The sequence below is a fragment of the Pseudomonas sp. KH_050 genome, assembly GCF_057838875.1.
In genome coordinates, this window is the sequence record NZ_CM174478.1 from 3474843 (window position 1) to 3590185 (window position 115343).

At 60.2% G+C, this 115343-nt stretch carries 97 protein-coding genes and 4 pseudogenes (1 of these 101 only partly in view); 47 read left to right on the plus strand and 54 right to left on the minus strand.

The window, feature by feature from the left end; translation table 11 throughout:
- Window positions 1-475 carry the 5' portion of an alpha/beta fold hydrolase gene (locus AC3IUA_RS15905; protein ID WP_489355212.1) on the minus strand. It extends 461 nt beyond the left edge of the window, so only the first 475 of its 936 coding nucleotides appear in the window; it begins with the start codon at window positions 473-475; its stop codon lies off the left edge, out of view.
- A gap of 829 nt (window positions 476-1304) precedes the next feature.
- On the opposite strand from AC3IUA_RS15905, the gene AC3IUA_RS15910 reads away from it, so the two are divergent.
- Together AC3IUA_RS15910 and ilvD are read left to right on the plus strand one after the other, a co-directional pair.
- The gene (locus AC3IUA_RS15910; protein WP_489355214.1) at window positions 1305-1982 is read left to right on the plus strand and encodes a type 1 glutamine amidotransferase domain-containing protein; all 678 of its coding nucleotides are present in this window, start codon (window positions 1305-1307) and stop codon (window positions 1980-1982) included.
- A 63-nt stretch (window positions 1983-2045) separates the two neighbouring features.
- Entirely contained in the window at window positions 2046-3728 is a 1683-nt protein-coding gene (gene ilvD / locus AC3IUA_RS15915) for a dihydroxy-acid dehydratase (protein ID WP_489355215.1), read from the plus strand.
- Between the two features lie 854 nt (window positions 3729-4582).
- Here the strand turns inward: ilvD and AC3IUA_RS15920 are convergent.
- Window positions 4583-5314, minus strand: a complete 732-nt coding sequence (locus tag AC3IUA_RS15920; RefSeq protein ID WP_489355216.1) for a hypothetical protein — start codon at window positions 5312-5314, stop codon at window positions 4583-4585.
- A gap of 172 nt (window positions 5315-5486) precedes the next feature.
- Between AC3IUA_RS15920 and AC3IUA_RS15925 the strand changes: the two genes are divergently transcribed.
- Window positions 5487-7610: a TonB-dependent receptor gene (locus AC3IUA_RS15925; RefSeq protein ID WP_489355218.1), complete on the plus strand. Its 2124-nt coding sequence runs from the start codon at window positions 5487-5489 to the stop codon at window positions 7608-7610.
- Window positions 7611-7718: 108 nt separating this feature from the next.
- Here AC3IUA_RS15925 and AC3IUA_RS15930 read toward each other — a convergent pair whose 3' ends face one another.
- The 10 genes from AC3IUA_RS15930 to AC3IUA_RS15975 all read right to left on the minus strand — a co-directional run bounded on the left by AC3IUA_RS15930 (window position 7719) and on the right by AC3IUA_RS15975 (window position 17548).
- A complete protein-coding gene (locus AC3IUA_RS15930; protein WP_489355220.1) occupies window positions 7719-8174 on the minus strand; it encodes a hypothetical protein in 456 nt (151 codons plus the stop codon).
- Window positions 8175-8221: 47 nt separating this feature from the next.
- Entirely contained in the window at window positions 8222-8551 is a 330-nt protein-coding gene (locus AC3IUA_RS15935; protein WP_489355222.1) for a carboxymuconolactone decarboxylase family protein, read from the minus strand.
- A gap of 40 nt (window positions 8552-8591) precedes the next feature.
- Entirely contained in the window at window positions 8592-10583 is a 1992-nt protein-coding gene (locus tag AC3IUA_RS15940) for a thioredoxin domain-containing protein (protein WP_489355223.1), read from the minus strand.
- Between the two features lie 24 nt (window positions 10584-10607).
- Window positions 10608-11441, minus strand: coding sequence for a putative Fe-S cluster assembly protein SufT (gene sufT / locus AC3IUA_RS15945; RefSeq protein ID WP_489355225.1), 834 nt, complete (start codon window positions 11439-11441; stop codon window positions 10608-10610).
- A 3-nt stretch (window positions 11442-11444) separates the two neighbouring features.
- Window positions 11445-11903, minus strand: a complete 459-nt coding sequence (sufU, locus tag AC3IUA_RS15950) for a Fe-S cluster assembly sulfur transfer protein SufU (protein WP_489355227.1) — start codon at window positions 11901-11903, stop codon at window positions 11445-11447.
- The gene (locus AC3IUA_RS15955) at window positions 11900-13177 is read right to left on the minus strand and encodes a SufS family cysteine desulfurase (protein WP_489355229.1); all 1278 of its coding nucleotides are present in this window, start codon (window positions 13175-13177) and stop codon (window positions 11900-11902) included. Before AC3IUA_RS15955 ends, sufU begins: the two co-directional genes overlap by 4 nt.
- Window positions 13174-14493 carry a Fe-S cluster assembly protein SufD gene (gene sufD, locus AC3IUA_RS15960; RefSeq protein WP_489355231.1) on the minus strand — a complete coding sequence of 440 codons (1320 nt, stop codon included), beginning with the start codon at window positions 14491-14493 and terminating at the stop codon, window positions 13174-13176. Before sufD ends, AC3IUA_RS15955 begins: the two co-directional genes overlap by 4 nt.
- On the minus strand, window positions 14490-15254 hold the full coding sequence (gene sufC, locus AC3IUA_RS15965) for a Fe-S cluster assembly ATPase SufC (protein ID WP_489355233.1): 765 nt from the start codon (window positions 15252-15254) through the stop codon (window positions 14490-14492). The genes sufD and sufC overlap by 4 nt, the downstream gene beginning before the upstream one ends.
- Before the next feature lie 15 nt (window positions 15255-15269).
- Window positions 15270-16718: a Fe-S cluster assembly protein SufB gene (gene sufB / locus AC3IUA_RS15970; RefSeq protein ID WP_489355235.1), complete on the minus strand. Its 1449-nt coding sequence runs from the start codon at window positions 16716-16718 to the stop codon at window positions 15270-15272.
- Window positions 16719-17230: 512 nt separating this feature from the next.
- Complete coding sequence (locus AC3IUA_RS15975) at window positions 17231-17548, minus strand: Rieske (2Fe-2S) protein (protein ID WP_489355237.1); 318 nt, start codon at window positions 17546-17548, stop codon at window positions 17231-17233.
- Between the two features lie 389 nt (window positions 17549-17937).
- Between AC3IUA_RS15975 and AC3IUA_RS15980 the strand changes: the two genes are divergently transcribed.
- The 4 genes from AC3IUA_RS15980 (at window position 17938) to AC3IUA_RS15995 (ending at window position 23594) form a co-directional block, all read left to right on the plus strand.
- Window positions 17938-19311: a glutamine synthetase family protein gene (locus AC3IUA_RS15980; protein ID WP_489355239.1), complete on the plus strand. Its 1374-nt coding sequence runs from the start codon at window positions 17938-17940 to the stop codon at window positions 19309-19311.
- A gap of 7 nt (window positions 19312-19318) precedes the next feature.
- Window positions 19319-20710: an aldehyde dehydrogenase family protein gene (locus AC3IUA_RS15985; RefSeq protein WP_489355241.1), complete on the plus strand. Its 1392-nt coding sequence runs from the start codon at window positions 19319-19321 to the stop codon at window positions 20708-20710.
- A gap of 3 nt (window positions 20711-20713) precedes the next feature.
- Window positions 20714-21874 carry an iron-containing alcohol dehydrogenase gene (locus AC3IUA_RS15990; RefSeq protein ID WP_489355243.1) on the plus strand — a complete coding sequence of 387 codons (1161 nt, stop codon included), beginning with the start codon at window positions 20714-20716 and terminating at the stop codon, window positions 21872-21874.
- 154 nt (window positions 21875-22028) lie between these two features.
- A complete protein-coding gene (locus tag AC3IUA_RS15995) occupies window positions 22029-23594 on the plus strand; it encodes an amino acid permease (protein WP_489355245.1) in 1566 nt (521 codons plus the stop codon).
- Between the two features lie 112 nt (window positions 23595-23706).
- Here AC3IUA_RS15995 and AC3IUA_RS16000 read toward each other — a convergent pair whose 3' ends face one another.
- Both AC3IUA_RS16000 and AC3IUA_RS16005 read right to left on the minus strand, forming a co-directional pair.
- Entirely contained in the window at window positions 23707-24177 is a 471-nt protein-coding gene (locus AC3IUA_RS16000) for a YbhB/YbcL family Raf kinase inhibitor-like protein (protein ID WP_489355247.1), read from the minus strand.
- A 193-nt stretch (window positions 24178-24370) separates the two neighbouring features.
- Window positions 24371-25918: a methyl-accepting chemotaxis protein gene (locus tag AC3IUA_RS16005; RefSeq protein WP_489355249.1), complete on the minus strand. Its 1548-nt coding sequence runs from the start codon at window positions 25916-25918 to the stop codon at window positions 24371-24373.
- A gap of 591 nt (window positions 25919-26509) precedes the next feature.
- Between AC3IUA_RS16005 and AC3IUA_RS16010 the strand changes: the two genes are divergently transcribed.
- From AC3IUA_RS16010 to AC3IUA_RS16040, 7 genes are all read left to right on the plus strand, one after another.
- Window positions 26510-27847, plus strand: coding sequence for a UDP-glucose dehydrogenase family protein (locus AC3IUA_RS16010; protein ID WP_489355251.1), 1338 nt, complete (start codon window positions 26510-26512; stop codon window positions 27845-27847).
- Complete coding sequence (locus tag AC3IUA_RS16015) at window positions 27844-28842, plus strand: NAD-dependent epimerase (RefSeq protein WP_489355253.1); 999 nt, start codon at window positions 27844-27846, stop codon at window positions 28840-28842. Before AC3IUA_RS16010 ends, AC3IUA_RS16015 begins: the two co-directional genes overlap by 4 nt.
- A 40-nt stretch (window positions 28843-28882) precedes the next feature.
- Window positions 28883-29626, plus strand: a complete 744-nt coding sequence (locus AC3IUA_RS16020; RefSeq protein WP_489355255.1) for a glycosyltransferase — start codon at window positions 28883-28885, stop codon at window positions 29624-29626.
- Window positions 29623-29901 (plus strand): lipid-A-disaccharide synthase N-terminal domain-containing protein, encoded by a 279-nt coding sequence (locus AC3IUA_RS16025; protein ID WP_489355257.1) that lies wholly within the window; start codon window positions 29623-29625, stop codon window positions 29899-29901. The genes AC3IUA_RS16020 and AC3IUA_RS16025 overlap by 4 nt, the downstream gene beginning before the upstream one ends.
- A gap of 4 nt (window positions 29902-29905) precedes the next feature.
- Window positions 29906-31432 (plus strand): ArnT family glycosyltransferase, encoded by a 1527-nt coding sequence (locus AC3IUA_RS16030; protein WP_489355259.1) that lies wholly within the window; start codon window positions 29906-29908, stop codon window positions 31430-31432.
- A 68-nt stretch (window positions 31433-31500) separates the two neighbouring features.
- Window positions 31501-32478: an SdiA-regulated domain-containing protein gene (locus AC3IUA_RS16035; protein WP_489355261.1), complete on the plus strand. Its 978-nt coding sequence runs from the start codon at window positions 31501-31503 to the stop codon at window positions 32476-32478.
- Window positions 32479-32636: 158 nt separating this feature from the next.
- Window positions 32637-33731 (plus strand): hypothetical protein, encoded by a 1095-nt coding sequence (locus tag AC3IUA_RS16040; RefSeq protein ID WP_489355263.1) that lies wholly within the window; start codon window positions 32637-32639, stop codon window positions 33729-33731.
- Between the two features lie 15 nt (window positions 33732-33746).
- Here AC3IUA_RS16040 and AC3IUA_RS16045 read toward each other — a convergent pair whose 3' ends face one another.
- Both AC3IUA_RS16045 and AC3IUA_RS16050 read right to left on the minus strand, forming a co-directional pair.
- The gene (locus AC3IUA_RS16045) at window positions 33747-35588 is read right to left on the minus strand and encodes a hypothetical protein (protein ID WP_489355265.1); all 1842 of its coding nucleotides are present in this window, start codon (window positions 35586-35588) and stop codon (window positions 33747-33749) included.
- Between the two features lie 6 nt (window positions 35589-35594).
- Complete coding sequence (locus AC3IUA_RS16050) at window positions 35595-38474, minus strand: caspase family protein (protein WP_489355267.1); 2880 nt, start codon at window positions 38472-38474, stop codon at window positions 35595-35597.
- 645 nt (window positions 38475-39119) lie between these two features.
- On the opposite strand from AC3IUA_RS16050, the gene nirB reads away from it, so the two are divergent.
- From nirB to AC3IUA_RS16065, 3 genes are read left to right on the plus strand one after another with little or no spacing between them, the layout of a single operon-like run.
- A complete protein-coding gene (gene nirB / locus AC3IUA_RS16055; RefSeq protein ID WP_489355269.1) occupies window positions 39120-41678 on the plus strand; it encodes a nitrite reductase large subunit NirB in 2559 nt (852 codons plus the stop codon).
- Window positions 41678-42073: a nitrite reductase small subunit NirD gene (nirD, locus tag AC3IUA_RS16060; protein ID WP_489355270.1), complete on the plus strand. Its 396-nt coding sequence runs from the start codon at window positions 41678-41680 to the stop codon at window positions 42071-42073. Before nirB ends, nirD begins: the two co-directional genes overlap by 1 nt.
- A 44-nt stretch (window positions 42074-42117) precedes the next feature.
- Window positions 42118-42603, plus strand: a complete 486-nt coding sequence (locus AC3IUA_RS16065) for a CBS domain-containing protein (protein WP_489355272.1) — start codon at window positions 42118-42120, stop codon at window positions 42601-42603.
- An 18-nt stretch (window positions 42604-42621) separates the two neighbouring features.
- Here AC3IUA_RS16065 and AC3IUA_RS16070 read toward each other — a convergent pair whose 3' ends face one another.
- The 3 genes from AC3IUA_RS16070 to AC3IUA_RS16080 are packed head-to-tail and all read right to left on the minus strand — an operon-like array spanning window position 42622 to window position 44250.
- Window positions 42622-43578 carry a site-specific integrase gene (locus AC3IUA_RS16070; protein ID WP_489355273.1) on the minus strand — a complete coding sequence of 319 codons (957 nt, stop codon included), beginning with the start codon at window positions 43576-43578 and terminating at the stop codon, window positions 42622-42624.
- The gene (locus AC3IUA_RS16075; protein ID WP_489355274.1) at window positions 43575-43874 is read right to left on the minus strand and encodes a hypothetical protein; all 300 of its coding nucleotides are present in this window, start codon (window positions 43872-43874) and stop codon (window positions 43575-43577) included. The genes AC3IUA_RS16070 and AC3IUA_RS16075 overlap by 4 nt, the downstream gene beginning before the upstream one ends.
- A gap of 46 nt (window positions 43875-43920) precedes the next feature.
- Window positions 43921-44250 carry a hypothetical protein gene (locus tag AC3IUA_RS16080; protein ID WP_489355276.1) on the minus strand — a complete coding sequence of 110 codons (330 nt, stop codon included), beginning with the start codon at window positions 44248-44250 and terminating at the stop codon, window positions 43921-43923.
- Window positions 44251-44526: 276 nt separating this feature from the next.
- Here AC3IUA_RS16080 and AC3IUA_RS16085 point away from each other — a divergent pair, with 276 nt between their 5' ends.
- Window positions 44527-45234 (plus strand): HPP family protein, encoded by a 708-nt coding sequence (locus AC3IUA_RS16085; RefSeq protein WP_489355278.1) that lies wholly within the window; start codon window positions 44527-44529, stop codon window positions 45232-45234.
- Between the two features lie 16 nt (window positions 45235-45250).
- On the opposite strand, the gene astA is transcribed toward AC3IUA_RS16085, so the two are convergent.
- The 7 genes from astA to AC3IUA_RS16120 all read right to left on the minus strand — a co-directional run bounded on the left by astA (window position 45251) and on the right by AC3IUA_RS16120 (window position 51110).
- On the minus strand, window positions 45251-46285 hold the full coding sequence (astA, locus tag AC3IUA_RS16090) for an arginine N-succinyltransferase (protein ID WP_489355280.1): 1035 nt from the start codon (window positions 46283-46285) through the stop codon (window positions 45251-45253).
- Window positions 46282-47223, minus strand: a complete 942-nt coding sequence (gene ctlX / locus AC3IUA_RS16095; RefSeq protein ID WP_489355282.1) for a citrulline utilization hydrolase CtlX — start codon at window positions 47221-47223, stop codon at window positions 46282-46284. The genes astA and ctlX overlap by 4 nt, the downstream gene beginning before the upstream one ends.
- Before the next feature lie 268 nt (window positions 47224-47491).
- Window positions 47492-47971, minus strand: coding sequence for an Lrp/AsnC family transcriptional regulator (locus AC3IUA_RS16100; RefSeq protein WP_489355284.1), 480 nt, complete (start codon window positions 47969-47971; stop codon window positions 47492-47494).
- A 12-nt stretch (window positions 47972-47983) separates the two neighbouring features.
- Window positions 47984-48745 (minus strand): ABC transporter ATP-binding protein, encoded by a 762-nt coding sequence (locus tag AC3IUA_RS16105; protein ID WP_489355285.1) that lies wholly within the window; start codon window positions 48743-48745, stop codon window positions 47984-47986.
- Window positions 48746-48822: 77 nt separating this feature from the next.
- Window positions 48823-49533 (minus strand): ABC transporter permease, encoded by a 711-nt coding sequence (locus AC3IUA_RS16110; protein ID WP_489355287.1) that lies wholly within the window; start codon window positions 49531-49533, stop codon window positions 48823-48825.
- The gene (locus AC3IUA_RS16115) at window positions 49530-50255 is read right to left on the minus strand and encodes an ABC transporter permease (protein WP_489355289.1); all 726 of its coding nucleotides are present in this window, start codon (window positions 50253-50255) and stop codon (window positions 49530-49532) included. The genes AC3IUA_RS16110 and AC3IUA_RS16115 overlap by 4 nt, the downstream gene beginning before the upstream one ends.
- A 75-nt stretch (window positions 50256-50330) precedes the next feature.
- Entirely contained in the window at window positions 50331-51110 is a 780-nt protein-coding gene (locus AC3IUA_RS16120; RefSeq protein ID WP_489355291.1) for a transporter substrate-binding domain-containing protein, read from the minus strand.
- A gap of 573 nt (window positions 51111-51683) precedes the next feature.
- Here AC3IUA_RS16120 and AC3IUA_RS16125 point away from each other — a divergent pair.
- Together AC3IUA_RS16125 and AC3IUA_RS16130 are read left to right on the plus strand one after the other, a co-directional pair.
- A complete protein-coding gene (locus AC3IUA_RS16125) occupies window positions 51684-52790 on the plus strand; it encodes an enoyl-CoA hydratase/isomerase family protein (protein ID WP_489355293.1) in 1107 nt (368 codons plus the stop codon).
- A gap of 3 nt (window positions 52791-52793) precedes the next feature.
- Window positions 52794-53945, plus strand: a complete 1152-nt coding sequence (locus AC3IUA_RS16130; protein WP_489355295.1) for an acyl-CoA dehydrogenase family protein — start codon at window positions 52794-52796, stop codon at window positions 53943-53945.
- Window positions 53946-54046: 101 nt separating this feature from the next.
- Here the strand turns inward: AC3IUA_RS16130 and AC3IUA_RS16135 are convergent, their stop codons facing one another.
- The 6 genes from AC3IUA_RS16135 to AC3IUA_RS16160 form a co-directional block, all read right to left on the minus strand.
- The gene (locus AC3IUA_RS16135) at window positions 54047-54820 is read right to left on the minus strand and encodes an enoyl-CoA hydratase (RefSeq protein ID WP_489355297.1); all 774 of its coding nucleotides are present in this window, start codon (window positions 54818-54820) and stop codon (window positions 54047-54049) included.
- Window positions 54821-54843: 23 nt separating this feature from the next.
- Window positions 54844-55971 (minus strand): acyl-CoA dehydrogenase, encoded by a 1128-nt coding sequence (locus AC3IUA_RS16140; RefSeq protein ID WP_489355299.1) that lies wholly within the window; start codon window positions 55969-55971, stop codon window positions 54844-54846.
- Between the two features lie 9 nt (window positions 55972-55980).
- The gene (locus AC3IUA_RS16145; RefSeq protein ID WP_489355301.1) at window positions 55981-57174 is read right to left on the minus strand and encodes an acetyl-CoA C-acyltransferase; all 1194 of its coding nucleotides are present in this window, start codon (window positions 57172-57174) and stop codon (window positions 55981-55983) included.
- 12 nt (window positions 57175-57186) lie between these two features.
- Complete coding sequence (locus tag AC3IUA_RS16150; RefSeq protein ID WP_489355303.1) at window positions 57187-57954, minus strand: SDR family NAD(P)-dependent oxidoreductase; 768 nt, start codon at window positions 57952-57954, stop codon at window positions 57187-57189.
- Between the two features lie 16 nt (window positions 57955-57970).
- The gene (locus AC3IUA_RS16155; RefSeq protein WP_489355305.1) at window positions 57971-59629 is read right to left on the minus strand and encodes an AMP-binding protein; all 1659 of its coding nucleotides are present in this window, start codon (window positions 59627-59629) and stop codon (window positions 57971-57973) included.
- A gap of 221 nt (window positions 59630-59850) precedes the next feature.
- Window positions 59851-60867: an AraC family transcriptional regulator gene (locus AC3IUA_RS16160; RefSeq protein ID WP_489355307.1), complete on the minus strand. Its 1017-nt coding sequence runs from the start codon at window positions 60865-60867 to the stop codon at window positions 59851-59853.
- A gap of 242 nt (window positions 60868-61109) precedes the next feature.
- Between AC3IUA_RS16160 and AC3IUA_RS16165 the strand changes: the two genes are divergently transcribed.
- The gene (locus AC3IUA_RS16165) at window positions 61110-62321 is read left to right on the plus strand and encodes an MFS transporter (RefSeq protein ID WP_489355309.1); all 1212 of its coding nucleotides are present in this window, start codon (window positions 61110-61112) and stop codon (window positions 62319-62321) included.
- Window positions 62322-62324: 3 nt separating this feature from the next.
- Here AC3IUA_RS16165 and pssA read toward each other — a convergent pair whose 3' ends face one another.
- On the minus strand, window positions 62325-63668 hold the full coding sequence (pssA, locus tag AC3IUA_RS16170; RefSeq protein WP_489355311.1) for a CDP-diacylglycerol--serine O-phosphatidyltransferase: 1344 nt from the start codon (window positions 63666-63668) through the stop codon (window positions 62325-62327).
- Between the two features lie 228 nt (window positions 63669-63896).
- On the opposite strand from pssA, the pseudogene AC3IUA_RS16175 reads away from it, so the two are divergent.
- The 3 genes and pseudogenes from AC3IUA_RS16175 to AC3IUA_RS16185 all read left to right on the plus strand — a co-directional run.
- Window positions 63897-63986 (plus strand): annotated as a pseudogene (locus AC3IUA_RS16175) (TetR family transcriptional regulator); the annotation flags it as partial.
- Window positions 63987-64041: 55 nt separating this feature from the next.
- Entirely contained in the window at window positions 64042-64521 is a 480-nt protein-coding gene (locus tag AC3IUA_RS16180; RefSeq protein ID WP_489355313.1) for a nuclear transport factor 2 family protein, read from the plus strand.
- 121 nt (window positions 64522-64642) lie between these two features.
- The gene (locus tag AC3IUA_RS16185) at window positions 64643-65422 is read left to right on the plus strand and encodes a TSUP family transporter (protein ID WP_489355315.1); all 780 of its coding nucleotides are present in this window, start codon (window positions 64643-64645) and stop codon (window positions 65420-65422) included.
- On the opposite strand, the gene nudC is transcribed toward AC3IUA_RS16185, so the two are convergent.
- Both nudC and AC3IUA_RS16195 read right to left on the minus strand, forming a co-directional pair.
- Window positions 65390-66220 carry an NAD(+) diphosphatase gene (gene nudC / locus AC3IUA_RS16190; protein ID WP_489355317.1) on the minus strand — a complete coding sequence of 277 codons (831 nt, stop codon included), beginning with the start codon at window positions 66218-66220 and terminating at the stop codon, window positions 65390-65392. The genes AC3IUA_RS16185 and nudC overlap by 33 nt on opposite strands.
- A 6-nt stretch (window positions 66221-66226) precedes the next feature.
- Complete coding sequence (locus AC3IUA_RS16195) at window positions 66227-67039, minus strand: crotonase/enoyl-CoA hydratase family protein (RefSeq protein ID WP_489355319.1); 813 nt, start codon at window positions 67037-67039, stop codon at window positions 66227-66229.
- A gap of 317 nt (window positions 67040-67356) precedes the next feature.
- On the opposite strand from AC3IUA_RS16195, the gene AC3IUA_RS16200 reads away from it, so the two are divergent.
- Complete coding sequence (locus tag AC3IUA_RS16200; protein ID WP_489362371.1) at window positions 67357-67854, plus strand: RNA polymerase sigma factor; 498 nt, start codon at window positions 67357-67359, stop codon at window positions 67852-67854.
- Window positions 67851-68636: an anti-sigma factor family protein gene (locus tag AC3IUA_RS16205; protein ID WP_489355321.1), complete on the plus strand. Its 786-nt coding sequence runs from the start codon at window positions 67851-67853 to the stop codon at window positions 68634-68636. The genes AC3IUA_RS16200 and AC3IUA_RS16205 overlap by 4 nt, the downstream gene beginning before the upstream one ends.
- 128 nt (window positions 68637-68764) lie before the next feature.
- On the opposite strand, the gene AC3IUA_RS16210 is transcribed toward AC3IUA_RS16205, so the two are convergent.
- On the minus strand, window positions 68765-70063 hold the full coding sequence (locus AC3IUA_RS16210) for an ATP-binding protein (protein ID WP_489355323.1): 1299 nt from the start codon (window positions 70061-70063) through the stop codon (window positions 68765-68767).
- Window positions 70064-70067: 4 nt separating this feature from the next.
- Complete coding sequence (locus AC3IUA_RS16215) at window positions 70068-70769, minus strand: response regulator transcription factor (protein ID WP_489355325.1); 702 nt, start codon at window positions 70767-70769, stop codon at window positions 70068-70070.
- A gap of 199 nt (window positions 70770-70968) precedes the next feature.
- On the opposite strand from AC3IUA_RS16215, the gene AC3IUA_RS16220 reads away from it, so the two are divergent.
- The 8 genes from AC3IUA_RS16220 (at window position 70969) to AC3IUA_RS16255 (ending at window position 81574) form a co-directional block, all read left to right on the plus strand.
- The gene (locus tag AC3IUA_RS16220) at window positions 70969-72126 is read left to right on the plus strand and encodes an efflux RND transporter periplasmic adaptor subunit (RefSeq protein WP_489355327.1); all 1158 of its coding nucleotides are present in this window, start codon (window positions 70969-70971) and stop codon (window positions 72124-72126) included.
- A 29-nt stretch (window positions 72127-72155) separates the two neighbouring features.
- Window positions 72156-75254, plus strand: coding sequence for a multidrug efflux RND transporter permease subunit (locus AC3IUA_RS16225; RefSeq protein WP_489355328.1), 3099 nt, complete (start codon window positions 72156-72158; stop codon window positions 75252-75254).
- Between the two features lie 66 nt (window positions 75255-75320).
- Window positions 75321-75962: a DUF1345 domain-containing protein gene (locus AC3IUA_RS16230; RefSeq protein ID WP_489355330.1), complete on the plus strand. Its 642-nt coding sequence runs from the start codon at window positions 75321-75323 to the stop codon at window positions 75960-75962.
- A gap of 204 nt (window positions 75963-76166) precedes the next feature.
- Window positions 76167-77207, plus strand: coding sequence for a LacI family DNA-binding transcriptional regulator (locus AC3IUA_RS16235; protein ID WP_489355331.1), 1041 nt, complete (start codon window positions 76167-76169; stop codon window positions 77205-77207).
- A gap of 187 nt (window positions 77208-77394) precedes the next feature.
- Window positions 77395-78177, plus strand: a complete 783-nt coding sequence (locus AC3IUA_RS16240) for a sugar phosphate isomerase/epimerase family protein (protein ID WP_489355334.1) — start codon at window positions 77395-77397, stop codon at window positions 78175-78177.
- Window positions 78170-79189 (plus strand): sugar kinase, encoded by a 1020-nt coding sequence (locus AC3IUA_RS16245; protein ID WP_489355336.1) that lies wholly within the window; start codon window positions 78170-78172, stop codon window positions 79187-79189. The genes AC3IUA_RS16240 and AC3IUA_RS16245 overlap by 8 nt, the downstream gene beginning before the upstream one ends.
- 78 nt (window positions 79190-79267) lie before the next feature.
- A complete protein-coding gene (locus tag AC3IUA_RS16250) occupies window positions 79268-80566 on the plus strand; it encodes an MFS transporter (protein WP_489355338.1) in 1299 nt (432 codons plus the stop codon).
- A gap of 21 nt (window positions 80567-80587) precedes the next feature.
- Complete coding sequence (locus AC3IUA_RS16255) at window positions 80588-81574, plus strand: 2-hydroxyacid dehydrogenase (protein WP_489355340.1); 987 nt, start codon at window positions 80588-80590, stop codon at window positions 81572-81574.
- 109 nt (window positions 81575-81683) lie between these two features.
- Here AC3IUA_RS16255 and AC3IUA_RS16260 read toward each other — a convergent pair whose 3' ends face one another.
- The 3 genes from AC3IUA_RS16260 to AC3IUA_RS16270 form a co-directional block, all read right to left on the minus strand.
- Window positions 81684-82871, minus strand: a complete 1188-nt coding sequence (locus tag AC3IUA_RS16260; RefSeq protein WP_489355342.1) for a pyridoxal phosphate-dependent aminotransferase — start codon at window positions 82869-82871, stop codon at window positions 81684-81686.
- A gap of 126 nt (window positions 82872-82997) precedes the next feature.
- A complete protein-coding gene (locus AC3IUA_RS16265; protein ID WP_489355344.1) occupies window positions 82998-84140 on the minus strand; it encodes a glycerate kinase in 1143 nt (380 codons plus the stop codon).
- Window positions 84141-84279: 139 nt separating this feature from the next.
- Window positions 84280-85401, minus strand: a complete 1122-nt coding sequence (locus tag AC3IUA_RS16270; protein ID WP_489355346.1) for a sugar diacid recognition domain-containing protein — start codon at window positions 85399-85401, stop codon at window positions 84280-84282.
- Between the two features lie 170 nt (window positions 85402-85571).
- Here AC3IUA_RS16270 and AC3IUA_RS16275 point away from each other — a divergent pair, with 170 nt between their 5' ends.
- Both AC3IUA_RS16275 and AC3IUA_RS16280 read left to right on the plus strand, forming a co-directional pair.
- Complete coding sequence (locus AC3IUA_RS16275; RefSeq protein ID WP_489355348.1) at window positions 85572-86882, plus strand: MFS transporter; 1311 nt, start codon at window positions 85572-85574, stop codon at window positions 86880-86882.
- A gap of 179 nt (window positions 86883-87061) precedes the next feature.
- Window positions 87062-88075, plus strand: a complete 1014-nt coding sequence (locus AC3IUA_RS16280) for an aldo/keto reductase (protein WP_489355350.1) — start codon at window positions 87062-87064, stop codon at window positions 88073-88075.
- A gap of 49 nt (window positions 88076-88124) precedes the next feature.
- Here AC3IUA_RS16280 and AC3IUA_RS16285 read toward each other — a convergent pair whose 3' ends face one another.
- Window positions 88125-88601 carry an Lrp/AsnC family transcriptional regulator gene (locus tag AC3IUA_RS16285; RefSeq protein WP_489355352.1) on the minus strand — a complete coding sequence of 159 codons (477 nt, stop codon included), beginning with the start codon at window positions 88599-88601 and terminating at the stop codon, window positions 88125-88127.
- A 140-nt stretch (window positions 88602-88741) separates the two neighbouring features.
- Between AC3IUA_RS16285 and rarD the strand changes: the two genes are divergently transcribed.
- Window positions 88742-89623 (plus strand): EamA family transporter RarD, encoded by an 882-nt coding sequence (rarD, locus tag AC3IUA_RS16290; RefSeq protein WP_489355354.1) that lies wholly within the window; start codon window positions 88742-88744, stop codon window positions 89621-89623.
- Between the two features lie 180 nt (window positions 89624-89803).
- On the opposite strand, the gene hppD is transcribed toward rarD, so the two are convergent.
- Window positions 89804-90880 carry a 4-hydroxyphenylpyruvate dioxygenase gene (gene hppD, locus AC3IUA_RS16295; protein WP_489355356.1) on the minus strand — a complete coding sequence of 359 codons (1077 nt, stop codon included), beginning with the start codon at window positions 90878-90880 and terminating at the stop codon, window positions 89804-89806.
- A 260-nt stretch (window positions 90881-91140) separates the two neighbouring features.
- A pseudogene (locus AC3IUA_RS16300) lies at window positions 91141-91782 on the minus strand (DMT family transporter); the annotation flags it as partial.
- 68 nt (window positions 91783-91850) lie between these two features.
- Here AC3IUA_RS16300 and AC3IUA_RS16305 point away from each other — a divergent pair.
- The 3 genes and pseudogenes from AC3IUA_RS16305 to AC3IUA_RS16315 all read left to right on the plus strand — a co-directional run.
- Window positions 91851-92435: pseudogene (locus tag AC3IUA_RS16305) on the plus strand (LysR family transcriptional regulator substrate-binding protein); the annotation flags it as partial.
- Window positions 92436-92614: 179 nt separating this feature from the next.
- Window positions 92615-94156: an EAL domain-containing protein gene (locus tag AC3IUA_RS16310; RefSeq protein WP_489355358.1), complete on the plus strand. Its 1542-nt coding sequence runs from the start codon at window positions 92615-92617 to the stop codon at window positions 94154-94156.
- A 246-nt stretch (window positions 94157-94402) separates the two neighbouring features.
- Entirely contained in the window at window positions 94403-94762 is a 360-nt protein-coding gene (locus AC3IUA_RS16315) for a histone-like nucleoid-structuring protein, MvaT/MvaU family (protein ID WP_489355360.1), read from the plus strand.
- A 181-nt stretch (window positions 94763-94943) separates the two neighbouring features.
- Here the strand turns inward: AC3IUA_RS16315 and AC3IUA_RS16320 are convergent, their stop codons facing one another.
- Window positions 94944-95480: a DUF4946 domain-containing protein gene (locus tag AC3IUA_RS16320; protein ID WP_489355362.1), complete on the minus strand. Its 537-nt coding sequence runs from the start codon at window positions 95478-95480 to the stop codon at window positions 94944-94946.
- Window positions 95481-95677: 197 nt separating this feature from the next.
- On the opposite strand from AC3IUA_RS16320, the gene gloA reads away from it, so the two are divergent.
- Window positions 95678-96199 carry a lactoylglutathione lyase gene (gloA, locus tag AC3IUA_RS16325; protein ID WP_489355363.1) on the plus strand — a complete coding sequence of 174 codons (522 nt, stop codon included), beginning with the start codon at window positions 95678-95680 and terminating at the stop codon, window positions 96197-96199.
- Between the two features lie 42 nt (window positions 96200-96241).
- On the opposite strand, the gene AC3IUA_RS16330 is transcribed toward gloA, so the two are convergent.
- Complete coding sequence (locus AC3IUA_RS16330) at window positions 96242-98167, minus strand: hybrid sensor histidine kinase/response regulator (RefSeq protein WP_489355365.1); 1926 nt, start codon at window positions 98165-98167, stop codon at window positions 96242-96244.
- Window positions 98168-98389: 222 nt separating this feature from the next.
- Window positions 98390-98779: a hypothetical protein gene (locus AC3IUA_RS16335; RefSeq protein ID WP_489355367.1), complete on the minus strand. Its 390-nt coding sequence runs from the start codon at window positions 98777-98779 to the stop codon at window positions 98390-98392.
- Between the two features lie 266 nt (window positions 98780-99045).
- On the opposite strand from AC3IUA_RS16335, the gene AC3IUA_RS16340 reads away from it, so the two are divergent.
- Both AC3IUA_RS16340 and AC3IUA_RS16345 read left to right on the plus strand, forming a co-directional pair.
- A complete protein-coding gene (locus AC3IUA_RS16340) occupies window positions 99046-100635 on the plus strand; it encodes an ABC-F family ATPase (RefSeq protein ID WP_489355369.1) in 1590 nt (529 codons plus the stop codon).
- Between the two features lie 323 nt (window positions 100636-100958).
- Window positions 100959-102143, plus strand: coding sequence for an MFS transporter (locus AC3IUA_RS16345; RefSeq protein ID WP_489355371.1), 1185 nt, complete (start codon window positions 100959-100961; stop codon window positions 102141-102143).
- Window positions 102144-102195: 52 nt separating this feature from the next.
- Here the strand turns inward: AC3IUA_RS16345 and AC3IUA_RS16350 are convergent.
- Both AC3IUA_RS16350 and AC3IUA_RS16355 read right to left on the minus strand, forming a co-directional pair.
- A pseudogene (locus AC3IUA_RS16350) lies at window positions 102196-102567 on the minus strand (dienelactone hydrolase); the annotation flags it as partial.
- 21 nt (window positions 102568-102588) lie between these two features.
- On the minus strand, window positions 102589-103200 hold the full coding sequence (locus AC3IUA_RS16355) for an FMN-dependent NADH-azoreductase (RefSeq protein ID WP_489355373.1): 612 nt from the start codon (window positions 103198-103200) through the stop codon (window positions 102589-102591).
- 129 nt (window positions 103201-103329) lie between these two features.
- On the opposite strand from AC3IUA_RS16355, the gene AC3IUA_RS16360 reads away from it, so the two are divergent.
- Together AC3IUA_RS16360 and AC3IUA_RS16365 are read left to right on the plus strand one after the other, a co-directional pair.
- Entirely contained in the window at window positions 103330-104238 is a 909-nt protein-coding gene (locus tag AC3IUA_RS16360; RefSeq protein WP_489362373.1) for a LysR substrate-binding domain-containing protein, read from the plus strand.
- Entirely contained in the window at window positions 104235-104594 is a 360-nt protein-coding gene (locus AC3IUA_RS16365; RefSeq protein ID WP_489355375.1) for an MmcQ/YjbR family DNA-binding protein, read from the plus strand. The genes AC3IUA_RS16360 and AC3IUA_RS16365 overlap by 4 nt, the downstream gene beginning before the upstream one ends.
- Here the strand turns inward: AC3IUA_RS16365 and AC3IUA_RS16370 are convergent.
- Window positions 104591-105016, minus strand: a complete 426-nt coding sequence (locus AC3IUA_RS16370) for a DUF1294 domain-containing protein (protein WP_489362374.1) — start codon at window positions 105014-105016, stop codon at window positions 104591-104593. The genes AC3IUA_RS16365 and AC3IUA_RS16370 overlap by 4 nt on opposite strands.
- A complete protein-coding gene (locus AC3IUA_RS16375) occupies window positions 105016-105846 on the minus strand; it encodes an undecaprenyl-diphosphate phosphatase (protein WP_489355377.1) in 831 nt (276 codons plus the stop codon). Before AC3IUA_RS16375 ends, AC3IUA_RS16370 begins: the two co-directional genes overlap by 1 nt.
- Before the next feature lie 291 nt (window positions 105847-106137).
- Here AC3IUA_RS16375 and AC3IUA_RS16380 point away from each other — a divergent pair, with 291 nt between their 5' ends.
- A complete protein-coding gene (locus AC3IUA_RS16380) occupies window positions 106138-107772 on the plus strand; it encodes a methyl-accepting chemotaxis protein (protein WP_489355379.1) in 1635 nt (544 codons plus the stop codon).
- A 285-nt stretch (window positions 107773-108057) separates the two neighbouring features.
- Here AC3IUA_RS16380 and betA read toward each other — a convergent pair whose 3' ends face one another.
- The 4 genes from betA to speB form a co-directional block, all read right to left on the minus strand.
- Window positions 108058-109746, minus strand: a complete 1689-nt coding sequence (gene betA / locus AC3IUA_RS16385; RefSeq protein WP_489355380.1) for a choline dehydrogenase — start codon at window positions 109744-109746, stop codon at window positions 108058-108060.
- 2 nt (window positions 109747-109748) lie between these two features.
- Window positions 109749-111317, minus strand: a complete 1569-nt coding sequence (locus AC3IUA_RS16390) for a purine-cytosine permease family protein (RefSeq protein ID WP_489355382.1) — start codon at window positions 111315-111317, stop codon at window positions 109749-109751.
- 151 nt (window positions 111318-111468) lie between these two features.
- Window positions 111469-112977, minus strand: a complete 1509-nt coding sequence (locus AC3IUA_RS16395; protein WP_489355384.1) for an aldehyde dehydrogenase family protein — start codon at window positions 112975-112977, stop codon at window positions 111469-111471.
- A gap of 97 nt (window positions 112978-113074) precedes the next feature.
- A complete protein-coding gene (gene speB / locus AC3IUA_RS16400) occupies window positions 113075-114052 on the minus strand; it encodes an agmatinase (protein ID WP_489355386.1) in 978 nt (325 codons plus the stop codon).
- Window positions 114053-114206: 154 nt separating this feature from the next.
- On the opposite strand from speB, the gene AC3IUA_RS16405 reads away from it, so the two are divergent.
- Window positions 114207-115121, plus strand: a complete 915-nt coding sequence (locus AC3IUA_RS16405; RefSeq protein WP_489355388.1) for a LysR family transcriptional regulator — start codon at window positions 114207-114209, stop codon at window positions 115119-115121.
- Window positions 115122-115343 lie beyond the last annotated feature (222 nt).

Below are 115343 nucleotides of genomic sequence, written 5' to 3' on the forward strand. Positions count from 1 at the left end.
TGACCAGGTGGCCAACGTTGCAGCGGTCGCAGGTCTCCAGAAGACTCACGCCTCTCTCCAGGTAGTCGCGCATCGGCTTACTGATCCGCGCGGCAAATGAACTGATCACTGCCTTCTCGATTCGTCGCGGCCGCTGAGCAAGTGCCAGCAAGGTAGCCGCCCCGCCCCAGGAAAATGACAGCACATGGTCGGCGCGAAAGTGTTCGACCAACTCCAGCAGTATCTCTGCTTCGTCTTCCTTGCGGATCGGCTGGCCGTATCGATTGTGGGGTCGCGACTGACCGGCGTAGGGCTGGTCGTAGAGAACCACATTGAACCGTGGCTGCAGGTAACGCACCGTCTGGGCAAAGGATGCGGTGGTTGCCAGCGAGCCATTGACCAGAATGATGGTCTTGTCAGCGGCGTTATTGAGATAGCGTTCGGTATAAACCTTGTACTTGTTGAAAATCTCGACGATGGCAGTCTCTGGCTTCATGTCGTAATCCTTCCGGCACAAGTCTGGTTCGGGAAAACAGCGTGAGCGGCTGTTCGCAGGACCATTCAGTAGATTGCAGAACGCCCGGCCCCAAACTTGAGCACCAGACAAATCAGCTAATAACTTGTTTTATTTTCAATCAGTTACAAAAGATCAATCGGATGATGCTCGATGCCAAAGCAGAGGATTCCCCCCGATTGAACCCGGCAGCATAGAAGCGCGAGGACGCTCAGATGCTCGCCGTGACCATTAAGTCACCAATCGACCCGAGGCTCAGATTTAAGCAGGCGATCTCTCACATGCAAGTGAAAAGTGAGTTATTCCGACGAACCGTGAGCTATCCGATCCGCTGCGACGCTATCACCGGCCGTATGCGGTCAATCGGATGACTCATGCTGTTCATCAACGACAAAATGCAAATGCCCTTCCTCGGACCAGGCATTAAAATCAATTGGCCTCACCGTATTGGAGAACGTCGACGAGCAAGCATTCACTCCCCTTTGTCATGGCGGCCATTGTCATATCGGTCAGCGGATCGTCCTGCCATGACTATGGGGAAAGTGACAGCACTGACACTGGGCAAAGCCAGTCACCGGATGCCAGTCGCGATAGTCGCGCGATTGTGCCTCGATAGCAGATCGAACCTCAGATCCAGCAATAAAATTGCTGCGTCTGCCAGCCCAGGCGGTCCAGTTAAAACCGGGAGAACCCTTTGTCTAGTCGGGTTTGTAATACTGGTAGCAGCGACCATAGTTAAGAGTCGGATGTTCCTTGCGGCTCTGGCGACCCGACAGCGCTGGCCGCACCTGATCAAATCAGCGAGGTCATCATGAAAATCCTGATGGTACTGACTTCCCACGACCAGCTCGGCAACACCGGCGAGAAAACCGGGTTCTGGCTGGAAGAGTTCGCCGCACCTTATTACGTGTTCAAGGACGCCGGGGCCACGCTGACCCTCGCTTCGCCCAAGGGCGGGCAACCACCGCTCGACCCGAAGAGCGACGCGCCGGACGCGCAGACCGAAGCCACCTTGCGCTTTCGCGGCGACCCGGCCGCACAAGAAGCGCTGGCCAATACCCTGAAGCTCGCGGACATCCAGGCCGCCGATTATGACGCCGTGTTCTACCCCGGCGGTCATGGCCCTCTGTGGGACCTGGCCGAGGATCGCGACTCCATCCGCCTGATCGAAACCTTGTATGCCGCCGGTAAGCCAGTGGCCGCGGTTTGCCATGCCCCCGCGGCGTTCCGCCATACCTCGGTGCAGGGCCGGCCCCTGGTCAAGGGCAAGGCAGTGACCGGCTTCACCAACTCGGAGGAAACCGCCGTAGGGCTGATCGAGGTGGTGCCGTTCCTGGTGGAGGATATGCTGAAGAGCAACGGCGGCCAGTATTCGAAGGCCGACGACTGGAAGCCCTATGTGGTAACCGATGGCAACCTGATTACCGGCCAGAATCCAGCCTCTTCAGAGGCGGCGGCCACGGCCACGTTGCAACGCTTGGGCGTCTGACCTGCGCCAGCCAAGGGCCGGCTCGCTACGCTCAACCAGCAATCCTGGATAGGAGGCAACGTCATGAGCGACAAAGACAACCTGCGTAAATACTCCTCTCAAGTGGTGGACGGAGTGGAAGCCGCGCCCGGTCGCGCCATGCTCCGGGCCGTGGGTTTCACAGACGAGGACTTCACAAAGCCGCAGATCGGCATCGCCTCCACCTGGGCGATGGTCACGCCATGCAATATGCATATCGACAAGCTGGCGGTCCAAGCCGAAAAAGGTGCGAATGCCGCCGGCGCCAAGGGTGTCATTTTCAACACCATCACCATTTCCGACGGCATCGCCAACGGCACCGAAGGCATGAAGTATTCGCTAGTGTCGCGGGAAGTGATCGCCGACTCCATCGAGGTGGTGGCTGGTTGCGAAGGCTTTGACGGTCTGGTGGCAGTGGGTGGCTGTGACAAAAACATGCCGGGCTGCCTTATCGGGATGGCCCGGCTGAATCGCCCCGCCATCTTCGTGTATGGCGGCACCATCCAGCCGGGCGCCGGCCGCACCGACATCATTTCCGTGTTCGAGGCCGTGGGCCAGCACGCGCGGGGGGATATCAGCGAGATCCAGGTCAAGCAGATCGAAGAAGTGGCGATTCCCGGCCCCGGCTCCTGCGGTGGCATGTACACGGCCAATACCATGGCCTCCGCCATCGAGGCCCTGGGCATGAGTCTGCCCGGCTCCAGCTCCCAGGACGCGATCAGCAGCGACAAAGCCTCGGACAGTTTCCGTGCCGGTCAGCAGGTCATGGAGCTGCTCAAGCGTGACATCAAGCCGCGCGACATCATGACTCGCAATGCCTTCGAAAATGCGATTCGGGTGGTGATCGCCCTCGCCGGCTCGACCAATGCCGTGCTGCATCTGCTGGCCATGGCCCATGCCGTCGATGTCGAGCTCACGCTGGATGATTTCGTGCAGCTGGGCAAGGATTCTCCGGTGGTGGCCGACCTGCGCCCCAGCGGCAAATACATGATGAGCGAACTGGTCGCCATCGGCGGCATCCAACCGTTGATGAAACGCATGCTGGATGCCGGCATGCTGCATGGTGATGTGCTCACGGTCACCGGCAAGACCCTGGCCGAAAACCTGGAAAGCGTGCCCGACTACCCCGCCGGCCAGGACATAATCCTGCCCTTCGACCAGCCCATCAAGAAGGACTCCCACCTGGTGGTGCTGCGCGGCAACCTCTCGCCCACCGGCGCCGTGGCCAAGATCACCGGCAAGGAAGGCCTGCGCTTTGACGGCACGGCCCGTGTCTATCACGGCGAGGAAGGCGCGCTGGCAGGTATCCTCAACGGTGAAGTCAAAGCCGGCGACGTCATCGTGATCCGCTACGAAGGCCCCAAGGGCGGCCCCGGCATGCGCGAAATGCTCTCGCCGACGTCTGCCGTCATGGGCAAGGGGCTGGGCAAGGACGTCGCACTCATCACCGACGGCCGCTTCTCCGGCGGCTCACACGGTTTTGTGGTGGGGCATATCACCCCCGAAGCCTTTGATGGCGGCCCCATCGCGCTGATTGAAAACGGCGACAAAATCACCATCGACGCCGAAACCCGGCAAATCACCGTCGACGTTTCCGACGCCGAATTGGCCGAGCGCAAGACCCGCTGGGTGCGCCCGGAGTCCAAGTACAAACGAGGGGTACTGGCCAAATACGCCAAGACCGTGTCCAGTGCCTCGGAAGGCGCCGTCACGGATAAATATCTCTAGGCATCGAGGTACCAAATTGCCCGCAAGCAAGATCAAAAGATCGCAGCCTGCGGCAGCTCCTACGGGGGGTGTGTTCATCCGGGGGCCCAGGGATGTGCAGGGTCGGCGTAGGAGCTGGCGAAGCCTGCGATCTTTTGGCGGTTCTGTACATTGCCCGCAAGCAAGATCAAAAGATCGCAGCCTGCGGCAGCTCCTACGGGGGGTGTGTTCATCCGGGGGCCCAGGGATATACAGGGTCGGCGTAGGAGCTGGCGAAGCCTGCGATCTTTTGGCGGTTCTGTACATTGCCCGCAAGCAAGATCAAAAGATCGCAGCCTGCGGCAGCTCCTACGGGGGGTGTGTTCATCCGGGGGCCCAGGGATGTGCAGGGTCGGCGTAGGAGCTGGCGAGGGCTGCGATCTTTTGGCGGTTCTGTACATTGCCCGCAAGCAAGATCAAAAGATCGCAGCCTGCGGCAGCTCCTACGGGGGGTGTGTTCATCCGGGGGCCCAGGAATGTACAGGGTCGGCGTAGGAGCTGGCGAAGCCTGCGATCTTTTGGCGGTTCTGTACATTGCCCGCAAGCAAGATCAAAAGATGCCAGACACACCTCATGTGCTGGTTTTACGACTGCTTCGCAGCCGAACGGGGGCAAGCTCCCTCCCCACAGGAGTTGTGCGCAATGTGAGCTACAGGGGCCGTCGCTACAGCGCTAAATCGCAGTCTTGAACCCCTCTTTCCGCTGCAACGTCCGAGCCTGAATCACCTCCAGCACGGCTTAGCCTTCGCGCGTCAACAGATGTACTGCCCGGGTGACACGGGTGAGGTCACAGTCGGAAATATCCTTGAGGTCCAGGACCTGGTTTCATTCATCCACTACGAATAGGTGATTTCACTGAGGTCGATAGCCACCAGCAACGCATCCTTATCAGCCTGCCCGTCCGCCCCGCGCCGATAAGCGCGGCGCTTGCCGGGCATGCGCAGCCCCTCGGTTTCTACATAGTCATGAACGTACTGGGCGGCAGGCAGGCCGCCACTGACGTCCACGCTGTAGTCGTGCCGGCGAAGCAGGTAGTCGTCACCAAAATAGAAATCCTGCACCGCGCAGTGGGTAGCGATGCTCTCGGGAAAGTGCACCCGCAAGCGACGCCATCGCTGTGCGCCCTCTTGCCAGGGCTCGATTTCCTCGGTCACGACACCCGGCAAGATGAACTGAAAGGGCATGGTCAAGTAGGACCAGAGCGCGTAACCGTTGAAGTACGCCCGATGCAGTGGATCCCAGGGTGTCGTTTCGCCGTGGCCACGGAAAGATTCCCGTGGCGCCATGCGCTCGGCCACCACCTGCCCGTCGGTCTTTTCGATGGCGATTCGATCCGGCGTGAAGGCAGTAAACTGATCAGCAGCTCCGAAGGGCATCACCGACGCTCTCTGCTCATGCAACCAGACGGTCATCCGGCGTGGCGTGCTGTCTTGCGTCAGCCCTTTCATGCCCCACAACTCGCCGCCGGTCACCAGGGTGGCGTGAACAGTGCTGAACCTGTTCCAGCGTTCCAGACCGCCGTGGGCGATCAGCACCTGCTCGAGCAGTTCCCGTTTCTGTTCATTCATGGTTGTGCCCTCTTCGTTACTGCGTGGGTCCGGCAGCACGCCTCAATTGGATTTTACTGTGATGCCTGCTCAACCCACTCATTCTGGACCCTTAAAAATTTAAGAATGATATGCATTTACTTACAAAAGATAATCGTTATCATTAGCGCGATCAATTATATAAAAGGAGTTCATGGTGGTTTTATCGCGCATTTACCCAGCCTCTCTCGCGCTGCTGGGCGTTTTGGTCGTACCTGATTTACAGGCGGAAACGAAAGCCGCCCTGGCGTTGCCGACAACCGCCGTGACCAGCGATTACAGCGAACAAAGCTATATGCCAACCGACAGCAGGAGCGCGTTGAAGATCGACGCCCCGCTGCGGGATATCCCGCAAACTGTGAACGTCATTCCTCAAAGTGTGATCAAGGACCAAGGGGCACAGTCGATGGAGGACGTGCTGAAAAATGTTCCTGGCATCGGCTTGTCGAATGGTGATGGTCAGCGCGATCAGGTCACCATCCGTGGTTTCAGCGCGATCGGTGACATGTACATCGACGGTATCCGCGACGACGCCTTGTACTACCGTGACCTGTCTAACATCGAGCGAGTGGAAGTGGTCAAGGGTCCTGCTGCCGTGCTCTATGGTCGTGGTTCTTCCGGTGGCCTGGTCAACAGCATCAGCAAAAAACCCAACTTCACGCCCAAGCAGGAAGTCGGTGTCAATGTCGACAGCGAGGGCAAGAAACGCACTCAATTCGATGCCGGTTGGGCCGATCAGCAGCAGGGCGATAAAGCGTTCCGTGTCACCGGCGCACTGGAGAATAGCGACACCTTCCGTGATGACGGCTACATCGACCGCAAGGCCATTGCGCCTTCCGCCTACTTCAAGCTCTCTGACGATCTGGAGCTGAACCTGGGCGCGACTTATCTGTATGACAAACGCTTGATCGACTTTGGCATCCCTGCGCGAGGTGACCGTCCGGTGGATGTTGACCGCGACAAACGCTTCGGCGCCGCAGACCCGGATGACGACTACACGCGCAGTGAGGTGTTCTCGTTCACGGCCGGCGTCGACTACCGGCTCAACGACGACTTCACCCTGAGCAATACCAGCCGCTACTACCACTACGACCTGGACCGCAACAATACCCTGGCCGACTCCAGCCCCACCCGATTTGTCACCGCGCCCAACGGCGAACTGCTGGTGAAACTGAACCGCGGCAATGTGCAGCGCAAGGAAGATGGCTGGTTCAACCAGACCGAACTCAAACAACGTGCCGTGCTTGCCGGGATGAATCACAACCTGCTCTATGGCGTGGAACTGGGGCGTCAGGTCAAGGACCAGTCTGTGTTCAGCCAATCCAACGTCGCGCAGGTGCCTGTGTACCGCGATGGCCTGGTCGATGTGCCGTTCCAGGCTAACCGGCAAACCGCCAAAGGTACCAATACCCAGGACACCGCCGGGTTCTACGTCCAGGATATGATTGAACTGGCGCCGCAGTGGAAAGCCCTGGTGGGCGTGCGTTATGACGTGTTCGACCAGCAATATTCGGATGATCTGACCGGCAACGAGCTGTCCCGCACCGATCACACCTGGAGCCCGCGCGTCGGCCTGGTCTACCAGCCGGACCAGATTCAGTCCTATTACGTTTCGGTGAGCCGCTCCTACCAGCCCTCCTCCGAAGTCTTCGCCCTGAGCACGACCAACCAGGATCTGGATCCGGAAGAGACCACCAACTACGAGATCGGCGGCAAGTGGGACCTGCTCGACAATCGCCTGGCATTGACGGCGGCGCTGTTCCACCTGGAACGCACCAATATGAAAACCACCGATCCGTCGAACCCGACTCAACTGGTGCTTTCCGGCGAGCAGCGCACCGATGGCCTCGAACTGACCGCCAGCGGGCAGTTGAGCGATAAGTGGCAGGTCTATGCCGGCTATGCTTTTCTTGATGCCGAAATCACCAAGTCCAACAGCCGTACCAACGGTGTAGCCAACGAAGGTCAGGTGCCCACTTTGACGCCGCGCCACAGCGCCAACCTCTGGCTGGTGCGTTCGTTGACCGAGACGTGGCGCGTGGGCATGGGCGCCAACTATGTCGATGACCGCTACACGACTCTGGATAACGTAGTGGTCATGCCCGCGTATACAACGGTGGACGCCGCATTGCTCTACAACCTGCCGAAGTGGGATGTGGCGCTGCGTTTGCGTAATGTCTTCGATAAGGATTATTACGCCTCAGCCCATGGTTCGGTGGATCTGATCACCCCTGGAGCGCCTCGCACGCTGGAGCTGAGTACCAACTACCGGTTCTGACACTCGGCGACCTGTGGCGAGGGAGCTTGCTCCCTCGCCACAGGTTTCTCACAGACTCAAGACTCTCTTGAGTGAACAGAATTCTGGCGATGCAGGGTGTTTGTTTATTCAGGGGTTAACCTGATAACCCCGCCCCTGCAGGCAACTGGTATAGGCCGTAGCACTGGTCGTCGCACTGGTCTTCTCCTGCGCCCGGCGTTCCTGACGCTGGCGCGCACCACCCACCACGACTCCAGCCGCTGCGGTTTCCCGGGCGCGATTCTGGCGATAGTCCTGCTTTACGTCGTCATCGACTCGATCATAAAACTCGTCATGCTGACGTCCTCGCACCTCTGCTCCAACCGCCCCGGCAGCTGCGCCAACGGCAGCGCCACGCACTCTGCCGCCGGCAGGCGGCGGCGCGGTCGCAGAGCTCTGGCTGGCAGCCACGGCTTGACAGTCGGTGATGTCCAACTGGATTTGCTGCGAAGTCTGGCCCTTCATGGGCACGACCGTTTCTGCCCAGGCTTGAGTACCTGCAAGCGACAAGGTGAGGCACAGACTAATGGACGACAACCTATTCATGACAACCTCCGACAAGGGCCCAGCGCCAGTCTCGTATTTATTCAAGGTCAGATTTGCTTCCCTCTTTCTATCACATCGTCCGCCCAGCTAATGGCCGCAATGACAGTCGGGAAGCCAATAGTGCTGGTCAGCGAAATCAGCGCGTGATGGATCTGTTCTGCCGTGGCGCCTGCTTCCAGTGCCCGTCGGGTGTGACTGTGCACTGCGCCCTCGGAGCGGATGGCCGCCGCGGCGCTGAGCTGGATCAGCTGGACGACTTGCTCGTCCAGGGGGCCGGCATGCCGCACCGCGGTACCCAAAGCCTCGACTGCGTCAAAGTAGTCCGGGTGCTGCTGTTTGAGCCGTTGGTAGGTGTTGTGCAAGCTCTTGCTTTCCATGGTTGTCTCCTCGGGTTACGAGTGCTTCAGTTCCTGCCCTTCACTCCAGGCAGCGCTCTACAAGCTCCGCGGCACTGGTCACGGGTGGTTGGCAGGTGCGGTTGCGGCAGACATACGCACAGGTTTGCCCTGCGAGCGGCTGCTTGCCCACGCCGATGGGCACATCCTCGGCATAAGCCAGCACGAGTGCCGGCAGGTAGCGGCGCTGCAGGCGTGCCACCAAGGCGCTGGCGATGGAGCGTTCGCCTGCGATGACGATGCTGATCGGGCCTCGCTGGACGAAGTCCTGCGCCGCCAGCAGATGGGCGAAACCGAAGGGGTTCTGCGCGGCGGCGGCGCGGTACAGGGCCAATACCTGATCGGCACGCTTGCGGTACAGCTCGCGGCCGCTCAGTTCGAAGAGTCGCAAGAACGCGAACACGCTGGTCGAGGTCCCCGACGGCCAGGCATTGTCCTGCGGCGCCCGTGGCCGGTGCACCAGCGGCTCGCCATCGCTGGAGGTGAAATAGAGCCCACCGTCGTCCCAGAATTTCTCGAGGATTTGCTCGACCAGCTGCGTGGCGCGTTCGAGATAACGCTGCTCGAAGTCGCACTCGTAGAGATCGAGCAAGGCGTTGGCAAGGAAGGCGTAGTCCTCGAGAAAGCCTGGAACCTTCGCCGTGCCCTCCCGCCAGGCGCGGTACAGGCCACCCTCGGGAGTCGAGAGACGGTCCAGAATGAAATCGGCGCCGCGCCGCGCGGCGTCCAGGTAGGTTGTGGTTCCGGTTGCCTGGTAGGCGGCGCAGAGGCCCTGAATCATTAACCCGTTCCAGCTGGTGAGGATGTTCTCGTCGCGTCCCGGACGAATGCGTTGGGCCCGCGCTGCCAACAACGTGTCGTTTAGGCCTGCCAGTCGCACTTCTTGCTCCGCGTCCAGTGCGGCTGCGCGGTGCAGCACGGTTGAGCCATGTTCGAAGTTGCCGCTGGCGGTTACGCCGTAGGCCTGACAGACCAGCTCGGCGTCCGGGGCGCCGAGGACGGCCTGCACCTGCGCGGGTGTCCACACATAGAATTTGCCTTCTTCGCCCTCGCTGTCGGCGTCCTCGCTAGCGTAGAAACCGCCTTCGGGGTGCGTCATGTCACGCAGGATGTAGTCGATCGTTTTCTCGAACACCCGCCGCCAGGCAGGCTTGCCGGTCGCGCGATAGGCGTCGGCATAGAGCTTCACCAACTGGCCGTTGTCGTAGAGCATTTTTTCGAAATGCGGCACGGCCCAGCGCTCATCCACGCAGTAACGAGCAAAACCGCCTCCCAAGTGATCGTAGAGCCCGCCGGCGGCCATTTGATCCAGGGTCAGCTCCAGGGAGTGCAGCAAGTCCGGCTCGTGCAGACGCTGGTAGAGACGCAGGACCAGATCATGGCAGGCCACGTTGGGAAACTTCGGCGCATTGCCCAAGCCACCGTGCACCGGGTCGGTGTTCCTGGCAAACAGCCGAGCGGCGGCGGCCGGCTGATCTGGCTCCAGCGGCGTGTCGCCCTCGAGCATTTGCCTGTCCATGGCGTGGTAACCCTGGAGGAACTGTTCAACGTTCTGGCGCAGCGCTTCGCGGTTGTTTTGCCAGGCCTCGCTCACACCGATCAAGAGCTGACTGAATCCAGGCCGGCCATACCCCTCCTGCGGCGGGAAGTAGGTGCCGCCGAAAAATGCCTCGCGCTGTGGCGTGAGGAACACCGTCAACGGCCAGCCTCCGCCCTGCCCCAGCATCTGTACGATTTTCTGATAAATGTCGTCGAGGTCAGGCCGCTCCTGGCGGTCGACCTTGATGTTGATGAAGCGCTCGTTCATCAGCCGCGCAACGTGCGGATCTTCGAAAGACTCGTGGGCCATCACGTGACACCAGTGGCAGGCGGCGTAGCCCAGCGACAGGTGGACGGGCTTGTCCTCGTCGCGCGCACGCTGGAACGCTTCCTCGCCCCAGGGATACCAATCGACGGGGTTCTCTGCGTGCTGGCGCAGGTAGGGCGACGTTTCTATGGCGAGTCGATTGCTCACGGCTGTGTCCTCACAATGGGCTCCTCACAGCAGGCCCAACTGCAGGCGTGCCGCATCGGACATGCGACTTTGATCCCAGGGCGGTTCCCAGACGATCTCCACCTCGACCTGACTGACTCCTGGAATGCTCTGGACCCTGGCGCGCGCCTCCTCCCTCAGCACGTCGCCCATCCCGCATCCGGGCGCGGTCATGGACATCTTGATCTCGACGCGCTGGCCGCCGTCGGCGAGCGGTCGGGCTGCGCATTGGTAGATCAGCCCGAGATCGACCACGTTGACCGGAATCTCCGGGTCATAGACGGTGCGCAGCATGTCGAGCACCTGCTGGAAGTCGAAGGCGCCGCTTGCCTGAGGCAGCACTTCCTGGGGAGCATCCAGCCCCAGGGCATCGGCATCCTCGGCCGCGATCCGCGCCAGCCGGCCGCCGGTGATCTGCACCGTGAAGCTGCCACCGAGTGCCTGGGTCACCGCCACGCGCTCACCGCGCCTCAACTGCAGCCGCTCGCCGCGTGGAATCTGGGTCGCCGCGCAGTCCCGCGTGAGCTCGATCGGTTGCGCACGCCCCGGCTGATTCGGGTTGTCGAACTGAAAGCCGGCGCCTTGCAGCCCATACACGAAGTCGATGGACAAGCCATCGGCTCGCCCTGCGCTGGCGGGATCGAGCAACAGCCTGATGCCGTAGTCGGTTTCGACGACGATATCGCCTTCGGCGCCGGGCTCGAACAGCAACTCATGGGCAAAGTGTTCGTCAATCCTCAGTCGCACCGAGTCCTCGCGACCATCCGCCAGGGCGGCGCCGAGGATTTGCAGCGCCGAGTCGCTGAGACGAATGTCCGGGAGGGCTGGATCGGCTGTCATGGCTTACTCCGTCGAGACCTGTGAGTGGTCCCCTTCGAGGGCACTGCGCAGCGTGTGCCAGGCCAGGGTGGCGCACTTGACCCGCACCGGGAACTCCCATACCCCTGAAAGCACCGCGAGTTTACCGAGCTCCGCAGCCGTCACCCGGACGTTGGGCCCTTCGGTGAGCAGCGTATGCACCCGGTCAAAGAGTGCCTGCGCCTCCTCCGGCGTCTTGCCCTTGACCGCCAGGGTCATCAGGGATGCCGAGGCTTGGGAAATAGCGCAGCCGACCCCCTGGAAACTGATGTCCTCGATCACCCCGTCCGCGAGCTTGAGATAAATCCTCAGCTGATCGCCGCACAGTGGATTGAAGCCCTCCGCCGTACTGGTAGCGTCTTCAAGTATGCGGAAATTGCGCGGTCGCCTACCGTGGTCGATGACCACCTCCTGGTAGAGGTCGCGCAGTTCATCGCCGCTCATCGGAACACCTCCCGGACCTTGGCCAGACCGGCCACCAACGCATCGATATCCTCCTCGGTGCTGTAGCAGCCGAGCGAGGCGCGGGCAGTGGCCGCTACACCGAAGCGGTTCATCAAGGGTTGGGCGCAGTGGTGCCCGGTACGAATCGCTATCCCCTCGCGGTCGAGGATGGTCCCGATATCGTGCGGATGGATGCCGTCGAGAACGAACGAGAGGACCCCGACTTTCTGCGCCGCGGTGCCGATCAGCCTGAGGCCGGGCACCGCCGCCAGCACCTTCGTCGCGTAGGCCAGCACGCTTTGCTCATGGGCGGCGATAGCCTCTGGCTGCAACTCGCCAATGAAGTCGATCGCCGCACCAAGGCCAATCGCCCCGGCCATGTTCGGTGTCCCCGCTTCGAACCGGTACGGCGGTTTGTTGTAGACGGTCTTCTCGAAACTCACCGAGAGGATCATGTCGCCGCCGCCCTGGTAAGGCGGCATGGCTTCGAGCAGCTCGTGGCGACCGTAGAGCACGCCGATTCCGGTGGGACCGTACATCTTGTGGCCCGACAGCGCGTAGAAATCGCAGCCCAGCGCTCGCACGTCGACCTTCTCGAGGTGCGGGGCCGCCTGGGCGCCGTCGACCAGCACCCGTACGCCCCGGGCGTGGGCGAGTTCGACAATGCGCCGGATCGGGTTGATGCTGCCGAGCACATTCGACACATGGGTCACGGCCACCAGCCGGGTCCTCGGCCCGATCAGCCGTTCCAGCTCATCGAGCAGCAGCTCCCCTGAGTCATTGATGGGGGCCACTCGCAGCCGGGCGCCGGTTTGCTCGCAGAGCATCTGCCACGGCACGATGTTGGAGTGGTGCTCCATGGCGCTGATCAACACTTCGTCGCCCGCGCGGACCTGAGCCTTGCCATAGGTTTGCGCCACCAGATTGACGGCTTCGGTAGTACCGCGGACGAAAATGATCTCCTCGACTTGCTCGGCGTTGAGGAAGCCCTGGACCTTGGCCCGGGCTTTCTCGTACTCCTCGGTGGCGCGCACCGAGAGGTAGTGCACGCCACGGTGCACGTTGGCGTTCTCCTGCAAGAAGAAGCGCGACATTGCGTCTATGACCGCCAGCGGTTTCTGGCTGGTCGCGGCGCTGTCGAGGTAAACCAGGGGCTTGCCATAGATCCGCTGCGCCAGGATCGGGAACATCTGGCGCACCCGCTCGACGTCATAGCCTTGCGCAGGCAAGCGCTGTTTCGGTAGTGCCGGCAGGCTGCTTTCGAGGTCGCTCATGCCGATACCTCCAGGCCCCGCAACTGCGCGGCGACCAGTCGTTCCACATCGGCCCGCAGGGGCTCCAGATGGATCAGTTCGAGCATCTCGCTGACGAACGCAAAGGTCAGCATCGACCGCGCCGCTGGCTGGGAAATGCCCCGCGAGCGCAAGTAGAAAACAGCCTGCTCATCCAGTTGGCCGACGGCGGCACCATGGGCGCATTTGACGTCATCGGCAAAGATCTCCAGCCGTGGCTGGGTATTGACCTGGGCCACCTCCGACAACAAGAGATTCTTGTTGGTCTGGCTGGCATCGGTCTTCATCGCCCCTGGGCGCACGATGATTCGCCCGTCGAAGACGCCATGCCCGCGATCATCGATCACGCCTTTATAGAGTTCGCGGCTGGTGCAGCGCGGCGCCAGGTGCTCGATGGTCGTCTGGTTGTCCAGGTGCTGCTTGCCCCGTGGCAGGTAAAGGCCGTTCAGGGCGACGTCCGCGCCGGGCCCCTCGAGCACGATTCGCACTTCCTGCCGTGCCAGCGCCGCACCCAATGCCCAGGAGTGCGCGGTAAAGTGACTGCCCCGGGCCTGGCGCACGCTGAGCAGCGCGACATGGAACGCCGCCGTGTTTTCGTTCTGCACCTTGTAATGCTCAAGCGCAGCATCCGCGTCGAGTACTACCTCGCTGACGGTATTGCTGAGGTAGACCTCTGCCCCGCTGCCGACGTGACTTTCCACCAGAGTCGCACGGCTGCCTGCCCCCATCAGCACCAAGGCGCGCGGATGGGTCATCAGTGGCGTGGCGCCCGGGACCGAGAGGAACACCAGATGGATCGGCGCTTTGACCGTCGTGTGAGCGGGTATCTGCACCAAGGCTCCGTCCTCGGCGAGGGCCGCATTGAGCGCGGTGAACGCCTGCGGCTGCGTGCGGAATGCATGGGAAAACGGCGCTTCGAGCGTACCGCTGTCGGCACGCAGCAGCGTCGCGAAATGGGTCACCCGGGTATCAGGGGGGAGCTCCTCAAGCACCGAAAACTCAGCAGCGAAATAGCCATTGACGAAGACCAGCCGCGGGCCGCCGTAGTTGCCGATGAGCCGCTCGATGCTGGCGTCGGACAGGTCCCGGCTCACGCCCGGCCTGGCGGGCTGGAAAGGGGTCTCCAGGATAGGCGCGATCCGTGTGTACTTCCAGGCCTCGTCCTTGGCCGTAGGAAAGCCGTGTTCGGCCAGCCACTGGAACGCTGCGCTGCGCAATTCCCATAGCCAGGCGGGCTGCCGGTCGTTGGCCCTGGGCTCAAGCTGCGCGAGAAACGCGACGCTCGCCTGCGTATTCATGGTGTGGCTCCGGGCGTTGGCGAGGCCTGCTCGAAGCTCCCATAGCCGTGCTTCTCCAGCTCGACGGCCAGCTCCTTGCCGCCGGACTGGACGATCCGGCCGTTGGCCATGACGTGGACGCGATCAGGGACTATATAGTCGAGCAGTCGCTGGTAGTGGGTGATGACCAGCAGTGCGCGATCCTTGCTGCGCAGCGCGTTGACCCCGGCTGCGACGATTCGCAGCGCGTCGATGTCGAGGCCCGAGTCCGTCTCGTCGAGGATCGCCAGTCTGGGTTCAAGAATCGCCATCTGGAAGATCTCGTTGCGCTTCTTCTCGCCACCGGAGAAATCGACGTTGACCGAGCGATTCATGAAGCTCTGGTCCATCTCGACCAGCGCCATGCGCTCTTTGGCGAGCGCGAGGAAATCCATCGCGTCGAGTTCTTCGAGCCCGTGCTGTTTGCGCACCGAGTTGAGGGCCGTACGCAGGAAATACAGGTTGCCGACGCCAGGGATCTCCACCGGGTACTGAAACGCGAGGAAAATCCCGGCAACCGCGCGCGCTTCCGCCGGCATGGCGAGCAGATCCTGTCCTTCGTAGAGCACCTCGCCGCTGACCTCGTAGGTCTCGAGGCCCGCCAGCACCTGAGCCAGGGTGCTTTTACCAGAGCCGTTGGGGCCCATGATCGCATGCACCTCGCCGGCGTCGATCCGCAGTGTGATACCCCGCAGGATTTCACGGCCTTCGACGCTGGCGTGCAGATCATTGATCTCGAGCATGCTCCACCCCGGGCCTCAGCCCACGCAGCCCTCGAGGCTCACGCCCAGCAGTTTCCGGGCTTCCACCGCGAACTCCATCGGCAGTTCCTTGAGCACCTCGCGGCAGAAGCCGTTGACGATCATCGGCACGGCGTCCTCCGCGCTGATACCACGCTGGCGACAGTAGAAGAGCTGCTCATCGCTGATCTTTGACGTGGAGGCTTCGTGTTCGACCTGGGCGCTCGGGTTCTTCACCTCGACATACGGGAAGGTGTGGGCGCCACACTGGCTGCCCAGCAGCAGGGAGTCGCATTGCGTATGGTTGCGCGCACCGGTCGCGCCCTTCTGGATTTTCACCAGGCCGCGGTAGGTGTTCTGCCCATGGCCGGCGCTGATGCCCTTGGAAAGAATGGTGCTGCGCGTGTGCCGGCCGATGTGGATCATCTTGGTGCCGGTATCCGCCTGCTGATGGTTGGCCGTCAGGGCCACCGAGTAGAACTCGCCGACTGAATAGTCGCCCTGGAGAATCACCCCCGGATATTTCCAGGTAATGGCTGAGCCGGTCTCGACCTGAGTCCAGGAGATCTTCGAGTGCGCGCCTGCGCATTTGCCGCGTTTGGTGACGAAGTTGAAGATCCCGCCGAGTCCTTGTGCATCGCCCGGGTACCAGTTCTGCACCGTGGCGTATTTGATTCGGGCGTTATCCAGCGCAACCAGCTCGACGACCGCCGCGTGCAGCTGGTTATTGTCGCGCATCGGCGCGGTACAGCCCTCGAGGTAGCTGACGTAGGCGCCCTCCTCGGCGACGATCAACGTGCGTTCGAACTGGCCGGTATCCGCGGCGTTAATCCGAAAGTAGGTCGACAGTTCCATTGGGCAGCGCACGCCTTTGGGCACGTAGCAGAAGGAACCATCGGAAAACACCGCCGAGTTCAGCGTGGCGAAGAAGTTATCGCTATAGGGAACCACCGAACCGAGGTACTTGCGCACCAGCTCCGGATGGTTCTGCACGGCTTCGGAGAAGGAGCAGAAGATCACCCCGACCTCGGCGAGTTTGTGCTTGAAGGTGGTCGCCACCGAGACCGAATCGACCACGGCGTCCACCGCGACACCCGTCAGGCGCTCCTGTTCGGCAAGCGAGATACCGAGCTTGCCAAACATCTCGCGCAGCTCGGGATCGACCTCGTCAAGGCTATTGGGCCCCGGCGTTTTCGGCTTGGGCGCCGAGTAATAGATGATGTCCTGGTAGTCGATGGGCTCGTAACGGACGTTCTGCCAGGTCGGCTCGCGCATCGTCAGCCAGTGGCGGTAGGCCTTCAGGCGCCAGTCGAGCAACCATTGCGGTTCGTTCTTCTTCGTCGAAATCAGGCGTATGACATCTTCATTGAGCCCGCGCGGAGCCGCGTCGCTTTCCAGATCGGAAACGAAGCCGTATTTATACGCCTGGCCGCTGAGTTCGCGGATCCTAGCATTGTCAGTGCTCATCGCTGACTCCTCCTGCTGCTGGCAGGACGATTCGACTTTTTAACTATACTCCATCCCTTTACCCTGCGGCGCGTGCGAGATCGTCAAGATCGTCAAGATCGCAGCCTGCGATCTTTGGCGGTTCTGGGGATTGCCGAGAAGCAGGATCAAAAGATCGCAGCCTGCGGCAGCTCCTACGGGGGGTTGTGTGTATTCGGCAGATCTATGCCCGGGCATCGCGCAGATCTTTCTGCCCATCACGGTCGGCGTAGGAGCTGGCGCAGCCTGCGATCTTTTAGCGGTTCTGGGGATTGCCCGAAGCAGGATCAAAAGATCGCAGCCTGCGGCAGCTCCTACGGGGGGTTGTGTGTATTGGGCAGATCTATGCCGAACGCGGGCATTGCGCAGATCTTTCTGCCCATCACGGTCGGCGTAGGAGCTGGCGCAGCCTGCGATCTTTTAGCGGTTCTGGGGATTGCCCGAAGCTGGATCAAAAGATCGCAGCCTGCGGCAGCTCCTACCGGCCACCCGCATCAAACATCCTCCGACTCCCGGACCAGTATGTCGTTGCCATCCACCCGGACATCGAACCGCTCGACGTGATAGGCCGATTCCGTAAGGCATTCGCCGCTGATCACATCGAACTCATAGGCGTGAAAAGGACAGGTCACGACGCTGCCGCAGAGCGTGCCTTCTCCCAACGGGCCCTCCTCGTGTGGGCAGGTGTTATGAATGGCGAAATACTGGCCATCGACATTGAACAGCGCGACAGGCGTGCCCCCCAGGTCTACCGTCTTGCCGGTACCCGGTTGGATATCGCCCACGCAGGCAACTTTGACGAATTCACTCATGGTGCCACTCCCGGGTGCAACCGGCAGGACGCTGAGCCGCCAAAGCCAACGGCTGGACGACCCCCTCTTGATTTTCAATATAGCACCCGGCTTTCGATCGCCGAGACTTGCGTTTGGCAACATTAGTCTAAGCTTGAGGGGAGCTCAGATGCTGCGTACTTCCGGTATTTAACCGTTGTACGGGTATAAATTCTGCGTATATCTGAAAAATCACCGGTGTATGCGGTCAACGCAAGGAGCTGCTGCAGGTTCGAGCCGGGTTCGGACGATCTTTTCCCGCACACCGCCAATCTGCACAAAGATCAAAAGATCGCAGGCTGCGCCAGCTCCTACGGGTTCTGCGTACATCCGATGATTCATACAGGCCCATTTCACGCAGGACTGACGTGATGACCGAGCCCCTCCTGACCTTCGAACAACTCAAGCGCGCCGCTGCCTCCGGCGAGATCGATACGGTGCTGGTCTGCATGGTCGACATGCAGGGGCGACTGGTCGGCAAGCGATTCCAGGTCGAGTTTTTCATCGACAGCGGGCATGAAGAAACTCACTGTTGTAACTACCTGCTGGCCGATGACATCGACATGGAGCCGGTGCCGGGTTACGCCGCTGCCAGCTGGAGCCAAGGCTATGGCGATTTTGTGCTGAAACCGGACATGGCCACGCTGCGTCGCGTGCCTTGGCTGGAGTGCACGGCGCTGGTGCTCTGCGACGTGCTCGATCATCACCATAGGCGAGACTTGCCGCACAGCCCGCGGGCGATTCTGAAAAAGCAGGTCGAGCGCCTGCGCGAGCGTGGCTATACCGGCATGTTTGCCTCGGAGCTCGAGTTCTATCTGTTTGATGAGAGTTACGAGGCCATCCACGAGCGCAATTATCACAAACCGAAGACCGCCGGCCATTACATCGAGGATTACAACATCCTCCAGACTACTCGCGAGGAGCCGGTGCTTCGGGCGATTCGCAAGCATCTGCAGGCATCCGGCATTCCCGTGGAAAACTCCAAGGGTGAATGGGGCCCGGGCCAGGAAGAGATCAACATCCGCTATGCCGATGCCCTGACCATGGCCGACCATCACGTCATCATCAAACACGCCTGCAAAGAGATCGCCCAACTGCAGGGCAAGGCAATCACTTTCATGGCCAAGTGGCGCTATGACGCCGCCGGTTCCAGCAGCCATGTGCACAATTCGCTGTGGGACAAGAATGCCAAAAAGCCGCTGTTCTTCGACCCCAAGGCCGAGTTCGGCATGTCGAAGCTGATGCGCTCGTGGGTGGCCGGGCAGCTCAAATACGCCAACGACATCACCTGCTTCCTCGCGCCCTACATCAATTCGTACAAGCGATTCCAGGCCGGCACCTTTGCGCCGACACGGGCGGTATGGAGTCGGGACAATCGCACCGCGGGCTTTCGTTTGTGCGCGGAAGGCAGCAAAGCCATCCGCATCGAATGTCGCATCGGTGGCGCCGACCTTAACCCCTATCTGGCCTTCGCCGCCTTGATCGCCGCGGGCCTGGCCGGTATCGACGAAAAGCTCAACCTCGCGCCGCCTTTCGAGGGCGATGCATACCTCGATGAGCATTTGCCTGAAGTGTCGAAGACCCTGCGCGATGCCTGCGCCGCACTGAAGGCCTCGAGCATGTTGCGCGAGGCGTTCGGTGATGAAGTGATCGATCACTACGTACACACCGCCGAGTGGGAGCAGAAAGAGTACGACCGGCGGATAACCGACTGGGAACTGCAGCGCGGTTTCGAGCGCTATTGAGAACACCATGACTGCGAAGATTCAGCTCATCTCACCGGTCGATGGCCGGGTCTACGTCGAACGCCACTGTGCCGATGCGGCGCAGATCGAGCAGGCGCTGGCGGCAGCCGCAACCGCCCAGGCGCACTGGAAACGCCGGCCACTGAGCGAACGCGCTGCTTTGTGCAGCGCCGCCGTGGACTCGATGCTGGCGATGCAGGCTGAAATCGTGCCGGAGCTGGCCTGGCAGATGGGCCGCCCGGTTCGCTTTGGCGCTGGCGAGTTGCGCGGCTTCGCAGAACGTGCCCGGCATATGATCGCCCTTGCACCTGAAGCCCTGGCAGCGCTGGAACCCGCGCCTGTCGCAGGTTTTCGGCGCTATATCAAACGCGAGCCGCTGGGTACGGTACTGGTTATCGCACCCTGGAATTACCCCTACCTGACGGCGGTGAATACGATCATCCCGGCGCTGATGGCCGGCAACAGCGTGATCCTCAAGCATGCCACGCAAACGCTGCTGGTCGGCGAACGTTTCGCCGAGGCCTTGCGCCGCGCCAATTTGCCCGAAGGCCTGTTCCACAATCTGCTGCTTGACCATCAGCAGACCGCCGCAATCATTGCCTCAGGCCGGGTGCATCAGGTGAACTTCACCGGCTCGGTCGAAGCCGGCAAGGCCATGGAAAGCGCAGCCACGGGGCGCTTTCTCGGCATGGGGCTGGAACTCGGCGGCAAAGACCCGGCCTACGTACGGGCAGACGTCAACCTTGAGCATGCGGTGGAAAACCTGGTGGACGGCAGTTTCTTCAACTCCGGGCAGAGCTGCTGCGCCATCGAGCGCATCTATGTCGATAAAAAAATCTACCCGGCCTTTGTCGAGCGCTTTGTCGCCTTGACGGGCCAATACGTACTAGGCAACCCACTGGACGAAGCCACCACGCTCGGCCCGCTGGTTACACCCGGCGCCGCAGAATTCGTTCGTGGGCAGATCGCCGATGCACTGGCACAGGGCGCCAGGGCGCTGATCGATCCAAAGGCCTTTGCCGCCGACGCGCCGGGCAGCGCCTACCTTGCGCCGCAGGTACTCGTGGACGTCACCCATCAAATGGCGGTGATGCGCGAGGAAAGCTTTGGCCCGGTGGTCGGCATCATGCCGGTTGCCGGCGACGACGAAGCCATCGCCTTGATGAACGACAGTCAGTTCGGCCTCAGCGCCTCCCTCTGGACCCAGGATCTCGCTGCCGCCGAACACCTGGGCAACGAGATCGCCACCGGCACCGTATTCATGAACCGCTGTGACTATCTGGACCCGGCCCTGGCCTGGACCGGTGTGAAGAACAGCGGACGCGGCGTAACGCTGTCGCGCCTTGGCTACGAGAGCCTGACCCGAGCCAAATCCTTCCATCTGCGCCACGAGGTCTAGAACATGAGCCTGACTGGAAACTGGAACTACCCCACGAGCATTCGCTTCGGTGTCGGCCGCATCGCCGAGCTGGCCGAGGTCTGTCGCAGCCAGGGTATCCAGCGACCGTTGCTGGTCACCGACAGTGGCCTGGCGCGCGTCCCGATCACCACGGCGGCGCTGGACGCCTTGCGCGCAGCGGGTCTTGGCGTAGCGCTGTTTTCCGACCTCAAGCCCAACCCGGTCGAAGCCAACCTGGCGGGTGGGCTCGACGCCTGGCGCGCCGGCAAGCACGACGGGGTGGTCGCCTTCGGCGGGGGCAGCGGCCTGGATATGGGCAAGCTTATCGCCTTCATGAGCGGCCAGACCCGACCGGTCTGGGATTTCGAAGACATCGGCGACTACTGGACCCGCGCCGACGACAGCAATATTGCCCCGGTCATTGCGGTACCGACCACTGCGGGGACCGGCTCCGAGGTCGGCCGTGCGGCGGTGATCATCGACGAACGCACGCACACCAAACGCATCATCTTCCACCCGAAGATGATGCCGCGGGTGGTCATCAGCGATCCGGCCCTTAGCGTCGGCATGCCGGCAAAGGTCACCGCCGGCACCGGCATGGATGCTTTTGCGCATTGCCTGGAGTCGTACTGCGCCCCGGGTTTTCACCCGATGGCCGACGGTATCGCGGTGGAAGGCATGCGCCTGGTGGCCAATGCCCTGGTGCGGGCCGTACACACACCCTCGGACCTTGAGGCGCGAGCGCAAATGCTCGCGGCTGCCGCGATGGGCGCCACCGCCTTCCAGAAAGGTCTGGGCGGGATGCACGCGCTCGCACATCCGGTGGGAGCCCTGTACGACACCCATCATGGCATGACCAATGCCACCTTGATGCCCTATGTCCTGCAGTTCAACCGAGCGGCTATCGAGGAACGCATCACCCGCCTGGCGGCTTACCTGCGTCTGCCCTCCCCGGGTTTCGCCAGCTTCCTGGCCTTCGTCCTCAAGCTGCGCAAGGACATCGGCGTACCGCATACGCTGTTTGAACTGGGCGTGGATGATCGGCAGGCCGATCTGATCGCCGACATGGCCATTGTCGACCCCTCTGCCGGCGGCAACCCGCTGCCATTGACCCGCAATGGCGCGGCAGAAATTTTCGACGCGGCTTATCACGGCCGTATCTAGAGCAGTCGTCTGTCCATGGCCAAGGCCTGAACACGCAGCATGGACAGGTTTGATCCGTTAGAGACAGGAGCAGTACGACAAGGTGTTGAAGGCCAGTCCATTGCGCAACGCATGCGCAAATGGATCTGAATCAAAACCTGAAGGGGCATACATAATGAATCCAGCAAGCCAGCCCGGCACCAGCACGCCGCACGACGACGACGTCAAGGTGTTGCACAGCATGGGCTATGCCCAGCAACTCTCACGACGAATGGGCGTTTTCTCCAACTTTGCCATTTCCTTTTCGATCATCTGCATCCTCTCGGGCGGCATCAACTCACTGGCCCAGGGCACCTCGGGCGCGGGCGGCGCGGCAATCGGCATCGGCTGGCCGATCGGCTGCCTGATCTCCGGGGTTTTCGCCATGGCCATGGCGCAGATTTCCTCGGCCTACCCCACCGCTGGCGGCCTCTATCACTGGGGCTCGATTCTCGGTAACCGTTTCACCGGCTGGCTGACGGCCTGGTTCAACCTGCTGGGGCTGGTAACGGTGCTCGGCGCGATCAACGTCGGCACCTATTACTTCTTTTTCGGGGCCTTCGGACCGGCCCTGGGAATGGAAGATACCACCACCACACGGATCATTTTCCTGGCGATCCTGACCGGCATCCAGGCCTTGTGTAACCACTTTGGCATCGGCCTGACCGCGAAGCTCACTGACTTCTCGGGCTATCTGATCTTCGCCACGGCAATCGCCTTGACCATCGTATGCCTGATCGCCGCGCCCAGCTATGAGTTCGCCCGGCTGGTGACTTTCGGCAACTATTCCGGCGAGACCGGCGGCAACGTATGGCCAGAAGTGTCCAATGGCTGGGTTTTCATGCTCGGCCTGCTCTTGCCGATCTACACCATCACCGGCTATGACGCCTCCGCGCATACCTCCGAGGAGACCCGAAATGCAGCTATATCAGTGCCGGTCGGGATGGTCATGTCGGTGGTCTGGTCGCTGCTGTTTGGCTGGCTCATGCTCAGCTCGTTTGTATTGATGCTGCCGAGCATGGACGAAGCGGCGACCCATGGCTGGAATGTGTTCTTCTGGGCGATGGACATTCAGGTGAACCCGACCGTCAAGATTGCGCTGTACCTGGCGATTTTCATCTCGCAGTTCCTCTGCGGCCTGGCGACCGTGACCTCGGTCTCACGGATGATCTTCGCTTTTTCCCGTGACGGCGGCCTGCCCTGCTCAAAAGCCCTGGCCGGGGTTTCACCCAAGCATCGCAGCCCGGTGGCAGCGATCTGGACCGGCGCCACGCTGGCGGTGCTGTTCGTCTGGGGATCGTCCGTGATTTCGATCGGCGAAACCCCGGTCTACACCATTGTGGTGTCCTGCACGGTGATCTTCCTGTTCTTCTCCTTCATCATTCCCATCATCCTGGGCCTGTTCACCTTCGGCACCGCTAAGTGGCCGACCATGGGGCCGTGGAACATGGGGCGCTTTTGGTATTCATTCTTCGCCATCCTCTCGATCCTCTCCATGGTGCTGATCTTCATCATCGGCATTCAGCCGCCGAACGATTGGGCGCTGTACATCACCCTTGGTTTTCTGGTTCTGACCGCCATCGTCTGGTTCGTCTTTGAAGCCCGGCGCTTCCAGGGCCCACCCATGGGCGAGATGATCATCAAGCGTCAGGCCGAAATCGCCGCGGCTGAAGAGGCATTGAATAGACAAGCGGGAAGCTGATCGGCACGGTCAGTTAACGCGATTCTTCCGTCTGGTGACATTTGTGGCGAGGGAGCTTGCTCCCTCGCCACAGGGAGTGTGCCCGCACGTTGCTGTTCGTGACATTCGACCCTCACCGGGTTTTACGATAAGTACCTATCAGCTCGGCCTGCTCCAGTATATGGCCGCGCATGGCGCTTTCCAGTTGCGCCTTGGTGGGCAGCTTCAGGTCCGGCAACACCGTGTCCAGCGCGTAGAGCTTGTGAAAATACCGATGGGTGCCAATCGGCGGACAGGGTCCACCGTAGCCAATTCTCTGCCAGTCGTTGAGCCCCTGTAGCGTGCCGGGCGGCGGCGTGTGCAGGTCTTCGGCCAAGCCGGTTGTCCCTGCGGGCAAGTTATAGAGCAGCCAATGTACCCAGGTCATCTTCGGGGCCGCGGGATCTGGCGCGTCCGGGTCGTCCATGATCAGCACCAGACTCTGGGTGCCTGACGGCACACCACTCCAGGCCAGCGGCGGAGAAACATCCTTGCCCTCGCAGCTGTAAAGCGCCGGCATCGGACCCTGGGCAGGAAAAGCGGGAGATTCGAGCACGAGTGGCATGGCGGTTACCTCTTTGAAGGGTGGTTGACAACAGACTCGATGCCGCGCGCGGGCTCTACTACCCCCGCTGACAAGCACTATAGTTGCGCCACGGCGCACCACAGCAACCCTGGCCCATTTGTTATAGAAAGTATCAGGCTAGATCGCCACAGAGGGTCTGTAAACCCAAGCGCCTGGCCAGTTGCGCCTGACGTCAGGCATGGATTCCAGGTCCGGCTTTAGTGTTCTGCCGTACTGATTCGGGATGGCCATGAAAGGCTAGGCCAAGGGATTCAAGGCGAGCGGCCAAGGGAGGCAGGCATTGGCTGCTGCGCGTCAGGGTGGCGATGTTATCGGCGTTGGTTTCAGCAATCGTCTGAACAGCCAGCAGGCGGTTGCTGATGTCCATCGACGCCCTGGATTGCTCTTGAGTCGTGGTCGCGATCAAGTCATTGCAGCGGTTGATACTGGCGATGTCATCCACCACGGCGTGCAGCAATTGCGAAGCACGCTGGCTGGCTGACACGCAGCGCTCGACCCCTTCGCGGCTGTCGTGCATGGCCGTTGCTGCTTGCCGGCTACCTTGCTGCAGCTTTTCGATAATGAGCTGGATTTCGGTGGTCGAGGCCGAGGTTTTTTGCGCCAGGCTGCGAACTTCCTCGGCCACCACGGCAAACCCGCGTCCCTGCTCACCCGCCCGTGCTGCCTCGATGGCGGCGTTGAGCGCCAGTAGATTGGTTTGCTTGGCGATGCCGTTGATCACATCCAGTACCTGGCCGATCTGCTCCGCCTGGTCCGCCAGCGCCTGCACCGTTTGATCGGTGGTGTTGATGCGCACCGCCAGCTCAAGAATGTCCTCGCGGGTCTGGTCTACGGTAGTGCGTCCCCGGCAAACCTGGTCACTGGCCTGACCCGCACTGTGTAAGGTCTGGCCAACATGCCCGGCGATATTCTCCATGGCCTGGACCATACGGCCGATCGCCCCGCTCATTTGCGCCACCTCATCCAATTGGTGCTGAGCGCCATGCTCCAGGGTATGGCCAACCCGGGACAGATCGCTGCCCAATTCGCCCAGACTGCGGGTGTCACGTACGACACCATCGACCAGGTTGGAAACCTGCTGAAGGAAATGATCAAAACGCTGCCCCGAAGACTGTTTGACACCCTGAGCCTGACTCGAGTCGGACTCATTGTTCAGCTGGGCTGCCGCGACCAGGACCTTGTCGAGCACGTCCTGGTTTTCAGTGGCGTCGGCCAGGCTCTGTCTCGCCAGATAGATGAGGATGGCGCTTTCCACCACCACGTAAAAAGCGTGCAGAAATATCATTGCCCAGCCACCATGGGCCTCCATCACAAACACCGGAAAACCCTGGTGCTGAAGCCAATGAAACACCAGGTGATGGACGGCGATAGTGGCGGCCGCAACCACAATCGGTAGCCAGTCTCGATAGAAAGTCAGCACCGCAAGCAGTACGAAAATCCCGAAGTGAATTTCTATGACACCCCGGGATTGGTTGATATGCAGAGCGGCCATGACCATCAACCCCACTGCGATCAGGCAGCGCATCCAGCGGGTTCCGACCAGTACCCGATAGACTGAGGTGATCAGCAGGCATGTAGTACCGCCTACCCAGATTGCCTGACCGAAGGTGGAATGCCAGAACGCCAGACCCAATGCATAGAGCAACGTCAACCAGAGTAAACCCAGCATGATCCGATCGGCTTTACGGTAGTGACTGGTAAAGCGAACGGCTGATGTCATGCCTTTTACTCCTTGGAATACGAAGAAATTCCCCCCTGTGACCTGGGTGGGTTCCACGAACCTGTCGTCGCGCTGGATAAAACTGTAGCCGATGCGCCGGAGATAGTGGCGTTTTGCCACAAATCATTTACGGCCATGGAGTTGATCCAGCCCCTCCTCCCGATCTTTCTCGCTGTGGTACCTGCCCGATCAGCCAGACAAGTGCATTAACCTGGTTAAACTATTCTCATTTCCAAATATAGTGTTTCTGATACCAGGCAAGGTTATCCAGGGTCACCCGCTAATCCTCGATAACACTACTGTCACTCATTACCGCCCGTTGTGAGTATTCCACTCTATAAACACCTTCCGATCTTTACAGTTCGCGCAGCCAGGGGCACTAACAAGAGGCTCGACCGCCACCGTGAAAGCATTATAAATGGCCTGCCAGCAACATAATTTTCACAAATTCGTGACATATTTTTCTTTGCTCTTCGCAAAATATACCGAGGCTTAGATACCCGCCATGTTCCTTCCGCGCACGTCTTAACCCGTGAGAGCGGCGGCTATTGCGTGTTCCTTGGTTGCCTGGATTTTGACATGGAGTAACTAATGAAGGTTACAGTCTTCGGTACCGGTTACGTCGGACTAACGCAGGCGGTTTGTCTGGCGGAAGTCGGGCATTCGGTCTGTTGCATCGATGTAGATACGTTGCGAATCGAGTCGTTGAACAAAGGGCACTGCCCGATCTTCGAGCCAGGGCTGCCGGCATTGCTGGAAAAGAACCTGGCCTCCGGGCGCCTGACTTTTACCACTGACAGCGTTTGGGCAGTCGATTTCGCGGACATCATTTTCATTGCTGTAGGCACACCCTCTGCGGCAGATGGTAGCGCGGATCTAAGCAATGTATTCGCAGCAGCCGATACCATTGCGACACATGCCAGAAACGCCAAGATCATTGTCAACAAGTCGACCTCGCCAGTGGGCACCGTCGACAAACTTAAAGCCGGGATCGTCAAGCGCGTCGACGGCGCCGGATTAAATGATTCCTTTCATGTAATCAGCAATCCGGAGTTTCTCAAGGAAGGCTCGGCCATCAATGATTGCATGCGCCCGGAGCGGATCATCATTGGCGGCGCCGACGACTCGGTCGTGGAGGTCCTCAGAGAGTTGTATCAACCCTTCAGTCGCAACCATGAGAAGTTTATTGTCATGGATGCCCGCAGCGCCGAACTGACGAAGTATGCCGCCAACTGCATGCTTGCCACCAAGATTTCGTTCATCAACGAAATGGCCAACCTGGCGGAACACCTGGGCGCAGACATCGAGATGGTCAGACGCGGGATCGGTTCGGATTCGCGGATCGGTTATGACTTTATTTATCCAGGCTGCGGATTTGGCGGGTCGTGTTTTCCCAAAGATCTCAAAGCGCTTAGAAAAACTGCGCAGGACATAGGTTTTGACCCTCGTTTGCTGCAAGCGGTAGAAGAGGTCAACAGTCACCAGAAGCATCGACTGTTTGAAAAAATCAGCCAACATTACAAAACGTCCTTGAGCAATAAAACCTTTGCTGTCTGGGGATTGGCATTCAAACCTGATACCGATGACATTCGCGAAGCCTCCAGCGACGTGCTGCTCAGATCTCTGTGGAAGGCCGGTGCCCGGGTGCAAGCCCATGACCCCCAGGCCATGACCGAGGCGCAACGTCTTTATGGGGACCGTAAGGATTTACTACTGATGGGCAACAAAGAAGAAACCTTGAAAGGGGCCGATGCCCTGGTAATCGTCACCGAATGGCAGGACTACCGAGTCCTCGATCTGGAACGAGTCCCCCAACTGCTCGCCGATCGCGTGGTATTCGACGGCCGCAACCTGTTTGACCCCACTCACCTTGCGGCGGCGGGACTGGCCTATTACGGGATCGGACGCGGCCGGACGAATCACGCATGAGCATACTCATCACCGGCGCAGCAGGTTTTATTGGATTTCATACCGCCAGGCGCTGCTGCGAAGAGGGGCTGGACGTAGTCGGCATCGACAACCTTAACGATTACTACAGCGTCGAGCTCAAACAGTCGCGTCTGGCGCAATTGGCGATGTTCACCAACTTCCGCTTCAAAGCCATGGATATTGCCGATAAAGCCGGACTGCTTGAGTTGTTCGAGGCTCATCGCTTTAGCGAAGTCATTCATTTGGCTGCGCAGGCTGGCGTTCGCTATTCGATTGACAACCCTGACGTTTACGCTGAATCCAACCTCATCGGTTTTCTCAATATTCTTGAAGCCTGTCGCAACTTCAAGCCGAAACATTTCATCTATGCATCGAGCAGTTCAGTCTACGGTTTTAACGCCAAGTTGCCGTTTTCCGTCGATGACCGCACCGATTGCCCTGTTTCTTTCTATGCGGCCACCAAGCGCGCCAATGAACTAATGGCGTACAGCTACGCGCACCTCTATGGCATTCAAACCAGTGGTCTGCGCTTCTTTACTGTTTATGGACCCTGGGGGCGTCCGGATATGGCGCTGTTCAAGTTCACTCAGGCGATCTTGAACAAGCAGCCGATCGATATTTATAACGACGGGCTGATGTCGCGCGACTTCACCTACATCGATGACATCGTCGAAGGCATTGTCCGTCTGCGGCTGAAACCGCCGTCCTGGCCTCCGCACCCTGAGGCCGGCAACTCACCCATCGCAGTGCCGAGCAAGGTCTACAACATAGGTCGCGGCGAGCCGGTGAAGTTGCTGGACTTCGTCGACTGCCTGGAATCGGCTATAGGCGTCAAGGCACAACGCAATTATCTACCGATGCAAGCGGGCGATGTCGTACAGACATGGGCCGATGTATTGGCACTCGCCCAGTGGGTTGACTTCTCCCCGAGGGTATCGGTTGAAGCCGGTGTGGCAGAATTCGTGAAGTGGTACCGGGACTATTACCAGGTATGAGCAGTACCATTGTTGTAAAAATAATGTCCCTGGGGAATTTATGAGCGACAGCATCTACGTATCCGTGTTGATTCCGGCCAAAAACGAAGCGAATAATCTGACACCGCTTCTGGAAGAGATTCGCAGCGCACTGGCCGATGAGTCCTATGAAGTCATTGTGGTCGATGATGGCAGTACCGATAACAGTATTGGCGAATTGCGCGCACTGAAAAACAGTGGTTTCAGCCAATTGCGGATCCTCAGCCATGCCCGCTCGCTGGGGCAAAGTACCTCCATTTACCACGCCGCGATCGCGGCACGCGGTCACTGGCTGGCGACGCTCGACGGCGACGGTCAGAACGACCCTGCGGACATCCCCGGGATGCTCGCGCTGGTGCGTGGCAGCGAAGGGCTTGCCGGAGGCGTCAAACTGGTGGCCGGCCACCGCGTCAACCGTCGCGATACCGCCAGCAAACGCTGGGCCTCGCGCTTCGCCAATGGTCTGCGCAGTCGCCTGCTCAAAGACTCGACACCCGACACCGGCTGCGGCCTGAAGGTGGTGGAACGGGCTGCTTTTCTCAACCTGCCCTACTTCGACCACATGCACCGGTTCATTCCAGCGCTGATTCAGCGTCACAACGGGCGGATGGTCGTGCATCCGGTCAATCATCGGCATCGCGGCGCTGGCATCTCGAAATACGGGAACCTTGACCGCGCGCTGGTCGGCATTCTCGATCTCGCGGGTGTGTGGTGGTTGATCAGACGCACCCGTCTGGATGCAACCGCGCAGGAGGTCGAGGGATGAACATCAGCAGAGAAGCACTGTGGCTGGTAGTCGGCTTTGCCGGGCAACTGGTGTTTACCGGGCGCTTTGCCCTGCAGTGGCTCTATAGTGAATACAAAAAGCGCAGCCTGATTCCCGTGGGCTTCTGGTATTTGAGCCTGGTGGGTAGCGCATTGCTGCTGGCTTACGCGATCTATCGCCAGGACCCGGTGTTCATCATTGGGCAATCGTTCGGTTTTGTCGTGTACCTGCGAAACCTGCAATTGATCGCGCGTCACAAAGACCTTAAGGAATAGGCCGGTGCGTACACCCTTTTCACCCAGGATCGAATGCCTTGGACTGGTCATCCTGTCTCTGTTGCTGTTGGGTGCCGGCCTGGGCATGAGACAACCGATCAATGTCGATGAAGAGCGTTTTCTAGGCGTTGCCCTGGAAATGCTGCAAAGCGGTTCCTGGTTCGTTCCGCACCGTGCCGCGGAGATCTACCCCGACAAGCCGCCACTGTTCATGTGGACCGTGGCGTTTTTCACCGTGCTGACCGGTCTGCCAAAAGTTGCCTTGTACTTGCCGGGGCTGATCTCCGCGGCGGTTTCGACCGCCTGCCTGTATGACCTGGGGCGGCGTTTGTGGAACCGTCGCATCGGCAGGATCGCGGCCCTGCTCTTTCTGGCGACCTATCAGACTTACAGCATTCTGCGGACCGGGCAGATCGACAGCTTTCTCTGTCTCTGGATCGCGCTGGGGATGTATGGGCTAGTTCGGCATCTACTGCTCGGCCCGGCATGGGGCTGGTTTTACCTGGCCTGCGCGGCGATGGGGTTTGGCATCATCAGCAAGGGCGTCGGCTTTCTCCCGGCGCTGATGTTGATCCCCTATGCGTATGCCGTGCACAAGAAATGGCCCGGTGTCGTGGCCATGCCCGGGCACAAACGTGCCTGGCTGCCGGGCCTGCTGGTGACACTGGCGGCGATCGCGCTCTGGCTGCTTCCGCTGGTGTTGTCTGTCGCTGTGCAGAGCAGCGCGGATGGCGTGGAGTACCTGAAAAACATCCTGCTGCATCAGACCGCTCAACGTTATACCAGCGCCTGGGCTCACCAGGAACCGTTCTGGTACTTCTTCGTCAAGGTCATTCCCCAATACTGGCTACCGATGTTCCTGGCCTTGCCCTGGCTGGTGCCGGCCTGGCGTCGCCAGTTGCTCAAGCACGATGGTCGGGTGCTGGTCTTGCTCGGCTGGGTAGTGCTGGTGCTGTTGTTCTTCTGCCTGAGCAGCGGCAAACGCAAGCTCTACATCTATCCTGCCCTGCCCGGGCTGGCGCTGGTCGCCGCGCCGCTGGTGCCCTGGTTGCTCCACCGCTGGTTTGGCCAGCGACCGCGAGCCCGCAAGATCTTCACCACGGTGGCGGTGATCTGGTTCTGTGCCTGGTTCGCTCGCGGCTTCATCGAACCGCTCAAGGATGGCGCCAACCCTCACGAAGAGCTGATGCGGCAAGCCGCCGAGGTGACAGGAGGCGCTGATCTGGTACTGGTCGGCTGGCGTGAAGGTCATTGGCTGTTCGCGCGGCAACCCATCGTGCATTTCGGTTTCACCACTTCCGACAGCATCGATCAGGCCGCTCAATGGTTGCGCGATCACCCCCAGGCATTCGCCCTGGTGCCCGCCAGCAAGATCGCTAAATGCTTTCTGCCGGAGAAGGCGCGCAAAACGCTCGGCAAGACCTCTCGCGCCGTGTGGCTGGTGGTAGGTGCCGATGCCGACAATGGACAATGCCACCCCCTGCTTCCCCCACGGGTCTACCGCTTCGCGTGGGACACACCGATTCTATGAATTCCTGCTAAAACCATAAAAACAGTCGACGATGCCCCAGGGATTCCTGGTGAATGGAGAGGTAACGGATGTTACTTGAAACGGTAAAAGATAATCGTGGCCATGAGAAGCCGCGCGTGAAACCTCGACATGGCTCATGGCTGCGACGGCTCGGGTGGTCGCTGGTGGTCCTTGGCCTGATCGTTTTGTATACCGCCTCTTCGCAGTTTTACTGGCATCAACAAGTGTATTTCTACCTGCAGAACCGCTGGACTGGCGATACCGCGCCTGGCAAAAACATCTGGCTGCCGGATTACCATTTGGTGATTGACGGGAAACCCGTGGAAAGCACCCTGCACAACCTGTCCGGGATCACTTATGACTATGATCGTGATCGCCTGCTGGCGGTTACAAATGGTTCACCGATGGAACTCCTCGTTCTGAGCAACACAGGTGAAGTACTTGAGCGTTATCCGCTGGCCGGCTTTAAAGATGTCGAAGGCATCACCTATATGGGTAATGGTCGAGTGGCATTGGCCGATGAAGGTCTTCAGCAGCTGGACGTTATCGACCTGCCGGCTGCGGTACGTCCGATTCAGGTCGAGGAGGCACAATTCATCGCCCTGACGATCAATTTGAGCCACTCCAACAAAGGCTTTGAAGGCGTTACTTATGACGCCGCAAAGGATCGCCTGCTTGCGATCAAGGAGCGCGACCCCCGCCAACTGTTCGAAGTCAACGGCGTCATGAAATCCATCGACGGCCCGTTGCAGATCAAGGTCGGGGACCTGACCTCGTGGATCAATCAAAGCGTGTTCGCCAGGGATCTGTCCGACGCTCATTACGACCCCGGGACCGGCCACCTGCTGATCCTCAGCGACGAATCGAAGTCGCTCATCGAACTGGATGGTGACGGTAAGTTCGTCAGTTTCCTGCCCCTGAGAAGCGGCGTTTCGGAACTCAAGGACAATGCACCGCAAGCCGAAGGCGTAACGATGGACAGCTCGGGCAACCTGTATGTGGTCAGCGAGCCCAATCTTTTCTACAAGTTCCAGAAGAAGAAGTAACCGCTGCACCCAACGCCTGACACCTCGGCCCGGCCAACCTGCTCAGTGACATTTCGCCGGTCACTGATGGCAGGGCTCGGTAGCACCTGAAATGGAACCGCGTATCTGCATCCTTGCCCTGAAAAAAGCAGCTATCGTGTCGATACTGGCCTATCGAAATGACCCTGTTTTTTCGTTTGGTCCGGGAAAACCAGGCGGGGGTGAACGTGGAAGACGTCGATAACTCAAAAGTCCTTCAACAAGAGTATTTCCACCTGCAAAGCGCCATCGATGCGTTCGACTCCCGCGCCCTGACAATAAAAGCCTGGAGTGTGACCTTCGGCTTCGCCACCCTTGTGGGATCCGCACTATTCAAAGAACCTGCTGTCTCGTTTGTTGTATTTATCAGCGGCTTGTTATTCTGGTGCATTGAGGCCAGTTGGAAAACATTCCAGGATGCTTATTACCAGCGGGTCAAGGTGCTTGAAGCCTATTTCGAGAAACCCACCGGGGAATTGGTTCCACTTCAAATACATCGCGCCTGGAACAAGGCATACAAGGCAAATCGCGCATCCACCTTTGCCAAGGTGTTGTTTTATCCTCATGTCATGTTGCCTCACGTGGCTGTTGCACTGTTCGGCCTTGTTTTCTATGTTTATTTCCCGGTCAACCATGAGCTCCCCGCTTCAGTCTTCCCCATCATAGAGGGCTCACAGGCAATGACGCTGAAGGATCTGATAATGATCATCGTGGCGGTGATTGGCGTCCCGGCCGCGCTACTGGCCGCCTGGAAGGCGCTGGTCGAATTCAGGGTCGGGAATACTGAAAAACACAGGGAGAATCGCCACAAACAGGCGAGTGCGGCTAAAGATGAGCTCAAATCACTGTTCTCTGACCCGTTGGCCCACGCAGCCATGAAGATGACTGACTGGACAGGTCGCTACTACTTGATAGATGGAACTTCGGTCCCGATCCTGACCGAAGACGTCATTTCCGGACTTCGAACACATAATCTGAACTTCAGCAGAAAAGAACTCTTTATACGCGACTGTTTCGAATCATTTTTTGATCATGTGCTGATGATCGAGCATCTGGTTTCCATAGGCTATATCAACTATGAAGAAATAGAGGTCCCGCTAAAATATTATGCGAGTAAAATCGCCTCGAGCCTTCACATCTACAATGACTTCCTTACTGACTATGGCTATCAGAAAGCCAAGGAACTATTCCTCCGGGCAGCGGGCGTCACTCCCCCGCCGCCGACAAACGTTTGATAGTAAACAGGGCACTCAGGCATCCCGCCCCTCATGCACCAAGCGGAACATCTCATCGATCTGCGAGTAACCCTGCGGGCTGACCCGCCAGTATTTCTGGCCCTCTGCGCTCGTCAGGAAACTGCGTCGTCGCTCCAGCCGTTCGTCGCCACCCACGCCTTTCAATATTACATAGCGCACGTTGCCGCGAGGGCCGATCAGCACGGTGGATCCCCCTTGAAAGGTAAATGCCGGGCCCTGCCCGGAGGCCTTTACATGACGCTTCTGAGTGACTTCCGCCACCAGGTCGAAGGTCACGCTCTGATCAGGACCGACTCGACGCAAGGTGCGGATCGACTGGACGCATGGCAGGCTGACGCTGTCGCCCTGCAAGCGCGGGTCATCCGCGGCGACCAGGCCGAACTCGGCCAGGTGTTCGGGCCTGCTGACATACATCCCCAGCACACCGGCCTGGCGGCGTAGTTCCTGGGGGCTGGCGCAATGGGCCGGGTCCCCTTCGAAACGCAGGGAGGCGAAGTCCAGGGCTGACACGAGCGGCAGGTCTATCCGTGGCGGGCGCCATAACAAGGCGTCTTCCGAGAGGCTGGTGACAGTGCGCGGGTAAATATTATGCCGCCGGAAGCTATCGATGATCGCGCCTCGGTAGTCCCATGTGTCATCCGGCAGCACGTCGTAATCGGCGGTGATGAGCGCCCGCAGGTAGTCGCCGAAATTGATTGCCGTGGGCGGGCAATAGTCGATGGCGCGGATGCAGATGGTGAGGAACTGCCGGGCCAGCTTGCTGGCCTTTTCTGCCAGCAGTACTTGCAAGTCGTGGGACATGTCACCGGGCGGGAGTATCCCGCAACCGTTGGTGGCGAGGCGAATGTAGCGTGCGCTCTTGCGCTCGAAGATCTGCGCAAAGGCTTCGAACAGCGCAGTGACCAGTATCGATCCCAGTTCATGTATTTCCAGGTCCGGCTGGTATTGTCGCGGCTGCTCGAAATTGGTTTCTATCGCGTTGCGTAGCGCACCGTTCTTGCCGGTGGTGTGACCAAACTGCTGAGCCAGCTGGGTCAGCAAACTGGTCTGCAGCAGATTGCCTTTGCACCTGCGGATCGAGGCAATCAGCACTTCCCGGTAACTGAAGTGTTGAAAAATCGCCACCAGATCGGCGAACGCTTCATGGAAGGCCGGCACGTCCGCACTCAAGGGCAGGCTGAAGCATGGGCGCAGGCCATCGAGCAGCGCATGGGTGACTTCATGGGAGATGATGTCGTGGGACAGACACGTGAAGACGTAGCCCCCCGGCAGTGATCGATCGCTGGGGGTGGCGCTGGCTTTGAAATAACCGAAGCGGATCTCGCCGCCCTGGCGGGTTTTGGTGTAGTAAGCGTTGCAGTTCTCGCCGTAATGCGGATGCAAGGTGAGCGGTACTGGCTTCTGTTCATTGCCGAATCCCCAACCCGGGTCACGTCCCAGCGCCAACTTGAAGGCCATGTAGATGCTGCTGCTGACGGCATAGACCATCTGCTGATGAAAGCGCGGGTCCGACGGCGAAGGTTCATAACCATTGGCGATCAATACCCCGAGCTCATTCAGGTCAGCCTGGCGATACTCCAGGCCCAGCTGGGTGTTGCGATGCTCGACCCGGAACAGACAGCCGCTGAGCCCGGCGTCGAATCTTTCGAAGGGCACATTGATGGTGCCGATGGCGCCCTCCAGGCGTCGCACCGAAGGGTCCACCGTATAGATCCGCAGCGGTCGGTACAACGGGTCTGCGGGGGCCCGCTGATAGGGTGGGCTCGGTAACCAGCCGAATGACTCCGCCAGGCAGAAGTCGACCCCTTCGCCAGGGCGCTTGGGCTCCTGCGCCACGATCGGTTACCTCTTGCCCGGTTGACTGTTCAGCTGTTGCAGTAGCTGCAGGATCTGCATCAGCGCGGCATTCTCCGAACAACCCGACTGTCGCCCCGGACCGGCTGCCGTGACACTCTGCAGCGGCTGCAACAGCACCGCACCTTTGGCGTTGTCGTTGCAGTCGAGCTTGGGGTGCTGACGGGCTTGCGCGCCGAAATCGCCAACCACCCGCTGGGTGAACTGCTCATGGGTGATCTGACTACCCTCGTCGAGCACGCGGGTGGCGCGCAGGGTGAACTCACCATGGCCGTCGCTTTCCCACGCCACCTCATCGTCCTGGCAGGCGGCGAACTTGATATCGCGCATGCCCTGCGCGCCGCCACTGTCGATGGCCCGCGAGAGGCCGCCGTGGGCCTGGCGAAAGAGCGCGTGGGCGCGGTTGATTTCCTCGGTAGGCGGCACGAAACGCTTGCGAGCGTCTCTGCCCAATGGTCGCTGATTGACGCCACCGACCGCAAAACGCGTATTGCTGCCCGAATGGCAGCAGTCCATGAAGCAGGTGAGGTTCACCCCATCCGGCAAGCGGGCGAAGATCTCGGCGATGTCATCGTCGATGTACAGCGCGCCCGTGGCAAAGTCCACCGGACACAGCGCTTCGTCATTGGCATCGTCTTCGTCGCCATTAAGGTCGGTGACAAAAGTCCCATGGCCGGAATACTGGATGACGATGACATCCCCGGCCCGCGAGTCAGTGACTATCTCGCGAATGCTTCGGTCGATCGCCTCGCGGGTGGCCTGGCCGTTGAGCAGCATCCGGGTGGAAAAGCCGCGCTTGCTCAGTGATTGCGCCCACATCTGCGCATCGGCGACACAGCCGGCAAGCCGATGTTCCGGTTCGGGGTAATCATTGATCCCGATGCACAGCGCCATGCGCCGGCCATCTGCTGCCACTGCAGACGAGCCGACGGCCTGGAGCGAAACCGCAGTCGGCGCCACCGCGTAGCGCGTCGGCGGTGCAATCGAGGCGTTCTGGCGCCACTGTTCGAAACCCTCGGGCCAATCGACCTCATCGGTCCATGCCCGCGGCCGGGACAGCGCTTTGGCCCGCGGATAGGGGTTGATCCGGCCGGCATCCGGCAGGCCAAGAATGCGCAGCAAGGCGCTGTTCATGGTCACCGGGTCATCATCGAAGCCGCCATGGGAGGTGGACTGGCTGGCCGAGCGCCCGGTGTCGGAGGCTGACTGCGACCAAATGACTTCACCGGGCCCGCTGTTCTTGCCGTCGAGATTGAACAGCTGCTTGAGCACAGGATCATCGCGCAGGCTCTCTTCGAGCCCGAGAATCGGCGTGCCGCGCTTTTCTTCCAATGCATAAAAAATCAGGTAGAGCAGCGACTTGCGGTAAACCCCGGCGCAGTCGTCGTCCTTCTCGAAGTGTTTTTTCATGGTGAAGATCGTGACCTTTTCCGCCACCTCACCCTTGTGCAACAGGTCCAGCAGGTGCTGCTTGAAGGTGTCGACTCGCACCGCCGGTGCGAGGAATTGCAGGGTGGCTAACTTCGGTACTCTGAGGTGGTGCGCGGCGGTCAGGAAATGACAATGAAAAATCGAGCCGGCACTGTGACCCATCGCATGCAGTTCGACACTCTCGGGATGGGCGTCACAAAATTGCTTGAGCTTGCCAGCCACGTACCAGGCCCCACCATCGACCGGCTCGGCTGCCCGTTCGGCGCTGAACTTCATCCCGCCCCAGATGCTCTCCCCGCCCAGGGATCGCGCGGCACCTTCGATCAGCAGGTCCGAACTGAAGTCGGCCAGATCCCGGGACGCGCCCGGCCAGGCGCGCTTGAGCAGACTGCCGATGGTCTCGAAAAAGCCGGTCCGCCAGATGAAATAGATCGGATAAACTCCATTGCTCAGCCACCACGCCATATGTTTCTGGGCAATTTCCAGGCCGGCGGACTGCGAAATCAACCCGCCGTGGGCATAGAGCAACACGCGCAGCTTGCGATTCTCCCGCTTCGCCACGGCCAGCGCCTCGACCAGATGCTCCTCGAAAATCGCATCGACATCGGCCGCCGAAGTCGTGACCTCACCTTCGCTGGTAAATCGTCCCACGGTGAGGTTGACCAGGTGCGGCTGCAACGCGGCCAGTTGCGCGGGGGTCAACCCGGCGCCGCGCGCAGTTGCGGATGGCTCTCTCGGTTCATCGGTGGACCGCGCCTCGTGCTCATCGTGAGCCAACTCCGCATCCGCCGGGTCGGTCCCCCTGGGCGTGCGCGACAGCGCGTCAATGGCATCGCGCAGGACATAAGACTGCTCAGAGGGAAAGGGTCCCTCCTCCGATTCACCGAGGCCACGACTCTGGTCCTGGCTGGCTATCTGCTCGCGCAGGCTCTGCACTTCGGCAAGAATCTGCTGGTAGTCGAGGCTGTTGCCCGGGCACGACTTGCTCGACATCGAACTATGAAAGCGCAGGCTTTCCAGCGGCAGGTGGAATTGCTCTTGAACCAGGGCCACCACCCGCAATGCCGAATCGCGTTGCTGACCATCGAAGGGGTCACGGCCCTGGTCAAAGTCCCCGATCATCTCGAACATGAACGGGCCAAACGAGGCATTGCCGTTATGCCCCGCCGCACTCGCCGGTGGCTGGTTCCAGTTACGCCCGAGCCAGATGAAGCCTTGCGGATCGATGGTGATGTGCTGGGCAATATCACTCCAGCCATTGGTCTGGGTGTGAAACCGCCACATGCCGACGATCGTTTCATGCCCTTTGAAATCCCGTCGGCTCGGTCGCCAGGTGTGATGCATGTGCACGGCATTGATTTTGCGGCTGAAGGGATATTGAGCAAGCAGCTGTGTGAACTGCTCCAGGCTGAGCCTGATAAAGGTGGGCGTCGACATGCTGGAAAACCTCTGAGGCAAGGTACTCAAGATGACACTGAAGGAAACTCTAGGTGGGAATGGCACTTTGTCCACTTATAACCAGGCACGCCGATGAGTGCCGGGCGATCCGTAGCAACTGCCGAAGGCTGCGTTCGAGGAATGTGCAAGCCAGAGGTTCCCGATTGACGGGCATATAGCTGGCAAAGTCCCGAACTGCCCCAAAACAAACCACCGCCAAACCTGCATCGCACCTTTCTGGTTCAATTCACAACGCTCGGAAGTGGCCGGGAGCGAGCCGATGCCAGTCAGGTAATACCGGGGGTCTTCAAAAGATCGCAGCCTGCGGCAGCTCCTACACGGGGATTGCGTGCATCCGTTGTTTCATCGGAGAGCCGGCTCGGCCGAAACTGGCATGGAACGTGCTCTACACCTTGTACACCTGCCGACATCTACGGCGGGGTCTCCTGAGTGGTCATTGTTGACCACCGGCCTGCAAAGGCACGGGACGACGGGCGAACCGGGCAACGTGGCCGCGGCTATTCACCCAAACACACACGAATGAATACCAGGCAAAGGCGCCTGGAGCTGCTGGTCGGCTCCAGGCGTTTTTTTTTGGGTTTTTTTTGGCCATGCCAAGGCAGCGGCTTCGACTGAGGAAAGGCAATGAACGCTATCGTCACCCCGATCAAGAGCGAAACATTGGTGGTCATCGGCAACGGCATGGTTGGTCATCATTGCGTCGAGCAACTGATCGAGCACGGCGCCCTCGCCCACTATCACGTCCATGTGTTCGGTGAAGAGCGTCAGCGTGCCTACGACCGCGTGCACCTCTCGGAATATTTCGGCGGCCGCGATGCCGAGTCCCTGGCCCTTGGCGAGGCCGATCTGTATGCCCGCCACGGCGTGCACCTGCACCTCGGGGTGCAGGTCCTGGAGATCGACCGCGAGCGCAAAGAAGTGGTCACCAGTGCCGGACGCCAGGCTTACGACCGCTTGGTGCTGGCCACCGGTTCCTATCCGTTCGTGCCGCCGATCCCCGGTGCCGAAGGACGTTCACGTCTGGTCTACCGGACCCTGGACGACCTCGACGCGATCCGCGAGGCGGCCGCCAATGCCCGCCGTGGCGTGGTGGTCGGCGGTGGCCTGCTCGGCCTTGAAGCCGCCAATGCGCTGAAATCCCTGGGGCTGCAAGCCCATGTCGTCGAGTTCGCTCCACAGCTGATGCCGGTGCAACTGGACGCCTTGGGCGGTGAAGCGCTCAAAGCGCGAATCGAGGCGCTGGGGGTTGGTGTACACCTCTCGCGGGCGACCAAGGAAATCGTCGTTGGCGAAGACTATGCCTATCGCATGAACTTCAACGACGGCGAGTTCCTGGAAACCGACCTGATCGTGTTCTCCGCCGGTATCCGCCCACAGGATGCTATCGGCCGCAGCGCCGGGCTGGAAGTGGCCGCTCGCGGCGGGCTGGTGGTCGACAACCATTGCCGCACCAGCGACCCCGAGATCTTCGCCATCGGCGAGTGCGCGTCCTGGAACGGCAGCATATTCGGCCTGGTCGCGCCGGGCTACAGCATGGCGCGCAACGTTGCCGCGCAACTGGCCGGTCAGCATTACGAACCCTTCACCGGCGCCGACATGTCGACCAAGCTCAAATTGCTCGGGGTCGATGTCGGTTCGATCGGCGACGCCCATGCAGCCACGCCGGGTGCCAGGAGCTACCGGTTCATCGACGAAGCCAGCGCCAGCTATCGGCGCCTGGTGGTCTCTGCCGACGGCAAGCACGTGCTCGGGGCGGTGCTGATCGGCGACAACAGTTACTACGACACCCTCCTGCAGTACGCGCAGAACGGCATCGCGCTGCCCAAGGATCCGTCGGGCCTGATCCTGCCACTGTCGGACGGCGCGCCGACACTCGGCGCCGATGCGCTGCCGGATAGCGCGACACTCTGCTCCTGCCATAACGTCACCAAGGGCGCGGTGTGCTGCGCGATCGACGCCGGTTGCAGCGATCTGGGCGAACTCAAGGGCAAGACCAAGGCCGGCACCGGTTGCGGCGGTTGCAGCGCGCTGCTCAAGCAGGTCTTCGAACACGAACTCAGCGCCCGTGGCGTGGCCGTCGACAAGAGCCTGTGCGAGCACTTCGCCCATACCCGTCAGGAGCTCTATGCGCTGGTGCGGGTGGAAGGCATCATCAGCTTCGACGAACTGCTGACCCGCCACGGCCGCGGTCACACCGGCTGTGATATCTGCAAACCAGCGGTGGGCTCGATCCTCGCCTCGTGCTGGAACCAGCCGATCATGGATCCGGCGCTGGTGTCGCTGCAGGACACCAACGACACCTTCATGGCCAACATGCAGAAAAACGGCACCTACTCGATCATTCCGCGCATTGCCGCCGGTGAAATCACCCCGGACAAGCTGATCGCCCTCGGCGCCGTGGCGAAGAAATACGACCTCTATACCAAGATCACCGGTGGCCAGCGCATCGACCTGTTCGGCGCCCAGCTGCATGAACTGCCGGACATCTGGGGCGAGCTGGTCGAGGCCGGCTTCGAGACCGGTCACGGTTACGGCAAGTCGTTGCGCACGGTGAAATCCTGCGTCGGCAGTACCTGGTGCCGCTACGGCGTGCAAGACAGCGTGGGCATGGCGCTGCTGCTGGAGAACCGCTACAAGGGCCTGCGCGCGCCGCATAAATTCAAACTGGCGGTGTCCGGCTGCACCCGTGAATGCGCCGAAGCGCAGAGCAAGGACATCGGCGTGATCGCCACCGAGAAAGGCTGGAATCTCTATGTCTGCGGCAATGGCGGCATGCGTCCGCGTCACGCCGAGCTGCTCGCCACCGACCTGGATGATGCAACCCTGCTGCGCTACGTCGACCGCTTCCTGATGTTCTACATCCGCACCGCCGACAAACTGCAGCGCACCTCGGTCTGGCGCGAAAGCCTGGAAGGCGGCCTGGACTACCTCAAGCAAGTCATCATCGAGGACAGCCTGGGCCTGGCCGCCGAACTGGAATCGCAGATGCAGCTGGTGGTCGACCGTTATGAATGCGAATGGGCCAACGCCATCAACGACCCGGAAAAACTCAAGCGCTTCCGTACGTTCGTCAACGACAAACGTGGCGACCCGGACATTCATTTCGTCAAGGAGCGCGGCCAGCGCCGGCCGGTACACGCCAGCGAACTCCACCTGATTCCCGTTACCGAGGAGGTGCTCTGATGAGCCAGTCAAACGTCGTCCGTATCGAACCGCAACGCGCCAACCAACATCCTGCACTGTGGCAGGCCCTGTGCAGCCGTCAGGATCTGGTGGCCAACTCCGGCGTCGTTGCCTTGCATGAGGGCGCCCAGGTGGCGCTGTTTCACCTGCCTGATACGCAAGGCAAGACCCTCTACGCCATCGACAACCGTGATCCGAAGTCCGGCGCCAATGTCATCGGCCGGGGCATCGTCGGCAGCCTCAAGGGCGAACTGGTGATTGCCTCGCCGCTGTACAAGCAGCACTTTCGCCTCGAAGACGGCAGCTGCCTGGAGTATCCGGAGCAGCGCCTGCGGGTCTGGCCGGTGCGGCTGAACGGCGATGTGGTGGAGATTGGCGTGAGCAGCGCAGGTTAGCTGACTGCCCTGTCGCCCTCGTTAACAGCACTGGAGAGAACCCGATGAAAAGCGTTGCGCAACTCCTGAAGTTAAAGGCCCGGCAAAATCAGCAAGTGCACACTATCGGCCCCGGGCAGATGGTGCTGGAAGCACTGAAGGTGATGGCGGAAAAGAATGTCGGCGCACTACCGGTGATCGAAAACGGTCAGGTGGTCGGTGTGATCAGCGAACGCGACTACGCACGCAAGATCGTGCTCCAGGGCCGCTCCTCGGTCGGCACGCCGGTCAGCGCGATCATGAGCGCACCGGTGGTGACGGTGGATTCCAGCCAGAGCATCGAGCAGTGCATGGGTGTCATGACCGACAGCCACCTGCGCCATCTGCCGGTGGTGGAGAACGGCCAGCTGCTCGGGCTGCTGTCCATTGGCGACCTGGTCAAGGAAGCCATCGTCGAACAGGCCGATCTGATCCGTCAGTTCGAACAGTATATTCGCGGCGAATGGAGCGACCTTCCCATCGGGCATCACAGCCCTGACGCGCGAACCTGAGCGACATAGCGGGCCCAATCAAAGGTCGTACCGATCGATCGCCCTGCGCCGCTCGTTGTCATCCCGAACATCGTAACTCGCGGTGGTCTGGATGTTGGTGTGATGGGCGAGCTTTTGGGCGATCGACAAGTCGTGCTCTTCGATCACTCGGGTGATGAATGAACGGCGAAAATCATGCGGCATGATTTTCACTCCGACCTGCGTGCCGCGTTGCCGGGCGATGTAGTAAATCGCGTGTTTGGTAATGCGCTCACGGGTGATGTGGCTGCCGCGGCGAATCCGGTTGAACAGAAACGGATCGTCTTCCTGCCCTTCGATCAACTGCGAGCGGCGAAAATCCAGCCACGCATCCAGCTTGGCGAAGGCCCAGCCCGGTGCGTATTTGATCAGCTCCTTGTTGCCTTTGCCGGTGACTCGCAAGCTGCGCTCATTGAAGTCGATCTGCTTGAGTTCCAGGTTCACCGACTCGGATTTGCGCATGCCCGAGCCATACAGGATCGCAATGACCGCAGCGTCCCGCAGCCCCTGCGGGCGTGGGTCAGCGGCACAGACCGCCATCAGGTCCTGGATCAGCGTGCGCTTGAGATTGCGCCCTTGGGACAGGCGTGTGCCGGCGATGGGCTTGACCGAACGCATTTTCAACAGATGGTCTTGAGTGATCAGGCTCAGACGCCACGCTTCGTTCATCACCCCGCGCACGGCATTGACGTACAACGACGAGGTGTTGGGTGCGTAGCCATCGGTGCGCAATGCCGCAACCAGCGCAATGACATCACCCGGTTGCAGGCCATGCCAGGGTATTTCTTCGATATTGACTTCGTCGAAACCCAGCCGGTCCGCGGCATCCTGCAGCACATAGCGCATGGTCAGCCGACTGGAGGGCGCCAGACGAGCCAGATAGAGTGTCAGCGGATTAGCGTTACCTTTTGCGGCGCTTGAGGTACTTGGTAATTCGGTATCGGGTAGATCAATCAAACTGAACAGGCCTTAAATGAAAATGGCTCAACCTTATAGCTCATTAGTTGAGCTGTCCTAATGCAATGAAGGTTCTTTTCTCTGGAGAAAATCGGCGCAACGCAGACCCTGAACCTTAGCTGCCTGACTCTCGGATATACAGTCTTTTGCCCGGTATTTTCCTGTTTTCCGATCATTGCCCAGGTTAAAAGCTCATTCATCATTGCCATGCTGCACATGGCCGCCGCAATCGCCGAATATTCCTGAGCCACCCCTCTCTCGCAGAAAAAGCCTACATATAAATCGGTAACCATCACCTATGAGCGCTCCTCGAGCGGATCATAATCAATCGGTAAAATCGACTTACAGAAAAGTGTATGAGTTTCTCGCCAAACCACCCTTGGTGCCTCCATGCCCGAAGATGACCCCCTCAGTGCCCAGCCCCGTCATGCCCCACCCTTGCGCGAAGGCATCGACCCTCTTGCGACACAGGCTCTGCTCTGCCAACCGCCGCTGCCGTTGCCGCAACTGAACAAACTGAGAGAATTGCGCGATGCCCTGGTAGCGCTCAAGGGGCCGCTGGGGGCAAATCCGCTGTTGCGCGAGCATATTGAACGGGGGCTTTTCAACAACGAGGCCAATGATCGGATGTTGGGCAAAGTGGTCTGCAGACCGCTCGACTTTCACCGACAATCGGCACCCGGACAAGCCTTCAGGAAGTGGCCTTCAGATCCACTCCCAATGCCTGGGCGAATGCCTTGACCAGAGGGCTGCAAACCGTGTTTCAGAGTGGCGATACAGCAAAACCAATGCACTTAAAGCGCATTATTATGAATTTGTCGAGGAAACCGTTCATCGGCACACTGTGCTGGTTCCTGCCTCCCAAATGCTGGAACGTTCAAAGGGCTCTCTGGTGCTCCAGAGGGTCTTTTTTTTTGTCGGTTTTTTTGTCATTGGATCGTCTTCGTCATGCTCGCTCGCTGGTTTCCTGCCGCCGTCAATACCCGCCCCGCAGAATGGAGTCGTGCCGCCATCGGCATGTCCCTCGCAACTATGTTCAGCGTCTGGTGCTGCGCCAAGGTGTTCGGAATGGAGGTGGCGCTGCACCTGATCGGTCCGCTGGGGGCTTCGGCGGTGTTGCTGTTTGCCGTGTCGTCCGGCGCGCTGGCTCAGCCGTGGTCGATTCTTGGCGGCTATTTCACCGCAGCCGTGGTCTCGCTGTTGGTGGCTCACGTGCTCGGTCGGACCCTGGGCAGTGCCTGCCTGGCCGCCGGCATGGCACTGATTCTGATGTGCTGGCTGCGTTGCCTGCATCCCCCGGCCGGAGCCCTGGCCCTGCTGCTGGTGCTGGCCGATCCGGCGACCATCGCCCTGGACTGGCTGGCCCTCGGCTCGGTCATGCTCAGTGCGCTGTGCATGCTGTTCAGCGCGCTGGCCTATAACAACCTGACGCGGATTCGCTACCCGAAAAGCCATAACGAGAAGGTCCCGGTGATTCCCGCCGATCACCCGCCCATAGACCCTGCGGGCATCACCGCCGAAGACCTGAAGCACGCGCTGGAAGACATGCAAGAGTTCTTCGACGTGACCCCCGAGGACCTCGAGCTGTTGATCCACGCCAGCGAACTGCACGCCAGACGCCGCAGCATCGGTGAAGTGCTGGCCAGTCGGGTCTGAGCCTGTTGGTGCTTGCTCAGGCCGCCGCCAATTGCCGCGCCGGTACCGCCAGACTCACTGCTCGCACTGAAGTCCCGGCAGTCAAACCGAGGGCTTTCGCGGTGTCCCCATCGACGATCAAGGTACCCGCGGCAACCCGTGCCGGTGCGGCGGTGATCCGGCAATCGGCAAACTGACGGTTGTGAATCAAATACGGCACTGCCTGATCGCCGGGTGTGCCGATACTCAACTGCAACACCTGGCTGTCACGCACGGCACGGATGTCGCCGGTGGCGCACTCGATCAACGGCCCGCCGTCAAAGATATCGATGTAATCCTTGTGGTCGAAACCTTCGGCCTTGAGCATGCCCAGCGCCGGTTCGGTATTGGGGTGAACCCGACCGATCGCCGAACGCGCCGCTTCCGGCAGCAGACAGGTCGGTAGCGGGAACTTGGGCATCAACTCGGCGATAAAGGTCTTGTTGCCAAGGCCCGTGAGGTAGTCGGCATCGGCAAAGTCCATCTTGAAGAAATGCCGACCCAAACCTTCCCAGAATGGCGAGACGCCCTCTTCATCCGAGTAACCGCGCATCTCGGCGATCACCTTGTCGCCGAACTGCTGACGAAACTCGGCCAGGAACAGAAAGCGTGCCTTGGACAGCAATCGCCCGTTGAGCCCATTGCGATGGTCGGCATGCAGGAACAACGAGCACAACTCCGAATGGCCGGTCATGTCATTGCCCAGGAACAGTGTCGGCAGCTGTTGATTGATCCCGAGACTTTTCGATGCGGCAACAAACAGCCCGAGGCGGTAGTTGTACCAAGGCTCGCGCATACCGACGGCACCGGCCAGGGCACAGATGCCGACGGCCTGACCATTATCGGCTTCCAATACAAACAGATAATCGGCGTCGGCTCGCTCGGCTTGGCCGGCGAAGGTTTTTTCCGCCCATTCCAGACGATGGCGCAAACGCACGGCATCCGCCGGCAAAGTGGTCAAACCGGTACCGGCACTGTGGGCCAGGGTCAGCAGGGCCGGTAAATCGGCCATGGTTGCAGGACGGACGATCATCGCAGTTGCTCCACTAGGGTTTCAGGTTTTTCAGGAAAATAAACTTCCGCCAGCATGCAGCGCGCGCTGCCGCCACCGATGCGTTCGATGGTGTCGATATTCACCGGCAGCGGTTTGGCGTGACGCTCGATCAGCTTGTGTTGTGTGGCATCCAGTGATTTCCAGGCTGTACGCGACATCACCAACAGCGGCTCGCCCGCCGCGTTATGGACTTCGAGCATGTTGCCCGCAAAAGACTCAAGCTGCTCCCAGCTCAGGGCCATGACCTGTTTGCCGCTATCTTCGAGCCGTGATTGCAGTGCGCTACGCTCACCGCTATCGCGCACGGACTCCAGACACACCACCGCCAGACGGGTGCCCACGCTCATCATCACGTTGGTGTGGTAAATGGCGACGCCTTGGCGGTCCAACGCATTGAACGCGCAAAGCTCATAGCCCAGATGATCAACCAACTGATTCAGGGCCCGGGCATGGGTGCGGGTGGAATAGCCGGCGTAACAAATGCGCTGCTGACGATCCAGCACCATGCTGCCGGTGCCTTCAAGGAACACTTCCTGCTGCTCCAGGCTGGACAGGTCCAGCAGCTGCTCGACCCGGTATTCGTCGCGCAACCAGTCCAGCACGCCCTTGTCCCGCTCCAGGCGCCGGTTGTGGCCTTGCATCGGGTACAGCACCAGAGTGCCGTCAGGATGGCTGCTCCAGCAATTGTTGGGGAAGATCGAATCCGGAGTGTGTGGCGCTTCGCGGTCGTTGTGCACCATCACGGTGACACCCTGCTCACGCAGCGCGGCGACATAGCCATCGAACTCTTGCAGAGCCTTGAGCTGCACATCTTCGGCAGCCGCTGCCGGGCGCTGAAAACGGTTGTTGGCCGCCGTGTCCTGATTGAAGGAGAAACGTGTCGGGCGAATCATCAAAACGGTATTGGTGGTTTGCATGGGCACAGAATCAATGAGGGTTGAGAGGTACTCATTGTCTGATTCGGCACCGGGAAAACCCGGCTGATAACGTGGGTGGGGGTGATGGAAATGGCTGAAAGCGAGGGGGTAAGCAGCCGATTCGGTGGGGCTGAAAAGATCAAAAGATCGCAGCCTTCGGCAGCTCCTACGCCGACCGAGTACACCCATTATTTCGGATCGTACGCAAATCCCGTAGGAGCTGCCGCAGGCTGCGATCTTTTGTGGGCGGCAACCATTAACGCCCGACTTACTCCATCGACGTCTTGACCATCGCCAGTTCGGGATGGCTGACCAGCTTGTCGATATGCAGCTCCGGATCGTCGAACCAGGTTTCGGTCAGCACCCGATAGTGCTCCATGTCCCGACAGCGCATGCGCAGGCTGTAGTCGAAAGCACCGCTGATCAAGCGGCACTCAAGCACCTGCGGACAAGCCCGGACCTTGGCTTCGAACGCCTTCTGTGCCGCCCGCCCGCTCTGGTTCGAGAGCGCCACCAACACCAGCAACGACAAGCCCGGTGTCAGCTTCTTTTCGTCAAGAATTGCCCCGTAGCCGCGGATAACCCCAAGCTGTTCGAGCTTGCGCACCCGTTCCAGGCACGGCCTGGGGGTCAGGTGCACCCGTTCGGAAAGCTTCTGGTAGGTGATGCGCCCTTCGTGGCGCAGCACCTCAATGATTGCCTGATCGATACGATCAAGCACGATCGACAGATCGCGGATATCCGCCATGTACGTCTTGCCTCACTTCAAACGGCCCGATAAAAATTGCTGCAAACGCTCGCTTTGCGGCTTGTCGAGAATCTCTGCGCCGCCCTGCTCCTCGACCCGACCTTGATGCAGGAACAACACCTGGCTGGACACCTGTCGCGCAAAGCCCATTTCGTGGGTCACCATCAGCATGGTACGACCTTCCTCGGCCAGCGCCTGAATGACCTTTAGCACTTCCCCCACCAGTTCCGGATCGAGTGCCGAGGTCGGCTCGTCGAACAACAGAATCTGCGGTTCCACTGCCAGGGCCCGGGCAATCGCCACTCGCTGCTGCTGACCACCGGAAAGAAACGCCGGATATTGCCCGGCGACTCGTTGTGGCAAACCGACTTTGTCCAGATACGCGCGGGCGCTCACTTCGGCGTCCTTGCGGCTGACGCCCAGCACACGGCATGGCGCCAGTATGATGTTTTCCAGAACGGTCAGGTGGCTCCACAGATTGAAATGCTGGAACACCATGGCCAGGCGCGTGCGTAACCGCTGCAACTGCGCCGGGCTCGATACTCGCATACCGCCTGCGGCTGGCCGGGTGGCAATCCGTTCACCGTCCAGTTCGATGGAACCTTCGTCCGCCCGCTCAAGGAAGTTGATACAACGCAGCATGGTACTTTTTCCGGAGCCACTGGCGCCGATCATGCTCACCACATCGCCGGCCCGCGCGTTTAACGAGACGCCCTTGAGCACCTCATTGTCACCAAAACGTTTATACAGATTTTCGACTGTCAGTTTGTACATGAAAGACTCCTGGAACGTTGCCGTTGGCGGCTGCGTTCCGGACAGAAAAAAGGGAAGAAAAAAGCCGGCCCCAGCCTTCAGTGGGCCGGCCCGAGGAAACTCAGCCAGCGCTTCTCTGCCAGGCGGAAAGCGCCCACCAGCCCGAAGGACAGCGCCAGATACAACAGCCCGGCAATGCTGAATGCCTGGAAGGTCATGAAGGTCGCGGCATTGGCGTCCCGGGCGACCTTGAGGATGTCCGGAATGGTCGCGGTAAAGGCCACGGAAGTCGCATGCAACATCAGGATCACTTCGTTGCTGTAATACGGCAGTGCCCGGCGCAGCGCCGACGGCAGGATCAGCCGCAGGTACAAACGCCAGCCGCTCAAGCCATAGGCGTGGGCCGCTTCGATTTCACCGTAGGGGATGCTGCGAATGGCACCGGCAAAGATTTCTATGGTGTAGGCGCAAGTGTTGAGGGTGAACGCCAGCAAGGTGCAATTCATCGCATCGCGAAAAAACGCTTCCAGCAGCGGCTGCGAACGGACCACCGCAATGCCGTAGATCCCGCTGTAGCAAATCAGCAACTGGATATACAGCGGCGTACCGCGAAACACATAGGTGAACAGCTGAACCGGCCAGCGCAGCACAGCCCAGCGCGAGGTCCGCATTATCGCCAGCGGTAGCGAAAGAAAGAACCCGAGGATGATGCTCACACAGAGCAACCACAAGGTCATCGCCAGCCCGGTGAAGTTGTAGCCGTCACTGAAGAGAAAGGGTTTCCAGTATTCCGAAATCAATTCGATCATCGCGTCATCCCCCGTACGCCCTGGTTGTAACGTCGCTCAAGCACCCGCAGCACATAGTTCGAGGCACTGGTGATCAGCAGGTACAGCGCCCCCGCCAACAGCAGGAAATCCAGCATGTTGAAGGTGCTTTTGCCAGCTTCCTGGGCGACCTTGACCAGGTCCGACAAGCCAATGATCGACACCAGCGCCGTGGCTTTGAGCAATACCAGCCAGTTGTTGCCAAGGCTCGGCAAGGCGAAGCGCATCATTTGCGGGAACACCACGAAGCGAAACCGTTGCCAGCGATTCAAGCCAAACGACGCACCGGCTTCTTGCTGGCCCCGTGGAACGCTCAGAATCGCTCCGCGAAAGGTCTCGGTGAAATAGGCGCCATAGATAAACCCCAGGGTAATGATCCCGGCCACGAACGGATCAATCTCCATATAGGGCCAGTCCATGGCCTCGGTCAGGCTGCTCAACCAGCCTTGCAGGCTGTAGAAAATCAGCAGCATCAACACCAGATCGGGAACACCGCGTATCAGTGTCGTGTAGAAGGTCGCCGGCAGGTTGAGGATGCGCAGCGGCGAGAGCTTGGCGGCCGCACCCAGCAGCCCCATCAACATGCTAACCAGCAACGAAAGAAACGAAAGCTTGAGCGTCACCCAGGTGCCATGCAGCAACAGCGGGCCATAGCCCTGCAGGGCCGACACGTCGAGGCCCAGAATATTCAGGAAGGAATTCACGTCAGTCACCCGTCTTGATTGACCGCAGCCGGACGCTGCATCGCTCAGGGCGATGCAGCGTTGTCGGTGCAAGGATCAGTTGTTGTAGAGGTCGAGATCGCCGAAGTGTTTCTGCTGGATCTGCGCGTAGATGCCCTTTTCATGCAGGGCCTTGATGGCGGCATTGAGCATGCCTTTGAGTTCGTCGTTGTCCTTGCGCAGGCCAATGGCGATTTCCGACGGTACCAACGGGTCACTGATGCCCTGGCTGTTCTTGAAATCGGCGCCTTGTGGCGACTTCAGGAAACTCATCTCCGCTTGCAGCTTGTCCTGGATCGAGGCGTCGAGACGACCGAAAACCAGATCCGCATAGACCTGATCCTGACTCTGGTAAGCCCGCAGTTGCACGCCAGCCGGAGCCAGTTTGGCTTTGGCGTAGGTCTCCTGAATCGTGCCCTGCATGTAGCCGATCACCTTGCCCTTGAGCGATTCAGCGGTCGGCTCCAGGCCGGAATCCTTGCGGGTGACAATCGCGGTCGGGCCGGCGTACAGACGGTCAGAGAAGTCGATCTGCTTCTTGCGGGCCTCGGTCACCGTCATCGACGACTCGATCGCATCGAACTTGCCGGCCTTGAGGGCAGGAATCAACCCGTCGAAGTCGTTGCTGACCCACACGCACTTGAGCTTGAGCTCGGCGCAGATCGCATTGCCCAGGTCCACACCAAAACCTTCCACGCCGCCATCGGCGGTGGTCGATTCGAACGGTGGGTAGCTTGGATTCACGCCAAATCGCAGTTCTTTCCACTCTTTGGCGCTAGCACCCGTGGCGCAAAACAGCACCGCGAGTACCGGCAAAGTCAGCCATTTTTTGTTCATCTTCTTGAGTCCCGATTTATTTGGATTTATCGCGGCCTGGTACAGATCCGAGCCACATTTATGGGCAGGAGCAGAGAGTCGATGCGGCATTCACCGCAACAGCGTTCTTGTTGTTTTAACTGGATGCGTCACCACACCCTCCCTGAAACCCCTGATGCAGACGGCTTCAAAGGAACACCAGAATGCCAACAGAACGCCTTGGGCAGGTGTCGTAACGGCCTGCGCAGACAGACTGGTTGTGCTGATAAGGGCTATTTCACAGCCGAATCGGTCGTGGCAGACGTTAGCTCGATGTGACGAGGGGCTTGCGGTCCGTAGCAGCTGCCGAAGGCTGCGTTCGGCTGCGCAGCAGTCGTAAAACCTGCAACCGCATTCCGCTTGTAGAAACGCGTTAGCTGTATTGCGACCGCTGCGCAGCCGAACGCAGCCTTCGGCAGCTGCTACGGACCCTGCAAAAATGCACACCCAACCTGCGATTATCCGGGTTGTACATGGCAAATTTGCACTGTTACGATCCGTCATCGTTCGCGCGCGAACACTTCTATAAAGAACAATAAAAGCAGGGAGTTAGAGATGACTGCTCAGGTTTCATCCCAAGTGACACGGGACGTCGATGCCATCCAGGACGAAGTGCTGGCCGAGGTCCGCAACCATATTGGCCATCTGACCCTCAACCGCCCCGCCGGTCTCAACGCCATTACCCTGAACATGGTCCGCTGCCTGCAACAGCAACTCGATGCCTGGGCCGATGACTCGCAGGTGCATGCGGTGGTTTTGCGCGGTGCCGGTGAAAAGGCCTTTTGCGCCGGCGGCGACATCCGCACGCTGTACGACAGCTTCAAAAACGGGCAAACCCTGCACCAGGAGTTTTTCGTCGAGGAATACGCCCTCGACCTGGCCATCCACCATTACCCAAAACCGGTGCTGGCGCTGATGGACGGATTTGTCCTCGGCGGTGGCATGGGTCTGGTGCAGGGCGCAGACCTGCGGGTGGTCACCGAACGCAGCCGTCTGGCAATGCCGGAAGTGGGCATCGGTTATTTCCCGGATGTCGGCGGCAGCTATTTCCTGCCGCGCATCCCTGGTGAACTGGGAATCTACCTCGGCGTCAGTGGCGTGCAGATCCGCGCCGCCGATGCGCTTTATTGCGGATTGGCCGACTGGTACCTGGAAAGCGACAAACTGGCGGTGCTGGATCAGCGCCTCGACGGTCTGCAGTGGCACGACACTGCGCTCAAGGATCTGCAAGGTCTTCTGGCCACACTCGCCGTGCAACAACTGCCTGATGCGCCATTGCACGCCCTGCGTCCGGCCATCGACCACTTCTTCGCCCTGCCCGACGTGCCGAGTATCGTCGAGCAGTTGCGCGAAGTGACGGTTGCCAACAGCCACGAGTGGGCCCTGAGTACCGCCACGCTGTTGGAAAGCCGCTCGCCGCTGGCAATGGGCGTAACCTTGGAGATGCTGCGTCGCGGTCGCCATCTGAGCCTGGAGACCTGCTTCGCCCTGGAGCTGCATCTGGACCGCCAGTGGTTCGAACGGGGTGACCTGATCGAAGGTGTGCGCGCCTTGCTGATTGACAAAGACAAGACTCCGCGCTGGAACCCACCGACCCTGCACGGCCTTGATGGCGAGCATGTCGCGAGTTTCTTCAACGGTTTTGACGAGAGTGGGAGCTGAGCCATGCACGACTTTGAATTGAGTGAAGAGCAAGTCATGATCCGCGACATGGCCCGGGACTTTGCCCGCCGTGAAATCGCGCCACACGCCCAGGCCTGGGAAAAGGCCGGCTGGATCGATGACGCGCTGGTGGCGAAAATGGGCGAGCTGGGCCTGCTCGGCATGGTGGTCCCCGAGGAATGGGGCGGCACCTATGTCGACTACGTTGCCTACGCCCTGGCGGTGGAAGAAATCTCCGCCGGTGACGGCGCGACTGGCGCCTTGATGAGCATCCACAACTCGGTGGGCTGCGGGCCGGTCATGAATTACGGTACCGAAAAGCAGAAACAGACCTGGCTGCCCGATCTGGCCAGCGGCCAGGCCATCGGCTGCTTCGCCCTGACCGAGCCCCAGGCCGGTTCCGAAGCCCATAACCTGCGCACCCGCGCCGAACTGCGCGACGGTCAGTGGGTGATCAATGGCGCCAAGCAATTCGTCAGCAACGGCAAACGAGCGAAAGTGGCGATTGTCTTTGCGGTCACTGATCCGGATCTGGGTAAAAAGGGTATTTCCGCGTTCCTGGTGCCGACCGACACCCCGGGGTTTATCGTCGACCGCACCGAACACAAGATGGGCATTCGCGCTTCGGACACCTGCGCCGTGACCCTCAACCAATGCACCATTCCTGAAGACAACCTGCTGGGTGAGCGCGGCAAGGGCCTGGCAATTGCGTTGTCGAATCTGGAAGGCGGTCGAATCGGCATCGCCGCTCAAGCCTTGGGCATTGCCCGAGCAGCCTTTGAAGCGGCACTGGCCTATTCCCGTGATCGGGTGCAGTTCGACAAGCCGATCATTGAGCACCAGAGCATCGCCAACCTGCTGGCGGACATGCACACCCGCCTGAACGCGGCACGCTTGTTGATCCTGCATGCGGCGCGGCTGCGCAGTGCCGGCAAACCCTGCCTGTCGGAAGCCTCCCAGGCCAAGCTGTTTGCTTCGGAGATGGCGGAAAAGGTCTGTTCTTCCGCAATACAGATCCACGGTGGTTACGGTTATCTGGAAGATTATCCAGTGGAGCGCTACTACCGCGATGCGCGGATTACCCAGATCTATGAAGGATCGAGCGAGATTCAGCGGATGGTGATTGCGCGGGAGTTGAAGAACTATCAGATCTGAAGAAAAAGATCGCAGCCTGCGGCAGCTCCTACGGATTTGCGTTCACTCCGCGGTCCGTGCAGGAGCTGCCGATAGGCTGCGATCTTTTCAAGGCACCAACATCACTTACCTTTGAACTGCGCCGCTCGCTTGTCGATAAACGCCGCCATCCCTTCTTTTCGATCTTCGATGGCAAACGCCGCATGGAACACCCGGCGTTCGAAACGCACGCCTTCGGACAGGCTGACTTCAAAGGCGCGATTGACGCTTTCCTTGACCATCATCGCGATCGGCAGGGATTTGCTGGCAATCACCGCGGCAACTTTCAACGCTTCCTCCAGCAGCTCATCCACCGGCACGATGCGCGCAACGATCCCGGCGCGCTCGGCTTCCACCGCATCGATCAAGCGCCCGCTCAGGCACATTTCCATGGACTTGGCCTTGCCCACCGCACGGGTCAGGCGTTGGGTGCCGCCCATGCCCGGCAGCACGCCGAGGTTGATTTCCGGCTGGCCGAATTTGGCGTTGTCGCCGGCCAGGATGAAGTCACACATCAACGCCAGCTCACAGCCACCGCCCAGGGCAAAACCGGCTACCGCAGCGATGATCGGCTTGCGGCGGCTGGCCACCCGATCGCTGTCGCTGAACAGATCGTCAATGTAGATCTGCGGATAGGTCAGCTCGGCCATTTCCTTGATGTCGGCACCGGCGGCGAAGGCTTTCTTCGAACCGGTGAGCACGATGCAGCCGATTTCGGGGTTGGCTTCCAGGCCATCCAGCGCCTGGTTCAGCTCGCTGACGATCTGCGCATTCAGCGCATTCAAGGCTTGTGGGCGGTTGAGGGTAATCAGACCGACCCGGCCGTGGATGTCCAACAAAATCGTTTCATAGCTCATGAACAGGTTCCTGATTCAATTGTTTAAAGATTGCGCGAAATGACCATGCGCTGAATGTCGCTGGTGCCTTCGTAGATCTGGCAGACCCGCACGTCGCGGTAAATGCGTTCCAGCGGGAAGTCGCTCAAATAGCCATAGCCACCGAGGGTTTGCAAGGCCATCGAGCAGACCTTCTCGGCCATTTCCGAGGCGAACAGCTTGGCCATCGACGCTTCGACCAGCGCCGGCTTGCCGCTGTCGCGCAGGGCTGCGGCGTAATGCACCATTTGCCGGGCGACCGCAATCTGGGTGGCCATGTCAGCCAGGCGAAAGGCCACGGCCTGGTGCTCGATCAGGGTCTTGCCGAAACTTTCCCGCTCGCGGGCATAGTCACGGGCCGCTTCAAACGCGGCGCGGGCCATGCCCACCGATTGCGAGGCAATGCCGACACGCCCGCCTTCGAGGTTGGCCAGGGCGATTCTGTAGCCTTCACCCTCCTCGCCCAGGCGATTGGCGACCGGCACTTTCACGTCTTCAAACAGAATCTGGCAGGTGTCCGAGGCATGCTGGCCGAGCTTGTCCTCGATCCGCGCCACCTTGTAGCCCGGCGAATCGGTTGGCACGATAAACGCGCTGATGCCGCGCTTGCCGGCACCCGGATCGGTCACCGCAAACACAATCACCACCCCGGCGTTTTGCCCGGAGGTGATGAATTGTTTGCAGCCGTTGAGTACGTAGTGGTCGCCGTCCAGTCGGGCCCGGGTTTTCAGGCTACTGGCATCGGAACCGGCCTGGGGCTCGGTCAGGGCAAAGGCCCCGAGCATCGAGCCGCTGGCCAATGGTTTGAGGAACTGCTCTTTCTGTTGATCATTGCCGAACTTGAGGATGGGCACGCAACCCACCGAGTTGTGTACGCTCATGATGGTCGAGCAGGCGCCATCACCGGCAGCGATTTCTTCCAGGGCCATGGCGTAGGCCAGGTAACCGGTGTCGCACCCGCCCCACTGCTCCGGCACCAGCATGCCGAAGAAGCCCAGTTGGGCCATCTCACCAATAGCCTCTTTGGGGAAGCGATGTTCACGATCCCACTCGGCGGCGAAGGGTTTCAGGCGCTCCTGGGCAAACTGTCGGGCCGCTTCGCTGATCTGTAGTTGTTCGTCATTGGGGAGCATAAGGATTCCTTAGTACAAAACTTCAACAGCCATGGCCGTCGCTTCGCCGCCGCCGATGCAGATGGCCGCCACTCCGCGATGCAGGCCTTTCTGGCGCAGGGCCGAGAGCAGCGTCACGAGGATCCGCGCGCCGGATGCACCGATCGGGTGACCCAGGGCGCAGGCGCCGCCGTGGATGTTGACCTTCTCGTGAGGAATTTCCAGCTTGCTCATGGTCACCAGACTGACCACCGCAAAGGCTTCGTTGATCTCGAACAGCTCGACCTCATCCAGCGACCAGCCGGTCTTGTTCATCAGCTTCTTGATCGCACCGACCGGCGCCACCGGGAACAGGCCCGGCGTATCGGCGAACGCCGCATGGCCGTGAATCACCGCCAAGGGTTTGAGACCGCGTTTTTGCGCCTCGGAGCGACGCATCAACAGCAATGCCGCGGCACCGTCGGAAATCGAACTGGAGTTGGCCGCGGTCACCGTGCCGCCTTCGCGGAACGCCGGTTTCAGCCCGGCGATCTTGTCCAGCCTGGCCTTGGGCGGTTGTTCATCGTCGATGATCAGCTTCTGTTCTTTGCCGACCATGACCTGCAATGAGACGATCTCGGCGGCGAAACTGCCGTCGTTGATGGCCTGCTGGGCACGGGTCGTCGACGCAATGGCAAACTCATCCTGGGCTTCGCGACTGAAACCGTTGGCTTCGGCGCAATCCTCGGCAAAGGTGCCCATCAGGCGACCCTTGTCGTAGGCGTCTTCCAGGCCGTCGAGGAACATATGGTCGATGACCTGGCCATGGCCCATGCGGTAGCCGCTACGGGCGCGGTCCAGCAGATAGGGGGCGTTGGACATGCTTTCCATGCCACCGGCCACCACCACCTCGGCGCTGCCGGCGAGCAGCATGTCGTGGGCCAGGATGGTCGCTGCCATGCCCGAACCGCACATCTTGTTCAGCGTGGTACAGCGGGTCGACTTGTCGAGCCCGGCGCCCAATGCCGCCTGGCGCGCAGGCGCCTGGCCAAGACCGGCCGGGAGCACGCAGCCGAACAACACTTCGTCCACCGCCTCGGGGGCAACACCGGAGCGCTCGACAGCGGCGCGAATCGCGGCGGCACCCAGTTGCGGCGCGGTGAGGCTTTTCAGTTCGCCCTGGAAACCGCCCATCGGGGTGCGGACGGCGCTAACGATAACAATTGGATCGTGGGAAATAGTCATGACAAATACTCCTTACTTCGCGGCCATGCGCAAGGCACCGTCGAGACGGATCACCTCGCCATTGAGCATGCTGTTTTCTATGATATGCCTAACCAGCGAAGCGTACTCCGCAGGTTTGCCCAGACGCGGCGGGAACGGCACGCCGGCGGCCAGAGAGTCGCGCACTTCCTGGGTCATGCCGGCCATCATTGGCGTTTCGAAGATCCCCGGAGCGATGGTCATCACCCGGATGCCATAGCGCGCCAGTTCACGGGCGGCAGGCAGGGTCAGGCTGGCAATCGCACCTTTGGAAGCGGCATAGGCCGCCTGGCCGATCTGGCCATCAAAGGCCGCGGCCGAGGCGGTATTGATGATCACCCCACGTTCGCCGTCGGCATCGGCCTGGCCTTCGGCGATCGCCGCGGCCGCCAGACGCAGCAGATTGAAACTGCCGATCAGGTTGACATTGATGACCTGGCTGAAGCTGTCCAGGCCATGGGGACCGTTCTTGCCGAGAATCTTCTCGCCACGCACGATGCCCGCGCAGTTGACCAGCCCATGCAGGCCGCCAAAAGTCGCGACCGCAGCCTTGACTGCCGCCTCGGCGGCGGCTTCCTGGCTGATATCGGCGACGACGCTCTGCGCCCGCGGGCCAAGCTTTTGCGCTTGGGCGGCGACGGCTTCGGCATTCAAATCCACCAGCATCACCTTGGCACCGGCGGCCACCAGCATTTCAGCGGTAGCGGCGCCCAGGCCGGATGCGCCGCCGCTGACCAGAAAAATCTTGTTTTCGATCTGCATCATGGTTTCCTTCGGTTCAAACCTTCTGAGCCGCGGCCTCTTGAGCCTTGGCGATTTCCTGGTTGCGCAAGATAAAGCGCTGCAACTTGCCGCTTGGGGTTTTCGGCAATTCACTGACAAATTCGATTTCACGGGGGTATGAGTGCGCCGCCAGGCGCTTGCGCACGTGCTGGCGCAGTTCTTCGGCCAGCTCCGGCGAAGCACGGTACTGCGCGCTGAGCACGACGAAAGCTTTGACCAGTTCGGTGCGCTCCGGATCCGGCTTGCCGACCACCGCCGCTTCAACCACCGCCGGGTGTTCGATCAGCGCGCTTTCCACGTCGAACGGACCGACCCGATAGCCCGAGGTGGTGATCACGTCATCGCTGCGGCCGACGAAGCTGATACTGCCGTCCGGGTTCAGCTCCACGGTGTCGCCGCTCAGGTAGTAATTGCCGACGAAGGCTTTGGTTGGCGCACCTTCGTAGCCGGCGAACCAGCACATCGGCGACTGGGTGCGGTCGATGGCCAGAATTCCCGGCTGCCCGGCCGGCAATTCCTCGAAGTTCTCATCGAGCACCACGATCCGGTGCCCGGGTGAGGCAAAACCCGCCGAGCCGATGTGCACGGGGTGTTCCAGTCCATGGTGATTGCACAGCACCATGCCCAGTTCGGTCTGGCCGTAATGGTCATGGATGACCACGCCTAGGTTGTCGGCAAACCAGCGGATCACTTCCGGGTTCAACGGCTCGCCGGCGCTGCTGACGATCCGCAACTTGCCCTTGATCGAGCGGGCGAACTCATCACCGCCGGCGATCAGCAAGCGATAGGCGGTTGGTGAACCGGTGAGGTTGGTGATGCCGTACTTGTTGATCACCCGGCAGGTGCTTTCCAGGGTGAACGGGCCATCGTAGAAGGTGATCGGATGGCCCATGGCCAAGGGGCCGGTGACACCGAAATAAATCCCATAGGCCCAACCCGGATCGGCGACGTTCCAGAACGCGTCTTCCGGCCGCAGGTCCACTGCGTCGCGGGTATAGCTCTGGAACGCAACAATGGCCTTGAGCGGTACCGACAGGGCTTTGGAAGGGCCGGTGGTGCCTGAGGTGAACATCAGCAGGAAGGGATCTTCGCCGCTGAGCAGCACCGGTTCGCAGTCCGCCGAATAATTGGCCTGTTCGGCCCAGAAGCTGAAATCGCCACGCACGATGCCCAGGCCCTTGGGCCCGCCGACGGTGACGATGGTCGGGCAGTCGGGCACTTCGCTGAGCTTGGAACGGTTGCCGGCATCGGTCACCACCACTGCGGCACCGGAACTGCTCAGCCGATGCTCGATGGCCTTGGGGCCGAAGGCGGTAAACAGCGGCTGATAGACCGCGCCGATGCGCCAGGTGGCCAGGACGGTGATCAGCAATTCGACATTGCGCGGCAACAGGCCGGCGACCTTGTCGCCCTTCTTGACGCCCTGGGCCAGCAGGAAGTTGGCAAAGCGCGCGGCCTTGTCCTGCAACTCGCTGAAGGTATAGGTCGCACTGGTGCCGTCGCGACCTTCCCAGAACAACGCAATACGGCCGGGCAAGGCATGCCGGTCGCAACACTCGACACAGGCATTGAGCCCCGCCAGCGTGCCCTTGAGCGCGGCATCGACAGTGTGTTGATAATCGAATTGTGCAGTGGCAGACAAGTAATCGCGCATCGCCATAATCCCTCATTGTTTTATTTGGATGGGAACCGCATAAAAATCAGAGAAATACTCGCCCCGCAGGGGATGCAGGGCAATGGTCAAAGCTATCAAGTTGGTTGACTGGTTTGGCCAAGGTTCAGAGATGTGGCGCCAGGGCTGACGCCATTGCGAGCAAGCTCGCCTACGGGGGGACGTTCGATCGAGATATCCGGGTGTGCCCGGTTGCCCCGGCCCTACCCCGCCTCATTCAAGATCAGGCTCCGATAATGCCCGGGATTGGACCCCGACCATTTGCGAAACGCCTTGTAGAACGAACTGGCATCGGCAAACCCCAGCCGCGTGGCGATCTCGGCGAAGCTGATCTGCGGTTCGGCCAGCCAGAGGATCGCCAGTTCCTTGCGCACACTGTCCTTGAGCCCTTGATAGGTCTGGCCCTCTTCGGCCAGACGGCGGCGCAAGGTCGAGGCCGACATGCACAGGCTTTGCGCCAGGCTCTCGGTTTCCGGCCAATGTTCGGCGGGCAGCTGCCGCAAATCGTGCTTGATCCGGCTGGCCAGGCTCTGCGGGTCGCGATACTTGACCAGGATGTTGGCCGGCGCATGGGCCAGAAAACGCTTGAGTTCGTCGAGGCTGCGCTTGATCGGCAGCTCAAGACAATCCGCGGCGAAAATCATCCGCGTTCGCGGTCGGTCGAAGCGCAGGTTCTGGGAAAACATCACCTTATAGTCGTCGCAAAAATCCGGTTCAGGACAACGCAGTTCAACGGCCAGAATCGGAATCCGTCGCCCGGCCAGCCAACAGGCGACGCCGTGGACGATCATCCAGTAGGTGAAATAGGTGAAGGCCCGGCGTGGTTCCTCGTCGTCCTCCAGCAGGACAATTTCCGCCAGACTCTGCTGCTGAACCAGTTGCGCCGGCATGCGCTCGAGCATCAACGACAGAAAATCCAGCCCCGACTCCAGTCCCGCTGCCAGGGTCAATTGCGCCATCGACGAGCGACAGAGGAACTCCAGGCTGCCAGATTTGAGTTTGCGCGGATCCATGCCAAAGAATTCATCATCCAGGCGCCGGGCCAACAGACGCCACAGACGCGCATAGTCAGTGGCCGGAACCCGCGCCTGCGGTTGATCGAGCAGCGCCGGATCGATGCCGACCTTGTTCAATACTTCATCTGTCGCAGGGCCAGGCGCACAGCTCTGCAACAGGGCTTCGCGTACGAGCTGGATGGCGATGGTGTCTTTTTCCGACATTGACGGTTGCACTGCCTTGCGCAGGTGAATGGGCCGCTCATCTTAACGTGTAGGAGCTGGCGCAGCCTGCGATCTTTTGGCGATTTTGAGGGGATTGCCCAAGATCACAATCAAGATCAAAAGATCGCAGCCTGCGGCAGCTCCTGCCAAATACCTCTCTATTCATGCACTAATAAACCTGTGCCTTCCCCCGTCATATCTATAACGTTCACCGACGCTCAATTTTCACGGAAGATTTCACCATGCCCAATCCGACGGCCACCGCCGATGTGCCGCTGACCACCGCCACCTTTGACCTGCGCCCACTGCTGATCGCCAACATGACCTGCACCATGGCAATGATGGCTTTCGTTTCATTGATCGGGCCGATTTCCCGCGTCCTCGGGCTTGCCACCTGGCAGGCCGGCGCGGCGGTCACCGTTTCCGGAGTGATCTGGATGCTGCTTGCGCGGCCATGGGGTCAGGCCAGCGACCGCCTGGGGCGGCGACGGGTCTTGTTGATCGGAACCGCTGGCTTCACCCTCGCCTACTGGGCGCTGTGCCTGTTTATCGACATTTCGCTACAGCTGCTACCCACTGCGCTGCTGGCCTTTGTCGGGCTGATGCTCGGACGTGGTCTGATCGGGGTGTTCTACGCGGCGATTCCGGTGGGTGGTTATGCCTTGATTGCCGACAATATCGAACCCCGACACCGCGCGCGGGCGATGGCTTCACTGGGAGCGGCAAACGCCTGCGGGCTGGTGCTGGGGCCGGCGATCGCGGCGTTGTTGTCCCGGCACAGTCTGAGCCTGCCGTTCTACGCCATGGCGGTGCTGCCACTACTGGGCTTCCTGGTGCTGCTGTTCAAGCTCAAGGGCCAGGAGCTGCACCTCAAGCAACCGCCCAAAACCGTGCACCTGGGCGATCCGCGCCTGCGCCGGCCAATGGCGGTGGCATTCGTGGCCATGCTATGCGTGTCCATCGCGCAAATTACCGTCGGTTTCTATGCCCTCGACAAGCTCGGGATGAACCCGGCCGATGCCGCGCAGACCGCCGGGATCGCCCTGACCATGGTCGGCCTGGCGCTGATTTGCTCGCAGCTGGTGGTGCGCAAACTGCAATGGCCGCCGCTGAAGATGATCCGCGTTGGCGCGCTGATCGCCGCGAGCGGTTTTGCCGGCAGCATGCTGGCCGATACGGCCTGGGGGTTGTGGGCGTGTTTCTTTGTTTCGGCCTCGGGCATGGGCTGGATCTTCCCGTCCTTCGCTGCGCTTGCGGCGAATGCCGTGGAGGCTTCGGAGCAAGGTGCCACTGCCGGTTCCATCGGCGCCGCCCAAGGTTTCGGGGTGGTCATCGGCCCGCTGGCGGGTACCCTGATCTACGCTATCGAACCTCGCCTGCCGTATCTGGTGGCGGCGGCATTGCTGCTATCGATCGCCTGTTGGCCAGCGGCCAGAAAGCCGCAGAGCCGCTAAGCCTTACAAAATGCGATAGAGCAAGCGCTCGATGCGCAACCGGCGGACCCGGCGCAAGAACTTGCCGACAGCCGCCGGGTACTCCACCAGGGTTTCCAGTTGCTGATGCTGCTCGATGCGCCGAGTGTTGCGGAAAATCTCCACCAGCTCAGCCTCCCGAGGTTCCTTCAACTCGTTTTTCGGATCATCGATCAACAAGCCGTTTTCCAGGTCCAGGCGAAACGCTCGCGGATTCAGGTTGTTGCCGGTCAGCAGGGTGTAACGCTGATCGATCCACATGCCCTTGAGGTGATAGGTATTGTCGCCATCGCGCCACAGGTGCAGGTTCAGCTTGCCACTGTCGATCATCCGCTGATGGCGCTTGGCGAAGCGTCGCAGGCTGATTTCATACAGGTATGGCAGCGCGGCGATGACCTTGAACGGTTCGCTTGGCGGAATGTAGAAGTCATTGGCGGTCTTGTCGCCGACGACGATATCGACTTTCACCCCGCGGGCCAGCGCCCGGTTGATTTCCCGGGTCACGGCCAGCGGCAGGTTGAAATACGGCGTGCAGATCGTCAGTTGCCCCTTGGCGCTGGCAATCAACTCGCAGATCACTCGACTCAATGGATTGTTCTTGCCAACCCCCAGCAGCGGGCTGACCGACAACCCCTGCTTGTTGACGCCGCCACAGGTGGTGTCGTAGGCCGCGTACTTCAGTCGGCTGCGCAGATCACCAATGTCATTGCGCAGGCTGCGGGTAGTCGGCAGGTTCGGCAGGTCGAGGCGGTGAACGGCTCTGGAACCGATCAGCCCGTGTTCGACCAAGTGCTGCATGGAGTCGGCCAGAGGGCTGTTTTGCAGCACGTGATAACGATCGAAGCGGTACTTGTCGAACTTGTGCAGATAGACGTTGTTCAGGCTGGCGCCGCTGTAGATCACGCAGTCATCGATCACAAAGCCTTTAAGGTGCAGCACGCCGAACAGCTCGCGAGTCTGCACCGGCACACCGTAAACCGGCACCTCACTGGCGTGGGTGCGGGTTTGTTCTTGATACCAGGCCGAATTGCCCGGCTGTTTGCCAGCACCGATCAAACCGCGCTGGGCGCGCAGCCAGTCGACCACGACTACTACATCGAGCTCGGGCCGGGCAGCCTTGGCGGCGTGCAAGGCATCGAAAATTTCCTGGCCGGCTTCATCCTGTTGCAGGTAAAGCGCGACGATATAAATGCGCTGCGTCGCGTGGGCGATTTTCTCCAGCAGGCAACGGCGAAACTCGGCGGCGCCGGAAAGGATGGTGACGGCATCGGCAGTCAGCGGAAAACTGCGCAGTTTAGGCAGCAGGGAGCGTTTGAAAAGCGACGGCATAGGGCTCGCAAAAGGTCGATTCCGAAGAGTGGATGAGCTTACACCATGCGTTGGCCTGGGTCTTCTGGTGACCGAAAGATCAAAAGATCAAAAGATCGCAGCCTTCGGCAGCTCCTACGGGATCGGCGTTCATCCATCTATTGCGGGTTTACACGGTCGGCGTAGGAGCTGCCGCAGGCTGCGATCTTTTGATGTTAAAAAGGCAAGCAGATCTTTCACTTGACCAAGGAGAACGCCATTACCGTTGCTCTTGTCATGGGCGATCAGAGTGCCGCCGATAATGCGCAATGCATGGCGCGAAAGTTATTGGACCTGTGATTAATTCAAACAAGACAACAATTGTTTGAACCTTAACTTTTTGTGGAGACTTGAAATGTCATCTAACGCCGAAGTTCGTCCGCCACTTGCGCCCTTCACCCGTGAGTCGGCTATCGAGAAAGTTCGCCTGGCCGAGGACGGCTGGAACTCCCGCGACCCGCAACGGGTGTCCCTGGCCTATACCCTGGACACTAAATGGCGTAACCGCGCAGAGTTTGCCAGCAACCGCGAAGAAGCCAAGGGCTTCCTGACCCGTAAATGGGCCAGGGAGCTCGACTACCGGCTGATCAAGGAGCTCTGGGCCTTTACCGATAACCGCATCACCGTGCGTTACGCCTATGAATGGCACGACGATTCCGGCAACTGGTACCGCTCCTACGGCAATGAAAATTGGGAATTCGACGAACACGGGCTGATGTCCAACCGCTACGCCTGCATCAACGACATGCCGATCAAGGAAAGCGATCGCAAGTTCCACTGGCCGCTGGGCCGGCGCCCGGATGAGCATCCGGGGTTGTCTGAACTGGGGATGTAAAAGCTTCGCGGGCAAGCCCGCTCGCCACAAGTGTCGGACCGGTCGCGGCCAGCGGTGGTTATGGGTAATATACCGGCCTTTCGCGCAGCCTCTTCTGCGCCCCGCCGAATAAGTCGATCCCATGCCTCTGGAACTCAGCGTAGACCTCGCCACCCTCGCCATTCTTGTCCTTGTTGCCTTTATCGCCGGTTTTATCGATGCCATCGCTGGCGGTGGTGGTTTGCTCACCACCCCGGCCTTGCTCACCGCCGGTTTGCCGCCGCACCTGGTGCTCGGCACCAACAAACTTAGCGCCAGCTTCGGCTCGGCCATCGCCAGTTTCACCTTCTATCGGCGCAAGCTGTTCCACCCGCGCCAGTGGCTGCACGCGATAGTCGGGACCCTGGTGGGCGCATTGACCGGCGCGATCGTGGCGCATTACCTGCCGGCCGATTGGCTGAACAAGATGCTGCCGGTGATCGTCTTCGCCTGTGGGGTCTACCTGTTGTTTGGCGGCACGCCAAAAGCACCGCTCGACAGCGACGCACCGATCAAGAAGAAGTGGCAGTCGAGCCAGGGCTTCAGCCTGGGTTTCTACGACGGAGTGGCCGGCCCTGGCACCGGCGCCTTCTGGACCGTCAGCAGTCTGCTGATGTACCCCATTGATCTGGTCAAGGCCAGTGGCGTGGCGCGCAGCATGAACTTCGTCAGCAATATAGCGGCACTGTCGGTGTTCATCTTTTCCGGTCAGGTGGACTGGATTATCGGCCTGAGCATGGGCTTGTCGGTGATGGTCGGGGCATTCTTCGGCGCGCGCACCGCCATCAGCGGTGGCGCGAAGTTCATTCGCCCCGTGTTCATCACCGTCGTCCTGGGCTTGACCGTGCGCCTAGCCTGGCAACACTGGTTCAGTCTGGCCTAAGCGACGCGCGACATAGATGTCGATCAGGTAGCGGGCAATCGAGCGGGATGCCGGCAACGGCGGCAGTGCATGGATGTTGAACCACTGTGCATCTTCGATCTCGTCCTCCTGCGGGACGATTTCGCCACTGGCGTACTCGGCATGGAAACCAAGCATCATCGAATGCGGGAACGGCCAGCACTGGCTACCCACGTACTGGATGTTCCTGACCTCGATCTGCACCTCTTCTCGCACTTCTCGAATCAGGCAATCCTCCGCCGACTCGCCAGGCTCGGCGAAGCCGGCCAGGGTGCTGTAGACCCCGGGAACAAAACGCGGCGAGCGTGCCAGCAATACTTCGTCGCCACGGGTGATCAGCACGATCATGCTCGGCGAAATTCGTGGGTAATGCCGCAGGTCGCAGGGTTCGCAATACATCGCTCGTTCCCGTGAAAGCTGCTGCATGGCCTGGCCGCAGTTGCCGCAGAAGCGATGTTCACGGGCCCAGGTGCCGATCTGCGCGGCGTACCCCAGCACTTTGTAGACCGTGTGATCGCCCTCGAGCATGAACGCCCGCAGACCTTGCCAGCGACAACCCGGGACCTCGGTTGAGCTGTTGAGCTCCAGCAGGTAGACCGGCTCGCCATCCAGATGACCGATACCATGCTCAGCCAGGATCGACAGCTCCTGGCGCTTGAGCCATTCGCGCGGAAACAGCGCGCCATTGTCATCGAATAGAAAACCGTCGCGGCTGCGCGCCACAGCCCAGCCGCCGGCAACGTCGGTATCCAGTACTGCGGTGGTCCAGCGTGAAGTCATTTTTTATCAATCCAGAAATTCGGGTTTCTGCTTGCTCATCTGCGCGGCCATGGCCACCCGCAAATCGGTGGACTGCAGCATGGCGGCGTTCCATGTAGCGATGTATTCCAGGCCGTCATTAATGCTGTGATCGCGCATGTAACTGATCATCTCTTTGGTTCCGGCAATCGCAATCGGCGATTTTCCGGCAATTTCCCGGGCGATGCTCATCACGCCGTCGAGCAGGCTGGCCGCATCCGGGTAGACGCGGTTGACCAGGCCAATGCTACGCGCTTCTTCGGCTCCCAGTGTACGCCCAGTGTAAGCCAGTTCACGCAGCATGCCGTCGCCGATGATCCGTGGCAATCGTTGCAGGGTGCCAACGTCTGCAGCCATGCCCATGTCGATTTCCTTGATCGAAAACTGCGCATCTTCGGCGGCGTAACGCATATCACAGGCGGCAATCAGGTCGATGGCACCGCCCAGGCAGTAGCCCTGGATCGCTGCAAGCACCGGTTTGCGGCAGTTGTCGACAGCATTGAAGGAGGCTTGCAGTTGCAGGATCTTGCGCCGCAGCAGGCGCGCGTTACGGCCGACGTCCTTGCCCAGTTCATTGGCCACCGAAGCCAGCATCATCAGATCGATGCCGGACGAGAAGTGCTTGCCGGCACCACTGAGCACTACTACCCGAACTTCATCGGTGTCGTCGATCCACTGGAAAACCTCGATGATTTCGCTCCAGAACACCGCGTTCATCGAATTGATCTTTTCCGGACGGTTGATCTGCACATGGGCGATGTTATCCGTCAGTTCGACGCGTAAAGCCTGGTAGTCGGGCATGCAGTAATCCTTTGCTGGGCTGTAATGAGGGCAGAACTATAACAAGGCATTGTGTCTGGCCGTAAAGCAGTGCATTGGCCAAAAGCGGGACTGGCTGACACGGTATCCGTAGCAGCTGCCGCCAGGCTGCTACGAAGTGATGCACTGGTTTCACGGTCTGTATGAATAATTATCGGCTGTCGGGTGTTCTCTGTTTGTGAGCCCACTATGCACAAGTGCGGCCGACGCCATCGCCGATTCGTCGAAAAGCTGAAACCACCGCTCACCCCCTCGGGACGGAGGTCGCTATCGCCAGCGATCAGGCAATACGAGCAGAACTGAGCCAGCACCTGACGCGTTTGTGGCGTTATGGCCTGGTGTTGTCTCGGCAACGGCATGTGGCTGAAGACCTGGTACAGGCCACCTGCGTGCGGGCGCTGGAGCGTGCCGGGCAATTTGTGCCGGGCACGCGCATGGATCGCTGGTTGCTGAGCATCCTGCACTCGATCTGGCTCAACGAAGTGCGCGCACAACGGGTGCGCCACGGCCAGGGTTTCGTCCATGCCGACAGCGCGCTTTCGTTCGATGGAGAATACATCGTGCAAACCCAGGTGCTGGCCGCGCAAGTGATCAAACGGGTCGACGCCTTGCCCGAGGCGCAGCGCGAAACGGTATTTTTGGCCTATGTCGAGGGTTTGACCTACCGGGAAGTCGCCGAGGTGCTGGCGATCCCCATCGGCACCGTCATGAGCCGTCTGGCGGCGGCTCGCTTGAAGCTGGCCGAGCATCCGCCCCTGCACTCAGTACCCAGCCCCTCCACAGGAGAACGGCGATGACCGATCAACCCTCGAAACCCGCACCCTCGGATGAACAGCTGGTGGCCTACCTCGATGGGCAACTGAGCAGCGAGGAGCGTCTGCGGATCGATTCCGCACTGGCCAATGACGAAGCCCTGGAACAGCGGCTTGAGTGGCTGTCGAGCAGCGATCTGCCGTTCCAGAGCGCCTACGCCGACTTGCTGGATCAGGCGCCGCAGGACCGACTGGCGACGATGCTCACGGATTTGCCGGCGCCCGCTGCCAGCACTCCGTTGAGTCGACGCCGGTTCATCACGGCGGCGGCAGGTTTTCTGCTCACCGGCATTGCCGCCGACCGAGTGTTCCTCGGCTGGCAGACCTCCACCCCCAAGGTCACAACCAACTGGCGGGGGCTGGTGGCCGACTTCATGGCCCTCTACACCCCGCAAACCCTGGACCACCTGCCCGACGACGAAGCGTCCCGGCGGGCACAGCTCCAGACCGTCGGCCAACGCCTGGGCCTGGCACTGGAACCGACGCAACTGAAGCTCCCGGGACCGGCACTCAAACGCGCACAACTGCTCGAATACGAGGGTGTGACGATTGCCCAGATAACCTATCTGGACCCGCGCCATGGACCGCTGGCGCTGTGCATCACCCGCTCGGCCATCGGCACCCGCGATCCGGCGCATGAGCAACGGCGCGGGATGAATATCGTTTTCTGGTCCGATATGGGCTACGCCTACATGCTGATCGGCCGTAACCCGACGCCGGAACTGGAGGCCATGGCACAGGTGGTTAGAAGCCGGTTGAGTGCGTAGGAACTGCCGAAGGCTGCGATCTTTTGGCGATTTCGGAAATTGCCACCAGCACGATTACGTGCCTCAGAAAACAGACCGGCTGTCAGGCCGTCATCGCGAGCAAGCTCGCTCCACAGGACATCTGCCGGTCACAAAGTCGGCAACCACAACCTGAACCGCGCCCCGCCGAGCGGTGAGATTTCTACCGTCAGCGTCCCGCCCTGGGCTTCCAGTGCCCGGCGGCTGATCGCCAGGCCGAGGCCGAAACCGCCGGTGGCGCGGTCGCGGCTGCGGTCGAGGCGGTAGAAAGGTTCGAAAACCCGTTCCCGCTCGTCCTCGGGAATGCCGATACCGTCGTCGTCGACCCAGATTTCACAGCCTTTCGAACCCACGTGAACCCCAACCTGAATACGATTTTCGCAGTAGCGCATGGCATTGAGCAGCAGGTTCTGGATGGCGCGGGCGGTCAAGCGTGGATCGAGGACAAAGCGTTCGTACAGACCATCCAGCAAGACATCGATGACGATGTCAGGGGACTCCAGCGCTTCGTCGACACTGCCCAGGATACTGTCGATGAACTCATCGAGGGATACCTGCACCCGCTCCGGCACCTGCGCCGGGTTTTGCAAGCGGCTGTAGGACAGCAGTTCCAGCACCAGCTCATCCAGCTCGCGAATGTGTGCGACCAAGCCCTGCAAGCGCTCACGACTGGCTGCCGGCAAGTCGTCGGATAACGCCAGCGCCAGGCCGAAGTCGAGCCGGGTCAATGGCGTGCGCAGTTCGTGGGAGACCGCGTTGAGCAGGTCGCGCTGCTGGTTAAGCAGGTTTTCAATGTCGGCGGCCATGGTGTCGAAGACATGGGCCAGGCTGCCAATGTTGGAACTGGAGGAAATCTGCGTGCGCTCACCCAACTGCCCCTTGCCGAAGCGCTCGGCGGTGCCTTTCAAGCGCTCCAGATCGCGCCAGTGCGGGCGCAGCCAGATCAGCAGGCAGGCCAGTAACGCCGCGCCGATCAGCACGTTGATGCTCCAGTAGAGCAAATTGACGTCCAGCGGATCCGGCGGAACGATCAGCTTGACCGCCAGCTGCTCGTCCAGTGGCGCCACCGAGAGCGTGCGCCAGGCCCAGTCGCCCATGCGGATGACCATCTCGCCGCGCTGCAGGCGTTCGAGTTCATGGTCGCTGAAGTCTGGATCGTCATTGCGCACCAGCACGATCTGCAGCGGCCGGAACGCCTGGTCCAGTTCAGTTGCCAGAGCCTGCCATTGCTCGGCGGGCACCGCGTGAAACTGTTTGACGATCAGGTTCTGCAGGCCGCGGGACTGGTCGAGGTTGTACTTGGCAAAACGCTCATGAAAAACCTTGATCACCAGGTCAGGGATCAAATAGATCGCCGCGCTGAAGGTGACGATGGTGATCAGGTACAACCGAATGAGGATTCGCAGCATCGGCTCAGCATTCCCACTCGGAACGGCTGAACAGGTAGCCCTTGCCCCACACGGTCTTGATCTTGCGGGCTTCACCGGCATGGTCGTCGAACTTGCGCCGCAGCTTGGAGATGGCCACGTCTACCGAGCGGTCGGTGCCGTTGAACTCGATACCGCGCAGGCGTTGCAGGATCTGGTCGCGGCTCAGCACCTCACCGGCATGGCGGGCCAGCACCACCAGCAGGTTGTATTCACCGCTGGACAACTCCACCGGCTGTTCGCGCCAGGCCACGCTGCGCTCCGACAGGTCGATGCACAGGTTGCCGATGAGGATCCGGTCGCTGGCGGTTTGCGGTTCATTCAGACTGCTGCGGCGCAGCAGGGTACGCACCCGCGCCAGCAATACCCGCGGCTCGCAGGGTTTGGTGACGTAGTCGTCGGCGCCCATTTCCAGGCACAGCACTTGATCGTGGCTGTCGTCACGGGCGGTGAGCATCAGGATCGGCAGGGACGCCGAGTCGGCCCGCAGCAGGCGGCAGACTTGCAGGCCGTCGAGGCCCGGTAGCATCAGATCGAGGATTACCAGGTCCGGCGGGGTCGACCGTGCACGCTCGCGCACCTGATCGCCGCGGCTCAGCACGCTGACGTGGTAGCCGTTGCGTTCCAGGTAGCTGGCGATCAGTTCGCAGAGCGCGGAGTCGTCTTCGACCAGGAGGATGTTGGGCATGGATTGATGTCTGTTCACTTTAAGAAGACTAAGGGCAACGCTTACGGAACGCACGACCCGCAAGTAAGCAGCGAAGGATATACGCCATCGCGCCCGTGTGAGCATTCGCTTCACACTTTTTCACAGAGCACCTACAGAGCTTCACAGCAGCCCTTGACCGCTGGCCGTAGCATGCCGGGGTCATTATTGGGGTATCAGCATGTCGAAGAACCTGGTTGCGAAGCTTGGCCTGATTGCACTGGCATTGACCCTGGGTGCCTGCGACAAGTCTTCCACCGCCGAAGAGCAGGCTCCGCTGGCCTCGGTGCGGATCGAGACCATCCAGGCGCGGCCGCTTTCGATCACCAGCGAATTGAGCGGGCGGATCGCCGCGCCACGGATTGCCGAAGTCCGGGCACGGGTAGCCGGCGTCGTACTGCAGCGCACCTTCCGTGAAGGCTCCGACGTCAAGCACGGCGACGTGCTGTTTCGCATCGACCCAGCGCCATTCAAGGCCGACCTCGACAGCGCCCAGGCCAGCCTGCGCAAGGCCGAGGCCAATGCGTTCCAGGCGCGTTTGCAGGAGCAGCGCTACGCCCAGCTGGTCGAAGGCAACGCCATCAGCGGCCAGGATTACGACAACGCCCGGGCCAGCGTGCGCCAGACCGCCGCTGAGGTAGCGGCCAATCAGGCTGCGGTGCAACGGGCCCGACTGAACCTCGGTTACGCCACGGTCACCGCGCCGATCTCCGGGCGCATCGGTCGCGCGCTGGTCACTGAGGGCGCGCTGGTCGGGCAAAACGAAAGCACGCCGCTGGCGCTGATCCAGCAACTGGACCCGATCCACGCCGACCTGACCCAGTCGACCCGCGAACTCAACGACTTGCGCCGGGCCTTCCGTGCCGGGCAGTTGCAGCAGATCGGCCAGGATCAGGCCAAGGCCACCCTGATTCAGGACGATGGCAGCCTCTACCCGCTGCCGGGCAAGCTGCTGTTTACCGACATCAGTGTCGACCCGGGCACCGGCCAGATCATCCTGCGCAGCGAGTTCCCCAACCCGGACCTCGACCTGCTGCCGGGCAGCTTTGTCCGCGTGCGTCTGCAGCAGGCGATCAACCAGCAAGGCATCAGCGTGCCGCAGCGGGCGATTGTGCGTGACAGCGCCGGTATCGCCCAGGTGCTGCTGGTGGACGCCGAACAGCGGGTCAGCCAGCAACCGGTGCAGCTTGGTCAGGAGCAGAAGGACCGCTGGATCGTCACCGACGGCCTTAAACCGGGCGACCGCATTGTCACCGAAGGCCTGCAACACGCGCGGCCCGGCGAGAAAGTGCAGATCGACGACAGCCCTCTTCCACTCGCCCAGGCTTCTGGCCAGTAGCTACCAACCGATCCCAGGACTCAGCTCCCATGCCGCAATTTTTTATCGACCGCCCGATCTTCGCCTGGGTGGTCGCGCTGTTCATCCTGCTGGCCGGCGCCCTGGCCATCCCGCAGTTACCGATAGCGCAATACCCCAATGTCGCGCCGCCGAAAGTCGAAATCTACGCCACCTACCCCGGCGCCTCGGCGCAAACGGTGGACGAAAGCGTGGTCAGCCTGATCGAGGAAGAGCTCAACGGTGCTGACAATCTGCTGTATTTCGAATCCCAGAGCAGCCTGGGCTCTGCCACCATCACCGCGACCTTCCAGCCCGGTACCCACCCGGAAATGGCCCAGGTCGACGTGCAGAATCGCCTCAAGGCGGTAGAGCCGCGCCTTCCGCAATCGGTGACCCAGCAAGGCTTGCAGGTGGAAAAGGTCTCGGCCGGTTTCCTGTTGCTGATTACCCTGACCTCCAGGGACGGCAAACTCGACAACGTGGCGCTCAGCGATTACCTGGCGCGCAACGTGATGAACGAGATCCGCCGCATCGACGGTGTCGGCAAGGCGCAGCTGTATGGCGCCGAGCGGGCCATGCGAATATGGATAAACCCGCAGAAGCTGATTGGCTTCAACCTGACCCCGGCCGATGTCAACGCGGCCATTACGGCGCAGAACGCCCAGGTGTCGGCCGGCAGCATCGGTGACCTGCCGACCCGTTCGACTCAGGAAATCACCGCGACAGTGCTGGTCAAAGGCCAGTTGTCGAGCCCCGAAGAGTTCGCCGACATCGTCCTGCGCGCCAATCCCGACGGCTCCACCGTGCGCATCGGCGACGTCGCCCGGGTCGAGATCGGCAGTCAGGAATACCAGTTTTCCACCCGTTTGAACGGCCAGCCGTCGACCGCTGTCAGCGTACAGTTGTCGCCGGGGGCCAACGCCTTGAGCACCGCGACCCTGGTGCGGGCGAAGATGGATGAACTGGCACGGTATTTCCCGGTCGGGGTGGAATACAAGATCCCCTACGACACTTCGCCGTTCGTCAAAGTCTCGATCACCAAAGTGGTCTACACCCTGGGCGAAGCGATGCTGCTGGTGTTTGCGGTGATGTTCCTGTTCCTGCAGAACATCCGCTACACGCTGATCCCGACCCTGGTGGTGCCGGTGGCGTTGATGGGGACCTTTGCGACCATGCTGGCGCTGGGGTTCTCGATCAACGTGCTGACTATGTTCGGCATGGTGCTGGCCATCGGCATCCTGGTGGACGACGCCATTGTGGTGGTAGAGAACGTCGAGCGGATTATGGCCACCGAGGGCCTGTCGCCCGTCGATGCGACGCGCAAGGCGATGAAGCAGATCACCGGGGCAATCATCGGCATCACCCTGGTGCTGGTCGCGGTGTTTATTCCGATGGCGTTCATGCAGGGCTCGGTGGGGGTGATCTACCAGCAGTTCTCCCTGTCGATGGCCACCTCGATTCTGTTCTCGGCGTTTCTCGCCCTGACCTTGACCCCGGCGCTGTGTGCGACCTTGCTCAAGCCGATCGCCAAGGGCGAACATCACACCAAGGGCGGTTTCTTCGGCTGGTTCAACCGGCGCTTCGAACAACTGAGCGACGGTTATCAGCGCGGGGTCGTCTACGCGCTGAAACGCACCGGGCGTTACCTGTTGATCTATGGAGTGCTGCTGATTGGCCTGGGACTGTGTTTCAGTCGCCTGCCCTCCTCGTTCCTGCCAGTGGAAGACCAGGGCTACACCATCACCGATATCCAGCTGCCACCGGGTGCGAGCAAGAACCGCACGGTGCAGGTGGTGGAGCAGATCGAAGCCCACAACGCCAGCGAACCTGGCGTTGGCGACAGCACAGTGATCCTCGGTTTCAGCTTCTCCGGTAGCGGGCAGAACGCGGCGCTGGCCTTCACTACGCTCAAGGACTGGTCGGAACGCGGTAGCGAGGATTCGGCGGCCTCGATCGCTGATCGGGCCAACATCGCCCTCAGCCAGATCAAGGACGCGGTGGCTTTTGCCGTATTACCGCCGCCAGTGGACGGCTTGGGCACCTCCAGCGGTTTCGAGTTTCGCCTGCAAGACCGCGGCGGTGTCGGCCATGCCGCGCTGATGCAAGCGCGCACTGAACTGTTGGCCGCCGCAGAGAAGAGCCCGGTTCTGGCCAACGTCCGCGAAAGTGCCTTGGCGGAAGCGCCGCAGGTGCAATTGGAAGTCGATCGCAAGCAGGCCAACGCCCTCGGCATCTCTTTTGCGGATATTGGCAACGTACTGTCCACCGCGGTCGGTTCGGCTTATATCAATGACTTCCCCAACCAGGGGCGGATGCAACGGGTGGTGGTGCAGGCTGAAGGCGATCAACGCAGCCAGGTGGCCGATTTGCTGAAGATCCATGTACGTAACAACGCCGAAAAAATGGTGCCACTCTCAGCCTTCGTCCAGGCGAAATGGATCCAGGGCCCGGCGCAGTTGACCCGCTACAACGGCTACCCGGCCATCAGCATTTCCGGCGAACCGGCGCCCGGCTACAGCACTGGTGAGGCAATGGAGGAAGTCCAGCGGCTGGTGGCGCTACTGCCCGCGGGCCTGGGCCAGGAATGGACCGGGCTGTCATTGCAGGAACGCCTTTCCGGCGCCCAGGCACCGATCCTGCTCGGGCTGTCGCTGTTGATTGTGTTCCTGTGTCTGGCGGCGTTGTACGAGAGTTGGTCGATCCCCACCTCGGTATTGCTGGTGGTGCCGCTGGGGGTGCTCGGTGCGGTACTGGCCGTGACGCTGCGGGGAATGCCCAATGATGTGTTCTTCAAGGTCGGGTTGATCACCATCATCGGGCTGTCGGCGAAGAACGCGATCCTGATCATCGAGTTCGCCAAGAGCCTCTACGACGAAGGCCACGACCTGATCGACGCTACGGTACAAGCCGCCCGCCTGCGCCTGCGCCCGATTGTCATGACTTCACTGGCGTTCATCCTCGGGGTGGTACCCCTGGCGATTGCCACGGGCGCCAGTTCGGCGAGCCAGCAGGCCATCGGTACCGGGGTGATCGGCGGGATGATCACCGCGACATTGGCGGTGGTGTTCGTGCCGGTGTTTTTTGTGGTGGTGATGAAATTGGTCAAGAAGCGGAATTCAGACGGTTGAGGTGCCTTTCGGTCTCCATCCAACCACATGCTAAGGTTCGTCAAGGCCCCATCACATCGAGCAGCCATGCCGCACCTCGTCCGCACCCATCCTCGACTGACCGCCGCCGCCCTGCTCGGCGTGGCGGTCGGCATACTGGTTCCGGCCGATTCGGTTATCAGCAAAATCCTCATTGGCTGGAATACCGGGGTCTGGACCTACCTGATACTGATGTTCTGGTTGACCTTTCGATCGCAAGCCACTGATGTTAAACGAATTGCAGAGGCCGAAGACGAAAATGCCGGACTGGTGCTGCTAACAGTCTGTATCGCTGCGATGGCCAGCCTCGCCGCCATCATCTTCGAACTGGCCGGCAGCAGCGAAATGGACACCCCCGACAAGCTACTGCGCTACGGCTTCACCGGATTGACGGTGCTCGGCTCCTGGCTGCTGACCGGAGTGATCTTCAGCCTGCATTACGCGCGGCTTTACTACACGTGGGACGGTAAAAAACCGGCGTTGCGCTTTGCCGAGGGCGAGATCGACCCCAACTACTGGGACTTCCTGTATTTCTCCTTCACCATCGGCGTCGCGGTACAAACCTCGGACGTCGGCGTCGCCACCCGGGGCTTGCGCAAGACTGTCCTGGCGCAGTCGTTGATCGGCTTTGTGTTCAATACGGCGATTCTGGGTATTTCAATCAATATTGCGGCGGGTTTATTTACTTGATGTTAAAAAGCTATAATTTTCAATAGCTTGCAATCATGTTTCAAAGGACTACGAGAAGTCTATAACCGAGGTTTGTGGACGGCTGACAATTTTCTCATTCACCCCTCTTGACGACCTATCGGGTTTTGGTGTCTTCTGAAACCGGTTTCAGCGAAGTCCCACAGCCGCTGCTTCCCAATAATTCCAATAACAAGGTCGTGCCCCGTGAACAGTTTTTCCGCCGCCCAACGCAGCCGCGTGACCATGCTTGATGTCGCTGAACGCGCCGGGGTCTCCAAGGCCAGCGTGTCGCGCTTTATCGGCGAGGATCGCGCCCTGCTCTCCGATGCCATTGCCTTGCGCATCGAGCAGGCGATCAGCGAGCTGGGTTATCGCCCGAACCAGATGGCCCGCGGCCTGAAACGCGGACGCACCCGTCTGATCGGCATGCTGGTGGCCGATATCCGCAACCCCTATTCGATTGCCGTGATGCATGGCGTGGAAACCGTCTGCCGTCAGCACGGCTACAGCCTGGTGGTGTGCAACACCGACCGCGATGACGCGCAGGAACGCCAGCATCTGGCGGCTCTGCGCTCGTACAACATCGAAGGCCTGATCGTGAACACCCTCGGGCACCATCCGGAGCAATTGCGCGAACTGCACCAGGAAATGCCCATGGTGCTGGTGGATCGCAAGGTCGAGCAGTTGCACAGCGATCTGGTCGGCCTGGATAACCCCGCCGCGGTCCATACCGCCCTTGAGCACCTTGAAGAGCGAGGCTATCGCGACGTGGTGATGGTCAGCGAGCCCTATGACGGCACCAGTTCGCGGATCGAGCGGGTCAGCAGCTTCACCCGCGAAATCGCTCAACGTCCAGCCCTGCTGGGCGCTGTAGTCGAAACCGGCGCCGAGCTGACGGCGCGCCTGCAAGCCTTTCTCGCCACTCCCGGCCCCGGCCCGAAAGCCCTGTTCTGCGCCAACGGCATTGCCGCGCTGGCCGCGACCAGTGCGCTGCGCGAGCTGGGTTGCCAGCTGTTCGAGGACGTTGGCTTGATTGCCCTGGATGACCTGGACTGGTATCCGCTGGTGGGCAGCGGCATCACCGCCCTCGCCCAGCCGACCGAGGCCATTGGCGCCAGCGCGTTTGAATGTTTGCTCAAGCGATTGCGTGGAGATGATGGGCCGGTGAGGACGCTGGACTATCCGGCGCAGTTGATTGTTCGTGGGTCGACGCAATTGAAGCACGCACAACAAAGCCCCTTGTAGCAGCTGCCGAAGGCTGCGTTCGAGGAGGTACTCCTCGCAAAGCGGCTACTGATTTTCAACTGTCTCTGCGCGTTTTTCTGATTTACGGCGGCTGCGCCACCGACGCAGCCTTCGGCAGCTGCTACGAGGTATCGGCGGCAGCTATTTTTTTGAACAAAAATGAAACCGGTTTCAGAGGTCAATGACAATGAGTAAATCACCTGTTTCCATCAGCCTGTCCAGCTACGGCGCCGACCTGGTTCGCCGACGCGGGCAACTGGCATTCGTCGAGGTATTGGCCAAGGCCGGGGCTCGGCGCATCGAGTGGCGTGAAGAATTGCTCACCGCCGAAGACCCGCGAGAGCTGACCCGGGCCATCGAGCAGCATGGGCTTGAAGCGGTGTACTCCTCACCGCTGGAGCTTTGGGTGGCCGGTCAGGCGCTGCCCAACCCGCTACTGGCTGCGACCCTGAATCGAGCCCGGTCCTTTGGTGCGAAATGGCTGAAAGTGTCCCTCGGGCACTTCACCGACAACAGCGACCTGCAGAGCTTCGCCGCCTGCCTGGCGCAGCACCCGGTCCAGTTGCTGGTGGAAAACGACCAGACCTTGCAGGGCGGACGCATCGAACCGTTCCAGCGATTCTTTGCGCGGATCGAGCAACACAGGCTGGCGGTGCAGATGACCTTCGATATAGGCAACTGGCAATGGCAGGACCAATCTGCCGTCACCGCCGCGCGTCTGCTCGGCCGGTATGTCGGTTACGTGCATTGCAAGGCAGTCACCCGCAGGGTCGACAGCAAGTTGGTAGCGATACCGCCCGCCCCCGGCGACCTGCATTTGTGGGAACAACTGCTGGGACATATGACCCAAGGCATTACCCGGGCGGTGGAATATCCGCTGCAAGGCGGTGATCTGGTACAGCTGACTGCCGAGCATGTCGCCACCTTGGCCCGACTGGGCCAGCCACTTCTGGAGAGCGCACATGTCTGAGATCGATATCCTGTCGTTCGGCGAAACCATGGCCATGTTCGTCGCCGAGCAAACCGGTGATCTGGCTCAGGTCGCGAACTTTCACAAACGCATCGCCGGGGCTGACAGTAACGTCGCCATCGGCCTGTCGCGACTGGGTTTCAAGGTGGCCTGGCTAAGCCGGGTCGGCGCCGACTCCCTGGGACGCTTTGTGCTCGATACGCTGCAAGGTGAAGGCCTGGACTGCTCCCATGTCGAGGTCGATCCGCAGCACCCGACCGGCTTTCAGTTCAAATCCCGCGAGGATGCTGGCGCTGATCCCCAAGTGGAATACTTCCGTCGGGGTTCGGCCGCCAGTCATCTGTCGATCGAAGCGATCCGTCCGGACTTGCTGCAGGCCCGTCACCTGCATGCGACCGGCATTCCACCGGCGCTGTCGGCCACCGCCCGTGAGCTGTCCGGTGAATTAATGGCGCAGATGCGCGCCGCCGGGAGCAGCGTGTCGTTCGATCCCAATCTGCGTCCGGCCTTGTGGTCCAGCGAACAACAGATGATCACTGAAATAAACCGGCTGGCCGCCCTCGCCCACTGGGTTTTGCCGGGATTGAGTGAAGGTCGCTTGCTCACCGGCTTCGAAGACCCGGCCGACATCGCCGCCTTCTATCTGGACCAGGGCGCCGAAGCCGTGGCGATCAAGCTCGGTGCCCACGGCGCGTATTACCGTACCCGTCTGGACCAGGGCTTTGTCGCGGCCGTGCCGGTGGCACAGGTCGTCGATACCGTGGGTGCCGGTGATGGTTTTGCGGTGGGCATGATCAGCGCACTGCTGGAGAACCACAGCTTCAGCGACGCGGTGCAGCGCGCCAACTGGATTGGCAGCCGCGCGGTGCAGAGCCGTGGGGATATGGAGGGGTTGCCGACCAGGCTTGAGTTATCTGCCGAATTCAATGCCGCCGATCGCGAGCAGGCTCGCTCCCACTGGGGATCTGCGTCAGACACCCATTCCATGGGGGAGCTAGCCTGCCCGCGATGAGGTCCGACCAGTCACTGCAAAATTTGAAACAAACCCGTTACCTGCTGCGACAAAAACAACAAGCTCAGGAGCACCATCATGCAAACGCCCAAACTCGCCACCCGCCGCTGGTGGTACATCATGCCCATCGTGTTCATCACCTATAGCCTGGCGTACCTGGATCGGGCCAACTATGGTTTCGCCGCCGCCTCCGGGATGGCCGCCGACCTGATGATCACGCCGGGGCTGTCATCGTTGCTCGGCGCACTGTTTTTCCTTGGTTACTTTTTCTTCCAGATACCGGGAGCGATCTACGCGCAAAAAAACAGCGTGAAGAAGCTGATCTTTGTCAGCCTGATTCTCTGGGGCAGCCTGGCGACCCTGACCGGGATCGTCTCCAATGCCTACATGCTGATCGTCATCCGGTTCTTGCTCGGGGTGGTCGAAGCCGCGGTGATGCCGGCGATGCTGGTGTACCTCTGCCACTGGTTCACCCGTGCCGAACGCTCGCGGGCCAACACCTTTCTGATCCTCGGCAACCCGGTGACCATGCTCTGGATGTCGGTGGTCTCCGGCTATCTGGTGCAGCACTACAGCTGGCGCTGGATGTTCATCATCGAAGGCCTGCCGGCGGTGTTCTGGGCGTTTATCTGGTGGCGCCTGGCCGATGACCGGCCGGCCGACGCCAAATGGCTGAGCGAGACCGAAAAGCTGGACCTGCAAAGCGCTCTGGCCGCCGAACAGGTCGGGATCAAGGCGGTGAAAAACTACGCCGAGGCCTTTCGCTCGCCGAAGGTAATCATTCTCGCGCTGCAATTCTTCTGCTGGAGTATTGGTGTCTACGGCTTTGTGCTGTGGCTGCCGTCGATTCTCAAGCAGGGCGCACAGATGGACATGATCGAAGCCGGCTGGCTGTCGGCGCTGCCTTACCTGGCGGCGGTGATTGCAATGCTGGTGGTGTCCTGGGGCTCGGACAAGATCCAGCGCCGGAAACGTTTTGTCTGGCCGCCGCTGCTGATCGCTTCCATAGCGTTCTACGGTTCCTACGCCCTCGGTGCCGAGCACTTCTGGTGGTCCTACAGCTTGCTGGTGATTGCCGGGGCTTGCATGTACGCGCCTTACGGACCGTTTTTTGCCATCGTCCCGGAAATTCTCCCGGCCAACGTCGCCGGTGGCGCCATGGCCTTGATCAACAGCATGGGCGCCCTCGGCTCTTTCGGTGGCTCCTATCTGGTCGGTTACCTGAACAGCTCCACCGGCTCGCCCGGCGCTTCTTATTTGTTGATGAGCGGTGCGTTGCTGCTGTCGGTGGTGTTGACGATTTGCCTCAAGCCCGGGGCCAGCGATCGAGCGCTGCCCAAGGCCGCGCCGAGACGTCCCCTGGCTGCGCATTCCTGAATTGAACTGAAGGTGAACACGATGAAAAAGCACGTCGTCCTCTACAAGAAACTGTCGCCGACGCTGATGAGCCGCTTACATGAACAGGCCCAGGTGACCCTGATCGACAAGCTCGACAGCGATGGCCTGATGCGCCTGCGCGACGCCCTGCCTGGTGCTCAGGGATTATTGGGTGCCAGCCTGCGGCTGGATGCCGGGCTGCTTGATCTGGCGCCAAACCTGGAAGCCGTTGCCAGCGTCTCGGTCGGCGTCGATAACTACGACATCGACTACCTGACCCGCCGCAACATTCTGCTCAGCAACACCCCTGACGTGTTGACCGAAACCACTGCCGACACCGGTTTCGCACTGATTCTGGCCACGGCTCGGCGGGTGGTCGAACTGGCCAACCTGGTCCGCGCCGGACAGTGGAATCACAACATCGGGCCGATGCATTTTGGCAGCGACGTGCATGGCAAGACCCTCGGCATCATCGGCATGGGGCGGATCGGCGAAGCGCTGGCGCAACGGGGGCATTTCGGTTTCGGCATGCCGGTCATCTATCACAGCAACAGTGCGAAACCTGCGGTGGAGAAGCGCTTCAATGCGCAGTACCGCAGCCTGGCGGAGTTGTTGCAACAGGCAGACTTTATCTGCCTGACCTTACCGCTGACGGCCGAGACCGAAGGCCTGATCGGCGCGAAGGAGTTTGCGTTGATGCGCCCGGAAAGCATCTTCATCAATATTTCCCGGGGCAAGGTGGTCAATGAAGCAGCGTTGATCGAGGCGCTGCAACAGCGGCAGATCCGCGCTGCCGGACTGGATGTATTCGAGCGCGAACCGCTGGAGCACGATTCGCCGCTGCTGCAACTGGACAACGTGGTAGCGACTCCGCATATCGGCTCCGCCACCCATGAAACCCGTGAGGCGATGGCCCGGTGCGCGGTAAACAATCTGCTGGCGGCCCTGGCTGGCGAGCGGCCGGCGAATCTGGTGAATGGGGAGGTGTGGGAGAAGCGCCGACTCTAAAGAGCAAGATCAAAAGATCGCAGCCTGCGGCAGCTCCTGCGCCGATCACGGTTTGCTTCTGTAGGAGCTGCCGCAGGCTGCGATCTTTTTCTCCGCCGCGCCGACGATTTTACTGAGGCCGCTGCTCCAGTATATCCGCCGCACAGCGCGCTATCCGCCGACAGGCCTCGATCAGGCGCAATGGGTCCACCACCAGCCCCAGCCGGATATGTCCCGCCGCGCTCGGCCCGAACGCCTCGCCGGCCAGCACTGACACGCTGTAACCCTCCAGCAGACGCTCGGCAAAGGCTTGGGCGCCAAGGCCTGTTTGCCGAATATCGACCATGACGAACATGCCTCCATCCGGCTTCACGGCACTGATTCCGGGACATTCGTTCAGCTGGGCGCAGACCAGGTCCCGGCGCAGGCGATACTCGTCACGCATCTGCGCAAGCTCCGGCAAATCGGCATCAAGGGCGACTTCAGCGGCCTTTTGCACGAAATCCGGCAGGCCGAACAACATGCACAGCGACAGATGGATCAAATGTTCGGTCAGAGGCTTGGGGCCGATCACCCACCCAACCCGCCAGCCACTCATGGCATGGGATTTGGACAGACTGTTGAGGGTCGCCGTACGCTCGGCCATGCCTGGCAGACTCGCCGGGCTGATGTGCTCGCCCTCGAACAACAGGTCGCTGTACACCTCATCGCTGATCAGCCACAGATCATGCTCGATGCACAAGTGCGCGAGTTCCTGCCAGATCGGCAACGACAAACTTGCGCCGGAGGGATTGTTCGGACTATTGAGCAGCATGGCCCGGGTCCTCGGGGTGATCAGCGCTGCAACATCTGCCGGATCAACCCGAAAGCCATTCTCCGAAGATACTGCCACCGGCACCACCTTGGCCCCGCAGGCACCAAACACGCCTTCATAGGTAACGTACATCGGCTCGGCGACTATCACTTCGTCGCCCGGATCGAGCAAGCATTGCACCACTGAATACACCGCGCATTGCGCGCCGGGCATGACCACCACGTGATCCGCATCGACCGCTTGACCGCTGCGCCGGCTATAGCGCCGGGCAATGCTATTGCGCAGCGAGCGGTTGCCACGTACCTCTGAATAATGAGTATCGCCGGCCAGCAGGCTGTCGATGGCGGCTTGAACAATCGGTTTGGGGGTATCAAAGTCCGGGTCGCCGATCGACAGCAACAACACGTCGGTGCCCCCTTCTATCAATTCCAGTGCTCGGTCGTGAATCTGCCAGGCCGCTGCTCCGTCGCCGGCAATACGTTGGGTCAAGGCTGAATAGCGCATGTAGCTCTCCTGTTGCGCGAACTCCAGCCTGAACCCTAACTTAAATCACCAAGCGCGCCACCATCGCATTCAAATCCCGCGACAGCCATGGCTGGCCACGCTCGTCTGGTTTCCAGTATTCGAGGCTCAGGAAGCCCGAACCGCCAACCGCCAAACCCGGGCAATATCCCCTGCCCGCTGCTTGAGCAGTTCCGGTGCATTGGCGCAGGCCTGCTCCAGGCTCATCGGTCCCGCGGGCAAGGCAAACGCCGCATCGACTCCATGCTCATACATCTGGTCATACCCTTCGCCCAAGGTACCGGCGATCACGATCACCGGCACGCTTTGCTGCCTGGCGATCCGCGCCACGCCAAACGGCGTCTTGCCACGCAAGGTCTGCGCATCAAAACGGCCCTCGCCGGTAATCACCAGGTCGGCGCCGCGAACGGCTTCGGCCAGCCCGACCAGTTCGGCCACCACTTCCACGCCCGGGCGAAATTGCGCATTCAGAAATGCCTTGGCGGCAAACCCCAACCCACCCGCCGCGCCGCTGCCTGGCTCGTCACGCACGTCCTTGTCCAGTACCCGAACGCAGTGTTCGGCGAAATGCCCAAGGGCTTGATCCAGTTGCTGCACCTGCTCGGGCGAGGCGCCTTTCTGCGGACCGAAGATGGCCGAGGCACCGTGGGGACCGCAGAGTGGATTGTCGACGTCCGCGGCGATTTCAAACCGTACCTGGGCCAGGCGCGGATCGATCCCGTCCAGTTCGATTCGGCACAGTTGTTTCAGCGCCAGGCCACCCTGCCCCAGGGCTTGCCCCTGCTCATCCAGCAAGCGCACGCCCAACGCCTGCATCGCCCCGGCTCCGCCGTCGTTGGTGGCGCTGCCGCCGATGGCCAGAATGATCCGTTGCGCACCCGCGTCGAGGGCCGCGCCAATCAACTGGCCGGTACCGTAAGTGCTGCTGGAACAGGCATCGCGCAGGCCGACCGCAACCAATTGTAATCCGCTGGCCTCGGCCATCTCGATAATTGCGGTGTGACTCTGAGGCAACCAGCCCCAACGGGCCTGCACCGATACGCCTAGCGGGCCCAGTACCTGGTGACTGCGCAATTCGCCATGGCACGCCGCGAGAATCGCCTCGACCGTACCTTCACCGCCGTCAGCCATCGGGCACTTGAGCAGTTGCGCATCCGGCCAGACCTCCGCCAGCCCGAGGGCGATGGCATCCGCCACACCGATGGCACTCAGGCTGTCCTTGAACGAATCAGGGGCGATGACGATTTTCATGTGATTTCTCCAGTTCCGATGGAGCCATGCTGCCAGCTGCCATCAGGAATGACGCCGGTCCGCTGCACAAGTCGCGGAGGGGTTTATTGTTCATTGTCACAAACGCAAAAGATCAAAAGATCGCAGCCTGCGGCAGCTCCTACGGATGAGCGTCGGTCTGCGGCAACAGCTGCACACCCAGGTACAGCGCCAACATGCCATCGAGCCGCAACGGATCGACCCCGCTCAGTTCGGCTATGCGCTCCATCCGGTAGCGCAGGCTGTTGCGGTGTATCCCCAAGGCCTCGGCACAGGCCTGGCTCTGGCCGTCGTGTTCACACCAGCTGCGCAGGGTCGCGAGCAACTGCCCGTTGTTGTCTTTGGCGATGACCTTGCGCAACGGGTTGAGCAGTTCATCGAGGGCATCATCGTTGCGATGACGCCAGAGCATCACCGGCAGGCGATAACGGTTCAGGGTCAGCAAACGGTTCTGGGGCAAGACATCCCGTCCGTAGGCCAGCAAATCGGCGACTCGTCGGTAACAGCGCCGCAACCCCTGCAGACCTTCCGCCTGACCGCCCACGGCAATCCGCAGAATACTCCAGCCCTGACCATCGAGTTTTTCCAGCAGTCGTTCATTTTCAATCGACGGGGTCGTCGGACGGCACCACAGCAATGACGACCTCGCCGAACTCATGCACCAGCTGTCCGGATAACGCGAAATCAACCAGGCACTCAAGGCTTCAACCGTCTGCCCCGGGCCATGCTCCAGCCCCAGTTCGAATAAATAAGGAATGCGCGGCAACTGAGGCTTGAGTCCCAATTGCTGAGCTTCGTCAATCAAACGCGGCGAATCACCGGCCTCGCTGAGCAACAGGGCCAGCAGATCATCGCAACGCTGGCGCCGCCATTGCTGTTCGTCCTGCTGGTTACGCTGGCCCACCAGCATTTCGGCAGTCATGCGCACCAGCTCGGCGTAGGTTCGCAGTTGCTCCGGCTCACCGGTGATGCCCAATACCCCGATCAGTCGCTGGTCGAGGAACAGCGGCAGATTGATCCCTGGCTGCACGCCTTTGAGGTGTTTGGCGGTCTGCGCATCGATTTCCACCACGCGACCATTGGCGAGAACCAGCTGTGCACCTTCATGACGGGTGTTGACCCGCTCCGGCTCGCCACTGCCGAGGATCAGGCCCTGGCTGTCCATGACATTAACGTTGTAGGGCAGGATGGCCATCGCGCGGTCGACGATGTCCTGCGCCAGGTCATGATCCAGTTCGAACATAGCGGCGAGATCCTTGAAGGCAGTTGCTTGTGGGGTTGTTCAGCGGCACAGGCCGGGCATCCAAACCCTGTGCGCAGGCACAAAGACAGGAACCCTGGGGTGGCCGAGACTCTGGGTGCGATCAACGTTACCCTCGCATCGCAAAAAATCATAATAAAGAGAGAGCCGTCATGTCACAGAGCGCCGCCGCCACCCTGGCCACAGCTGACGATAAAAACGCCGTCTACAAGCGTATTACCCTGCGCCTGATCCCCTTCATTTTCATCTGCTACCTGTTCAACTACCTCGACCGGGTCAACGTTGGATTTGCCAAGCTGCAGATGCTCGATGCCCTGAAGTTCAGCGAAACCGTGTATGGCCTCGGGGCCGGGATCTTTTTTATCGGTTACGTGCTGTGTGGCGTACCGAGCAACCTGGCGTTGACCCGGTTCGGCCCGCGGCGCTGGATCGCGCTGATGATGATCACCTGGGGCATCCTCTCGACCTGCTTGCTGTTCGTCACCACCCCGACCGAGTTCTACACCTTGCGCCTGTTTACCGGTGCGGCTGAAGCCGGGTTCTTCCCGGGTGTGGTGCTGTACCTTTCGCAGTGGTTCCCGACCTTCCGCCGTGGCCGCATCATGGCGTTGTTCATGTCGGCGATCCCGGTTTCAGGCCTGCTTGGCGGTCCGTTCTCCGGCTGGATTCTCACCCATTTCGCTGCGGGCCAGGGCGGTCTGGCCGGCTGGCAGTGGATGTTCCTGCTGCAAGGCATCCCGACGGTGATTCTCGGCGCGCTGGCGTTTTTCCTGCTCAGCGACAGTTATGCCAACGCCAAGTGGCTGACCCCTTACGAGCGCTCGGTGCTTGAAACTGATCATGCAGAAGACCTGGCCAACAAGCCAAAAACCGCGACCGATTCGCTGTTGGCGGTGTTCAAGAACCCGGCGATCTGGGCGTTCGGGCTGATTTATTTCTGCATCCAGAGTGGCGTCTACGCGATCAACTTCTGGCTGCCGTCGATCATCAAGAACCTGGGCTTCAGCGACAACCTGGTGATCGGCTGGATCAGTGCGATTCCCTATCTGCTGGCCGCACTGTTCATGTTGATGGTCGGCCGCTCCGCCGACCTGCGCAAAGAGCGTCGCTGGCACTTGGTGGTACCGATGCTGATGGGCGCAGTCGGTCTGCTGATAGCGGTCAATTTCGCCGCCTACCCGGCCATCGCCATCCTCGGCCTGACCATCGCCACCATGGGCGCCCTCACCGGTCTGCCAATGTTCTGGCCGGTGCCTACGGCAATGCTCAGCGCTGGCGCGGCGGCTGGCGGCCTGGCGCTGATCAACTCGATGGGCCAGATGGCCGGCTTCCTCAGCCCGTACCTGGTCGGCTGGGTCAAGGACAGCACCGGCTCGACCGATGCCGCGTTGTACCTGCTGGCCGGCGTGATTGTCGCGGGCAGCCTGTTGGCGCTGCGCATGACGCGTACGTTGCGCGTGTAACCGAAGATCAAAAGATCAAAAGATCGCAGCCTGCGGCAGCTCCTACACCGGCTGCGATCTTTTCCCACGGGTTACGCGAATCGCAAGCCGGCAGCATTGAGAGGGAACGCGGAACGGTGTAATAAAGAACCTCGTTTTTTGTATCTGCCCGCACTCAACGCCGAAAGAGGATTTCGAACATGAGCTATCGCCCCCTTGGCCAATCCGGTCTGCAAGTCTCCGCCCTGACCTTGGGCAGCATGATGTTCGGCGAACAGACCAGCACCGAGGATTCCCTGCGGATCATCGACAAGGCCTGGGACCAGGGCATCAATTTTATCGACACCGCGGACGTCTACACCGGTGGGCGTTCCGAGGAGATTGTCGGCGAAGCGATTGCCAGCCGGCGCCAGGAGTGGGTCGTCGCCTCCAAGGTCGGTTTCGGCCCGGTGGACGGGGTACCGAATCGCAGCGGTTTGAGCCGCAAGCATATCTTCAATGCCATCGACGCCAGCCTGACCCGGCTGGGGACCGATTACCTGGACATCTACTACCTGCACCGCGAGGATCACGCCACGCCGCTGGAAGTTACCGTGTCAGCCATTGGCGACTTGCTGCGCCAGGGCAAGATCCGCTACTGGGGGCTGTCCAACTATCGCGGCTGGCGGATTGCCGAAGTGATTCGCGTGGCGGAACAACTCGGCGTCGAGCGGCCGGTGATCAGCCAGCCGCTGTACAACATCGTCAATCGCCAGGCCGAAACCGAGCAGATCACCGCCGCCCACGCCTACGGTCTCGGTGTGGTGCCTTACAGCCCGTTGGCCCGCGGGGTGCTGAGCGGCAAATACGCGCCGGATGTCAAGCCGGACGTCAATAGCCGCGCCGGGCGCCAGGACAAACGCATCCTGGAAACTGAATGGCGGGTCGAGTCCCTGCGCATCGCCCAGCAGATCCAGCAATACACTCAGGGCCGCGGAGTCGGCATCGTCGAATTTGCCATCGCCTGGGTGCTGAACAACTCGGCGGTCAGTTCGGCCATCGTCGGGCCGCGTACCGAAGAACAATGGGACGCCTATACCAAGGCACTGGCAGTGAAGATCACTGCCGAAGACGAAGCCTTTGTCGACTCGCTGGTCACCCCCGGACACTCCTCTACCCCGGGCTTCAACGATGTCAGCCACTTCGTTTCCGGACGGCTGCCGCGCTCGCTCTAGAATCACTCGACGGCAGCCCGAGCGAGCTGCCGTCGAGGGTGCTCAAGGATCAGCCCAGTGGTACATCCAGGCTGACCTTGACCCGATCCATCACCACGATGCTGCGAAACCACTTGATGTTGCGATTCTCGTAGAACAGTTCGCGGGCCAGGGTTTCGTATGCCTTCATCGTCTCCACCACAACCACCAGCATGAAATCAGCGTCGCCAGTGACGTAGTAGCACTGCTGGACCTGGGGCGTAGACATCTGCTCCTTCAACACATCGAGGTCTTCGATGTGGGTTCGTTCGGCGTGAACCTCGACCAGAATGGTGATGGGTTTACCCACGGATTCGGGGTCTATCACCGCGGTATTGGCAGTAATCACCCGGTTTTGCTGCATGCGTTTGATACGCCGCTGCACCGCTGCGGTGGACAGACTGACCTGCTCACCGATCACTCGCAGCGCCATGGAATTATCGCGCTGCAACAGTTGCAGGATCGCCAGATCGAAAGCGTCGAGATCGGCAGGTTTGCTCAAGGACATGAATCAGGCCTGGACGTGAGAAATTTTCCCATAATAGGCCAGGATTCAGAGTAAACGTCTCACGACAAAAGCAATATATTCTCACGGTAAATCATCCCTCTTTCAAAAACGCTTAAACGCTCAGGTCTCGTGAGGACAGTGTGTCAAAAGGTATTGCTCTATCGGTTCTGTCATCGGTGCTGTTCGCCGTCATGTATTTCTACACTTCACTGCTTTCACCTCTGAGCGGGGTCGAGATTTTTGGCTGGCGGATGCTGTTGACCGTGCCGTGCATCACCGTCTTCATGTTCGCCTCGGGGGAATGGAAACACGTGGTCGCACTGGTCAAACGCCTGGTCGGCCAACCTGCCCTGGGCCTGGGGCTGCTGGTCTCTTCGGCACTGGTCGGGGCACAACTCTGGCTGTTCATGTGGGCTCCGCTGAACGGGTATAGCCTGGATGTTTCCCTGGGTTATTTCTTGCTGCCGCTGACCATGGTGCTGACCGGTCGAATGGTCTATGGCGAGCGTCTTTCGTACCTGAAGAAGATTGCGGTGTTCTTCGCCTCGCTCGGGGTGATCAACGAGCTGTATCAGGCGGGCAGCTTTTCCTGGGCAACCTTGCTGGTGACCATCGGGTACCCGATCTATTTCGTGCTGCGTCGGCGCTTGGCCACGGATAACCTGGGTGGCCTGTGGCTGGACATGACGTTGCTGCTGCCGATAGCGTTGTGGTTCGTGCAAAGTGGCGAGCAAGGTTTCGCCGTGGTCGAGCAGCACCGCTGGCTGTACCTGTTGATCCCGCTGCTCGGGCTGATCAGTGCCTCGGCGCTGGTGAGCTACATCATCGCCAGCCGTCTATTGGCCTTCAGCCTGTTCGGGCTGCTGAGTTATGTCGAGCCAGTACTGTTGCTCGGCGTCGCTTTGCTGCTGGGAGAAAGCATCGGCCCGGGGGAATGGCTGACCTACATCCCGATCTGGCTGGCGGTGGTGGTGCTGGCCTTCGAAGGGTTCAAGTATATGGTCCGGCAGCGCCGCCCCTGAGGATCATCCGAAGGCGGCCAGAACCTGCGCTAGCCCCATGAGGGGTCTGCGCATACCCCGCGAAATAGAGGGTGTATGAGGTCGGCGGATTTGTGTACTTCCGCGTATCACGGGTGTATTCGGCGCGAAAAAAAGCCCGGTCAGCATTGCCGCTGACCGGGCTTTTTTCACTGACGCGAATTACTCGGTGGCAAGCACACCACGGCGAACCTGGTCACGTTCGATGGATTCGAACAGCGCCTTGAAGTTGCCTTCGCCGAAACCATCGTCGCCTTTACGCTGGATGAACTCGAAGAATACCGGGCCCATCAGGGTTTCCGAGAAGATTTGCAGCAACAGGCGCTTGTCACCCGACTCGGACGAACCGTCCAGCAGAATCCCCCGCGATTTCAGCTCTTCGACCGGTTCGCCGTGGTTTGGCAAACGGCCTTCGAGCATCTCGTAGTAGGTTTCCGGCGGCGCGGTCATGAAGCGCATGCCGATCTTCTTCAGGTGATCCCAGGTCTTGAGCAGGTCGTCGGTCAGGAAAGCAACGTGCTGGATGCCCTCGCCATTGAATTGCATCAGGAACTCTTCGATCTGCCCGGCACCCTTGGACGACTCTTCGTTCAGCGGGATCTTGATCAGGCCATCCGGTGCGGTCATGGCCTTGGAGGTCAGGCCGGTATACTCGCCCTTGATGTCGAAGTAACGGATTTCGCGGAAGTTGAACAGCTTCTCGTAGAAATTCGCCCAATACGCCATACGACCGCGATACACGTTGTGGGTCAGGTGGTCGATGATCTTCAGGCCTGCCCCTTCCGGGTGGCGGTCAACGCCTTCAATGAACACGAAGTCGATGTCGTAGATCGAACTGCCTTCGCCAAAACGGTCGATCAGGTACAGCGGGGCACCGCCGATACCTTTGATCGCCGGCAGGTTCAGCTCCATCGGACCGGTCTCGATGTGAATCGGCTGGGCGCCAAGTTCCAGGGCACGGGCAAACGCCTGCTGGGCGTTCTTGACCCGGAACGCCATGCCGCAAACCGACGGGCCATGCTCGGCGGCAAAGTACGAGGCGACGCTGTGGGGTTCGTTGTTGAGGATCAGGTTGATATTGCCCTGACGATACAGGTGCACGGCCTTGGACCGGTGGGTCGCGACTTTGGTGAAACCCATGATCTCGAAGATCGGTTCGAGGGTGTTCGGCGTAGGCGATGCGAATTCGATGAATTCAAAGCCCATCAGGCCCATTGGGTTTTCGTATAAATCTGCCATGGTTGGCGCCTCATCATGCTTTTAGAATTAACAGCTGAAATTAACGGAACGTTAGTTGCTATCAATGCTGAAGGCCGCGGGCGGCGCGCAGGAAATCCCCCGCACGCTGCGGGCGAGGAAATCACCGAAAATCAGTTGGAACCCTAGTAGCTTCATGTCGACCCATTCTCGTACGGGCGAGGCCTCTGTTACCAGAAGACTTATTCTTATATGCGTAAACCGATTCTACACAGCGTAAAAGCCTTTGTCCTCATTCTCTATCAAATCCCCTTTTTTGACGTCCGCGCAAGGGGTTTGTTGCACAGGTAGATGCCACCCAGGATCAATCCGCCGCCCAGATACATAGGCAGTGTCATTTGCTCCCCCAGCAACAGGGCACCGAGGATGACCGCGGTCAGCGGGTTGAGCGCGATGAATACCCCGGAACGGGTTGCGCCGATTTTGCGGATGCCGTCGTAGTACCAGATATAGGCCAGCGCCGACCCCAGTACGCCCAGGTACAGCAGACTGAAAAACTGCCCGTCATCGAGCGCGGCCAACGCCTCGACCTTCATTTCGCCACGCACTGCGCTGGCCACCCAGAGCATCACTGTGCCAACGAGGATCGAATAGGTCACGGTTTGCAGCGGCCCCAGTGAGTGGTTCAGGTCCCTGGAATACAGTGAATAAACGCCCCAGCCCAGCACACAGCCAAAAATCAGCAGGTCACCGAACCAGGCGTGCGCCGCGCCGTTGAACAGTTGCTGATCTCGACTGACGATCACCAGCCCCGCCCCGGCCAGGCAAATCCCGATGCCGAACAGTTTCGTCCGACTCAAGCGCTCCTTGAATAGAAGCCAGGATGCCAGGGCGATGGCTGCCGGGTTCAATGCCACGATCAGCGAAGCCCGGTGAGGGTTAAGACGGTATCTACAGGGGAGGTGTACACGCCGGATTCCGGGGCATATGTGCTCGGCGTAGGAGCTGCCGAAGGCTGCGATCTTTTGGGAACATCCACTACGTGCCGATAATCCTGCAACGCTACCGTGCGGCCCATCCAGGGATTGAAGTGCACATCGACGAAGGCCCGGATCGCCAGGTCATTCAGTGGCTCGATGAGCGGCGGATCGATATCGGTTTTGTGGTATTGCCCGAAGAGCGCTTCGACACTTTTGCGCTGGTCGAAGACCAGATGGTCGCGCTGGTGCCTGCAGGCCATGGATTGGCCGCCAGGCAGAGCCTGACGTTGGGCGAACTGTGCAACTACCCGTTCATTCTCACCCAGGCAGGCTCTTCGGAATGGGTTTCCAGAATGTTCAACGCTGCCGGATTGACACCTGACATCCGTTATCGATGCTCACAATTGCTCAGCACCCTGGAGACTGTCAGCCGCGGCGACGGGTTGACGGTGGTGGCCGAGTTATCGCTTCCAGGCGCCACAGATGGTCGTTATGTGAAAAAAACCCTGTTGCCTCAGGTCAAGCGCCAGATCGGTCTGGCGGTACTGGATCAACGGCAGGCATCGCCGGCCACTCTCGCTTTCATAAAGCTGGCCATGAGTCTCGATTACCCATGACCAGGCGCAAACCACCAGCAACCTCTATCATTCGCGGATGAACGCGGTTGGCGTAGGAGCTGCCGCAGGCTGCGATCTTTCGATCTTCGGGTCGGCACATGAACTCTTTTTGGCAGGAAAGTCATCACCCCGCCCGCATTTGAGAGCCCTTAATTTTGACCGCGCGAAAGGATTCGCCAATGCCCTTGACTGTTAACGGTCCTCGCAAACGCAGCACTCGCCATGCAATAACCCTGTTGATTGGAGCACTGCCCATAGCGCTCGGGTTTGCCATTCTCTACCTGCAAGCCGAACGCACACTGCAGCAGGCTACCGCGCAGACCGCCAAAGAAGCCGTACGCCAGTTCGATCTGATGCTCGACAATAGCGCCGAGGCCGCACAGGCGATTCTTCCGTTGGCCGGGCAGACCTGTGATAACGACAAACAATTGGCCCTGCGTGAGCAAGTGACCCGCCGCCCTTTTGTCCGTTCTACCAACCTGGTGTGGAACAACAGCAACTACTGCAGTTCGCTGTTCGGCAGCCGCTATGTCGCGGCGCTCGACCCTGAAGATTATGTCGAAGGCAAACTCTGGTTAATGAACGGCAACCCGGTTACGCCCAACTCCGCGCTGCTGGTCTATCGCCTGAGCCAGGGCAATCAGGGCGCGCTGGCGACCATCGATGGTTACCACCTGACCAATGCCCTGCGATTGATCAGTCGCTACACCGACCTGGTGCTGCAGGTCGGAGCCAACTGGTTATCCGCCGATGGTCAGGTCCGCACCTCCAGCCTGCCGGTTTTTCCGGTGGCGCCTAACCATCACAGTTCCTCCCGTTACGGTTACAGCGTGGAAGCCGGCATGCCCGAGGGCGAAGTCTGGCGCTATATGAAGGACAGGTACCCGGCGCTGTTCAGCCTGCTGATTTTCTTCGGCGCGAGTTCTGCGACTCTCGGCCATTGGCTGCAGAAACGCTCATCGTCACCCAGCCGTGAGTTACAACGGGCATTGGAGGCGGCCGAGTTTGTTCCATGGTTTCAGCCCGTGGTGCGCGGCGATAACCAGCAATGGGCAGGCATCGAAGTGTTGATGCGCTGGAATCACCCAAAAGATGGCCTGGTGCGTCCCGACCTGTTTATCCCGTTTGCCGAACATTGCGGATTGATCGTGCCCATGACCCGTTCGTTGATGCGACAAACCGCTACCGTGCTTGCGCCCCATGCCCGGTCGTTCATCGATGGCTTCCATATCGGCATCAATATCACTGCCCGCCATTGCCAGGATCTCGAGCTGGTCGAAGACTGCCGAGGGTTTCTCGGTGCATTCGCGCCCGGCAAAGTCACGCTGGTCCTGGAGTTGACCGAACGCGAACTGATCGAGCCCACGGACATCACCCGCCAGCTCTTCGAACAGCTGCATGAATTGGGGGTATTGATTGCCATCGATGACTTTGGAACCGGCCACTCGAGCCTCGGTTACTTGCGACAGTTCAATGTGGACTACCTGAAAATCGACCAGAGCTTTGTGGCGATGATCGGAGTCGACGCCCTCTCCCGACACATACTCGACAGCATCATCGAACTGTCGGGCAAGCTCGATCTGGGCATCGTCGCAGAAGGCGTCGAAACCCCTGAACAGCGCGACTACCTTGCGGCACAAGGCGTGGACTTTCTTCAAGGTTATCTATTTGCACGGCCCATGCCGGCCGATGAGTTCCTTCGTGCATTAAGTAAGCATTAAATATGCGGCGTTTAGCGTACAAGCGCCGCCCATGTTGCACTTGAGCAGAGGGAACAGTGCATCGGTGTCGTTAATTTCTCACTTAAAGAAAAAGACATGATTTACTCTGGACGCATTAACTACTACAATTTTTCTTGCCTGTGCAAAATTGGAAGGTGGGCCATTATCACCGAGTCGTCCTAAGGCTCTTGGCTTATAGCTTTGTTGCAGTTGGTATCAGCCAAATACACTATTGGAGTAAAGATATTGTCCAGACTCGCAGAATTCCGTGCCGCTGAAAAAGCGCTTCAAGAACAGCTCGCGCAGCTGGAATCGCTGAAGAATGACGCCGGGCTCAAGAAAGAAATCGAATTTGAAGAAAAGCTCCAGGGCCTGATGAAATCCTATGGCAAGAGCCTGCGCGACATCATCGCCATCCTCGATCCGAACCCGCGGGCCAGCCACCTGGCAGCCGCTCCGAAAACCCGCCGGGCCCGTGTGGTCAAGGTCTATCACAACCCGCACACCGGGGAACTGATTGAAACCAAGGGCGGCAATCACCGCGGCCTGAAAGCCTGGAAGGAACAGTACGGTGCCGCCACCGTCGAGTCCTGGTTGCGCGCTTAAGCAATTGTGCCTGCGAAAAGGCCCCGCATCTGCGGGGCCTTTTCTTTCAAACCGACAATCGATCTAACGAGGACCGGCATTTCCGTTAGAAGTGCCCGGCAGCCCCACTGCCCCGGCACTAGACCCATCGACTAGTTAAGCCAGATCCAGAACGCAAAAACCGCGCTTATTCAACGAACAACTAAAGTTTCAAATTGTTTCTCACTGCCAGTATCTCATCCTGGCTTGCGGCGTAAGCCTGAGCTTGTCCTGCATAGGAAAGAACATAAGCTCTATCGGCATCGACTGCAGCGACTAATGTTTGTGACAGTACATGCCGGCCGTTCTGCGTGACAGTGCAGGTGGTTTCAAGCGCCGACAGTCGACTCAGTGTGGCCGCGTGGATCTTGTTGCAGACACTTTGATAACCGCCCAAAACGAAATCCTTCTGCAGCGACTTGCGCATTTCCAGCAACACCCCTTGCAAATTGACCTGATGCCCGGGTTCAACTTGAGTCATGGTCAACTCCATGACCAGGACCGGTGTCCCGCCCTGGTCATTTTTCACCGCTCGCTGTCTGGATACTGTGGAGGGCGATGCTATCGTTGCGTCATTTTGCGTCAAGGTTTCGACCTCCCAACCGGCGGGCCATGCGATGACTGGATCCGCTGCCTGAACGCCGGCAACACTGAGCATCAGGCCCAGCAGGAACAATACGGATTTACAGGATCGGATCATTGCAATGCATACTCTAAAGTCGAACTATAAAGTCTGAGCCCCGCGACTTGACCAGGCAATAGTTCATTGGTTTTGGTTTGGCACTGCCGGCATCGCTTGCGTATCATTGCCCCACTGCAAGGAGGCCTGGTCAACCGCAAGCCAGGATACTGCTGGTGATTCCGGGCGCCGATCCCCACTTATTCTCTGGAGGGCCCATGAGCCTGCACGAACTGAACACTTTCCCGGGCGTGACCGCCCAGCCTGATACCGCTACCCGGAAATTCGTCTTCAACCACACGATGCTGCGGGTCAAGGACATCACCCGGTCGCTGGATTTCTACACGCGCATCCTGGGCTTTTCCCTGGTGGAAAAACGCGATTTCCCGGAAGCCCAGTTCAGCCTGTACTTCCTCGCATTGGTCGACAAGGCACAGATCCCGACTGATGCGGCCGAGCGTACCGAGTGGATGAAATCGATCCCCGGGATTCTCGAACTGACCCACAACCACGGTACCGAGAACGATGCGGATTTTGCCTACCACAACGGCAATACCGACCCGCGTGGTTTTGGCCATATCTGCATCTCCGTTCCGGATATTCGTGCCGCCTGCGAGCGCTTTGAAGCACTGGGCTGTGACTTCCAGAAACGCCTGAACGACGGTCGCATGAAGAGCCTGGCCTTCATCAAGGACCCGGATCAGTACTGGGTCGAGATCATTCAGCCGGCAGCGATGTAAATCAAGATCAAAAGATCGCAGCCTGCGGCAGTTCCTTCGCGCCTAGGCCAACGCGTCCATTACGGCCCGCGACAGCATGTCCTGACTGAAGGGTTTGCTGAGTCTTGGCCAGCTGACGGCGATCTCCATCTGTTCGGCGTATCCGGTTGCCAGCAGTACCGGCAACTTCGGCCAGCGAGACTTGATGGTTTCAGCCAACTGGATGCCCGTCATATGCGGCATGGCCTGATCAGTGATGACCAGATCAATGGCGTTGTCTTCGGAAATTATCTCCAGCGCCCGCACCCCGGAGTCGGCGTACAACACCGTATGCCCCAAATCCTCCAGCATCGCAACCGCGCTGAGCAACACCAGCGGATCGTCATCCACCACCAGCACCCTGAACAAATTCGTGGTGGATGGCCGGCCGGGTTTGAGCTCCCTGGGTTTAACCGCAAGCTCGGAAACATCCGCCATCGGCAGCCATAACTCAACCGTGGTTCCACTGCCCTTCTTACTCTTGAGAACCAGCCGTCCGCCCGACTGTTCAGCGAGGCCTTGGGCCATCGACAGCCCCAGTCCCGTGCCCTTGCCGATGCCCTTGGTGGTGAAAAACGGTTCCGTGGCCCGGGTCAGTATGCCTTCATCCATGCCTTCCCCGTCGTCAGTCAGCGACAGGGCAATGTAGGGGCCCGGCTTGACTGGCGCAGTCTGCGAGAGGATCTGTTCCTCTCGTGCACCGATAACAATCAGGCCGCCGTCAGGCATCGCATCGCGCGAGTTCACGGCCAGGTTGAGCAGGGCCAGCTCGAGCTGATTAGCGTCTGCCCTGACCGGTTTGAGAAGTGGAGGAATGCGGGTTTCGACGGTGATCGTCGGACCTAGTGAGCCTTTGAGCAGCTCCGACATGCCACTTAATAGCGCAGCGATATCGATTACTTCCTGCTTGAGCTCCTGACGGCGGGCGAAAGCCAGCATGCGTTGGGTCAGCGCCACCCCGCGCTGGGCACCCATTATCGCATTGTCCAGCAACCCAATGATTTTAGGGTCGTCCCGGCTGCGCCGCCGGACGATCTCCAGGCTGCCCAGCACCACCATCAGCAGATTGTTGAAGTCATGGGCGATCCCCCCTGTAAGCCGGCCGATGGACTCCATTTTCTGCGACTGGAACACCGCTTCACGAGCCTCTTCGAGGGCGCGTTGAGCTGCAAGAGTGTCGGTAATGTCGCGAGTGATTTTGGCGAAGCCAAGCAAGACCCCACGCTCGTCACGGATAACGTCGATCACCACATTGGCCCAGAACCGCGAACCATCCTTGCGGACTCGCCACCCCTGGTTCTCGAAACGCCCATCGCGCAGGGCGATGTCCAGGGCCCTTTGTGGCTCGCCCTTTTCACGATCCTCTTCACCGAAAAACATCGAATAATGCTGGCCAATAACCTCGCTCGGCAGATAGCCCTTTATTCGTTGTGCGCCCGGATTCCAGTTGCTGATCCTGCCGCTGGGGTCAAGCATGTACAGCGCGTAGTCGGTAACGCCCTGAACCAGTATCCGAAATTGCTCTTCGCTCTGCTTGAGCGATTGTTCGGCAAGTTTGCGCTCGGTCAGGTCGCGGGTGACTTTGGCAAAGCCCAACAACTCGCCATTGCTCGCGCGAATCGGATCGATAATTACATGCGACCAGAAACGCTCGCCATCCTTGCGCACCCGCCAGCCTTCGCCCTCAAATCGGCCTGCGGTGGCGGCAGTCCGTAGTGCACGCTCGGGCAATCCTGCCGCGCGGTCTTCTTCGGTATAAAAACGGGAAAAATGTTGCCCGAGAATCTCGGCCTCTTCATAGCCCTTGAAACGCCGGGCACCGGAGTTCCAGCTGCTGACGAAACCATCGGGATCAAGCATGTAGATGGCGTAATCGGTCACTGCGTCAATCAACAGGCGATATCGTCCTTCGTCTGTCAGTGACGTATTCAATCGCTTTGTCTGCTTCATCACGTGATCCGAATACCTGAGTGATGAGAGGGAGATTAGTCCAAAGCCACCCATTGACGTCAGGCGGACATCTTCCTTTGACCACGCCTCAGGCCAGGCGTTTGATCGCCGTCAGCGTGTAGCAACAGCGGCAGCTGCGCGGGCTGCTGCTCATAACGCTCGTAGAGTTCTTCGCGGTTGCAGTTCGGATAGCCTCGGCTGCAAGTCCCGACGGACGGGTGGCTAGGCGATATTGATCAGCCGAAGCAAGCGACGAACATCATCGACCGACCTTAGCTTGATGGTCCATTCGCCATCAATCTTGTCATTGACCTCACCCAATTGCGCCGAGAGCGTTTTAAGCGAACAGTGCCCGGCCTTGAAAGCGGGCAGCCGGAAGTGAAACAGCAGCCAGTCATGATAGGCGGCGAAGCTGAAGGGGCAGTTGTCATCGGCCACCGAAAAAATTCCAATGGTTCTATTCAACCCAGCCTCTGGCATGGGTGCACAGTTATGCCCGTTCATCGTGGAAATTGCGCCAATCAGCATACAAAACGCCTCCCGTACTTGCGGGCTTTCGATAGCTGAATAGCAATCAACGTACTTAGTCGCATCCACAGCGCCAGTGATCATCTGAATCTCCCCAGGGGTTTGTACCCTCTTTCAATCTAGCACCATCCCACTACCCTCCTACATATGCGACAATACGCCCCAAATTCCAACATGAACCCCGCATTTATTGCTCAGCAACCTGGCCACAGCGTCCAGAGCTTGCTGTCGACGTATGCCTGCTGGCTCAAATCAAGCGACGACTGAACCGGACTGGAAAGACTTCAGATGGGTGTAATATCGGTTTCAGCAGACATCGGCCAGCTCTAAACCACTGATAGGTAAGGTAATTGATCTCCACAGCTAACATCACGATGCAGTTCGGCGCCAAGCCGTTATTCGAGAACGTTTCGGTCAAATTTGCGGCAGGTAACCGTTATGGCCTGATCGGCGCCAACGGTTGCGGCAAGTCGACTTTCATGAAGATCCTCGGTGGCGACCTGGAGTCTTCCGGTGGCCAGGTCATGCTGGAGCCGAACGTGCGCCTGGGTAAACTGCGCCAGGACCAGTTCGCCTACGAAGAGTTCACCGTGATCGATACCGTGATCATGGGTCATGAAGAGCTGTGGAAGGTCAAGGCCGAGCGCGACCGCATCTACTCGCTGCCGGAAATGACCGAAGAAGACGGCATGGCGGTCGCCGAGCTGGAAACCGATTTCGCCGAGATGGACGGCTACACCGCCGAATCCCGCGCCGGTGAGTTGCTGTTGGGCCTGGGTATCGGCATCGAACAGCACAACGGCCCGATGAGCGAAGTGTCGCCAGGCTGGAAACTGCGGGTGTTGCTGGCTCAGGCGTTGTTCTCGGATCCTGAAGTGCTGTTGCTCGACGAACCGACCAACCACCTGGACATCAACACCATCCGCTGGCTGGAAAACATTCTGACCCAGCGCAACAGCCTGATGATCATCATCTCCCACGATAGACACTTCCTGAACAGTGTCTGCACCCACATGGCTGACCTGGACTACGGCGAACTGCGTCTGTTCCCCGGCAACTATGACGAATACATGACCGTGGCCACTCAGTCCCGCGAGCAACTGCTGTCGGACAACGCCAAGAAAAAGGCACAGATCTCCGAGCTGCAGTCGTTCGTCAGCCGCTTCTCGGCCAACGCCTCGAAAGCCAAGCAGGCCACTTCCCGTGCCAAGCAGATCGACAAGATCCAGCTGGCCGAAGTCAAGCCATCGAGCCGGGTCAGCCCGTTCATCCGCTTCGACCAGACCAAGAAGCTCCATCGCCAGGCAGTCATCGTCGAGCGCATGGCCAAAGGCTTTGACGGCAAGACGCTGTTTAAGGACTTCAGCTTCACCGTTGAAGCCGGCGAGCGCGTGGCGATCATCGGCCCGAACGGTATTGGCAAGACCACCCTGCTGCGCACCCTGGTCAATGAATTGAGCCCGGATGCCGGTACCGTGAAATGGACCGAAGCCGCTGAGCTGGGCTATTACGCCCAGGATCACGCATCGGACTTCGAAGACGAATCCAGCCTGTTCGACTGGATGGGCCGCTGGACCAAGGAAGGCGAACAAGTGGTTCGCGGCACCCTGGGCCGCATGCTGTTCTCCAACGACGAGATCCTCAAGTCGGTCAAGGTCATCTCCGGTGGTGAGCAAGGCCGCATGCTGTTCGGCAAGCTGATCCTGCAAAAGCCGAACGTGCTGATCATGGATGAACCGACCAACCACCTGGACATGGAATCCATCGAGGCGCTGAACCTGGCGCTGGAAAACTATCCGGGTACGCTGATCTTCGTCAGCCACGACCGTGAGTTTGTATCCTCCCTGGCGACCCGCATCATCGAGCTGAGCCCGAGCGGTGTGGTCGACTTCAGCGGCACCTACGACGACTACCTGCGTAGCCAGGGTGTGGTGTTCTGATTTAGCACCAACGCTTGCCGCTTCAATCAAAGCTCCGTCCGTGTGACGGGGCTTTTTTGTTTCTCCCGAAAAGGGCGGCGCCTCAAAAAGATCGCAGCCGGTCGACGTAGGAGCTGCCGCAGGCTGCGATCTTTTGGCGATTCTGAAGATTGCCCAGAAGCAAGATCAAAGGATCGCAGCCTACGGCAGCTCCTACGGGGGGGTTGCGTACAACCGGCATAGCTGCCGCAGGCTGCGATCTTTTGATCGTTAGCCTGCTTCCTTTTATTTCACACCCACGCCATGATGGAGTTCTCCAACCGCCCGCCCGCGAACGAGCCTTCATGTCTGCGCAACAGCCACCTGCCCTCAGCTCCATGGCGATCACCCTGCAGATCGTCTCTATCGTGTTTTATACCTTTGTTGCCTTTATCTGCATCGGCCTGCCGATCGCCGTGCTGCCTGGCTATGTCCATGAACAACTGGGTTTCAGTGCGGTAGTGGCCGGGCTGACCATCGGCGTGCAATACCTGGCGACCCTGCTCAGCCGTCCGCTGGCGGGGCGCCTGTCAGACAGCCTCGGCACCAAGCGTGCGATCGTTTACGGACTGTTGGGGATTGCCCTGAGTGGCGCGCTGACACTGATTTCGACGCTGCTGCAAAGCCAGCCGCTGCTGAGTCTGCTGATTCTGATCGGTGGGCGCTTATTGCTGGGCGTCGCCCAAGGCCTGATCGGGGTGGGCACCATCAGCTGGTGCATGGGCCAGGTCGGCGCAGAGCATACCGCCCGCTCGATCTCCTGGAACGGCATCGCCTCCTATGGGGCGATCGCCATCGGCGCGCCGCTGGGGGTGGTGATGGTTGCCGAGTGGGGGTTTGCCAGCCTGGGCATCGTCCTCTCGCTATTGGCGCTGGCAGCGTTGCTAATGATCCGCAACAAGCCCTCGGTCCCGGTGATTCTCGGCGAGCGGCTACCCTTCCGGGCGGTATTCGGGCGCATTGCCCCCTATGGGGCCAGCCTGAGCCTGGCATCGATCGGCTACGGCACCTTGACTACCTTTATTACCCTGTTCTATATCAGCCGCGGCTGGGTCGGTGCGGCGTACTGTCTGACGGTGTTCGGGGTGTGCTTCATCCTGGCGCGCCTGCTGTTTATCTCCAGCATCAACCGTTTTGGTGGTTTCGCGGCGGCGATCGCCTGTATGTGCATCGAAACCGTCGGCCTGGTGTTGCTCTGGCTTGCACCCTCGACAGGCTATGCCTTGATCGGCGCCGGGATGACCGGGCTTGGTTTGTCGCTGGTCTACCCGGCCCTTGGCGTCGAAGCGATCAAGCAGGTACCGAGCACCAGTCGCGGCGCGGGGCTGAGCGCATACGCGGTGTTTTTCGATCTGGCGCTGGCGATTGCCGGGCCATTGATGGGCGCCGTGGCGTTGAACCTGGGGTATTCGTGGATCTTCTTTTGCGCGGCGTTGTTGTCGGTGACAGGTTTGGGGCTGACTTTGTTGCTGAAGCGCCGGGCCATGTAGGGGGCCCCGATCGGCGTTCGATCGATATATTCGGTGTATCCGTCGGCGGAGTCTAAATCCCTGCCCTGCCTGGTTTGCCCAGGGCATGGGAAAAGAACCGGCCGGCTTCAGAAATCATTGTGCGGTGAATGTCTTTGCGGTCGACGCCGTTGGCGTCGGTGCACAGCGCCGGCATCGCCGTCAGTTGTTCCTCGGTACAGGGCGCCATGAACACAAAGTGCCCGGCCCCGGCCAACAACTTGAAATCCGGAGCAGTCGGCAGCTTGCGCGTCAGGGCAGCGGCGTTTTTGTCGAAGGCCACCAGTTTGTCGCCGTCGCCGCTTTACAGCAGCACCGGCACATGCACATCGGCCAGGGTATGGCGGCCGAACTTCAGGCTCAGCGGCGCCATCAACAACAACGCAAGAACCCGCGGATCGGCAACCATCACGCCTTTACACAAGCCTTACGCGGCAGCGAACAACTGCTCGCTGATCTGCACCAGGGCATCGCTCATGGCTTTGACGCGCACTTCGTCACCGTAGGCCAGGCCATGGGCACGGACGAACTCGATGTCAGTGATGCCCATGAAGCCGAGCATGACCTTCAAGTACTCTTCGTGGCCAACACCCGTGGCCTGGCCGACATGCAGACCGCCGGAAGTCGAAACCACCACGACTTTCTTGTTACCGCACAGGCCTTCAGGGCCGGCTTCGGTGTAACGGAAGGTCTGGCCGGCGACGGCGATGCGGTCGATCCAGGCTTTCAATTGAGTCGGGATGGTGAAGTTGTACATCGGCGCGGCGATGACCACGGCGTCCGCGGCAAGGAATTCGGCCAAGGCCTGCGCGCTCAGTTCGGCTTCGTGCTGCTGCGCGGCATCGCGCAGTTCAGCGGTGGTGCCGGCGGCAACCAGGGTGTTGGCGGAAAAATGGCTGATGGCATCGCTTGCCAGGTCGCGGTAAGTCACCACAGCTTGTGGCTCTGCGGCTTCCCAGGCTTGAACGACACTGCGGCTGAGCTGACGGGAAGCCGAGTTGTCGCCCAGGATGCTCGAATCGATATGCAGAAGTTTCATGTGGGATCTCCAAGTGAGGATCGCCACTGGGCGATCAAGTGAGGACAATCCTACAGATGAAAGCAATGGATGATTAGATGGCATAAATGCGATAGTTCGTCTCACTGATGGAACAATCGAGTGTTGACCATGCAAGACCTCAATGATCTCTACTATTTCGCCAAGGTCGTCGAAGCCGGTGGTTTCGCGGCCGCCGGGCGCCTGTTGGGCATTCCAAAGTCGCGTCTGTCGCGACGAATCGCCGAGCTCGAAGAGCGGCTTGACGCGCGCCTGCTGCAGCGAACCACCCGGCAATTGAAGCTGACCGCGGTCGGTGAACGTTATCTGCGGCACTGCCAGGCGATGTTGCTGGAGGCGGAAATGGCCGATGAAGCAGTCGCCAGCATGTCCAGTGAGCCCCGTGGGCGACTGCGCGTATCTTGCCCGGTGGGTCTGGCCCATGGGTTGCTGGCGTCGGTCATCAGCTCCTTTCTGGAGAAATTCCCCCAAGTGCAACTTGAAGTGCTGCTGCTCAATCGACGAGTCGACCTGGTGACCGAAGGAGTCGACGTCGCCTTGAGAGTGCGCGAACGCGGTGATGAAGACCCGCTGCTGGTCACCCGGCGCCTGCGTCAGGCCCAGACGGTGATGCTGGCCAGCCCGGCGTTCCTGCGCGAACGTGAAATCAGCAGCCCCGAGGATTTGAAAAATGTCCCGGTGCTGGGGGCCCTGGAGGCTGATCGCATGGTGCATTTGCGCATGCTCGATGAACACGGAACAGTCTCTGACCTGGCCCTTGAAGCGCGCCTGGGGATTGATGACTTCAATGTGCGCAAAACCTGCGCCCTGGCCGGTCTGGGTTTTACTATCCTGCCGATGCTGTATTGCGAGGAGGAACTGGAAAACGGCCAACTGGTCCAGCTATTGCCCCAGTGGTCGCTGCCGGGCGGCTGGCTGCAAGCGGTCTACCCTCATCGACGCGGGGTGCTGCCGGCGGTGCGCGCCTGGATTGATCATTTGAGTGAATCGTTCAAAAGCTGCGGAGATCGACTGCTATGAAAGCCAGGCGCATGACGGAAGAGGACGTGGCGAATTTCTGCCTGGCGCTGCCCGGCGCCAGGGAAGACTATAAATGGGGCGGTGTACGAGTGTTCTCGATAGCCGGGAACAAGATGTTCGCCCTGCAGAACCTGCGCGGCGCGTCGCTGGCATTCAAGGTCGACAAGGAACTGTTTCTCGGCCATGTCGACCGCCCGGGCATTCGCCCCGCGCCCTACCTGGCCAGGGCGCAGTGGATCATCATGGAACCGCCCTACCCGCTGGCTACCGAAGAGCTACAAGGCTTGCTGCAACGTTCCCACCAATTGGTGGTCAGCAAGTTGCCCAAGCGCGTGCAGGTCGGGTTGCTGCTCTAGAACAAGGAAAACAGCGTGGCGCCGAGGAACAGCTGATCGATCCAGAATACCTGGTGCAACAGCACGATCACCCAGAACACCAGTTGATAGGACAGCTTGCGGGTTTTGTGGCGAAACAGTTGCTGGGCCAACAACGCGCCCGGCCAGCCGCCGACCAGCTCCACGGCATGCAAAATGTTTTCCGGCGTGCGCCAACTGTCGGCGCGGGCCTTGCGCTTGTCATGCCAGTACAGGAAGAACGCCAGCAGGCTGACGATCCCGTAGGCGGCCAAGGGAATACTGGAAATCCCCCGCAGCCACAACATGGCCGAGCCGAAACCCGGCACGGCGCACAGCGCCAGAAAAACCAGGCCCTTGAATCGCGGGTGCGCAATGGCAGCCCCGGGCTGTTGCCCGGAGTTGCCGCGTGGCCGAGGCTCGATCACAGTTTGGCCGCCGCCCAGTCGACCCAGCCGAACTGCCAGGTCGCCAGGATCAGCAGGCCGAAGGCAATCCGGTACCAGGCAAATACCGCGTAGCTGTGACTGGCGATGAACCGCAGCAGCCCCCTGACCGAAAGCATCGCGAAGATGAACGCGGTGACAAAACCAATGGCGAAGACCGGAAAGTCATCCGGCTTGAACAGATCGCGGTATTTATAGCCGGAGTACACCGCCGCACCGACCATGGTCGGCATTGCCAGGAAAAACGAAAACTCCGTGGCGGTTTTACGCGAAAGACCGAACAGCAAGCCGCCAATGATGGTCGAACCGGAACGCGAAGTACCGGGGATCATCGCCAGACATTGGGCACAACCGACTTTCAGTGCATCTTTCCAGGTCATTTCGTCAACGCTGTGGGCATGCACTTCGTGTTTGCGACGCTCGGCCCAGAGCATGATTATCCCACCCACCACCAGCGCGCTCGCGACGGTAATCGGGTTGAACAGGTACTCATGAATCAGGTCGGCGAAAATCACCCCCAACACCACGGCTGGCAGAAACGCGATCAGCAGATTGACAGTGAAGCGCTGGGCATTGGGCTGTGTCGGCAGGCCGACGACCACATCGAAGATTTTCCGGCGAAACTCCCAGACCACCGCCAGAATCGCCCCGAGCTGGATAATGATGTTGAACGCCATGGCCCGCTCGCCACCAAAATTCAGCAAGTCCGCGACGATGATCTGGTGTCCGGTACTGGAAATCGGCAGAAACTCGGTCAGTCCCTCTACAACCCCTAAAACAAATGCCTGAACGGCAGTCCAAAGATCCATCAATCCCCCATGAAGCGATGCCTCCAGGCATGCCTCGTTAATATTTTCCATCGCCTTGACCGCGATAGCGTAGTCGAGTTTCAGCGCGCTCAGGATTAACCAAAAACCGTAAAAAACCCGTGAAAAATCAAGCCGGGCTCAGGTTTTTCCGCGCGCGGCCGAAATCCTATCAGACATCCTCGATTAACGCTGTCGCGTTAACAGGCTTGGGTCGGATGGGCTCACAGAACAAAACGTGTTTCGATGCTGGCAGATATTTAATACAAGAAAAAGAATCTGGAGTAACCGGTTATGAATAGCTTGCGCAGTGTATCGATCAGCCGTCGGCTGTGGCTCATCCTGATAGTGGCTGTGCTGATGCTGATGACCTTGGGCCTGTTGATGCTCAAGCAGATTCACGATGACCTCTACCTGGCCAAGGCCGAGAAAACCCAGCATGTGGTGCAGACCGCCAATGGGGTGCTGGAGTATTACCACGGCCTCGAAACCGCTGGCACCTTGAGCCGTGACGCCGCCCAGAAACAGGCATTGAGTGTGGTCCGCGGCCTGCGTTATGACCAGAAAGAGTACTTCTGGATCAACGATCTGAAGCCCGTGATGATCATGCACCCGACCAACCCGAAACTTGATGGTCAGGACCTCTCCACCATCAAGGATCCCGACGGTTTTGCGCTATTCAACGAGATGGTGGCCATCGCCAGGTCCAAGGGCGCCGGGATGGTCGACTACCGCTGGGCAAAACCGGGTGCCACTGCCCCGGTGCAAAAAACCTCCTACGTAAAACTGTTCGAACCCTGGGGCTGGGTCATCGGTTCCGGCGTGTACATCGATGACATGCAGGCCGAGTTCTACGGTCAAGTGTGGGAAGCCTCTGTCGTCGGGCTGGCAATTGCGCTAATCATGGCGTTGCTGGTGACGTTGATCGCCCGCAGTATCGTACGACCTTTGCAAGAGGCAGTGCAGGCCATGGCCAATATCGCCAGCGGCGAAAGCGACCTGACCCGCAGTCTCGATACCCACGGGCAGGACGAAGTCACCCAATTGGCCCACCATTTCAATAGCTTCACTGCCAAGTTGCGCGAGGTCATCTGCCAGTTGCAGATCTCCGCCAGCGCCTTGGGCCAGTCTTCGGCCGATCTGGGCAGCAACGCGGCCCAGGCTCAGGAGCGCAGCCAGCAACAATCCCAACAAATGGAACTGGTGGCCACGGCCATCAACGAAGTGACCTACGGGGTGCAGGATGTAGCGAAAAACGCCGAGCATGCGGCCAGTGAAATGCGCGACGCCGAAGCCCAGGCTCGCCAGGGCCAAGTGAATATCGATGGCAGCCTGCAACAGATCGATCAGCTGTCGAGCACCATTGATCAAGCTGTCGAGGTGATCCGCACGCTGGCGACCGAAAGCACCCAGATCGGCAGCGTCCTGGAGGTGATCCGCTCGATCGCCGAGCAAACCAACCTGCTGGCGCTCAATGCCGCGATTGAAGCCGCCCGCGCCGGTGAACAAGGTCGCGGGTTTGCGGTGGTCGCCGATGAAGTCCGGCTGCTGGCCCAGCGCACGCAGAAATCCACGGCCGAGATCCAGTCGATGATCGAGCGCCTGCAGTCCCATTCCGAGGCCGCGGTCAAAGTCATCAGCGACAGCAGTCGCGCCTCGCAACTGACCATCGAACAGGCCGGCCTGGCAGGGGCCAGCCTGAGTGCCATCGGCCAGGCGTTGCGTAATCTCAACGGGCTGAATGCCTCGATCGCCAGTGCAACGCTGCAACAGGCGCATGTGGTCGAAGACATCAACCAGAATGTCACCCAGGCTGCGGGGCTTTCCCAGAGCACTGCCCTGGCCGCCGAGCAGTCCAGCGTCGCCAGCCTGCATCTGAAACAACTGAGTGAGCAGTTGAACCGCTTGCTCAAACAGTTCCGGGTGTAATCCGGCTGAACAAAGAGCGAGTTTGCCCCAATGCAAGTCAGTTAACAGAAATATATAGTCGGACGATCAACTGTGGCGAGGGGGCTTGCCCCCGCTGGGGCGCGCAGCGGCCCTAAAACCTGCGAACCAGTTCTGCCTGGCACACCGCATGTGCAGGCTTTACGACTGCTTCGCCCGAGCGCGGACCGGCCGGCGGGGGCAAGCCCCCTCGCCACAGGTTTGCATTTCGGCGCTTTTTATCTTAACTGCTTGGCCTTAGGGCAAGTTCGCTCCTGCCCCCTCCCATCAGCAGCGGACCTTACGCACCGGCGCCGAGGTCCGTTGGCGTGTTTCCCACGCCTGGGCCAGACCGACCAGCGCATCGGATGCCGGCAGCATCGTGCGCCCGCGCACCAGATCGGCGGCGCGCTCGGCGAGCATGATGGTCGGGGCGTTGAGATTGCCGTTCGGCTCGCTGGGAAATACCGACGAGTCGATCACCCGCAAGCCGTCGATCCCGCGCACGCGCAATTGCGAGTCAACCACTGCCATGTCGTCCTCGCCCATGCGGCAAGAGCCACAGGGATGGTAGGTGCTCTCCAGGTTGTCGCGCACGAAGGCATCTATCTCTTCGTCAGTGTTCACCAGTGGTCCGGGCGCGATCTCGGTGTCACGGAAGCGATCCATCGCCGGCTGGCCGATGATTTCCCGGGTCAGGCGCACGCAACGGCGGAAGCCCTCGCGGTCCTCTTCCCGTTGCAGGTAGTTGAAGAGGATTTCCGGGTGTTCGTAGGGATCCGCCGAGCGAATCCGCACATGGCCCCGGCTCTTGGGTTTGTTCGGCCCGGTCAGCACCATGAAGCCGTGCCCCTTGATCGGTTTATTGCCGTCGTAGCGCATGGCTGCGGGCAGAAAGTGGAACTGGATGTCGGGCCAGCGCAACCCCTGTTCGGAGCGAATGAAGCCACCGGCCTCGAAGTGATTGGTCGCGCCGAGGCCGTCCTTGCGCAGCAGCCAGCGCAGACCGATCAACAGTTTGCTCAACGGGTCCATTTTGCTGTTGAGCGTCACCGGCTCCTTACAGCCGAACTGGATGTAGATTTCCGCGTGGTCCTGCAGGTTCTCCCCGACACCAGGCAGGTGATGCCGAACTTCCACACCGGCTTTACGGAGCACCTCGGTCGGCCCGATACCGGAGCGTTGCAGCAAGTGCGGGGCACCGATGGGGCCTGCGCAGATCAATACTTCTTTGTTGCAATGTACGGTATGGGTCTGGCCTTCGCAATCGTAGGTGATCCCCACCGCGCGCTTGCCGTCGAGGATGATCTGTCGGGTCATCGCCTGGGTTACCACAGTCAGATTGGGCCGCTTCATGGCCGGACGCAGATAGGCGTTGGCGGTGGAACAGCGCACGCCATTTTTCACGGTCATGTGCATCGCACCGAAACCTTCCTGCATAAAGCCATTGCAGTCATCCGTCTTGATGTAGCCCGCCTCCGCTCCGGCATCGACCCAGGCCCCGTACAGCGGGTTTTTCATGTGGTTGCCGTTGCTCGTGTGCAAGGGCCCGGAGCCGCCCCGGTATTCGTCACCGCCAGCCTCGCAACTTTCCGCGCGCTTGAAATACGGCAGGCAATTACGGTAGCCCCACCCTACCGCACCAAGGGATTCCCACTCGTCAAAGTCCAGGGCATGCCCGCGGATATACACCAGCCCATTGATTGACGAGGAACCACCCAGCACCTTGCCTCGCGGGCAGTGAACTCGACGTCCGTTGAGGTAAGGCTCGGGCTCGGTCTCATAACGCCAGTTGTACTTGGTGGTATTCATCGGGATCGAGAAGGCACTGGGCATCTGGATCACCACACTGCGATCACTGCCACCGTATTCCAGAACCAGCACGCGGGTGTCCGCATCTTCCGTCAGCCGGTTAGCCAGCACACACCCGGCAGATCCGGCGCCGATGATGATGTAGTCATAACGTTGGGTGGTCATGGTTATCTCCCAAAAGTCTTTTCACTGAGCAGTGGTGCCGGACGCGAAGCGTTCTTGTCGCCGGTGGTGTAATGCGGGCAAGTCTTCTCGATATTCTGGATCACGACTTCTTCGCGGTTGAGGTCAAGGGAGCGGCTGAGCCAGTAGTAGACCAGTCCCGAGACGATCAGCCCGACCAGCCAGGCGATGTCGATACTACCCAGGGCCCTGGCGAGCGGGCCGACGTAGACCTCGCGCTGCTCTACCCCGTCGTAGATGTAGAAGAACGGGATCATTGCGACGAAGCCGATCGCATACGAAACAATGCCCCGCAGGCCCCAGCTGCCATAGATGTTGTCGTGGGGCATGAAGAAGTGCGGGATGGCGTAGCGCCCCTTACGCACGAAGAAGTAGTCGGTCAGGTTGACCGAGGTCCAGGGCACCAGGAAATACAGCATGATCACCAGGTAGATCCCCAGCACCGACAGGCCTTTGCCGGAACCCTGGATGCTCAGCGCGACGCCCAGTTGCAGCAGGATGACAAAGCCGATCGCGATGATGCGCGCCTTGCGGGTGGGTTTGATGTGCCTGATCGAGTCGACACAGGTCAGCGTGGTCAGTTTCGCGCTGTAGATGTTCATCGCGATGACCGGCAGGAACGCCAGAATGGTCACGACCACCACCACGGTACCCATCAGCGGCGACCAGGCGTTGCCCACCTGCCCCAATGCCACCAGGACGTCGGTCGATTGCAGGTGATCGGCCAGCCAGCCACCCAGCGAGATCATCCAGGCGCCGGACAGTGATGCCCCTAGGAACACCACTGCGATCAGTCTGCCGCTCGGGGTATTCTTTGGCAGGTAGCGCGAATAGTCGGAAACATAGGGCGCGTAGGCGATGTTGTAGCTCGCCGCCGCGGCAAACTGGGCGATAAAGCCGGTCCAGTTGAAGCCTAAAGGCTCTGCAGCGACCTCACCGGCAGCGAGTACCGGCACCGGCGCATCCGGCACCCAGTGCATCAGCACCGCCAGCGTCACCAGGCCGTAGAGTGGCAACGACAACCACAGCGCCCACTTGAAGCTGCGGTGCATCCAGTCGTGACCGAGGATCGCCAGTACTGTCGCCGGCACCGTCACGGCCACCGCGACCGCCACTGGATTGAACCCGAAAAGCGTTTGCAGCCCCTGCATCATCAACACCAGGTTGACGATGTTGAAACCGGCGAAGACAAACAGCGTCGCCAGCAACACCAGGATGACTCCGCGATAACCGAACTGCGCCCGCGACTGGATCATCTGCGGCAGCCCCAGGTGCGGGCCCTGCGAGCCATGGAAGGCCATGAACAGTGTGCCGAACATGATGCCCAGCGTGCCGGCCAGGGTGGTCCACAAGGCGCTCAAGCCGACACTCGGCCCGACGAAGCCGATGGTCATGGTAAAGAAGGTGAAGTTGCCGAGGAACCAGAACGGCCCTTGGCTCGACAGTTTGTCGGTGCGTTCGTTTTCCGGAATGAAATCGATCGAATGCCCTTCGACGGTTAACTTGTCGTCGCGAGGCGTTGCGGTGATGGCGGCATCAGGATGGGTGTGCATGACGTACTCTCATAATTAGTGAAGATCATGACGAGATAACTGCAATCTTTCGGGTGAACGGCGCCCCGATGTTTGGTAGCGAGCCGCGTCCTTGCCGTTCCCGCCTTAGTGGCGCGTCATGCGTCAGGCGGGACCAAGCGTCAACCGATGATTAGGGCAGGGTTATCCAGACCGCCTTGGTCTCCAGCAAGTAATCGAGTTGCTCAGCCCCCAGGTCCTTGCCGAACCCGGACTGTTTGTAACCACCGAACGGCATCGATGGGTCGATGGTGCTGTGGGCATTGACGTACACAGTGCCGGCCCGTAGCCGTGGGATCAAGCTGTGTACGCGGCCCAGGTCGTTGGAATAGAGCGCAGCGGCCAGCCCGTAGGGCGAGTCGTTGGCCAGTTCCAGGGCCTCCTCCACATCGTCGAAGGGTGCGGTGACCAGCACCGGACCAAAAACCTCCTCCTGGACGATCCGCATGTCATTGCGGCAATGAGCGAAGATGGTCGGTTCGACGAAAAAGCCTGGGCCATCGACCGGCTGGCCGCCATAGACCAGTTCGGCACCTTCGCGCTTGCCCAGAGCGATGTAGTCCGTCACCCGCTGCTTCTGCAACGCCGACACCAACGGGCTGATGAAACAGTCGGGGTCCAGTCCCGGAGCCATCTTTAAGGTCCGGGTGTAGTCGATCAGCTCACGCAAGAATTCGTCGTAAATGCTCCGATGGATGTAGGCACGGGTGCCGGCGTCGCAGACCTGACCGGAGTTGAAGAACACCCCATTGGCGATCGCCTGGGCCGCGGCCGGCACATCCGCATCGGCAAGTACGATAACCGGAGATTTTCCTCCGAGTTCGAGGGTTAGTCGCTTCATTTCATCCAGCGCCGCCCGCCCGACAGTCCGGCCGACCGGAGTCGACCCGGTGAAGGTCAACTTGTCGATGCCGCGGTGGGTGGCCATCGCCGCGCCTACCACGCTACCGCGCCCGGTCACAATGTTGATCACCCCGTCCGGAATGCCCGCTTCTTGCACCAGTTCGGCGAAACGCAAGGCCGAGAGCGACGTCAGCTCGGCGGGTTTGACCACTATGGTACAGCCGGTGGCCAGCGCAGCACCGAGCTTCCAGGCCATGGTTTGCAGCGGGAAATTCCATGGCACGATGGCGCCGACCACGCCCACCGGTTCCTTGCGGGTATAGGCCAGGTAGTTGCCTGGCAAGGACGGCTCGACGGTGCGCCCGTGCAGTTTGGTCGCCCAACCGGCGAAGTAACGCAGGGTGTCGACCGTGCCCTGGATATCGACATCCCGCGCCTGGGTGGCTGATTTGCCCATGTCGATGGATTCGATTTCAGCCAGTTCGACCGCGTTGTTTTCGATCAGGTCAGCCAGCCGCTGCATCATCCTCTCGCGTTCCAGCGGTTTGGCCTGGCGCCAGGCACCGCCGTCAAACTGGGCGCGGGCGGCTTGCACGGCGCGATCCAGATCGTCGGTGGTGCCCATGGGAATGCGGGTGAGCACGCCTTCGGTCGACGGCTCGATGACATCCGCGGTCTGGCCGTCACTGGCCGCGACCCAGGCACCACCGATGAACATCTTCTGGACCTTGCCGAGGAAGGTCTGGGTGGCTTCGGATACGCCGAATTTCTGCAGGTATTGCTTGACGATCGTGTCCATTATTATTCTCTCTGGCCGGCGTTTGCGTTCACGCCGAACCACTGAAGTGGTTCAATGATCGCCCCCTGGCCGCACGAGCCCGGGGGTGTTCCGTCAGTCACATGGCCCGCGCCTTGGCCCGTTCGTGGTAAATGAAACCGATGCTGTTGAGCAACAATTGCGCGGCGAGAATCGAAGTCACCCCGGCAGGGTCATAGACGGGCGCAACCTCCACCAGATCCATGCCGATGATGTTGCCTTTGCTGCGTTTGGCCAGGGCCTGGATGATTTCCAGCACTTCGTAATACAGGAAGCCGCCATGGCTGGGGGTACCCGTGCCCGGGGCAATGGACGGGTCGAAGCCATCGATGTCGATGGTGATGTAGTAGTTGACGCCTCGTGGAATCAGCTCCAGTACGCCCTCGGTGCCCAGCCGACGGACATCGCGCACCGACAGGATCTTCGAACCGGCGGCATGCGCGGCTTCATAGTCATCGCGGTTGGACGATGACACGTTGCGGATGCCCATCTGGGTCATGCCGACGATGTGATCCATTTCCGAAGCACGCCGCAGCGGATTGCCATGCCCGTAGCGCACACCATGGCGCTCATCGACGAAATCCAGGTGAGCGTCGAAGTGCACGATATGAATTGGCCCCTGGCCCTCGAATGCCTTGATCACCGGCGCGTGGACCGAATGGTCGCCGCCGAGGACCACTGGCATGGCGCCGGCCTGGAGAATCTTGCGCACGGCAAACTCGATGTTATCGTTACTGGTCTGCATGTCGGTATGGACGATATCGGCATCGCCGACATCCACCATGCGGACGTCATCGCGGGTCAGGTAGAGCACGTCATCTTCATGGTCGTAGGCGCCGGCATGGCCGAACGAGAACAAGGTCGACGCTTCACGAATCCCGCGCGGCCCAAAGCGAGCGCCGGAACGCCATTGAGTCCCCATGTCGTTGGGGGCGCCGAGGATAGCCACGTCGGCATCCAGTGCCTCCCAATCGGTGCACACCGGGGACTTGGCAAAGGTGCAGTGGCCTACGAATGGAAGGTTCAAGCGGCCGGATTCATAACCGTGCTTAGACATGTCGATGCATCTCCGTTCTTATTGTTCGGCGAGGGCGGAGCTGGTAAGTCACCGCCGTTGGAGTGACTATGAGCGTCGGATTCCAGAGAAAAAATGCTAACTATCCGATACTCACATCGGCATCGGCGATGCATCGACAGGCAGGAGATTCGAGTTGAATCAGTTGCACGACGTGGACTTGAAGTTGCTCAGGGTGTTTGCCGCCATCGTCAAATGTGGCGGTTTTTCCGCCGCTCAGGCGGCGCTGAATGTCGGCCAGTCGACCATCAGCGAGCAGATGAGCCAGCTGGAAACCCGGCTCGGCGTGAAGCTCTGCCAGCGTGGGCGCAGCGGCTTTCGCCTGACCGAACAAGGTGTGGCGGTTTACGAGTCGACCCAGCGCCTGTTGGCGGCCGTGGACAATTTCTGCCTGGATACCGATGTGCTCAAACAGCACATCACCGGGCAGCTCAACCTGGGCATCATCGATTCGACCATCACCGACCCTGACTCGCCGCTGCCGAAGACCACCCAGCGCTTTGTTTCCAGAGGGCACGATGTGCACCTCAACGTGTACGTCGGCACCCCCGCGGAACTCGAGGAGCGGGTACTCGACGGCCGTCTGCATCTGGCTATCGGACACTTCCCAAGCCATGTACCCGGCCTGGAATATCTGGCGCTCTACCAGGAAGCCCTCGGTTTTTTCTGCGGTCGACGCCATCCGCTGTTTGGCTGCAAAGCCGAGGGTAAGGAGCTGCTCGAGGAGATCGGCGAGAGTCGCATCGTCGCTCGAGGATTCATGCAGCAATACGACCTGGAAAATATTGGAGTCAGCAAAGCCGCGGCCACCGTAGACAACATCGAAGCACTGGCCATTCTGATCATCTCGGGTGCCTATCTGGGATTTCTGCCGGTGCATTTCGCCGCTCAGTGGGTCAAGACCGGCGACCTGCAGCAGCTGGCGCCGCTAAGCCTGCGACTGATGTCGCCGTTCGATGTGATCACTCGCCGAGGCATTGCCCCACCGCCAATTCTGCGGGTATTCCTTGAAGACCTCGCGGCTACTTCACGCAACGAAGCGCATGGTTGAATGGATTTTCCTGCACCTTCATGCCTGTACCCGGTCGGCGCAGGAGCTGGCGCAGCCTGCGATCTGTTGGCGGTTCCGAAGAGTGCCCGAAGCAAGATCAAAAGATCGCAGCCTGCGGCAGCTCCTACGCGGGATTGCGGACACCCACGATAGTGCAGGGGTACACGGACGGCGTAGGAGCTGGCGCAGCCTGCGATCTATTGGCGGTTCCGAAGAGTGCCC

What these genes read in the sequence shown, in the direction of transcription:
- AC3IUA_RS15910 (WP_489355214.1), top strand. Translation starts at nt 1,305, where the DNA reads ATGAAAATCCTGATGGTACTGACTTCCCACGACCAGCTCGGCAACACC.
- ilvD (WP_489355215.1), top strand. Translation starts at nt 2,046, where the DNA reads ATGAGCGACAAAGACAACCTGCGTAAATACTCCTCTCAAGTGGTGGAC.
- AC3IUA_RS15920 (WP_489355216.1), bottom strand. Translation starts at nt 5,314, where the DNA reads ATGAATGAACAGAAACGGGAACTGCTCGAGCAGGTGCTGATCGCCCAC.
- AC3IUA_RS15925 (WP_489355218.1), top strand. Translation starts at nt 5,487, where the DNA reads ATGGTGGTTTTATCGCGCATTTACCCAGCCTCTCTCGCGCTGCTGGGC.
- AC3IUA_RS15930 (WP_489355220.1), bottom strand. Translation starts at nt 8,174, where the DNA reads ATGAATAGGTTGTCGTCCATTAGTCTGTGCCTCACCTTGTCGCTTGCA.
- AC3IUA_RS15935 (WP_489355222.1), bottom strand. Translation starts at nt 8,551, where the DNA reads ATGGAAAGCAAGAGCTTGCACAACACCTACCAACGGCTCAAACAGCAG.
- sufT (WP_489355225.1), bottom strand. Translation starts at nt 11,441, where the DNA reads ATGACAGCCGATCCAGCCCTCCCGGACATTCGTCTCAGCGACTCGGCG.
- sufU (WP_489355227.1), bottom strand. Translation starts at nt 11,903, where the DNA reads ATGAGCGGCGATGAACTGCGCGACCTCTACCAGGAGGTGGTCATCGAC.
- AC3IUA_RS15955 (WP_489355229.1), bottom strand. Translation starts at nt 13,177, where the DNA reads ATGAGCGACCTCGAAAGCAGCCTGCCGGCACTACCGAAACAGCGCTTG.
- sufD (WP_489355231.1), bottom strand. Translation starts at nt 14,493, where the DNA reads ATGAATACGCAGGCGAGCGTCGCGTTTCTCGCGCAGCTTGAGCCCAGG.
- sufC (WP_489355233.1), bottom strand. Translation starts at nt 15,254, where the DNA reads ATGCTCGAGATCAATGATCTGCACGCCAGCGTCGAAGGCCGTGAAATC.
- sufB (WP_489355235.1), bottom strand. Translation starts at nt 16,718, where the DNA reads ATGAGCACTGACAATGCTAGGATCCGCGAACTCAGCGGCCAGGCGTAT.
- AC3IUA_RS15975 (WP_489355237.1), bottom strand. Translation starts at nt 17,548, where the DNA reads ATGAGTGAATTCGTCAAAGTTGCCTGCGTGGGCGATATCCAACCGGGT.
- AC3IUA_RS15980 (WP_489355239.1), top strand. Translation starts at nt 17,938, where the DNA reads ATGACCGAGCCCCTCCTGACCTTCGAACAACTCAAGCGCGCCGCTGCC.
- AC3IUA_RS15985 (WP_489355241.1), top strand. Translation starts at nt 19,319, where the DNA reads ATGACTGCGAAGATTCAGCTCATCTCACCGGTCGATGGCCGGGTCTAC.
- AC3IUA_RS15990 (WP_489355243.1), top strand. Translation starts at nt 20,714, where the DNA reads ATGAGCCTGACTGGAAACTGGAACTACCCCACGAGCATTCGCTTCGGT.
- AC3IUA_RS15995 (WP_489355245.1), top strand. Translation starts at nt 22,029, where the DNA reads ATGAATCCAGCAAGCCAGCCCGGCACCAGCACGCCGCACGACGACGAC.
- AC3IUA_RS16000 (WP_489355247.1), bottom strand. Translation starts at nt 24,177, where the DNA reads ATGCCACTCGTGCTCGAATCTCCCGCTTTTCCTGCCCAGGGTCCGATG.
- AC3IUA_RS16005 (WP_489355249.1), bottom strand. Translation starts at nt 25,918, where the DNA reads ATGACATCAGCCGTTCGCTTTACCAGTCACTACCGTAAAGCCGATCGG.
- AC3IUA_RS16010 (WP_489355251.1), top strand. Translation starts at nt 26,510, where the DNA reads ATGAAGGTTACAGTCTTCGGTACCGGTTACGTCGGACTAACGCAGGCG.
- AC3IUA_RS16015 (WP_489355253.1), top strand. Translation starts at nt 27,844, where the DNA reads ATGAGCATACTCATCACCGGCGCAGCAGGTTTTATTGGATTTCATACC.
- AC3IUA_RS16020 (WP_489355255.1), top strand. Translation starts at nt 28,883, where the DNA reads ATGAGCGACAGCATCTACGTATCCGTGTTGATTCCGGCCAAAAACGAA.
- AC3IUA_RS16025 (WP_489355257.1), top strand. Translation starts at nt 29,623, where the DNA reads ATGAACATCAGCAGAGAAGCACTGTGGCTGGTAGTCGGCTTTGCCGGG.
- AC3IUA_RS16035 (WP_489355261.1), top strand. Translation starts at nt 31,501, where the DNA reads ATGTTACTTGAAACGGTAAAAGATAATCGTGGCCATGAGAAGCCGCGC.
- AC3IUA_RS16040 (WP_489355263.1), top strand. Translation starts at nt 32,637, where the DNA reads ATGACCCTGTTTTTTCGTTTGGTCCGGGAAAACCAGGCGGGGGTGAAC.
- AC3IUA_RS16050 (WP_489355267.1), bottom strand. Translation starts at nt 38,474, where the DNA reads ATGTCGACGCCCACCTTTATCAGGCTCAGCCTGGAGCAGTTCACACAG.
- nirB (WP_489355269.1), top strand. Translation starts at nt 39,120, where the DNA reads ATGAACGCTATCGTCACCCCGATCAAGAGCGAAACATTGGTGGTCATC.
- nirD (WP_489355270.1), top strand. Translation starts at nt 41,678, where the DNA reads ATGAGCCAGTCAAACGTCGTCCGTATCGAACCGCAACGCGCCAACCAA.
- AC3IUA_RS16065 (WP_489355272.1), top strand. Translation starts at nt 42,118, where the DNA reads ATGAAAAGCGTTGCGCAACTCCTGAAGTTAAAGGCCCGGCAAAATCAG.
- AC3IUA_RS16085 (WP_489355278.1), top strand. Translation starts at nt 44,527, where the DNA reads ATGCTCGCTCGCTGGTTTCCTGCCGCCGTCAATACCCGCCCCGCAGAA.
- astA (WP_489355280.1), bottom strand. Translation starts at nt 46,285, where the DNA reads ATGATCGTCCGTCCTGCAACCATGGCCGATTTACCGGCCCTGCTGACC.
- ctlX (WP_489355282.1), bottom strand. Translation starts at nt 47,223, where the DNA reads ATGCAAACCACCAATACCGTTTTGATGATTCGCCCGACACGTTTCTCC.
- AC3IUA_RS16100 (WP_489355284.1), bottom strand. Translation starts at nt 47,971, where the DNA reads ATGGCGGATATCCGCGATCTGTCGATCGTGCTTGATCGTATCGATCAG.
- AC3IUA_RS16105 (WP_489355285.1), bottom strand. Translation starts at nt 48,745, where the DNA reads ATGTACAAACTGACAGTCGAAAATCTGTATAAACGTTTTGGTGACAAT.
- AC3IUA_RS16110 (WP_489355287.1), bottom strand. Translation starts at nt 49,533, where the DNA reads ATGATCGAATTGATTTCGGAATACTGGAAACCCTTTCTCTTCAGTGAC.
- AC3IUA_RS16120 (WP_489355291.1), bottom strand. Translation starts at nt 51,110, where the DNA reads ATGAACAAAAAATGGCTGACTTTGCCGGTACTCGCGGTGCTGTTTTGC.
- AC3IUA_RS16125 (WP_489355293.1), top strand. Translation starts at nt 51,684, where the DNA reads ATGACTGCTCAGGTTTCATCCCAAGTGACACGGGACGTCGATGCCATC.
- AC3IUA_RS16130 (WP_489355295.1), top strand. Translation starts at nt 52,794, where the DNA reads ATGCACGACTTTGAATTGAGTGAAGAGCAAGTCATGATCCGCGACATG.
- AC3IUA_RS16135 (WP_489355297.1), bottom strand. Translation starts at nt 54,820, where the DNA reads ATGAGCTATGAAACGATTTTGTTGGACATCCACGGCCGGGTCGGTCTG.
- AC3IUA_RS16140 (WP_489355299.1), bottom strand. Translation starts at nt 55,971, where the DNA reads ATGCTCCCCAATGACGAACAACTACAGATCAGCGAAGCGGCCCGACAG.
- AC3IUA_RS16145 (WP_489355301.1), bottom strand. Translation starts at nt 57,174, where the DNA reads ATGACTATTTCCCACGATCCAATTGTTATCGTTAGCGCCGTCCGCACC.
- AC3IUA_RS16150 (WP_489355303.1), bottom strand. Translation starts at nt 57,954, where the DNA reads ATGCAGATCGAAAACAAGATTTTTCTGGTCAGCGGCGGCGCATCCGGC.
- AC3IUA_RS16155 (WP_489355305.1), bottom strand. Translation starts at nt 59,629, where the DNA reads ATGCGCGATTACTTGTCTGCCACTGCACAATTCGATTATCAACACACT.
- AC3IUA_RS16160 (WP_489355307.1), bottom strand. Translation starts at nt 60,867, where the DNA reads ATGTCGGAAAAAGACACCATCGCCATCCAGCTCGTACGCGAAGCCCTG.
- AC3IUA_RS16165 (WP_489355309.1), top strand. Translation starts at nt 61,110, where the DNA reads ATGCCCAATCCGACGGCCACCGCCGATGTGCCGCTGACCACCGCCACC.
- pssA (WP_489355311.1), bottom strand. Translation starts at nt 63,668, where the DNA reads ATGCCGTCGCTTTTCAAACGCTCCCTGCTGCCTAAACTGCGCAGTTTT.
- AC3IUA_RS16180 (WP_489355313.1), top strand. Translation starts at nt 64,042, where the DNA reads ATGTCATCTAACGCCGAAGTTCGTCCGCCACTTGCGCCCTTCACCCGT.
- AC3IUA_RS16185 (WP_489355315.1), top strand. Translation starts at nt 64,643, where the DNA reads ATGCCTCTGGAACTCAGCGTAGACCTCGCCACCCTCGCCATTCTTGTC.
- nudC (WP_489355317.1), bottom strand. Translation starts at nt 66,220, where the DNA reads ATGACTTCACGCTGGACCACCGCAGTACTGGATACCGACGTTGCCGGC.
- AC3IUA_RS16195 (WP_489355319.1), bottom strand. Translation starts at nt 67,039, where the DNA reads ATGCCCGACTACCAGGCTTTACGCGTCGAACTGACGGATAACATCGCC.
- AC3IUA_RS16205 (WP_489355321.1), top strand. Translation starts at nt 67,851, where the DNA reads ATGACCGATCAACCCTCGAAACCCGCACCCTCGGATGAACAGCTGGTG.
- AC3IUA_RS16210 (WP_489355323.1), bottom strand. Translation starts at nt 70,063, where the DNA reads ATGCTGCGAATCCTCATTCGGTTGTACCTGATCACCATCGTCACCTTC.
- AC3IUA_RS16215 (WP_489355325.1), bottom strand. Translation starts at nt 70,769, where the DNA reads ATGCCCAACATCCTCCTGGTCGAAGACGACTCCGCGCTCTGCGAACTG.
- AC3IUA_RS16220 (WP_489355327.1), top strand. Translation starts at nt 70,969, where the DNA reads ATGTCGAAGAACCTGGTTGCGAAGCTTGGCCTGATTGCACTGGCATTG.
- AC3IUA_RS16225 (WP_489355328.1), top strand. Translation starts at nt 72,156, where the DNA reads ATGCCGCAATTTTTTATCGACCGCCCGATCTTCGCCTGGGTGGTCGCG.
- AC3IUA_RS16230 (WP_489355330.1), top strand. Translation starts at nt 75,321, where the DNA reads ATGCCGCACCTCGTCCGCACCCATCCTCGACTGACCGCCGCCGCCCTG.
- AC3IUA_RS16240 (WP_489355334.1), top strand. Translation starts at nt 77,395, where the DNA reads ATGAGTAAATCACCTGTTTCCATCAGCCTGTCCAGCTACGGCGCCGAC.
- AC3IUA_RS16245 (WP_489355336.1), top strand. Translation starts at nt 78,170, where the DNA reads ATGTCTGAGATCGATATCCTGTCGTTCGGCGAAACCATGGCCATGTTC.
- AC3IUA_RS16250 (WP_489355338.1), top strand. Translation starts at nt 79,268, where the DNA reads ATGCAAACGCCCAAACTCGCCACCCGCCGCTGGTGGTACATCATGCCC.
- AC3IUA_RS16255 (WP_489355340.1), top strand. Translation starts at nt 80,588, where the DNA reads ATGAAAAAGCACGTCGTCCTCTACAAGAAACTGTCGCCGACGCTGATG.
- AC3IUA_RS16260 (WP_489355342.1), bottom strand. Translation starts at nt 82,871, where the DNA reads ATGCGCTATTCAGCCTTGACCCAACGTATTGCCGGCGACGGAGCAGCG.
- AC3IUA_RS16265 (WP_489355344.1), bottom strand. Translation starts at nt 84,140, where the DNA reads ATGAAAATCGTCATCGCCCCTGATTCGTTCAAGGACAGCCTGAGTGCC.
- AC3IUA_RS16270 (WP_489355346.1), bottom strand. Translation starts at nt 85,401, where the DNA reads ATGTTCGAACTGGATCATGACCTGGCGCAGGACATCGTCGACCGCGCG.
- AC3IUA_RS16275 (WP_489355348.1), top strand. Translation starts at nt 85,572, where the DNA reads ATGTCACAGAGCGCCGCCGCCACCCTGGCCACAGCTGACGATAAAAAC.
- AC3IUA_RS16280 (WP_489355350.1), top strand. Translation starts at nt 87,062, where the DNA reads ATGAGCTATCGCCCCCTTGGCCAATCCGGTCTGCAAGTCTCCGCCCTG.
- AC3IUA_RS16285 (WP_489355352.1), bottom strand. Translation starts at nt 88,601, where the DNA reads ATGTCCTTGAGCAAACCTGCCGATCTCGACGCTTTCGATCTGGCGATC.
- hppD (WP_489355356.1), bottom strand. Translation starts at nt 90,880, where the DNA reads ATGGCAGATTTATACGAAAACCCAATGGGCCTGATGGGCTTTGAATTC.
- AC3IUA_RS16310 (WP_489355358.1), top strand. Translation starts at nt 92,615, where the DNA reads ATGCCCTTGACTGTTAACGGTCCTCGCAAACGCAGCACTCGCCATGCA.
- AC3IUA_RS16320 (WP_489355362.1), bottom strand. Translation starts at nt 95,480, where the DNA reads ATGATCCGATCCTGTAAATCCGTATTGTTCCTGCTGGGCCTGATGCTC.
- gloA (WP_489355363.1), top strand. Translation starts at nt 95,678, where the DNA reads ATGAGCCTGCACGAACTGAACACTTTCCCGGGCGTGACCGCCCAGCCT.
- AC3IUA_RS16330 (WP_489355365.1), bottom strand. Translation starts at nt 98,167, where the DNA reads ATGAAGCAGACAAAGCGATTGAATACGTCACTGACAGACGAAGGACGA.
- AC3IUA_RS16335 (WP_489355367.1), bottom strand. Translation starts at nt 98,779, where the DNA reads ATGATCACTGGCGCTGTGGATGCGACTAAGTACGTTGATTGCTATTCA.
- AC3IUA_RS16345 (WP_489355371.1), top strand. Translation starts at nt 100,959, where the DNA reads ATGTCTGCGCAACAGCCACCTGCCCTCAGCTCCATGGCGATCACCCTG.
- AC3IUA_RS16355 (WP_489355373.1), bottom strand. Translation starts at nt 103,200, where the DNA reads ATGAAACTTCTGCATATCGATTCGAGCATCCTGGGCGACAACTCGGCT.
- AC3IUA_RS16360 (WP_489362373.1), top strand. Translation starts at nt 103,330, where the DNA reads ATGCAAGACCTCAATGATCTCTACTATTTCGCCAAGGTCGTCGAAGCC.
- AC3IUA_RS16365 (WP_489355375.1), top strand. Translation starts at nt 104,235, where the DNA reads ATGAAAGCCAGGCGCATGACGGAAGAGGACGTGGCGAATTTCTGCCTG.
- AC3IUA_RS16375 (WP_489355377.1), bottom strand. Translation starts at nt 105,846, where the DNA reads ATGGATCTTTGGACTGCCGTTCAGGCATTTGTTTTAGGGGTTGTAGAG.
- AC3IUA_RS16380 (WP_489355379.1), top strand. Translation starts at nt 106,138, where the DNA reads ATGAATAGCTTGCGCAGTGTATCGATCAGCCGTCGGCTGTGGCTCATC.
- betA (WP_489355380.1), bottom strand. Translation starts at nt 109,746, where the DNA reads ATGACCACCCAACGTTATGACTACATCATCATCGGCGCCGGATCTGCC.
- AC3IUA_RS16390 (WP_489355382.1), bottom strand. Translation starts at nt 111,317, where the DNA reads ATGCACACCCATCCTGATGCCGCCATCACCGCAACGCCTCGCGACGAC.
- AC3IUA_RS16395 (WP_489355384.1), bottom strand. Translation starts at nt 112,977, where the DNA reads ATGGACACGATCGTCAAGCAATACCTGCAGAAATTCGGCGTATCCGAA.
- speB (WP_489355386.1), bottom strand. Translation starts at nt 114,052, where the DNA reads ATGTCTAAGCACGGTTATGAATCCGGCCGCTTGAACCTTCCATTCGTA.